Source organism: Clostridium sp. YIM B02569 (genome assembly GCF_022320765.1).
GTDB classification, from domain to species: domain Bacteria; phylum Bacillota; class Clostridia; order Clostridiales; family Clostridiaceae; genus Clostridium; species Clostridium beijerinckii.
Genome location: NZ_JAKJJX010000030.1, coordinates 1 through 85,960, shown reverse-complemented (window position 1 = coordinate 85,960; position 85,960 = coordinate 1). Strand labels below are relative to the sequence as shown.

General features: G+C 29.6%; 71 protein-coding genes, 2 tRNA genes, 3 pseudogenes, 1 riboswitch and 1 other annotated feature. Of the genes and pseudogenes, 16 read left to right on the top strand and 60 right to left on the bottom strand.

Annotated features, from left to right (window positions below):
- From L3B96_RS22745 to L3B96_RS27515, 15 genes are all read right to left on the bottom strand, one after another.
- Positions 1–196 (bottom strand): enoyl-CoA hydratase-related protein (locus L3B96_RS22745; RefSeq protein WP_238948654.1); only part of this gene is annotated, 196 nt, incomplete at its 3' end.
- A gap of 377 nt (positions 197–573) precedes the next feature.
- Positions 574–1,209, bottom strand: coding sequence for a redox-sensing transcriptional repressor Rex (locus tag L3B96_RS22740; RefSeq protein ID WP_011967670.1), 636 nt, complete (start codon positions 1,207–1,209; stop codon positions 574–576).
- A gap of 534 nt (positions 1,210–1,743) precedes the next feature.
- Complete coding sequence (locus tag L3B96_RS22735; RefSeq protein WP_171788808.1) at positions 1,744–2,325, bottom strand: zinc dependent phospholipase C family protein; 582 nt, start codon at positions 2,323–2,325, stop codon at positions 1,744–1,746.
- Positions 2,326–2,688: 363 nt separating this feature from the next.
- Positions 2,689–3,756, bottom strand: coding sequence for a mannose-1-phosphate guanylyltransferase (locus L3B96_RS22730; RefSeq protein ID WP_011967668.1), 1,068 nt, complete (start codon positions 3,754–3,756; stop codon positions 2,689–2,691).
- A gap of 115 nt (positions 3,757–3,871) precedes the next feature.
- Positions 3,872–4,549 (bottom strand): transaldolase family protein, encoded by a 678-nt coding sequence (locus L3B96_RS22725; protein ID WP_011967667.1) that lies wholly within the window; start codon positions 4,547–4,549, stop codon positions 3,872–3,874.
- Positions 4,550–4,758: 209 nt separating this feature from the next.
- Complete coding sequence (locus tag L3B96_RS22720; protein ID WP_238900656.1) at positions 4,759–5,694, bottom strand: glycyl-radical enzyme activating protein; 936 nt, start codon at positions 5,692–5,694, stop codon at positions 4,759–4,761.
- 3 nt (positions 5,695–5,697) lie between these two features.
- Positions 5,698–8,052, bottom strand: coding sequence for a formate C-acetyltransferase/glycerol dehydratase family glycyl radical enzyme (locus tag L3B96_RS22715; RefSeq protein WP_238900655.1), 2,355 nt, complete (start codon positions 8,050–8,052; stop codon positions 5,698–5,700).
- Positions 8,053–8,330: 278 nt separating this feature from the next.
- Positions 8,331–9,242, bottom strand: coding sequence for a hypothetical protein (locus tag L3B96_RS22710; RefSeq protein ID WP_238900654.1), 912 nt, complete (start codon positions 9,240–9,242; stop codon positions 8,331–8,333).
- An 18-nt stretch (positions 9,243–9,260) separates the two neighbouring features.
- Complete coding sequence (locus tag L3B96_RS22705; protein WP_039772615.1) at positions 9,261–9,833, bottom strand: RNA polymerase sigma factor; 573 nt, start codon at positions 9,831–9,833, stop codon at positions 9,261–9,263.
- A gap of 338 nt (positions 9,834–10,171) precedes the next feature.
- Positions 10,172–11,575 (bottom strand): FAD-linked oxidase C-terminal domain-containing protein, encoded by a 1,404-nt coding sequence (locus L3B96_RS22700; protein ID WP_011967662.1) that lies wholly within the window; start codon positions 11,573–11,575, stop codon positions 10,172–10,174.
- A gap of 3 nt (positions 11,576–11,578) precedes the next feature.
- Positions 11,579–12,769, bottom strand: a complete 1,191-nt coding sequence (locus L3B96_RS22695) for an electron transfer flavoprotein subunit alpha (protein ID WP_017209921.1) — start codon at positions 12,767–12,769, stop codon at positions 11,579–11,581.
- Between the two features lie 55 nt (positions 12,770–12,824).
- Complete coding sequence (locus L3B96_RS22690; RefSeq protein WP_011967660.1) at positions 12,825–13,613, bottom strand: electron transfer flavoprotein subunit beta/FixA family protein; 789 nt, start codon at positions 13,611–13,613, stop codon at positions 12,825–12,827.
- Between the two features lie 524 nt (positions 13,614–14,137).
- Complete coding sequence (locus L3B96_RS22685) at positions 14,138–14,839, bottom strand: FadR/GntR family transcriptional regulator (protein WP_011967659.1); 702 nt, start codon at positions 14,837–14,839, stop codon at positions 14,138–14,140.
- Positions 14,840–15,022: 183 nt separating this feature from the next.
- A complete protein-coding gene (locus tag L3B96_RS22680; RefSeq protein ID WP_011967658.1) occupies positions 15,023–15,865 on the bottom strand; it encodes a patatin family protein in 843 nt (280 codons plus the stop codon).
- Between the two features lie 234 nt (positions 15,866–16,099).
- Positions 16,100–17,809: a methyl-accepting chemotaxis protein gene (locus tag L3B96_RS27515; RefSeq protein WP_238948653.1), complete on the bottom strand. Its 1,710-nt coding sequence runs from the start codon at positions 17,807–17,809 to the stop codon at positions 16,100–16,102.
- 587 nt (positions 17,810–18,396) lie between these two features.
- On the opposite strand from L3B96_RS27515, the gene L3B96_RS22670 reads away from it, so the two are divergent.
- Complete coding sequence (locus L3B96_RS22670; protein ID WP_238948652.1) at positions 18,397–21,060, top strand: cation-translocating P-type ATPase; 2,664 nt, start codon at positions 18,397–18,399, stop codon at positions 21,058–21,060.
- A 102-nt stretch (positions 21,061–21,162) separates the two neighbouring features.
- On the opposite strand, the gene L3B96_RS22665 is transcribed toward L3B96_RS22670, so the two are convergent.
- From L3B96_RS22665 to L3B96_RS22645, 5 genes and pseudogenes are all read right to left on the bottom strand, one after another.
- Positions 21,163–21,516 carry an iron-containing alcohol dehydrogenase gene (locus tag L3B96_RS22665; RefSeq protein ID WP_238900661.1) on the bottom strand — a complete coding sequence of 118 codons (354 nt, stop codon included), beginning with the start codon at positions 21,514–21,516 and terminating at the stop codon, positions 21,163–21,165.
- Positions 21,517–21,539: 23 nt separating this feature from the next.
- Positions 21,540–21,929, bottom strand: a pseudogene (locus L3B96_RS22660) (aldehyde dehydrogenase family protein); the annotation flags it as partial.
- A 299-nt stretch (positions 21,930–22,228) separates the two neighbouring features.
- Complete coding sequence (locus tag L3B96_RS22655; protein ID WP_077854406.1) at positions 22,229–22,552, bottom strand: multidrug efflux SMR transporter; 324 nt, start codon at positions 22,550–22,552, stop codon at positions 22,229–22,231.
- A gap of 11 nt (positions 22,553–22,563) precedes the next feature.
- Positions 22,564–22,953 (bottom strand): annotated as a pseudogene (locus L3B96_RS22650) (DUF5360 family protein).
- Between the two features lie 120 nt (positions 22,954–23,073).
- Positions 23,074–23,517, bottom strand: coding sequence for a MarR family transcriptional regulator (locus L3B96_RS22645; RefSeq protein WP_236887883.1), 444 nt, complete (start codon positions 23,515–23,517; stop codon positions 23,074–23,076).
- 201 nt (positions 23,518–23,718) lie between these two features.
- On the opposite strand from L3B96_RS22645, the gene hydE reads away from it, so the two are divergent.
- Complete coding sequence (hydE, locus tag L3B96_RS22640) at positions 23,719–24,765, top strand: [FeFe] hydrogenase H-cluster radical SAM maturase HydE (RefSeq protein ID WP_238900650.1); 1,047 nt, start codon at positions 23,719–23,721, stop codon at positions 24,763–24,765.
- Between the two features lie 241 nt (positions 24,766–25,006).
- Here hydE and L3B96_RS22635 read toward each other — a convergent pair whose 3' ends face one another.
- Entirely contained in the window at positions 25,007–25,762 is a 756-nt protein-coding gene (locus tag L3B96_RS22635; RefSeq protein ID WP_238948651.1) for a DUF3298 and DUF4163 domain-containing protein, read from the bottom strand.
- 406 nt (positions 25,763–26,168) lie between these two features.
- Here L3B96_RS22635 and L3B96_RS22630 point away from each other — a divergent pair, with 406 nt between their 5' ends.
- Positions 26,169–27,128 carry a polysaccharide deacetylase family protein gene (locus tag L3B96_RS22630; protein WP_238948650.1) on the top strand — a complete coding sequence of 320 codons (960 nt, stop codon included), beginning with the start codon at positions 26,169–26,171 and terminating at the stop codon, positions 27,126–27,128.
- A gap of 15 nt (positions 27,129–27,143) precedes the next feature.
- On the opposite strand, the gene L3B96_RS22625 is transcribed toward L3B96_RS22630, so the two are convergent.
- Complete coding sequence (locus L3B96_RS22625; protein ID WP_171787332.1) at positions 27,144–28,175, bottom strand: anti-sigma factor domain-containing protein; 1,032 nt, start codon at positions 28,173–28,175, stop codon at positions 27,144–27,146.
- Positions 28,176–28,556: 381 nt separating this feature from the next.
- Between L3B96_RS22625 and ispF the strand changes: the two genes are divergently transcribed.
- Complete coding sequence (ispF, locus tag L3B96_RS22620) at positions 28,557–29,033, top strand: 2-C-methyl-D-erythritol 2,4-cyclodiphosphate synthase (RefSeq protein WP_011967647.1); 477 nt, start codon at positions 28,557–28,559, stop codon at positions 29,031–29,033.
- A gap of 103 nt (positions 29,034–29,136) precedes the next feature.
- Here ispF and L3B96_RS22615 read toward each other — a convergent pair whose 3' ends face one another.
- The gene (locus L3B96_RS22615) at positions 29,137–29,733 is read right to left on the bottom strand and encodes a hypothetical protein (RefSeq protein ID WP_023974744.1); all 597 of its coding nucleotides are present in this window, start codon (positions 29,731–29,733) and stop codon (positions 29,137–29,139) included.
- Between the two features lie 429 nt (positions 29,734–30,162).
- On the opposite strand from L3B96_RS22615, the gene L3B96_RS22610 reads away from it, so the two are divergent.
- Positions 30,163–30,567 carry an HNH endonuclease signature motif containing protein gene (locus L3B96_RS22610; RefSeq protein ID WP_011967645.1) on the top strand — a complete coding sequence of 135 codons (405 nt, stop codon included), beginning with the start codon at positions 30,163–30,165 and terminating at the stop codon, positions 30,565–30,567.
- A 120-nt stretch (positions 30,568–30,687) separates the two neighbouring features.
- Here L3B96_RS22610 and L3B96_RS22605 read toward each other — a convergent pair.
- The 3 genes from L3B96_RS22605 to L3B96_RS22595 form a co-directional block, all read right to left on the bottom strand.
- Positions 30,688–30,762 (bottom strand) — tRNA-Gly (locus tag L3B96_RS22605).
- Between the two features lie 4 nt (positions 30,763–30,766).
- Positions 30,767–30,851, bottom strand: a tRNA-Leu gene (locus tag L3B96_RS22600).
- A gap of 90 nt (positions 30,852–30,941) precedes the next feature.
- Complete coding sequence (locus tag L3B96_RS22595) at positions 30,942–33,410, bottom strand: methyl-accepting chemotaxis protein (RefSeq protein ID WP_077829996.1); 2,469 nt, start codon at positions 33,408–33,410, stop codon at positions 30,942–30,944.
- A gap of 204 nt (positions 33,411–33,614) precedes the next feature.
- Positions 33,615–33,878: a binding site (T-box leader), on the top strand.
- Between the two features lie 128 nt (positions 33,879–34,006).
- On the opposite strand from L3B96_RS22595, the gene thrS reads away from it, so the two are divergent.
- On the top strand, positions 34,007–35,938 hold the full coding sequence (gene thrS / locus L3B96_RS22590) for a threonine--tRNA ligase (RefSeq protein ID WP_238948649.1): 1,932 nt from the start codon (positions 34,007–34,009) through the stop codon (positions 35,936–35,938).
- Between the two features lie 150 nt (positions 35,939–36,088).
- Here thrS and L3B96_RS22585 read toward each other — a convergent pair whose 3' ends face one another.
- Both L3B96_RS22585 and L3B96_RS22580 read right to left on the bottom strand, forming a co-directional pair.
- On the bottom strand, positions 36,089–38,698 hold the full coding sequence (locus L3B96_RS22585) for a hypothetical protein (protein WP_238948648.1): 2,610 nt from the start codon (positions 38,696–38,698) through the stop codon (positions 36,089–36,091).
- Between the two features lie 34 nt (positions 38,699–38,732).
- The gene (locus tag L3B96_RS22580) at positions 38,733–39,323 is read right to left on the bottom strand and encodes a 5-formyltetrahydrofolate cyclo-ligase (RefSeq protein WP_238948647.1); all 591 of its coding nucleotides are present in this window, start codon (positions 39,321–39,323) and stop codon (positions 38,733–38,735) included.
- A 281-nt stretch (positions 39,324–39,604) separates the two neighbouring features.
- On the opposite strand from L3B96_RS22580, the gene L3B96_RS22575 reads away from it, so the two are divergent.
- Complete coding sequence (locus tag L3B96_RS22575) at positions 39,605–40,222, top strand: HutD family protein (protein ID WP_238948646.1); 618 nt, start codon at positions 39,605–39,607, stop codon at positions 40,220–40,222.
- An 85-nt stretch (positions 40,223–40,307) separates the two neighbouring features.
- Here the strand turns inward: L3B96_RS22575 and L3B96_RS22570 are convergent, their stop codons facing one another.
- The 3 genes from L3B96_RS22570 to L3B96_RS22560 form a co-directional block, all read right to left on the bottom strand.
- Positions 40,308–40,724, bottom strand: coding sequence for a hypothetical protein (locus tag L3B96_RS22570; RefSeq protein WP_011967639.1), 417 nt, complete (start codon positions 40,722–40,724; stop codon positions 40,308–40,310).
- Positions 40,725–40,881: 157 nt separating this feature from the next.
- A complete protein-coding gene (rbr, locus tag L3B96_RS22565; RefSeq protein ID WP_011967638.1) occupies positions 40,882–41,469 on the bottom strand; it encodes a rubrerythrin in 588 nt (195 codons plus the stop codon).
- A 152-nt stretch (positions 41,470–41,621) separates the two neighbouring features.
- Positions 41,622–43,625 carry a methyl-accepting chemotaxis protein gene (locus tag L3B96_RS22560; protein ID WP_077830000.1) on the bottom strand — a complete coding sequence of 668 codons (2,004 nt, stop codon included), beginning with the start codon at positions 43,623–43,625 and terminating at the stop codon, positions 41,622–41,624.
- A 336-nt stretch (positions 43,626–43,961) separates the two neighbouring features.
- Here L3B96_RS22560 and L3B96_RS22555 point away from each other — a divergent pair, with 336 nt between their 5' ends.
- Entirely contained in the window at positions 43,962–44,633 is a 672-nt protein-coding gene (locus L3B96_RS22555; protein ID WP_011967636.1) for a helix-turn-helix domain-containing protein, read from the top strand.
- A 133-nt stretch (positions 44,634–44,766) separates the two neighbouring features.
- Here L3B96_RS22555 and L3B96_RS22550 read toward each other — a convergent pair whose 3' ends face one another.
- The 8 genes from L3B96_RS22550 to L3B96_RS22515 all read right to left on the bottom strand — a co-directional run bounded on the left by L3B96_RS22550 (position 44,767) and on the right by L3B96_RS22515 (position 52,175).
- Positions 44,767–47,028, bottom strand: a complete 2,262-nt coding sequence (locus L3B96_RS22550) for a glycogen/starch/alpha-glucan phosphorylase (protein WP_238948645.1) — start codon at positions 47,026–47,028, stop codon at positions 44,767–44,769.
- Positions 47,029–47,308: 280 nt separating this feature from the next.
- Positions 47,309–48,016 (bottom strand): hypothetical protein, encoded by a 708-nt coding sequence (locus L3B96_RS22545; protein WP_238948644.1) that lies wholly within the window; start codon positions 48,014–48,016, stop codon positions 47,309–47,311.
- Entirely contained in the window at positions 48,006–48,641 is a 636-nt protein-coding gene (locus L3B96_RS22540) for an ABC transporter ATP-binding protein (RefSeq protein ID WP_238900638.1), read from the bottom strand. Before L3B96_RS22540 ends, L3B96_RS22545 begins: the two co-directional genes overlap by 11 nt.
- A gap of 11 nt (positions 48,642–48,652) precedes the next feature.
- Positions 48,653–49,351, bottom strand: coding sequence for a hypothetical protein (locus tag L3B96_RS22535; protein WP_238948643.1), 699 nt, complete (start codon positions 49,349–49,351; stop codon positions 48,653–48,655).
- A 29-nt stretch (positions 49,352–49,380) separates the two neighbouring features.
- The gene (locus L3B96_RS22530) at positions 49,381–50,178 is read right to left on the bottom strand and encodes a hypothetical protein (protein WP_238948642.1); all 798 of its coding nucleotides are present in this window, start codon (positions 50,176–50,178) and stop codon (positions 49,381–49,383) included.
- A gap of 63 nt (positions 50,179–50,241) precedes the next feature.
- Complete coding sequence (locus tag L3B96_RS22525) at positions 50,242–50,667, bottom strand: hypothetical protein (RefSeq protein WP_017209763.1); 426 nt, start codon at positions 50,665–50,667, stop codon at positions 50,242–50,244.
- Between the two features lie 472 nt (positions 50,668–51,139).
- Positions 51,140–51,670, bottom strand: coding sequence for a methyl-accepting chemotaxis protein (locus L3B96_RS22520; protein WP_017209764.1), 531 nt, complete (start codon positions 51,668–51,670; stop codon positions 51,140–51,142).
- 16 nt (positions 51,671–51,686) lie between these two features.
- Complete coding sequence (locus tag L3B96_RS22515) at positions 51,687–52,175, bottom strand: MarR family transcriptional regulator (RefSeq protein ID WP_171787341.1); 489 nt, start codon at positions 52,173–52,175, stop codon at positions 51,687–51,689.
- A 167-nt stretch (positions 52,176–52,342) separates the two neighbouring features.
- On the opposite strand from L3B96_RS22515, the gene L3B96_RS22510 reads away from it, so the two are divergent.
- The 5 genes from L3B96_RS22510 (at position 52,343) to L3B96_RS22490 (ending at position 56,103) form a co-directional block, all read left to right on the top strand.
- On the top strand, positions 52,343–52,921 hold the full coding sequence (locus L3B96_RS22510; RefSeq protein WP_238948641.1) for a cyclase family protein: 579 nt from the start codon (positions 52,343–52,345) through the stop codon (positions 52,919–52,921).
- Between the two features lie 230 nt (positions 52,922–53,151).
- Positions 53,152–53,625 carry a MarR family winged helix-turn-helix transcriptional regulator gene (locus L3B96_RS22505; RefSeq protein WP_077830008.1) on the top strand — a complete coding sequence of 158 codons (474 nt, stop codon included), beginning with the start codon at positions 53,152–53,154 and terminating at the stop codon, positions 53,623–53,625.
- Between the two features lie 389 nt (positions 53,626–54,014).
- On the top strand, positions 54,015–54,266 hold the full coding sequence (locus L3B96_RS22500) for a hypothetical protein (protein ID WP_238948640.1): 252 nt from the start codon (positions 54,015–54,017) through the stop codon (positions 54,264–54,266).
- A gap of 83 nt (positions 54,267–54,349) precedes the next feature.
- On the top strand, positions 54,350–54,745 hold the full coding sequence (locus L3B96_RS22495) for a metal-dependent transcriptional regulator (protein ID WP_238948639.1): 396 nt from the start codon (positions 54,350–54,352) through the stop codon (positions 54,743–54,745).
- 32 nt (positions 54,746–54,777) lie between these two features.
- A complete protein-coding gene (locus L3B96_RS22490; protein WP_238948638.1) occupies positions 54,778–56,103 on the top strand; it encodes a CynX/NimT family MFS transporter in 1,326 nt (441 codons plus the stop codon).
- A 214-nt stretch (positions 56,104–56,317) separates the two neighbouring features.
- Here the strand turns inward: L3B96_RS22490 and L3B96_RS22485 are convergent, their stop codons facing one another.
- Together L3B96_RS22485 and L3B96_RS22480 are read right to left on the bottom strand one after the other, a co-directional pair.
- Positions 56,318–56,866 (bottom strand): flavodoxin family protein, encoded by a 549-nt coding sequence (locus L3B96_RS22485; protein ID WP_238948637.1) that lies wholly within the window; start codon positions 56,864–56,866, stop codon positions 56,318–56,320.
- Positions 56,867–56,910: 44 nt separating this feature from the next.
- Positions 56,911–58,116, bottom strand: a complete 1,206-nt coding sequence (locus L3B96_RS22480; protein WP_238948636.1) for an alpha/beta fold hydrolase — start codon at positions 58,114–58,116, stop codon at positions 56,911–56,913.
- Positions 58,117–58,245: 129 nt separating this feature from the next.
- Here L3B96_RS22480 and L3B96_RS22475 point away from each other — a divergent pair, with 129 nt between their 5' ends.
- Positions 58,246–58,857 (top strand): TetR/AcrR family transcriptional regulator, encoded by a 612-nt coding sequence (locus L3B96_RS22475; protein WP_238948635.1) that lies wholly within the window; start codon positions 58,246–58,248, stop codon positions 58,855–58,857.
- Between the two features lie 451 nt (positions 58,858–59,308).
- Here L3B96_RS22475 and L3B96_RS22470 read toward each other — a convergent pair whose 3' ends face one another.
- Positions 59,309–59,983 (bottom strand): flavodoxin family protein, encoded by a 675-nt coding sequence (locus tag L3B96_RS22470; protein WP_077830226.1) that lies wholly within the window; start codon positions 59,981–59,983, stop codon positions 59,309–59,311.
- A gap of 152 nt (positions 59,984–60,135) precedes the next feature.
- Between L3B96_RS22470 and L3B96_RS22465 the strand changes: the two genes are divergently transcribed.
- Positions 60,136–60,999, top strand: coding sequence for an AraC family transcriptional regulator (locus tag L3B96_RS22465; RefSeq protein ID WP_238948634.1), 864 nt, complete (start codon positions 60,136–60,138; stop codon positions 60,997–60,999).
- 264 nt (positions 61,000–61,263) lie between these two features.
- Here L3B96_RS22465 and glmS read toward each other — a convergent pair whose 3' ends face one another.
- From glmS to L3B96_RS22440, 5 genes are all read right to left on the bottom strand, one after another.
- Positions 61,264–63,090, bottom strand: a complete 1,827-nt coding sequence (gene glmS, locus L3B96_RS22460) for a glutamine--fructose-6-phosphate transaminase (isomerizing) (RefSeq protein WP_238948633.1) — start codon at positions 63,088–63,090, stop codon at positions 61,264–61,266.
- 665 nt (positions 63,091–63,755) lie between these two features.
- Entirely contained in the window at positions 63,756–64,901 is a 1,146-nt protein-coding gene (locus L3B96_RS22455) for a mannitol-1-phosphate 5-dehydrogenase (protein WP_238948632.1), read from the bottom strand.
- Position 64,902: 1 nt separating this feature from the next.
- A complete protein-coding gene (locus L3B96_RS22450; RefSeq protein WP_011967596.1) occupies positions 64,903–65,343 on the bottom strand; it encodes a PTS sugar transporter subunit IIA in 441 nt (146 codons plus the stop codon).
- Positions 65,343–67,394 carry a PRD domain-containing protein gene (locus L3B96_RS22445; RefSeq protein ID WP_238900626.1) on the bottom strand — a complete coding sequence of 684 codons (2,052 nt, stop codon included), beginning with the start codon at positions 67,392–67,394 and terminating at the stop codon, positions 65,343–65,345. The genes L3B96_RS22450 and L3B96_RS22445 overlap by 1 nt, the downstream gene beginning before the upstream one ends.
- A gap of 537 nt (positions 67,395–67,931) precedes the next feature.
- Positions 67,932–69,338 (bottom strand): PTS mannitol transporter subunit IICB, encoded by a 1,407-nt coding sequence (locus L3B96_RS22440; RefSeq protein ID WP_238948631.1) that lies wholly within the window; start codon positions 69,336–69,338, stop codon positions 67,932–67,934.
- A 349-nt stretch (positions 69,339–69,687) separates the two neighbouring features.
- Here L3B96_RS22440 and L3B96_RS22435 point away from each other — a divergent pair, with 349 nt between their 5' ends.
- Positions 69,688–70,173, top strand: coding sequence for a MarR family transcriptional regulator (locus tag L3B96_RS22435; RefSeq protein WP_238948630.1), 486 nt, complete (start codon positions 69,688–69,690; stop codon positions 70,171–70,173).
- Positions 70,174–70,358: 185 nt separating this feature from the next.
- On the opposite strand, the gene L3B96_RS22430 is transcribed toward L3B96_RS22435, so the two are convergent.
- The 13 genes and pseudogenes from L3B96_RS22430 to L3B96_RS22370 form a co-directional block, all read right to left on the bottom strand.
- Entirely contained in the window at positions 70,359–71,495 is a 1,137-nt protein-coding gene (locus L3B96_RS22430) for a PLP-dependent aspartate aminotransferase family protein (RefSeq protein ID WP_077303830.1), read from the bottom strand.
- A 33-nt stretch (positions 71,496–71,528) separates the two neighbouring features.
- Positions 71,529–72,677, bottom strand: coding sequence for a PLP-dependent aspartate aminotransferase family protein (locus tag L3B96_RS22425; RefSeq protein WP_238948629.1), 1,149 nt, complete (start codon positions 72,675–72,677; stop codon positions 71,529–71,531).
- 137 nt (positions 72,678–72,814) lie between these two features.
- Positions 72,815–72,932: riboswitch (SAM riboswitch) on the bottom strand.
- A gap of 361 nt (positions 72,933–73,293) precedes the next feature.
- Entirely contained in the window at positions 73,294–74,565 is a 1,272-nt protein-coding gene (locus L3B96_RS22420) for an ABC transporter permease (RefSeq protein WP_238948628.1), read from the bottom strand.
- The gene (locus L3B96_RS22415; RefSeq protein ID WP_275297320.1) at positions 74,556–75,293 is read right to left on the bottom strand and encodes an ABC transporter ATP-binding protein; all 738 of its coding nucleotides are present in this window, start codon (positions 75,291–75,293) and stop codon (positions 74,556–74,558) included. The genes L3B96_RS22420 and L3B96_RS22415 overlap by 10 nt, the downstream gene beginning before the upstream one ends.
- Before the next feature lie 5 nt (positions 75,294–75,298).
- Positions 75,299–76,735, bottom strand: coding sequence for an efflux RND transporter periplasmic adaptor subunit (locus tag L3B96_RS22410; RefSeq protein WP_238948627.1), 1,437 nt, complete (start codon positions 76,733–76,735; stop codon positions 75,299–75,301).
- Between the two features lie 430 nt (positions 76,736–77,165).
- Positions 77,166–78,371 (bottom strand): CapA family protein, encoded by a 1,206-nt coding sequence (locus L3B96_RS22405; protein WP_238948626.1) that lies wholly within the window; start codon positions 78,369–78,371, stop codon positions 77,166–77,168.
- Between the two features lie 248 nt (positions 78,372–78,619).
- Positions 78,620–79,621, bottom strand: a complete 1,002-nt coding sequence (locus L3B96_RS22400; protein ID WP_238948625.1) for a LacI family DNA-binding transcriptional regulator — start codon at positions 79,619–79,621, stop codon at positions 78,620–78,622.
- A gap of 385 nt (positions 79,622–80,006) precedes the next feature.
- On the bottom strand, positions 80,007–81,497 hold the full coding sequence (malQ, locus tag L3B96_RS22395) for a 4-alpha-glucanotransferase (protein ID WP_238948624.1): 1,491 nt from the start codon (positions 81,495–81,497) through the stop codon (positions 80,007–80,009).
- A gap of 154 nt (positions 81,498–81,651) precedes the next feature.
- On the bottom strand, positions 81,652–82,551 hold the full coding sequence (locus tag L3B96_RS22390) for a carbohydrate ABC transporter permease (RefSeq protein WP_039772678.1): 900 nt from the start codon (positions 82,549–82,551) through the stop codon (positions 81,652–81,654).
- Positions 82,551–83,417 (bottom strand): sugar ABC transporter permease, encoded by an 867-nt coding sequence (locus L3B96_RS22385; RefSeq protein WP_017209786.1) that lies wholly within the window; start codon positions 83,415–83,417, stop codon positions 82,551–82,553. The genes L3B96_RS22390 and L3B96_RS22385 overlap by 1 nt, the downstream gene beginning before the upstream one ends.
- Before the next feature lie 108 nt (positions 83,418–83,525).
- Positions 83,526–84,839, bottom strand: coding sequence for an ABC transporter substrate-binding protein (locus L3B96_RS22380; RefSeq protein ID WP_017209787.1), 1,314 nt, complete (start codon positions 84,837–84,839; stop codon positions 83,526–83,528).
- A gap of 369 nt (positions 84,840–85,208) precedes the next feature.
- Entirely contained in the window at positions 85,209–85,472 is a 264-nt protein-coding gene (locus L3B96_RS22375) for a GIY-YIG nuclease family protein (RefSeq protein WP_017209788.1), read from the bottom strand.
- Between the two features lie 210 nt (positions 85,473–85,682).
- Positions 85,683–85,960 (bottom strand): annotated as a pseudogene (locus tag L3B96_RS22370) (phosphomannomutase/phosphoglucomutase); the annotation flags it as partial.

Genomic DNA, 85,960 nt, shown 5'->3' with positions numbered 1-85,960 from the left:
CTCCAGCAACAAAAGATTTCTCACCAGCACCTGTAACTATAACTGCATACACATTGTTGTCTGCTTCTAAATCATCTAAAACAACATTTAAATCTTTTAGTGTTTCTGAATTCAATGCATTTAATGCCTTTGGTCTATTGATTGTAACAATAGCTAAATGCCCTTCTTTTTCAAGAATAACATTTTTTAATTCCATTCTAAGGACCTCCTTCAAACTTGCTTATTTTTTTAATTTTCACACTATTTTTGATATTTTTTATCCTAATTGTTAATAATATAACAAATAAGTTTAAAAAAATATCAAGACTTCACGCCTCAATTAAAATTATAATACGTTCCTAGATTATTTGCAATAAAATATTGCGTTATTAATATAAGTTTTTAAGTATATGAAAAAAATAACTGATCAAAGGTATATATCTATTTTCATGCCAAACAGAGAAGAAAACTTTATTCATGTAAAGCTTTTGAATAAGTTTTTCTTAAATCTATTTCTAAAAACAAATATATATATTTAATCTGTTATTTTTTGAACAAGCTTTAAATAATATATTGCATATATTTATTATATTTTTAACTTTCACTCTCATTTAATAAATAAATTAAAGTCAATAAACTTTCACTTAGATGTACATTTTCTACTTTCACATGATCTGGAACTACTAAATCTACAGGAGCAAAATTCCAAATTGCTCTTACTCCACCCCTTATTAATTCATCAGCAACAACTTGAGCATTTTTTCTAGGAACACAAATTATACCAATATCTATTTTATGTTCTTCTAGTACGGATTCCATTTCGTCTATATCCATTATTTCTACATCTCTGATTTTCATTCCTATTAATTTAGGATTTGCATCAAATATTGCTGTTATTTTAAATCCTAAATTTTCAAATCTAGAATAATTCGAAACTGCTTGCCCTATATTTCCAGCACCAACCAGTGCAGCTTCATAACCTCTGTCTAATCCCAATATAGCGCTAATTTGGGTATATAGTTCCTTAACATTATATCCATAACCTTGTTGTCCAAAGTCTCCAAAACAATTTAAATCTTGTCTAATTTGTGATGCAGTAAATCCAATCTTTTCTCCTAATTCTTTTGAAGAAATTCTGTCCACCTCATTTTTCATAAGTTCTTCAAGATATCTATGATACTTAGGCAACCTTTTGATAACTGCCATCGATATATTTTTATGCTTTTCCATATCTACTTTCTCCTATTTCAATACTTTTATATTTTTCGACCCTATAATATTTATATCAAATTAAATTATATAACTACTATTTAGACTTTTATTAATTATGATTAGTCTATTTATTAACAATCAATTTTAAAATTATATTCACATTGTTAAATTTTAATTAATTGCTATAATTTATAATTCTACCATATTTCTATATTTTTATGTCAAGCTTAATTAAATTATTTATTCAAAAGTGCCTATAAATTTAAAATTTCTCTTGATAAGCAACAGAAGTCTCCAGAAAACTCACTACTATGAAATTTTACTTTTTTATATTTTGACCACTTTTTTTAATTTAAACCGCTTTATTTTTAACCTTTTCTATATAATAACAATATCAATACTTAAACATGTGTTCAAGAATTTTATTTTAACATTATGATTTTTGTTTATATTAAATAATATCTTTATAAAATTTTATGCCTTTTAACAAAATCAAAAAAATATTTCAAAATAATTTTTCAACCATTTTGAAATATTTCTTATCTTAAGAAATTAAATTACTTTAATCACCTTATTTTCATTGATAAACACATTGTTCAATATCATATTTAATACGCTATCGCAAACATAATACGAAAAGGTTAAATCATTATAATAATTTATAGTTCCATCATATTGCTTCTGTAGCTGCATTATAAACTCTTCTATATTACTTGAATCTACATGTGTATTTATAATTCCTGTCGGATCGAACGACTTAGCTACCTTAGCTAAATTTTTCTCATACATCATATGATGCTTTACAGCACTCGTACTCTTAAATTCCCATCTATAATAGTGTGGTGCACAGAAAAAATCACATAAAAAGTGACATATTACTCCAAGCTCTTCACTAAACTTACCAATTGTCATATTATAGTATATTTCTTCCAATGATAATGATGATAAATGTATAATCTTTTCAATAATCATATTTATACTTTCATTAAAATAATGCTTCTTAAATTTATATTTAGGCGCACAATCAGGTTTCACGTTCCCCCATATGAATCTTTTATTATTAATTAAATAAATACTCTTTGTATTAGCATATTTTATAATATTTTCTGCCATAATCTTGTGAGTATTGATCATCAATGCTTGATCACATCCTCTGCATATTAAATTTTATATTTTATGAAACCCTCATTTAGGCGTTTCGTTATTTTTTTATAAATTAAATTTGTTTTGTATATTTATAATAATACTCTAGATTCAAATTTACAACACTTTATTAATCGATTTCTTCAAGTATTATATGTGCTAATACCCAAGAATATCAAAGCTCATAACGTATTAAACTATATTAGCAAAAATATTAGTTTAATATATTTTAAGCATACATTTCATATGGTTTCCTTATATACTAACTCTAACTTGCACATGCTTTCTAAGTGCATCTCCAAAGATAAATAAGCTGCTTCAGTATCATTAAGATATATTGAAACAGCTTACTTACTATAGAAATTTATTATATTCTTTATTTTCGTTGAGCCTATTTAATAAATGTTTTATTTCCTGATCCTTATTTTTATCCATTACAAGAATAACATCTCCAGCATCTACTACAACTAAGTCTTTTATTCCAAACCCAATTATCAGGTTCTTGTCCCCAAATATGGAGCAATTCTCGCAATCGTCAATATAAACATTCTTAGATATACTATTATTTCTATAAGTGCTCAGTAGCCTACTTAAAGCGCCAAAACTTCCCATATCATCCCAACTAAAATCACATTTAATAACATAGGCTTTTCTAGTTCTTTGCATAACCCCAAAGTCTATAGAAATTCCGTCTATAAGTTCATATTGGTCTTTTATAACACTCTCTTCATTTTCCTCTCCTAAATTTTTATATATCTCCATCAGTGATTTATGCAATTTAGGCAAGTATTTTTCTATTTCTCTTAGTATAACGTCGGCCCTAAATATAAACATCCCAGAATTCCATAAATAAGTTCCTTTTAATATGAAATCTTTAGCTACCTCTGAATTTGGTTTTTCTGTAAACCTTGCAATTCTATAAGTTGGTATGCTTCCAGCAGTTCTTTCCCCCATTTCTATATATCCATATCCTGTTTCAGGTCTACTAGGTTCAATCCCAAGTGTAACGATACACCTTCTCCTATTTGCCATTTCTATTGCTTGTGATAAAGTATCTATATAATTCTTCTCACCCTGAATATAGTGATCTGATGGTAATACAACCATTACTGCATTAGCATCTTGTTTTAATAATTTTACTGCAGACAAACCTATACAAGTTGCAGTTTCTTTATTAGCAGGCTCTACAAAAATATTTTCCTCTCTAATTCCTATTAGTTCATCCTTAACTTTTTCTTTGTAGTCCATATTGGTTACAATATAAATATTATCCCTGTCTATTAATGGCATTATCCTATCAACAGTATTAACTAAGAAACTTTTATCGTTAATTAGCTTTAAAAATTGTTTTGGTTGATCGGCTCTTGATAGAGGATATAGTCTACTGCCCTTACCTCCAGCTAAAATCAGCCCGTATATCACGCATTTTCAACTCCATGTAATGATACTAGTTCATTATATGTCAAAATATTTGTATGTGTGAGTCTATAGTAAAAAGAACAATAAATTATTTCCCTTAAATGTTCTTCTTCCTGAATTATAGCCCCTCCATTGTGTTCCCTTCACCAACCAAGCTATAGAAATCTTTTGTAAATACATCTACTGCATTTTTAGTTGCATCATGTTTTATTAATCCTTCTATTACATCTGGTGCTGCTGTAACCGATCCAATTCCATACTTGCATAAATTCAAAACTTGTTGTGAATTTTTGAAGCTTGCAGCTAATACATCCGAATTTAATCCATGCATTTTAAACATGTCATGAATATCTTTTGCAACTTGAACTCCATCAGCTCCCATATTATCAATTCTATTTACATAAGGTGCTGTATATCTTGCCCCTGCTTTTGCTGCCATGAAGGCTTGCATCGAAGTATAAATAGCTGTTGCTGTAATATTTACATTTTCCTTACTTAATAATTTCATAGCTTTTATTCCTTCAGGTGTTACAGGAATTTTAATATAAGTGTCCTTTCCAAGTACTTCAATCATATGTTGTGCTTCATCAACCATTTTTTCAGCAGTTAATGATACAACTTGAGCATGTAATTGTGCCCCTTCTGGTAAGAATTCTCTAATTGCTTTTAATACCTCCATAGGATTTCCACCTTGTTTTTTTAGAATAGATGGATTAGTTGTCACCCCATCACATGGGTAAAATTCATAAATCCTTTTAATTTCATCTAAGTTTGCATCATCAATTAACATTAACATTTTTTCTTCTCCCTCTCTCTTTTTAATTTCTATACTTAAATTAAGTAAATGCGTTATAAATACTATAAAACAATACTCTATTCCAAGAATGTATATTCTTATATTGTAATATTCTAAACAATATATATTCTTAAGAATTTTAGAATTTTAAAATAAAAACATTTTTATTTATACCTTTTTATTCAGCAATCAATGAATATCCGAAACAACTACTTAACTAAATTTCTTATTCCTGCTGAATAAGCTATATCATAAAATTCCTCCATTTGAGTCTCAGTATACATTTTAGGATTCTCTTCAAAACAATAATCTAAATTATTGATTAAGTTGTATTTTGATTTTGCAAGTGGATTATAATTTAATAGTTCATACCTTACTTTTGAGTAAATGCTTGAAATATATCCACTTATATCATGAATATTAATTTTATTTGCTGTAAATTGAGGTATTAGTGGAGTTCTGATAATCACATTATCTTTCTTATTGCTTTCTAAAATAAACTTGATGTTCTTTTTGATTAGTTCATTACCTACGCCAGTAGAAATCTTATGCTTATCATTATCAAATACCTTTAAATCTGCAAAAATTGTATCTAGATACGGTAGCGCTTCTATTATATATTCAGTAGGGACGAATAAAGATGTTTCAATCGCTGTATTTATTCCAGCTTCTTTTAACATTTTAAGTAATACAACTACAAATTCTTTCTGGTACAATGGTTCTCCACCAGATAAAGTTACCCCACCACCATATTTAAAAAACGCTTTATCCTTCAGTGCTATTTCTATAACTTCATCTAAAGTATAATTTTTAGAATCCATAGTTAACGCACCAGTCGGACAAATATCTGTAACAATTTCATTTTGTTCATCTATACATTTATCTTGAGCAACACATATTTTATTATTTTCTCGTATAACTGATTGATTAGAGCATTTTTTAATACATAGATCACAATTAATACATTTATTTTCAAAATGAATTAATTGTTCCTTTGGAGAAATACCTTCGGGATTTTGACACCAAACACATTTAAGCGGACATCCTTTTAAAAAAATCGTTGTTCTTATTCCCTCTCCATCATGTGTTGAAAATCTTCTTATATCAAAAATCTTTCCTGTTAAAGACGAATAATCTTTTTCCATAGGCTATATATCCCCATAACTTGTTCTTGCTATAATTTCATTTTGCAATTCTCCTGCAAGTTCAGTGAAATATGCTGTATATCCCGCTACACGTACAGTTAAACTACGATAATTTTCAGGATACTTTTGCGCTGCTAATAAATCTTCTTTACGTAAAACATTAAATTGAATATGTGGTATTTCTAAATCTACAAAGGTTCTTAAGAATCTTGCAAACTTATCCCGTCCAATCTCATTCTTAAAAAACTCAGGTAAGAACTTCATATTTAATAAACCACCATTAGTAGTTAATACATTATCTAATTTTGATACAGACTTTAAAACAGCAGTAGGTCCTGCAATATCTCTTCCATATACAGGTGACATACCACCGTCAGCTAAAGGTGCCTTTGCATATCTTCCATCTGCAGATGCTCCTACATTTTCACCCATTGGAACATGGGCAGATACTGTATACATTCCCGTATGATATTTACCTCCACGATAGTTTGTATAAGATTTAAGCTTTCCATTGAAATATCTTGCCCACTTAGCACCAATTTCATCTACCCATTGAATATCATTCCCGTATTTAGGTGCACGATTTAATAGCATAGCCCTTATCACTTCATATCCTTCAAAGTTATTTTGAAGAGCTTTTAACAATTCTTCTTTAGAAATTCTCTTTTCATCATATACTAAAAGTTTTATTGCTGCCAAGCTATCCGCTAAATTTGCAACTTGTATCATTTGAATTCCTGACAGATTATATACTGCTCCACCTGCAGTAACATCTACACCTTTCTCAATGCAGTCGTCAATAACTGACGATAAGAATGGCGAAGGTAAAACATCTATGTGGGCTTTTTCAACTTGTTCACAAGCTAAAATCATTCTATCAATGAAATAATCTATTTGCTTAGCAAATGCTTCTTCTAAATCTTCATACTTTTCGTAAGTGGTTAGATTACCTAAGTCTTGAGACAATGAATCTCCTGAAATTAAGCATTTTCCACCATTTAGAGTGATCTCTAAAACCTTATTTAAATTGAACATTGCCGCATCACTCCAACCAAGATTATTACCTTGAGTTGTAAGCTCTACGCATCCAACAATTGCATAGTCTCTTGCATCTTTTTCTTTAATTCCTAAGTCTATCATAGACGGCACTACTGATTCATCATTAAAGAACTGCGGCATTCCACTGCCTTTTGCCACAACTTTTATGCTCTCTTTCAATAGTTTTTCTGATGTGTTCTTATGAAGTCTCACAGATAAGTTAGGTTGTGGCAGACCTAAATGTTCTTGAGCTTTTAGGAATAAGAAAGATAATTCATTTGAAAAATCATTACTCTTTTCATCTTGGCCACCAATTGCAATATTAAATCCTATAGGAAATCCTGCAAAAAATTTAGCACTATGAGAATTTCTTAAATAAACTATTTCATTGAACTTAAGCCAAAGACATTCAATTATTTCTAAAGCCTTTTTATCATCTATATTTCCAAGATGTATATCTCTTTTATAATATGGATATAAAAATTCATCCATTCTTCCTGGTGAGAATGATGATGCATTTGATTCCATATGAAGTATAACAAATAAAAACCAAATTGCTTGCACCGCCTCATGGAAAGTTTGTGCCTGCCTTCTAGAGATATTCTTACAAATCTCTGCAACTTGAAGCATATCTGCTACTAATTCTTCATCGCAGATTGACTCAGCTTTTTCTTTCATTAAGTCATGGTATCTCATCATAAATTCTTGAGCACCTTCCATAACAATAATTACACTTTCATAAAATTCCTTACTTTCTTTTGTAGAATTCTTCATTTTTTCAATGGCTCTTTGCTTAATTCCTTCTGGGCCTAAAGCAAGCCACTCTCTGCAATTTGGACAAATATGCCCTTGAGCATGGTCTTTTTGATTTATTTTTACCACTTTTGCAATTTCATCAATTTCTTTTCCATATCTCTGTCTAATGACATCCTCTAATGAGTGTCCATCCCAATATGGTTTAATCACTTTTCGAAATGTTTCTATATCATTTAAATTCACATTAAATTTGTCTTGAGGTCTAGTTGGTAGAGATTCAAATTCTTTATCAATCCATGAGCTACCGCTCTCTGGAAAAACAACACCATATCTAACCCCTTTAGTACGGTTACCTACTATTAACTCTTCATCATCAACACCAATTTCTAATTTTGAAAGAGAATTCTTTAATGCTAATGCTCTTTTTATAATAACTGGATTATCTTCATTCTCTTTATAAGTTTCAGTTATTATAAGTGCTTGTTCAATAGATGCATATCTTTTTTCAGATAACATCTTCTGCTTTAAATTTTTAATTCTTCGAGACATTGCTAATTCATCCATTTTTCTTTCTCCTTTCCGCTTATTTATTATCATTTATTATTACTATATTCCTATTTTATATTATTTCAAATTATTTTTCAATGTATTTTTTATTATTTCATACAGTTTTATTAAGATAATACTGATTTGTTTAAAGAAGATTATTTAATCTTAAATACCTAAAGGTTCAATTTCCTAACTTATTCTATAAATCATAGATTTTATATTATATTTATTAAAGTTCATATATCCCTTTCAAAACAAAGGGTAAGAGATCACTCCCTTACCTTTTGTTTTTTCTATTCTTGTTTTAGAATCTTTATATAATCTTTTGCAAACTGTGTTGCTACATCAATATCTGCAGAATTTTCTCCAATGTATATCCTGTAGCTTACTCCATTATAATGCCAAACCATATAATATATTTTGTTAACACTAATAGGCTTCTTTGTCACATCATCGCCATTCTCACTTCTTTCATATTTAGCCCTATTTTCTTCCAAAACTCTACATTTTATATTATCAATAGTTGTTTCTTTAACACTATTCATTTCTGAATCCTCACTAAATTTTGATAAGTATATGAAAAATTTATGTTTCTCACTATCTTCATATGATTCACAAATGTTTCTTATAATCTTATAATCTTTACTAAGCTCATTAAATATTTGATCATCTCCTACTGCTTTTCTAAACTTATCTAATGAGTTTTCTTCATCTTTATATTTCAAATCTTTAACAGTCATCATCGCTACTGGAGACACAGGATATCCTGCAATTTCCGTAATGGAGAAATTCCCAACCTTTTCAGGAAAATCAAATTCAAATCCAAATTTCCCCTCTATCTCATTTTTGTTTTTATCCGTTATCTCAAAACCTCCAACGGTAACATCATCAACTGCCTCATCTTCTGATCTCTCAATAATATTACCTGATTTATCAAGTAAAAATATTGTCTTCAATGCTTCCTGCGCAGCAGCCCTTGCTCCTGGTGAAAATGTAAAAACACCAATAATAGCAAATAATACACAGCATATAGGAACTAACACTTCTTTTCTTATATTTTTTATACTAAAATACTTTTTCTTTCCCATTTCTTTCTCCTTATTATTCCAAGCCTCATTAAAAATATCTCTTGAAGCTTTAATATTAAAAATACTATCATCTATAGCACTCTTTATTACCTTATCCAAATAACCCTTATCTTTCATTTTTAATTAGACTCCTTTCTATTTAACTATGCTCATCCCGCTTTCCACCTCAAAGCAATTGGCTAACTGCTTCTTCAAAGCAGCTCTGGCATAAAACAACCGTGATTTTACCGTGGCCTTAAAACAACCTGTAACCTTTGAAATTTCTTCCATTGTCATATCATTGTAATAATAAAGAATAACAACTGTTTTTAAATTAGGACTTAATTTGTTGATTGCACTCCGCATTACATGTTTTATCTCATATCTATCAATTATGTTTTCTTTTTCTTGATTCTCATCAAAAAATAAACCTTCATTTTCTGATGTTATTTCTAACGGAACTAACTCTGACTGCTTTTTTGTCATTTTCCAGCCTGTTCGCATAAGAATCTTAAAAAACCATACTTTAAACGCTTGTGGCTCTTGAAGTTTATTTATTTCCATGAAGCATTTCATATATGTCTCTTGGAGTATGTCTTCAGCAATTCCTCTATTTCCTGATAAAAAATATGCAGTAGCCAACGCCTTTTTTTCTACAATTTGAAAAAGTTCGCGAAATGCTTCCTTCTCTCCGAGCTTGCAACGCGTTACTATTTCTTCTATATCCATCTTTGCACCTCTCTTCCTTTTGGAGCTCCTATAATATAAGAGGATTAATTTAGTAAAAAGGTTTTATTCATTTTAATTTTTTCTTTTAATGAGAACTATTAATTTATAAATCTCAATGACATTTTATAATTCTTCTGTATTAATTTATTCTTTAGCTATAAATAAATTATACATAAAAAGGTATATTGTTATGAGTTTGCTTTTTTATGTATAAAAATAAGCTGTCCCAAAATAGAAATTAAATTTCTATTTTAAGACAGCTTTGATTTGTAAATAAAGCTCAGTTAAATTACTTATATTTATAATTTGCTAGTATTCAAATTAAATACTTTTTTATTCTATTCACATACCTTTCCTGGATTTAATATGTTCTTAGGATCAAAAGCTAATTTAATTCCTTGCATTATTCCAATACATTCACTTGGAAGTGATTCTTTTAAATATCCCTTCTTTGCAAATCCTATTCCATGTTCTCCTGACACCTGGCCATCTAATTCTTTAGCTTTATTATACATTATTTGCATAACTTCTTTTAATTTAGATTCCCATGCTTCTTGGTCAAGGTCATCTCTTAATATATATATATGAAGATTTCCATCACCTGCATGTCCAAAGCTTTTTATTCTTATATTAGCAGTACGTTCAAGTTCATGAGTGAAGGTTACAAACTTTCCTATTTGATTTCTTGGAACAACAACATCAACTTCATCCATTTCAGTAGTTAATGCTTTAATTGCTTCAAGGAAACAACCTCTAGCTGACCATATTGATTCTTGTCTTTCTTCAGTATCTGAGATTAATACATCTAAAGCTCCAGCTTCTAAACAAATATTAGCTACGTTTTCATAATCCTTTTCAATTTCTTCTGTGGAATTTCCATCAAAAGTTAATAATAGGTATGCATCAGATGATTTATCTGGAAAACTTTTTCCTAAAAATTCTTCTGCAGCAAGTATCGCTTCTCTCTGCATGAATTCGATTGCTGTTGGTATTGACTTAGATTTAATTATTTTAGGCACAGTCTCTATCGCTCTTTCGAGACTTTCAAAAGGAATAAGCAAGCTTAAAGCCTTTTTAGGAAGTGGTAACAATTTCAAAATAGCCTTTGTTACTATTCCTAAAGTTCCTTCTGAACCAACAATTAAATCTTTTAGTGCATATCCAGAGCTATTTTTAACTACTTTTCCTCCTAAATTTACTATATCACCATTTGGTAATACAACCTCAAGTCCTCTTACATAGTCTCTAGTTACTCCATATTTTACAGCTCTCATACCTCCTGCATTAGTACTTATATTTCCTCCAATTGTTGCTGATTTTTCACCTGGATCTGGTGGATAAAATAAGTCAAATTCCTGAACATATTTACCTATCTCCATAAGTAATACTCCCGGTTCTAATGTAAGAGTAAGGTTTTCTTCATCTAATTCTAAAATTTTATTCATTCTGCTAAGATCTATAACTATTCCACCTTTAAGTGGAACCGCTGCTCCAACAAGTCCTGTTCCTGATCCCCTTGGAGTAACAGGAATATTATTCTCATAGGCATATTTCATTACTTTTGAAACTTCATCAGCACTTATAGTTTGAATAACTATATCAGGCATTTTCTTAATCCCGCCTAATTCATCATGGCTATAGTCTTCATTTATTTCTTCTCTAAAGAAAACTCTCTCCAAATCATTCTCTGCTATAGATAATATATATTCATAATCTTTTAATTCAACTTCTTTGTAACTCATCACCTATGCCTCCTTAGCCATTTTTATTTTTTCTATTAATTCTGGAATTATTTCATACAAGTTTCCAACAACTCCATAGTGAGCAACCTTAAATATTGGTGCTTTATCATCAGCATTTATAGCAAATATATAATCTGAATTATTCATTCCAGCTGTAAATTGAACTGCTCCAGATATTCCACAAGCTATAATAAGTCTTGGCCTTACAGTTCTACCGCTTAATCCAATTTGTCTCTTTGCATCAACCCAGCCTGCCTCTATTAGAGGTCTAGTACATGCAAATTCTGCTCCTAAAAGTTTAGCTAATTCTTTTACTAATTCTAAATCCTTTTCTGATTTAATCCCTCTTCCTGCTGCAACTATTACTTCAGCATCACTTATTCCTACTTCAGCATCTTTTTTCTTTATACTAAGCGCTGTAATTTTAGATAAAAGTTTTTCTTTATCTATAGAACATTCTACTATTTCTCCTGAAATATCATCATTTCTTTTTGGAGCTGTCATAACTTTATATCTAACAGTTGCTAATTGAGGTCTAGAATTTGGAGTAACTATCTGAGCCATTATATTACCACCAAATGCCGGTCTAATTTGAACTAAATCTGTATTTTCCTTCATATCTAATATTGTACAATCTGCTGTAAGTCCAGTTTTAAATCTAGCAGCTATTCTTGGCGCTAAAGATCTACCTATAGTTGTAGCACCAACTAAAATCGCTGTTGGTTTTACATTATTTATAAAATCTCCGAAAGCAGCTGTATATGGTTCTATTCTAAAATACTTTAATTCCTCGTCATCATATACAAATACCTTATCTACACCATAGTGTAATAATTCTTCAGCTTTATGAGAAATATTATTTCCGATAAATACAGCATATACTGGATGATTTATCTTTCCTGCTAATTCTCTTGCCTTTCCTATTAGCTCATAAGTAACAGGATGTATTTCTCCATCTACATGATCAACATAAACGCCTATTCCATTCCAAATACTTTTATCTATCTCTTTGACTTCTTCCTCTATATATTCAACAGCTCCCTTAGGCCCCTTTTTAACGCAAAGCTTGCACATTTTACATGCTCCACTTATTTCAACAACTCCATTATTATTTTCAAGGGCACCAAAAGGACATATTTTAATTAACTCATCAATATCTAATATTTTCTCTTGATTTACTACTAACTTTGCCATAACGCATTCTCCCCTTTAATTATCTTTGTGAGATATCTTTACTAATATTTAATACCTAAATAAATTTCAATTCCTTTAATTTCTCTCCCATTTTTCCACTTAATTCACCAGAACTGCCTGTCCACATTTCTCTATCATTATTAACCTCTGGTGGAAATATTCTCTCTACTTGAGTTGGTGATCCATTAAGTCCATAATTCTTCTCATCTTTATCATCAAAATCTTTTAGGCTTAATATTTTTATTTCTCTGTCCTTAGTTGAAAGTTTTTTTCTATAAGAAGGTAACCTTGGTTCAAAAATTCCTTTATCTACAGTGATTAGACATGGGTACGCTATCTTTACTGTTTCAATACTTTCTGGCATATCCATTTCAACTGTGATTGTTGAGTCTTCTACTTTAACTATGTCCTTAACGTTAGCTACATGTGGTATGTTTAACCATTCAGCCATTTCAGATCCTACCTGCGCTGTATCTCCATCTGTTGTTTGCTTACCGCAAATAATAAGTTCGAAATCCCCCATCTTTTTCACGCCTTGAGCTATTGTATACGATGTAGCTAAAACATCAGCTCCTCCAAATTTCCTGTCTGATAATAATGTGCCTTCATCAGCTCCCATTGTGTAAGCTTCCTTAATTACGCTTAAAGCTTGATTAGGTCCCATACTTAAGACTTTAACAGTTCCTCCTTCACTCTCCCTAATCTTAAGAGCTGTTTCAAGAGCATACAAATCATATGGATTCATTTTGGAGTCTATGCCATCTCTTTTCAAAACTCCTGTAACTGGATCAACCTCAACTTTAGATGTTCCTGGCACCTGCTTAATGCAAACTAAAATATTCATGATAACTTCCTCCTAAAACTGTATTTTAAATTCCAAACACTGATTGGCAAAGTGATAGTAGTAGTTTTGTCAAAACAATGTGGAATAAACAAACTTTTAAAAATTACTTCAATTTATTTCTTTGATAAAATCCAATATCAGTTTAATTATTCCGCTATATATAATAGTTTTTGCTAGAGTCATAATAAAACTAATTTATTCCTCCTCTTTTCCAACATGTCATACCAATATCGAATTGGTATGACCAATTTCAATTTAATTATACTTTCCAAAATATAGTTTGTAAAGTATTGTTATTTATTTAACAGAAAATGTTTACATTGACTCTATTCCAATATACTCCTTAGTGCCTCATATTCTATATCTTTTTGCTTATATAAAATTTATTAAAAATTTAATTTATATTTTTAATTAATCGTATTTAAGCATTTTTTGTTTAAAATATAACAAAAATAAAATGGATAAAAAAAATAACCTTACTGACGATTATCTTTTATCCATCTTATTTTTAAAACAATATATTTTTATTTTTTATACCCATAGGATCCTCGAATTAAATCAAAGTGCTCTACCATAGCATTATGAGCTTTACTAGCATCTCTGCATTTCAAAGCTCTTACTAAATTCTCATGAATCTCTAATAAATTCTCCCTAGTTTTTCCTGTATGTAAAATTTGCGCTCTTGATTTTCGAATGAATTCATCCATAAGCTGAGATATAACTTCAAGAACATTTATAAGTAAAGTATTTCTTGAGGTTTTTGCAATTAAATAATGGAACTTAATATCAAGTTCAAGACTCTCGTCCTCATTTTCTGCTATATACATTCTATCTAATATTGCTGTTAAAAGCTCTAGCTCATTATTTTCTATATTTTTAGCGGATAACCTAGCACAACGAAGCTCCAGCGTTTCTCTTAAATCATACATTTCTTCAATTGAACTTTCTTGTAACATAAACATGACAGAAAGAGGTTCAAATAATGAATTATCAAAATTAGTTTTTATATAATTTCCTGCGCCTTGCCTGCTTTCCACAAGACCTACCACTTCTAATGCCCTCAATGCCTCTCTTATGGATGCACGTGATACTCCAAGAGATTCTGACATTTCTCTTTCTGATGGCAATCTATCTCCCTTTTTTAATTTACCACTTTTTATGTTGTTCTTAATTTGTTCTATAACTTGATGATATACTTTAGGTGTTTTGCTATTGGATGTAAACATATATATCTCCCTTGTTCGCTTTATTGTCTAAAATTTTATATTTTATTAGTACATTATACATCAAAAACAGCTAGAATCCTACATTTGTAGATTTTATAATTCATTCTATTCTATTTATAAACATTCATAATATATATAATTTATCTATTTGAAAATACTTCTCTAAAATATTATATTTAAATACTATCCAATATATTTAAGTATTTTTTCTTTATTTTGAATAATCAAATCATACCCATTTTGATATATTGCTTTTAGTTTACTTTTATTTCGCTCAAATCTACTTATATCCATACTTATACTTGGTCTTATTATAAATGCTTTCCCACTTTCCTCTAATTCTTTGCAGTAATCAAGTTGCTCATTATATTTAATATGCCTATTTTTTAGCACATCTGCAAGCTTTGGATACTTATTTTTATAAAGCCTATAAGTTACTTCATTGGCTTTAGATTTTGTCTTTCTATACCCCTCGTTCCTTGTTAATACTATTATATGTTTGTCATTACCATCCTCTATTGACTTATTAATTGGTATAGGCTCTGAAAGGCCTCCATCAGCGTAATATTGTCCTTCTATCTTTTCAAATGGAAATACTAATGGTATCGCTATGCTTGCTCTAAGAATTGAATTTCTCTTATCCAATAAATCTTTATCAAAGTACTCATTCTTTCCAGTCTCAATATTAAAAGCACCTGCTAACATCTTTCCATCAAATTCATAAAACGCCTTATAATCAAATGGACAATGCTTATTAGGTATCTCGTCAAATACAAATTCTAAATCCATAAGAGATTTACATCTAATTAAATTTCTATAGCTGATATACCTCTTATTATCCATAAATCTTTCCATTATCTCTAAGTTTCTTCCCCTTTGCCTAGAGACATAAGAATATGCATTAGTGGCACCTGCAGATACTCCTACTATATATTTTATTTCTGCCTTTATATCTAAAAATGCATCTAACACACCTGCTGTAAATAATCCTCTGAATGCTCCGCCTTCAAGTACAAGTCCTATCATAAAAAAACCTCCATACACAATAAATACTATTATATATTATAACTTAAATAATAAACTTAATCACATAAAAACTTACATCAATGGAATTTCTAGTTTTTTAATCAAGTCGTTTATTCTTAGTTGCTATATCTTAAATTTCTTAAATTTATAATAAAAATGAGAACCTCTATAATTTTAACAGCATAGAGATTCCAATGATAAATTGATATTTATCTATATTTAATTATTTTTATATTAAAGAACAAACTTCTCAATTTGAGATGTAATCTGCTGCATTATATCTTTCAATTCTTCTGCTGATTTAGATACCTTATATGCTGAATTATCCATTTCATTGGCTGATGCGGATATCTCCTGAGATGCGGCCGAATTTTCTTCCGATACAGCAGATGATAATTCCACATTTTCTACTATATTATTTTTTCTATTATTAATATCAACTATTGCATCATTTATCTCATGAACTTGAGGTACTATATCACCTATAGATTCTACTATTTCTTTAAATGAAACTATAGTTGATGCTATTGTATGAATCTGCTCCTCTAATTTCTTGTTAGCAATACCTGTTGTTTCTTCAACTAATTTAGTTTCGGAACTTATGTCACCTAGCAAATTATTAATATCTTCTGATGAACTTTTAGATTGCTCTGCTAATTTTCTAATTTCATCTGCAACAATTGAAAATCCCTTACCTGCTTCACCTGCTCTTGCCGCTTCAATAGCTGCATTTAAGGCTAACAAATTAGTTTCATCTGCTATTTCATTAATCATATTAGTTATTTCTGTTATTTTATTTACACTTAGGCTTAATTTATTAACTTTCCTTTGTGCTTCATTATAAGATTCTGCAATTTCATTTATCGATATACCTATATTTCTCAATCTTTCATCACTAATATTGGCTTCATTACTAATATTAATAGTGCTTTTATCCACTTTCTCTACAGATCTTGTTATTGAATCTAATTTATCACTAAAAGAACTTAAATTATTGTTTATTGACATAAGTCTTTCAGATTGTTCATTAGATCCTTCTGCTATATCATGAATTGAACTGGATACATCTCCTATATAATGCTTCATTTTTTCTGAAACCCTTGAAAGCTCTATTGATTGTTCTGTAACAAGGCTCGAATCTTCCTTTACTGTATATATAATTGATGCAATAGATGTTATGGTCTTGCTTAATGCATTCTGCATCACTCCAAATTCGTTTGCGGATTCAGTATCAAACTTTACAGTGAAATTTCCTTCTGATAAGATTGAAACTTTATGTACAAATTCTTTAATTGAATTCTTAATCATGAATATTATATATGTTGACATAAACGCTAGAGTCAGAATTGATACGCTCAATATACTTATAAACATAAATATATTTTTTCTATATGCACTCATAGATTTATTAATCTCATTTGTAGCTTTATCCTTTTGAAGTTGAACCAATGCCTTATTATCTTGAGCAATTTGATTTCCATATACCCCCATAGCATCATTTGTAATCTTTTTATCTGGAGTTAAATCTTGTTTTCTTTGATAAATAATATCAGGTATGTACGAATAATATTGTTCATATTCTTCTTCAAATTTCATAACTAATTGGTGTTCTTCTGAATTATTTTCTGATTCTTTAGCCTGCCTATTTACTATTTCTGTTATATTTGTATTTAATTCTAGCATTGTTTTTTCATTTGCTTCATCAAATGGCCTATCTATTATTTTGGTTAAAGTATTTCTTAAAACACCCATACTTCCATTAACATCACCCCAATCACTAAGTTTTGGAATAACATTATTATACATTGTCAAGTTGGCATCATACATTTTAGATGTATTTAAATAACCCAAAACTCCAATAGTAATTGTTGATATCAAAGATAAAATTACTATTATAATTATACTCCTTATGATTTTTACATCTTTTACTTTTTTTAATCTCACTTCAACGTCCCCCTATGGCTTAAATATATAATTACATACATAACATAACATTGTTAACGTGTGCAGTTATAATTATACATATTAACCAATATGATAACAATAGTTATAATTTTACATATACCTTAAACTATAATTTACTTATTTATATTTTTGTGAAATATAAATAATATATAGTACTAAATAACTCTTAGTGTGTTGACTAAAACTATATAAAATGCTATAATAATTACATAAAATAAATCACTACATTAAAAGGGAGTAGTTATAAATATAACATCAACAATCGCGACTATATTGTTAGTCTGGTGTTATATACCCTAACAGGTAACGAGACTTTTAATATAACTTCAAATTTTTGAAGTTATATTAAAAGTCTTTTTTGTTGTTAATTTATCCAATATCTATCATTAGTAACAACTCTTCTTCAATTGGGTATAACAACTGTACATTTCTGGACGATGTACCACTTGAGGGTATATGTCCAACTAAATTCAGTCAGAGTTAAACTCTACCTGAAAATGTTCACTTTATAGACTTTAGCTAATTATATACTTATTAAATTTTTTCTTTGAAAGGAAGATGCCATAATGAAAAAATATTTTTCTAAAACAGTAGAAGAATCTCTTAAAACCTTCGATGTGACTTTAAAGGGGCTGACGAGCGAAAAAGCTAATAAAATATTAGACTCTGTAGGCGAAAACACCTTAAATGAAAAAAAGAAAAAAAGCATTTTATCTGTATTTCTAGAACAATTTAAGGACTTATTAGTAATCATATTAATTGCTGCTGCTATAATTTCAGCTATGACTGGAAATATGGAAAGTACTTTTGTAATTTTAGCTGTTATAGCTATGAATGCTATTTTAGGCACTGTTCAATACGTTAAAGCTGAACAATCTCTAGCTAGTCTAAAAGCGCTATCTGCGCCTAATGCTAAGGTTATTCGGAATGGAGTTAAAATTGAAATACCTTCTAAAACTGTAGTTCCAGGAGATATTTTGATATTAGAGGCCGGAGACTTAGTTGTTGCTGATGGTAGAATTTTAGAAAACTTCTCTCTTAAAATTAATGAGAGCTCATTAACTGGTGAATCCGAAAATGTAGACAAGTTCTCTGAGGTTATTGATAAAGATGAGGTTGCTTTAGGTGATCAAAAAAATATGGTTTTCTCTAGTTCACTAGTCACTTATGGACGTGCTACTATTCTTGTAACTAATACTGGTATGAATACTGAGCTTGGTAAAATAGCTACCCTTATGGAAGAAACTCAAGAAAAAAGTACCCCTCTTCAAATTTCCTTGGATGAATTCTCTAAGAAATTGGCCTTTGGGATAATTGGTATCTGTGTTATTGTATTTGGATTAAGTATGTATAGAGGTGTTGATCTATTAGATTCATTAATGTTTGCTGTTGCTCTTGCTGTTGCTGCTATTCCTGAAGCCCTTAGCTCAATAGTTACAATTGTACTTGCCATAGGTACACAATCAATGGCTAAAGAGAATGCTATCATTAAAAAGCTAAAAGCTGTTGAAGGTCTTGGATGTGTATCTGTTATCTGTTCTGATAAAACTGGTACATTAACTCAAAATAAAATGACTGTTAAAAAGATTTTCGTTGATAATAAGTTAATTGATAGTACTAAAATAGATTTCAAAAATTCTGATTCAAATTTCCTTTTAACTAGCTCTGTGCTATGTAACGATTCTACTTCAAAAGATGGTGCTGAGATAGGAGATCCAACAGAAGTTGCTTTAGTAAACTTAGGTCATAAATACTCTTTAAATGAAATTGAATGTAGAAATAATTACCCAAGACTTAAAGAGATTCCTTTTGATTCTGATAGAAAACTTATGAGTACCCTTCACAAAATTGATGGAAAATATATAATGGTTACTAAAGGTGCTCTTGATGTATTACTTGATAGAGTAACTTCAATAAAAACTTCAAATGGCGTAGCAAACTTTACTAATAATGATAAGATCAATATAAATAATGTTAATAGAGAATTATCCTCTCAAGGACTAAGAGTTTTAGCATTTGCTTATAGAGCGCTTAATGAGAATAAAGAACTAACTTTAGATGATGAATATGATTATACTTTCCTAGGTTTAATTTCAATGATTGATCCACCTAGAGAAGAATCTAAAGCAGCTGTTAGTGATTGTATTAAAGCTTCTATCAAGCCAATTATGATTACTGGAGACCACAAGATTACAGCTTCTGCTATTGCTAAAGAAATTGGAATATTGCAAGATGGTGACTTAGCTGTAGAAGGCTTAGAACTTGATAAAATGTCTGATGACGAACTTAATTCAAAATTAAATCACATTTCCGTTTACGCAAGAGTATCTCCAGAGCATAAAATAAGGATAGTAAAAGCATGGCAAAATAGAGGTAAAATTGTAGCTATGACTGGGGATGGTGTTAATGATGCTCCTGCACTAAAGCAAGCTGATATTGGCATTGCAATGGGTATAACAGGTACTGAAGTTTCAAAAGATGCTGCTTCAATGATTTTAACAGACGATAACTTTGCTACTATTGTTAAATCAGTTACTAATGGGCGAAATATTTATGCTAATATAAAGAATTCAATAAAATTCCTACTTTCAGGTAATACTTCTGGAATTCTTGCAGTACTATATTCATCAATATTTGCACTTCCTGTTCCATTTGCAGCCGTACACTTATTATTCATAAACTTATTAACAGATAGTTTGCCTGCTATAGCAATTGGTATGGAGAAATCTAAAAAAGATGTTTTAAAAGATAAACCTAGGGATGCTAAAGAATCTATTTTAACTAAAGATTTTATAATAGATATTTCCTGTCAAGGTTTGCTGATTGGAATATTCACTATGATTTCTTACCACATTGGTTTAGCTACAGGAAGCCATGGGCTTGCAATGACTATGGCATTTAGTACCTTATGTTTAGCTAGATTATTCCATGGATTTAACTGCCGAGGTAAAAAATCTATCTTTGCTCTTGGAGTGTTCAATAATAAATTCAGCTGGATTGCCTTTATATCAGGTGTTGTACTTGTAAATGCAGTTTTACTTATACCAGCACTTCAAGGATTATTTGAAATAACTCCACTTACTACTAATGAATTACTACTAGTTCACTTATTTGCTTTCATTCCAACTTTAATAATACAAACTATTAAGGTTGTTAGAGATTTTATTGAAGAAAACAATGAAAAGAATAGAGATAGAGATGCTAATGATTCAACTATGAGAGCTGCATAAAACACTTTTGAGATTATATAATTAGATTAATGAAAGGGCTGTATCAAGATTACTTGTTTGTATTGATATAGCTCTTTTATTTTTATTTATCATTTATCGTTTTTATTTATTGCTGACATTATACGATTTTATATACATCTCTTTAATTTCGCTCATTAAAGGATATCTTGGATTTGCACCTGTGCATTGATCATCAAACGCCTGCTCAACCATTTCATCCATTGAAGCATAGAACTTTTCTTCTGAAACTCCAAATTCTTTTATGCTCTTTGGTATTCCAACTTTGGCCTTTAAATCATCTATTGCTTTAATTAATAATTCAACCTTTTCTTCTTCTGTATTTCCTCCTAAATTTAAATAATCCGCAATTCTAGCATATCTCCATCCTGCATTTGGATATTTATATTGTGGGAATGCAGCTTGCTTTCTTGGTGCATCTGTTGCATTAAATCTGATTACTTCATCTATTAATAATGCATTGTCTTTAATGCAATCAATGTTTTAAATATAGCTGTTGATGTTGGGTTTGTTGTTGGCACGATTGCAGCTATCACCCCTATAGGTTCAGCGATATGAGTTATTCCGAACATTTCCTCTCTCTATATAACTCCACAGGTCTTTGTATCTTTATATTGGTTATATATGTACTCAGCTGCGAAGTGATTCTTTATTACCTTATCTTCTACTATTCCCATTCCGCTCTCTTCTACTGCCATTTTAGCAAGAGTAATTCTCGCATCATTCGCTGCCATGGCTGCCTGCCTAAATATTTCATCTACCTATTCTTGGGAAAACTTTGAAAATTCTCTTTGAGCTTCCCTTATTTGCTCTATTCTTTTTGTCAATTCTTCTGGATTTGTAACTCTCATTTCCTGCCTCCAGCATTATCTTCTAAATTTTCATACTCAAGCTGCTTTTGTATAGCAGTTTTACTTACTATAAACAAACTGTGTATAGTTTATCCTGAAAATAACATTTAATTTATCTCATCTCAAAAAAATTGCTAATGGATCTAATAAAAATATAAATTATATATTCATTTGCAATGAGAACAAAGTACATATCATGTCTATTATTTTCTAAAAATCGTAAAATAATAGACATGATAGAATAGATTATTCTTTTTCCTATTCTACATGTCTCTAACAAAACTTCTTTTATATTGATATTAATGTATTGTAGATGTTAAATTTAATCCTATGACTCCTATTATTATAAGTCCTATAAAAACTATCTTCTGCAGATTAATTGATTCCTTAAAAAATATAATCCCGATAGCTGACAGCAGTATTATCCCAATGCCTGACCAAGTTGCGTATGCAACTCCAATTGGTACTTTCTTTAAAGCTAATGTTAACATGCTTAAGCTTAATATATAAAAGCCTAGCATAGCGATTGCATATTTTATATTTGTAAACCCATCTGATAACTTCATTGATATAGTTCCTGAAACTTCAAATATTATTGCAAAAATTAAATAAATCCAACTTATCATAATACACCTCACTCAATAGTATCCGTTAATAAACTTTTTATAAAAAATAATGGATATATCATTAGATACAGATTAAAAATCCACCACAATAAATCGAAATCATATCTCATAGTCCAGAAAGAAATGGCTTGAAGTCCTGAACAAAAAGTTAATACAAGTGAAATCAAGCTAAATTTTTTCCATAATTCATTTGTTGTGTAATACATATACAAACTAATAAATCCTGTTAATGAAATTAATAAATCAAGCGGTAAGAATGACTAATTCCATGATACTAAAATAGGATTTTCATAATCTTTAAATAGCAAGCTCTGTGGAATTAGATGGAATAAGGTAATAAACCAGTAAACTATAAAACCAATATCTGTGACTAAAAAAAACTGCTTTAATATTTTCATTTTCACTTCTCCTATTTTGATATAAGATTCTAAATTTAGATTTTAATTTCCTTACATATTAATTCAAATAATTTAATTAAATTCATTTAACTAAATTTATAAAAAAATTTGTTTTTTCTATTATTCTTTACTTTTTAATACTTTAACAACCTTACTAAAAAGAATACTTAACTCCTCTAATTTCTCCTCCGATGTAATTTCACTTATTAAATTAGCGAATTGCTTATAGATTGCATTGTCACCTTCTATTATCTTTATCCCCTTCTTCGTAACTTTTAAATAATAAATTCTTCCATCTTCTTCTGATTTTACTTTTTCAACTAGTTCATTTTTTATTAATCTCTTAGCCAATGCAGATATTGCTGGTTTAGTCAGTTTTAATTTTTCTGCTATCTCTCCTAGATTTGGATTTTCCATATTATATATTGTTGTCAAATAATAATAGTCCGTTATGTTAAACTGCTTCTTTTCTTCAGTTGATAAAATTAAATTAATATTATTCATGGACTGCTGCCATAAATAATTTGCTATATATTCAAAATGTTTTTCAATCAAAATATTCATCTCCTAAAATAGTTCAATTCATTTAACTAATTCTATGGGTTTATATTAATTTATTTGTATACCTGATGTCAAGGGATATATTCAAAACATATGTTTATGTGAATGTCATATTTTACACAAACTACTATGTTGTTATGTTGTTAGATTGTATAGTATACTAATATCAGTTAGCTATTAATTTCTTTTAACTTAGGAGGAACTATGAATAAAATTATTGAAAAAGCTAAAATTACACATGAGTTAAATAAAGATGAAATACTTAAATTACTACAAAACGATGATATAAATGAAGAACTATTTAAAGCCGCTGATGAAGTACGTCAAAAATACTTAGGGGATTATGTTCATTTAAGAGGGCTTATAGAATTTACAAATATCTGCAAAAGAAATTGCCTTTATTGTGGTTTACGTAGAGACAATAAAAATCTTGAAAGATATAGATTAACTGAAGAAGAAATTCTAGACTTTGCTAAAAAGGCTGTTAGCTATGGCTACAAAACACTTGTGCTTCAAGGTGGAGAAGATGATTATTTTACTAAAGAAAGAATGACAAACATAGTAAAAGAGATAAAGAAATTAAATGTCGCTTTAACCTTAAGTTTAGGTGAAAAAACTTATGAGGAATATAAAGCATTTAAAGAAGCTGGAGCTGATAGATATTTAATAAGAATTGAAACTACTGATAAGAAGCTCTATGAAGATATGGATCCTAACATGAGCTTCGAGGAAAGATTAAATTGTTTAAAGAATTTAAGAGACTTAGGATATGAAGTTGGAAGTGGTATTCTAGTTGGTCTACCAAATCAAACATTAGAATCTATAGCTAGTGATATACTTTTCTTTAAAGAAATTAATGCAGATATGATTGGTATAGGTCCATTTATACCAAATGAAGATACACCTTTAAAGGATGCTCAAGGTGGAAATCTTACTCTAGCATTAAAGGTTATGGCTTTAACCAGATTAATACTTCCTGATATAAATATTCCTGCAACAACCGCAATGGAATCTTTAACTCCAAACGGAAGAATAGTTGCACTTCAAAGCGGTGCTAATGTTGTAATGCCTAACGTTACTGAAGGTGAATATAGAAAGCTTTATGCATTATATCCAGGTAAAATATGTACAGGCGATACACCTGCACACTGCAGAGGATGCATAACTGGTAAGGTAACTGGAATAGGCAGAATAATTTCAGATGGTTATGGATTTAGAGGAAATCAAAACACTAGTGCCTATAATAATTAAAAAAATATTAGTAACAATAAGTTAAATCATAGTATTAAGTAGAATATACCATACAGGATAGATAATATAATCCTATATGGTATATTTTTATGAATTGCTATGATTTAACTTCTATTTATATTCCTTTTATTTAAATTTGTTCTATTATTTATTACTATCTATTTTAAGTCTATAAGTTAAAGTTGATCATGAGATGTCAATTAGCTTATTATTTAATGACCTATCTAATTAAAATTATTATCTACTTCTTGCTTCCCAAATCCCAATTTTTATAATAAACAAAATCCTTATCAAATAGTTTTAGGGGAATTTTAAATTCAGGGATTCCAAATACATATGGCGCTATATCATACAGCTGGTAGTATATTACTAGGTTATCGTCTCTTATATAAAAACTTTGATTTTCACTAATGCCCTTAAATACATTACCTGAATCAAAATAATTTTCTGGATTCTCTTTTATTTGATTTTCTATTTCTTTATTTATTATGTCAGAATAATTATATCCTTCACTGAATAATTCCTTTAAAGTTAGCAGCGCTTCTTTCTTCTTATCTATTGTATATGAAGTCCTTGTTGTCATACCATGAGCTCCACCAAGAAACTCATAATAGTCATTATATAGGCTAAGAATTTGATTATTATCTTCTGAGGTTGTGTATCTTGAATAAATTTCATATGGAAATCTTGGGGTTTCTTGTCCCTTTTCTCCGAAGTATTCTTTCGCTGTTTTTTCAGACTCCTCAGCTCTTGGCAAAATATCTTGACTAATTACATTATTTATCAAATTTATTCTTTTTTCATCATTTCCACCTACTAATCTAGGTATATTTATGTCTAATTTTAAGTAATTTAGATTTTTAGTTATAGATTTATCCACAATTTTAATTTTGCTTTCACTTTGCATTTTATTAGTTATAAACATTTCCTGTGGACAAGCAGTGGATAACATTGAACTTACTATTAATAGCCCCGTTATATTAGCTATAATACCCATTTTAGCGCCTCCCTGATTTATGCATTTTGCGACATAATATATTTTATATCCACAAAACCAACATGTAAAATTATGTATGTTAACAGCTTTATAACATTTTATCCACAAGCGAATGTGGATAATGTTAGTAAGTTGTACTATTTTTATATTATGCTACTTTTTTCAATAAGTTATTCCGCTAAAACTATATAAAAATAAATTTTTTATATAATATCTTTCAATAATAAATTTACATCTAAATCCTTGGTAATCTAAGGGCTCAATTAAGGCTGAGATTTAGAATTTTAATTAGAATATATATCACAAATGACTTATATTAGGTCTTGTAGTTTTTCTTTAAGTTTAGGGTATAATTATAAAAGAAAATTATATTTGTTTTAATTACAAGGAGGTGAATAATAACAACATGTTAAAAGGAACTTTACCACCAAGGAACATTTCTTACAAAAGACTTTTCAAAAATAAAACTTCCTTAAGTATTTTGGTATTCAGCTTATTGTTTGTAATGTTTTCTATTTACCTAATAACACACAATATATCTTATAAAAATTCTATAGCTTCTAATCATGGTTCCGATAATACAAGTATTGATGAAAATCATGTTGGATATGAAAATATATTAAAAAAAGATCCTTCCAATGTAGACAAAAGTACACTTCAAAATGAAAGATCTTTTAATAATTCAAATTTAATTACTGACAATAGAGGAGTTCCCGTATTATATTACCATTCAGTGAGAGAACCGGCTGAGAATGAGGTTACAATAACTCCAGAAAATCTTCGGATACAGCTTGAGTACATAAAAAATCAGGGTTATACAACATTAACTTTAGATGAACTAAAAAACTACTTATTAAACAATTCCCCAATTCCTGAGAAGAGCATAGTTATCACTTTTGATGATGGCTATATGGATAATTACTACAATGCTTTTCCAATTTTGAAAAATCTAAATATGGTAGCAACAATATTTTGTATAACATCAGATCTAGATGGTTCCTATTATTTATCAAAAGAGGCTATAAAAGAAATGTCTGATTACGGAATAGATATAGAAAGCCATACTGTTAGTCATCCCAAACTTAATCAGCTTCCATATGATAAGCAATTAAATGAATTGAAGGAATCAAAAGAAACTTTGGAATCAATAACAGAAAAAAAAGTTGAAGCTGTTGCCTATCCATTTGGAGATTTTAATGATGATAGTATTATCGCCGCTAAAAATTCAGGCTATACGTTAGCATTTACTACTAAGAGAGGACTCTCCGATAGAGATGATAATATTCTTAAACTTGATAGAATTTATATTAGTTCAAAATATGATATGAATACTTTTAAGGAAGTTTTAGCACAAACTAAAAAATAACTCTTAAATAAAGAGTTATTTTTTTTCTTCCTTGCTATCTTCAGTTGAGTATTTGGGTAATTTTTGTTGATTTCCTGCATTATTTATAGCTATAGGTATATTATGTTCGTATATAAATTTATTTGTTTTAGTAAGCTCTCCATATTTTAAAGCTTGTCCATTAATTGTTATTAATGCCTTCCTACTTAAATCTAACATTTCATTATCCAATGCATATTCAAAGATCTCCGATATAGCCTCATCAACATCTTTATTCAAAACATCAATATTTCCTATAAGTTCTTTTCCTTTATCTGTAGGCGAATAGGCATATATAACTTTGTGAAACTTATTAATATGAATCTTTATATTAGAAGTTGTTTCTATAACTATTATGCTCTGTGTTGTCCTATATTCAATAGTTATACCACTACCAATCAATATTAATATAAATAGTAATATTGATATATGTATTTTGTATCCCCTAATACCTTTCTTTTCTTTTCCTTCACATACATCTCCAACCTTTGATTTATTAGAAGTCTTTATCTTTAAAAATTCTCCTTTTGAAGTTAATATATATGCTGAATTTTTAAAAGCTTTTATTACTATCCCTTTATATAGTTGTTGATTTTTACTTGAAATGCTTACAACTTGATTATCTTCTTTTAATTTTATTCTTAGATAATCTTGAATAAATTTATAATTTGAATTAGTTATTATAATGCAATAAGCTATTATGTAGTCCCTAAGTTTATTTATAATCTCAGATTTTATCCTAGTTAACTTACTTATTTTAGCTATCGGTAAAACTCTTTTTTCATTGATTATTCTTAGTAAATCCTCATCACTAGCTATATAATAAGCTATATTTAAAGCTATATTTCTGTCAGCTTCTTTAATCGGAAAGTTTACTAAATCTTTAAGTAAAACATTATATGAGCTTAATTCATTTATAAATAAAGATATCTGTTTTTTTCTAATATCCTCTGCAGTATCTCCTATTAGGAACATTGACGGCATAGATGAAAATACATATTTGTCTTTACTAAAGCCCAAATTTTCCATAAAATTAACACCTCTTTAAAATATTAACCCTTTGTATAAGTTCTTCATACTATGATATTATAGCATATAAAGCTATTTATCTATAAAATTTTCTTTATCTAAATTTAATTTAAAAGCAATATTTTGGAGATTATTAATGAGAGGAAAAATTATATATGTAGATTTTGTAAAAAGACGTAGAACAACCTTTATACATTTTCATATAAATAGATTTATTTCTTGGTTTAACATTAAATTTTATATTAAACCCAAAACAAGCTCTTTGAACAACATGTCAACAAATAAACGTAGACGTATTTTAAATTAGTATAATTATTTATATAAAAAGCCTCATAATATGTTAGAATAGTAAAATAATAAAACACATAATGAGGTGATTATATGAGAATTGGATTAGGATATGATGTTCATAGATTAGTTGAAAATAGAAAATTAATTTTAGGTGGAGTAGAAATTCCATATGAGAAGGGGCTGCTAGGTCATTCCGATGCGGATGTTCTTATCCACGCTATAATAGACTCTTTATTGGGCGCTTGTGCTCTTGGCGATATAGGCAAACATTTCCCTGATACAGATAGTAGATTTAGTGGAATATCTAGTATCATACTTCTTGAAGAAACAGGTAAATTGCTTCTTAAGTCCGGCTATGCCATAAACAACATAGACGCTACAATAATAGCTCAAAAACCAAAAATGCTGCCTCATATTGAGAATATGAGAAAGAACATTTCAATTGCTCTGAATATAGATATTAATAAAATAAATATTAAGGCTACTACTGAAGAAGGCCTTGGCTTTACTGGTGAGATGCTTGGAATTTCTTCTCAAAGTATCTCTTCTGTTGAAAGTATAATTTAAAAATATACTATTCAAAGTTTATAGTGCTTTATAATTAAAAGGGAGCTATAATTAGCAGATTCTAATCTGCTAATTATAGCTCCTTAAATTATATATTAATCTTTTAAAATACTTCGCTTAATTTTTTTAGTAGAATCTCTCTGAATACTTCTCCTTTATTAGGATCACTTATTGCATTTTTGCAGATATCTTCCCACTCATCAATAGACATTCCTATTCTATTTTCTAATTCTTCTTTTGTATTTGTTAATAACGAAGATGAAATTACAAATTCTCCAAGTTCCTCTGGAGTCTTGAAAATTTTTATATATAAAAATTCTGTGTTATCCCCCATCCACTTCTTATTAAACTCTGCTGGGAATTTATCTAATCTAGCTTGAGCCTTTTCAGATGGAATATTCCATAAGCTACTTAAGAAATCATAGTCTCTCCTCATATTACTTGCAACTTCTTTGTCTATTTTCTTTAGTTTTTCTCCCTCACGAATGATCTTATCAACAGTTAAATGTGGAATCCTAGTAATTAATTTTTCTTTTCCATATATCCACTTATAAAAAGCTTCCTGCAAGAACGAATATTGAAGATAACCAATCAAACACTTTCTATTAGGGAAATATCCCCATATATTATTTATACCATTATTGTTTCCAAATATAAGGGTATGAAAATAAATACTTCTTTCTGTTGGTGGTTTCTGCATAAACATATGTCCTCTTATTGTCTTGTTCCTACTGATAACGTTTTCCCAATAATTAAATGAATTATAAACTTCCCACACTTTACTCACCTTCCCAACTAATATTTTATAAAATATATTATTAATAGTTATCTTTTGTTCTCTAATTATATTATAACTCATTTATCTCATAATTGTTTATTCTTGGATAAATTTGTTTAATATATACATATTAATATATTATCCCCATTTTATTATTTTATTACAAAATTTTAGACTTTTATTATAGATATTCAAATTGATATTTCTTATTTATTACTTTATAATATTAAATGTCAAGTTATTTACAGTTATCATATTATTATATTAAGAATTCTATTATTTTTTTAATTTAAATAAATTTTAACAATTAATATATTTTTATATAGGGTAGATTCTAAGGAGGATTAAAAATTGTCTTTATGTGAAATATGTAATGCCGAAGCTGATATACATCATATTGTTCACAGAAGTGAAGGTGGCTTTGATATAGAACTAAATTATAAATATTTATGTCCTTCCCATCATAGAGGAAAATATGGTCCCCACCAATCTAAAGAAGTTGATTATAGATATAAGTTAGATCTTCAAAATAAACTATACGATATGCTAAAAAAAGATTATTATTCTTTTAAGGAGCTAGCATTAGAATTAAATATACCTAGAAACACTCTTAAAAGAATTACAAGAAACTTAAAGCTTTATAAAGAAGGTTATAAAAAATCAGAAGTAATATTTAAAATAATGGGTGAAAAATTTTACTCTGAAGAAATGATTGTTAACTTAACTTTAGACAAATTGATTGAAGACAATTATTAACTTATTATGTTATATAATTAAATTTATCTTAGTAACCATGTGTAAATTAAAATAACAAATATCTAAAACAAATTTTTGTTTTAGATATTTGTTATTTTAATTTAATCTTTATATTCTTACTGGAGCGGAAAACGGGGCTCGAACCCGCAACGTCCACCTTGGGAAGGTGACACTCTACCATTGAGTCATTCCCGCTTATTGGTGCAGATGAAGGGAGTCGAACCCTTACACCAAAAGGCGCTAGATCCTAAGTCTAGTGCGTCTGCCAATTCCGCCACATCTGCCTACCAATATTATACATCTATTCAATATTTTAAATCAATATTAAATTTTATACATTTGTTATGATTTTTTAGATATATTTATATAACAAACTATGATATATTATATCTTCCTAAATCATCCTCCGGGCATTCTCCTTCATCTTTTTGCTTAATATATTCTTTAATTTCTGTTATCTTAGAGCATCCCCATCCAAAATCTTTAGTTGATGTATCTACTTCCAACTTTTCCAGCGGAGATACACTTAAATCAACAAAGTGTTCTGCCAGTGATAAATCCAGATCACTTGTCCCACAATTGCTAAATTCCAAATTAATTTCTTCCTCTGGTAACATTGATAATTCCTTTAATTCTTTTTCCAAATCAAGATCTAGATTTCTTTCATATTGATAACTATCTATTGAGTCTTCAAACTTATTTAATAAATTCGCTTTTTCTAACCTCTTATTCTTAGTGTCTAACTCTCCTCCCCCACTGGAATATGATTTTTCTTCATATTGATTATTTGCTTTTGAATTTTGTTCAGATATGTCGGTATCTTTTGTTAAATCCTCTTCTTTGATTTTAAATTGATTAACTTTTTGAAGCAAATCATCTGCTCTATCTAGTAAAATATCAGAACTACTGTTAACTTTCTCTGCAAGTCGTGCAAGCTGCACTGATGAATTAGTTACTTGCTCCAAGGAATTTGATGTCTCTGTTATTTCTCCTGATAACTCATATACAGTTTCAACAATTAAATCTTTGCTGTGATTAATATTATTAAACACACTATCTATATTAGATACTTTAGGTGCTATTTCTTTAACTAGAAGTGCTATTTCTGAAAATGAACTTGATGCATTATAAATCATTTCCTTCTGCTCATGCAACTCACTCTCCATATTTTTAGACTCTTCTACAAGTTTATTTATTATATTTATAAGCCTATTTATTATCTTATAAATATTCTGTGCAGACTCCTTACTTTTGTCTGAAAGCTTTTTCACTTCTAATGCTATTACACTAAACCCTCGTCCTGCATCTCCTGCACTAGCTGCTTCAATAGCAGCATTAAGTGCTAGAAGATTTATTTGTTCAGATATTCCATTTATAATATTCGTAATTCCATTAACATTTTTCATATCACCTTGTATATACTCTATGCTGATTAAAAACTTTTCGAAACTATCATTAACACTTATAATTCCGCCATTTAATTCTTCTATGTCTTTAGTCCCTTTTAAAGATTTGTCATTTATTATTGCAATATCTTCATTAATTGAATGAACATTATTCTTAACTTCAGTTATATTTTCACCAAAGTTTTCAAGCTTAGTGCTTATCTGTACAAAGTCATGACTTTGTTTATTAGTATTATTAGAAACCTCTCCTATGGATGCTGATATTTCCTCTGTAAGAATTGATAGTTCTTCTGCAATTTGATTTAACGATACAGAACCTTCTCTAACTATATTTGAATCCTCTCTTACTGCCTCTATCATCTTTCCTACTGACTCTTTAGCTTGGCTTACACTTAGGCATATTTCACTTATTTCATCATTACCCTTAGTATATTTATCATCAACTTTAGTATAAAAATCACCTTTAGCAATACTATCTACATAATACTTCGCCCCAAGTAACCTGTTTACAACTATAATTGTAAAGCCTATTATAATAGTTAATATTAGTAGCGTCATAATAACAGTCACTATAATATCAATAAAAGCTAAACTGTTTAATGCACTTAGTAGATCTTTTTCTTCTACTGTGATTCCTATGGCAAGACCTGTTTTCCCTATCGGGCTATATGATATATATCTTTCTTTACCCTCATAAGTATATTTTCCTGTTCCAGATTGGGTCCCAATTGTCATACTTTTTCCTATGTTATTTAGATCTTGTAAATTTTCTTTATCAGAGGTCATATTGGTTATATTTTTATTCTCATTTACCAAGCTCTCATCTTCTGAAACTATAAAATTACCATTACTATCTACAATTAATAAATTTCCCGTTTTCAAAAAATTAGTTTCTTTGTTTAAAGAAGCAAAATCTTTGCAATCTTTTATCGAGGTAATAATTCCTATAATACCATTTGAAGAATCCTTGATAGGTACTGAATATGATATGACTTTTTTCTTTGTGACTGGATCTATATATGGATTGGTTATTGAATTTTCACCATTTATTGATTTCATAAAACTTTGTGTTGTCTTTATTGATTTCTTATTTCCTAAAGTATCTATTGAATTTCCATCTTTATCACTTATGCTCATTTCTAATTGTCCAACTGTTTTCAATGCTGGTTTAAGTATTTGAATTTTTTCTTCTATTTGCACATTCTTATCCGTTATTATCGGATTGCTTGCAATTACTTCAAGGTTCCTAATCTCACTTTTTATTTGATCATCTGCTCGTGATGCAGCAGTTTTCGTCATCTCTTCCATTACATTTAAGTTACTCTCTTTTAATGACTTACTTGCAAATCTATATCCTATTCCCGACAAAGCTATAAATGCAATTAATAACATTGGTATTAAGAACATAATAATTTTAACTTTAATACTTCTATTCATCTTTACCTCCTGAAAAAAATACTAAATACAATCTAATATACATAAATTTTATTTGATTTTAATAAATTCTAGGTTAAAGCCTTATTATAATTTTGTTAAAATATCCAATATATTCTGAGATTCTTAATATCTTTTGTATTTTTTTTGTTAATTAGTTGACATCTAAAAATCATGTGCTTATAATTAAGAATATTAATATAATAAATAAACACGTTGATGAGGACAGTAAGCTAAAATCTTATTTTTCAGAGAGAGAATATGTTGGTGCGATTATTCTTATATAAATTTAGACTGAAAACCACCTCTGAGTGGCCCTAATAAAGCCCGTAATTATCACGTTACGATAAATTTAAGTGGCCTATTTAACTGATTTTTAAAAAGGTTTTAATGTTTATTTTATTTGACCTATTTTAATCAATCTGTTCTAGGTAATTAGAGTGGAACCACGGATATTACTTCGTCTCTATTTTTAGAGATGAGGTTTTTTTGTTTGCAAAAATGTATGATTTTAGTAATAACTTTTCTTAACGATATTATTATTAAAATTTAACAAGTCACAAAATCAAAATTTTCTTAAATCTGAAAGGAGTTTTAAAATGATAAAAGTAACTTTAAAAGACGGATCAATTAAAGAACTAGAAGCTGGTTTATCTATTTATGAAATTGCGAAATCAATTAGTGAAGGTTTAGCTAGAAATGCTTGCTGCGGTATAGTTAATGGAAAAGTTGAAGACCTTAGAAAAGAAATAAATGAAGATGTTGAGTTAAGCATATGCACATTTGACTCTCAAGAAGGTAAAGATGCCCTAAGACATAGCATATCTCACGTTTTAGCTTATGCTGTAAAAAGATTATTCCCTGAAACAAAGTTAGCTATAGGACCTTCAATTGCAACTGGCTTCTACTATGATTTCGATAGAGAAAGTGCATTCACTGCTGCCGACTTAGACAAACTTGAAGCAGAAATCCAAAAAATAATTAAGGAAAATCCAGAAATATCTAGATTTGAGCTTCCAAGAAATGAAGCTTTAGAATTAATGAAGGATGAACCTTACAAAGTTGAATTAATAAACGATCTTCCTGAAAATGAAATAATCTCATTCTATAAAATGGGTGATTTCACAGACTTATGTGCTGGTCCTCATCTTATGTCAATAAAATCAGTTAAAGCAATTAAACTTACTAGAAGTGCTGGTGCTTACTGGAAGGGGAATGAAAAAAATAAGATGCTTACAAGAATCTATGGTACTGCTTTCTTAAAGAAATCAGACTTAGATGCTTTCCTAGAAGCTTTAGAAGAGGCTAAAAAGAGAGATCACAATAAACTTGGTAGAGAATTAAAACTATTTACAACTGATGAAAATGTAGGTCAAGGACTTCCATTATTAATGCCTAAAGGAGCAAAAATAGTTCAACTTCTTCAAAGATGGGTTGAAGATGAGGAAGAAAAAAGAGGTTATCTTTTAACTAAGACTCCACTTATGGCTAAAAGCGATTTGTATAAGATTTCTGGTCACTGGGATCATTACAAAGATGGTATGTTTGTATTAGGTGATGAAGAAAAGGACGATGAAGTATTTGCTTTAAGGCCAATGACTTGCCCATTCCAATATACAATTTATAATGCTGAACAACACAGTTATAGAGATCTTCCACTCAGATACGGTGAAACTTCTACTTTATTTAGAAATGAAGCTTCAGGTGAGATGCATGGTCTTATAAGAGTTAGACAATTCACTTTAGCTGATGGTCATTTAGTTGTTACACCTGAGCAATTAGAAGAAGAATTTAAGGGCGTTCTTGAATTAATTCAATATTTAATGAGAACTTTAGGAATTGCTGAAAAGATAACTTATAGATTCTCTAAATGGGATCCAAATAATACTGAAAAATATATCAATGATCCTGATGCTTGGAATAAAACTCAAGATACAATGAGAAATATCCTAGATCACTTAAATATTAATTATGTTGAAGCTGATGATGAAGCTGCTTTCTATGGTCCAAAGCTTGATTTACAATTTAGAAATGTTCATGGTAAAGAAGATACTTTATTTACAGTTCAAATTGACTTTGCTTTAGCTGAAAGATTCGATATGAGTTATGTAGATAAAGACGGAGAAAAGAAACGTCCTTATATAATCCATAGATCATCAATTGGATGTTATGAAAGAACTTTAGCTATGCTTATAGAAGAATACGCTGGTGCTTTCCCAACATGGTTATCTCCAGTTCAAGCCAAAGTGTTACCAATCTCTGATAAGTACAATGATTATGCTGAAGCAGTTACAAAAGCCTTAAAGAATAAAGGTATTAGAGTTGAAACTGATTATAGAGCTGAAAAAATTGGTTATAAGATTAGAGAAGCTAGACTTGAAAGAACTCCTTACATTTTAGTTGTTGGGGAAAAGGAAGCTGCTAATAATGAGGTATCTGTAAGAAGCAGAAAGAATGACGATGAAGGCGCTGTTAAATTAGATGCGTTTATCGAGAGAATTGTTAAAGAAATAGAAAATAAAGAACTATAAAATTTATATAAAAAATGAGGATGCCCTTGAAAATAAGGCATCCTCATTTTTTTAGTTTACACAATTTTCTTACTGAGCCTAGACTCATGCTCTTTCTGCAAAATAATATAACACTTAGTAAATCATAATAATATATCTACAATTAACCTTTTAGTAACCACTTTCTATGTCTATATACGCATTCTTCATAGTCGTTAACTGCTTCTGTAAGTCAATAATTTTGCCTCCTATATTATCAACTAGTGCATCTTTGCTTCTCAGCATCTCCTTATTTTTTTGTATAGATTCATTCACTTTTTGAATTTGATCTTCTAATTCTAAGAAAACTGAATATTCCTTTTTAAAGTAAGGCTTTTGCTTTGCTTCTTTAATTAGCAACTTTTCAGCTTCTAGCATATTGGATTCATTAATAAACTTATTCGCTTGATCCTTCCAAACCTCTATAGAAAACATGCTTTTCAATGTTCCGATTTTATTTTTTGATTCATTGATATGCTTTTCTGCTAGCTTCTTTTTATTGCACAAATCATCATAGTAAAAATATGATGGCAATAGAACTCTTTTTTCTGAATTCATAACTAGATTTTTAAATTCATTCTCGTAACTTCCATACCTTCTCAATAATGAGTCATAGGCTTCTGATAATTCTTTCTGGTTAATTTCTAATTCTAATTTTTCTCTCATTAGTAGTGCTAAGCTACTTTCCTTTTCCCCTTTCTTCATACAGATATCGTTATATTTTTGCTGTTTTTGTTTCCATAACTTGACCAAATCATTATAACCTTCCAGATTTATAAAATCATTATCTGAGACTAAACTTACACTCGTTATTAACATCACTGCTAATGGTACTAATTCTTCTTGCTGATTTTGGCTTACAACTATTGCATCGCTAGATAAATATAATAGAACCATAAAATAGGTATTAGAAAAATTTTTAATTAAAGACCTTTTCTCAATTAAATTTTCAATTTGAAATATAATACTAGACATATCCTTATATGAATCAATGCTCGCTAAGTCTGCTATCATATATAGAAATGTATATGGTTGAGATTTTATAGCTACTTTAATGGCCGACTCCGTCATGACATCTAAATCGAGTTTTTCATAGTAAAGCCTTTTCTCTTTATTTTCTGGTCTTTGTCTTAATTTTGTGATTATATCATAAATCTTTTCTATAAGCTCTTCTGTAATATGTGTATTTGAACCTTTATTTTTTAATGCTGATATAGTTCTATTCATATAATATTCATTTATTGCATCTAATTTTCTTGCTCTTGCTTTAAAATCCTTTTTTGGCACTAAAACAGCATAAGCTTTCTCTACCATGTAATCCAATGTCTGTACAAACTTTCTTCTATTGTATATCTTCCCATAAGGCGCATTTGACAAACTTATTAATTTATAATATAAAATTAGCTTTATTTCATTATCATTAATGTTTTTTAAATTCTCTAAATTTCTATTTAGTAATTCTAAAAACTTATCTTCATTATATCTACCCAATAATTCCTTAGGTTTACTTATCAAATTAAAACTTGAAGTAATATTATTAATGATTGTATATACGATTTTAAGCTCTTTTCCTGATAGTCTTAAAAATCCATCATAAAATTTTTCATGCCTAATTTCTCGTTTTATATTTTCATTTACTAGTTCTTTAAATATTAACGCTTTTCTTTTATACTCCACTATATTTTTATTGTAAATAATTATATTCTCATTAAATACAGCATCTTCAAAGTTTATTTTTATTTGAATACTGTTCTTTTTAGCTTCTAATTCTTTTCGTAGCTCATTATCATATGAAAATTCTATTGTTTCAACAATATCATTATATTCTTCTGTTAAGTTTAATAAACTTTCATATGCGTGTCTTAATGTTCTTAATTCTTCATCCAGTGATACTTTCATCCTTTTTATTGATTCATCTTCGTCATCTAACTCCTCAGTCGATATTTTCAATTCTTGATTTTGTATCTCAGCCTTTAGAAGCTGCCCCTCTTTTTCTAGAAGAAGTTCTTCATTCTCATTAAACTTAATTTTCATTTCATTAAGCTTTTTTTCATATGTTTTATAATCCGTTTCCATATTCAATACACATTTATTTTGCATTTCTACTTTTCTATTTAATATATCTTGGATTTCTTCTAAATAAGCTTTTTCTTCTTTTATTAGTATTATGATGTTATTTATTTCACTTATTCGCTTTGGAGAACTATCTACCTCAAGAATCTTTTTCCTAAGATTATTGATTAAATTTTCTCTTTGAGCAATATCGTTATTGATCTTTAAAAGTTCTTTCTTCATATATTCTATAGTACTAGGAGCACTAAAACTTAAATTCTTTATATCTAGCATCAAATTTTCTTTTTCTTTCAAATAGTAATATAGAACCTTTTGAGCTATTTTTAAAATTTCTATTGGATGTTTAGGTATCTTTCTATTTCTATCTCTTTTTGAAATGTTCTCATACCCGTTAGCCAATATAATCTCTATATTATTATAACTTTCTTCTGAAAAAGAAATATTAGACTTTAACTTAATACCATTTAGTAATGTAAGTGCAGAAACATTCATATCCATTCCACTGTCCTGCGCTATATCTCTTAAAAGCATTTCCATTACTTTTCTAACAATAATCTTTGTAACTATTGGATAATACTCGCATAAAAATTCTGCTTTTATCAGATGATCGTAGTACTTTTCTATTTTGGTTCCTTTTAGGTAACCAAAATTACTTTCAATATATTCCATATATTCCCCCTGTTTATTTTAATCCGCCATTACATTATTCCAACTTTATAAATTCTTTTTCAGTTATAATGTAATCTACTGGTACATCATGATAACTTGTTGGAACTTTATCAAGTACTTGAAAATCATATGCTAATGCTAATTTGGTAATTCTTTTTATATTATCTTTGTTAATTTTCTTGAAATATCTATCATAAAAACCTGCTCCATAACCAACTCTTCCCCCACGCTTGTCAAAAGCTACACCTGGAACTATAATTAAATCAAGTTCGTTTGGATCAATATATGGATCATTTATAGATGGTTCTGGTATTCCGTATGAACTCTCCGACAAATTATCCAGTGATTTAATTTCTACTGCATCCATAAGTCTAGTTTTAATTTCAGTCCTTGGAACATAAATTCTTTTATTATTATTTAAAGATTCCTTTATAAAATCTCTTGTATTTATTTCAGTGTCAAACGATATATAAACAAAAATATTTTTTGCCAATTTATAGTACTCGCTACTATAAACTGTTTCTAATATTCTTTCATCCATTTTTTCTTTTTCTGTTACATCTATTTTTTTTCGCTTATCTAAAATTTCTTTTCTTAGTATTTTCTTATTAATAAAGCTTTCCATACAAACAACTCCTATAATTATACTTCATATCAATCATGAACTTCATATTGTTCTCAAATTAATAAATCTATAGATATTTTATCTAGCTATTCACTTTACTTATTATTTTAATTTTACTTACTAAAGCATCTTATGTCTATTCTTTATATATCTAAAAATAGTAACCCTTACATAGTAGTAAAATTAATTATGCTTTATATTGTACTTATCTTTATTGATTATACATATATCTTTTAATATAATGAACATAAAATATGTGATAAATAAAGGGAGAGTAATTTATGAACTACGATGTTGAATTAATAAGAGAAAAGAGCTATAAACCGACATTTTGGTCTGGTGGAATGGCGACAGAATTAATAACATATCCAGTAGATTCTGATTATGCAAGCCGGAACTTCTTATGGAGACTTGGTATAGCTAAAATTGATATACCAGAATCTACTTTTAGCGATCTTACAAATGTTTCACGTAAATTTATGGTTACTGAAGGCAAAATAACCCTTGATCATGAAAATAAATATAAGAAATTACTAAAAGTCTTTGAACAAGATAGCTTCATGGGTGATTGGAAAACAAAAACTTATGGAAAAGCCTCTGTTTTTAACTTAATGACAAGAGAGAATTATAATGGTGAATTAGTTCATTTAAATATTACGCCTAGAAAAAAGTGTGTATTCAAATATCAAGTTCCATTAGATAAGGAACTTATAGCCATTTGCTTTTACGTTGTAAGTGGTAGCTTTAAATTTACTATTAACAATAAAATTTTCAAAGCTAATACTAATGATTTGCTATTACTTAAATCCTTAAACCTAAGTTCTATACATGAATTTTTACTCTCTAGCAATTCATTAGAAATTACTAATATAATAGCAAGCGTAATTTATAGTCAATAATACTGAAATGCATTAAAAAGGCTTCATCTCAAATTACTTCCAATTTGAGATAACTCCTTTTTTTATTTCTCTTTTAAAATACATATTATAAACTGAAGTCCTTAATTACTACCTTAGGCTTCTTAAAGACTACCTCCTTTGTTATTTCATAGCTATCTTTATCTATAGTTATTCTATAAATATCAGGACAACCTTCTTCTCTCCATTTTTTCATATATTTTGCGGTAGCATCTATATCTGTATAATAATTTTCATCATAATAATCTGAGAATTCCAAATAAGATAATATGCATCTCTTATCTAATACTAAATTCTCTCTACCTACATTCTTACATATTGGAATAAAGAATCTTAAAGGTACTTCATATTGATATCGTCCTTTAATTTCTTTTGATTCCATAATAGCTCTTTTAAATAAAATATTTTCTTTATAATCGCTATCTATTTTTAATTTAAATATTATTTTTCCACTTTTATTCTTTTCTAATTTAGCTTTAATCATATACTCACCATCTGTCTTATTTTTATATACTTCTTTTATTTTAACACGGTAAATATGAACTGTCTAAATTTTCAAAAATACTAACACAAAAAAGGAAACACTTAATTTAAACTTAAATATAAGCGTCCCCTTAATGTATGTCTAATTGATTTCTATATTAATAATTTTCAACAAATACTTCAAAGTATGCTTGTGGATGTGAACATGCAGGACATGCAGCTGGTGCTTCTTTGCCTTCATATATAAATCCGCAATTGCCACACTTCCAAAGAGTTACTTCATCCTTCTTAAATACTGTTCCATCTTCAATATTTTTAGCTAGTTTTTTATATCTAGCTTCATGTCGTGCTTCAACTTCACTTATCTTTCTATAAACTACTGCAATTTCTGGATATCCTTCCTCTTCAGCTGTTTTTGCAAAACTTGGATAAAGGTCTGTCCATTCTTCATTTTCGCCTGAAGCTGCTGCAAGTAAATTTTTCAATGTACTTTCGTGGAATGAGACTGGGTAAGATGCTTGTATTTCTATCTGCTCGTCAACATAATCATCCTTAAGAAATTTATAAAACCTTTTTGCATGTTCTTTTTCTTGTTCTGCTGTTTCTAAGAATATGTTTGCAATTTGCACAAATCCTTCTTTTTTAGCAATACTAGAATAGTAAGTATATCTAGTTCTAGCTTGGCTTTCCCCTGCAAATGATTTCATTAAATTTACTGCTGTTTTGCTTCCTTTTAAACTCTTCATAATCATACCTCCAATATACCAATTTTCTATATAATGATACCACTAAATAATTAAATTATCTAGGATAATATTAACTTTAATTCATTATTATTCCTATAAATAAAGAACAAGTTGAATTAGATTTTTACATCAAATTCAACTTGTAATTCTACCTATGTCATTTTAAACTTACTTATTTCTTCATCTAACTTTTCCGCCAATAATTGTAGCTCATCCGCATATTTTGTGAATCTATCCATAACTGCTGTTATTTCCTCTGTTGATGCAGTTACTTCTTCTGAAGCTGAAGCAGTTTCCTGTGATATTAGTGATATATTCTCAATTTCTAATACCGCTTTTTTCTTTTTCTCATCAACATCAATAATAGAAGTCTTTATCTCATCAACCTTGCTTATCATCGTTTCAATTGATCTAAGGATTTCGCTAAATATCTCCTGTGTCTTTCCTACTGCTAAATCTTGCTCTGTCACTACACTTTCTGTAGATTTAATTGCTTTAACCGCTGTATCAGACTTACTCTGGATATTTGTAATAATAACTTTGATTTCTTCTGTTGATGATTTTGATTGTTCCGCGAGTTTTCTTATTTCCTCTGCTACAACTGCAAAACCTTTTCCTGCTTCCCCTGCTCGTGCAGATTCTATACTTGCATTTAGTGCCAGTAAATTAGTTTGCTCTGTTATTTGCGAGATTGTTTCAGATATAGTATTTATCTTTCTAGTACTTTCATCCATATCTCTAACTATGCTATCAACTTCACCTGTAGCTATTTTAGTTTTCTTTGATTTCTCTATTAGTGTATCTATCATAGATAATCCTTTAGCACCTAATTCTTTGGTGCTTGCTGATAGTTTGTCCATTTCATTAGAATTTACACTTATTTTATCTAATCTATTAGACAAATCATTCATTTCTGTAACTCCATTTTGAGCATTTTGCGATTGATTTGTTGCCCCTTCTGATACCTCTTCTATTGCTTTTGCAACCTCTCCTATAGATGCAGTTACTTCCTCAGACATACTTGCAAGATTCGATGACGTTTCCAAAACTGTTTTTGATGATTTAGTTACATTGTTCATAAGCTCTGAAATATTCTTTAGCATTTCATTAAATGAATTAGCTAAATCCATAAATTCATCTTTTGTAGATGAAGTAATAGAGACAGTTAAATCTCCACTTGAGGCTTTTTCAAATACTTCTTTTAATTTCTTAATATTATGTGCTATTCCTTTACTTAATAATAAAGATAAAACTATTGAAATAAAGCATATAACTACTATTATAATTAAAGTTGTAGTTAATATTGAATTTGTATCATTTGACAGCTCTTTTTCATCTAACGTCGCTACTAATTTCCAACCTGTAATATTATTAGTTTCATATACTCCAAACTTCTTTGTATTATTAAAGGTATACGTTATAAATCCCTTTTCATTAGTCTTAGCATCATTCCAAAAAGATTGTTTAGATGCTGCATCAGTTCCTAATAAATCTTTATTGGGATGCGCTATCATACTTTTACCTTCTACATCAGAAATAAAAACATATCCTGTTCTTCCTATCTTTTTCATACTTATTTTTTCTGTAAGTGTCTCTAAAGAAACATTCATAGCGCAAACTCCTATGACTTTCCCATCTCTTTCCACTGTCTTTGCAATAGACACAACATTTTTCCCTGTCTGAGCATCTGTAAACGGTAACGTTATTATTACTTTTCCTTTATTATCTACAGCTTGCTTATACCAAGGCCTTTCTCTTGGATCAAATCCTTCTGGCATTTTACTATTGGGATATATATCAAATTTCCCATCAGTAGTTGCAAAATATGAACTAAAAATATTACTATTACTTTCTTTTAAATTCTTTAGACTTTCTGGTATGTATGCTGCTTGCTCACTCTTATCACTGTTAACAAAGTTATAATCTGTGGATGTCATAGTTATCATATTACTGAATCCATCAAAATAGCTGCTAATTCCATCATTCACTTCTAAAAGCGTTTGCTGGCTTGTTAATTTCAGCTTTTCATTAAGGATGGATTTAGCCTGTATATTGGCACCATAACCTAATATTATTAGGGGAATCACACAAATTCCTATTAAGCTAATAACTAGTTTGCTGCGAATAGTGTTAACCCTAAACTTTTTCGTTTTCATTACTATTACCCCTTTTCATAAAATTGAACAAATAACAATTTGACTTAATCAAATCTGTTATCTATTTGCATTATTTTCCCTTTTAATTTTTACAATAACAATTTACATATTCTTTTTATTATCGCACTGATAGTTCAATTTCTTTACATATATACTATAATATTATTAACTTTTAGCATAAAATCGAGTCGAAAATTATACTATTTTTACCATATGAATCTTCATTAATTACATCTACCTTACTTACTAATACTTGATTGTACTTGTACATATTTAATATAATATGTATATATTTAATATACATTTATAATAGTAGAGTGTGTGGAGGAAATTACCTTGGATAATTCATTCATATCAGATATGAGTATTTTTAATAATGACATATCATTCTTAATAAAACTTAGAGCAAAGCCGCAAATCTTAGAAATAGTTAAAAAAAAGCATTTAGATGAAATTTCCGATGAGATATCTATACAGGATAAGAAAAACGATTTGCTTATTTGGAATGCTATGTATACTAGAGAAATAGTTGAAAATGGCATTTTAACGAGATATCTTCATCCAATATACAACAAATTCTATACTTTAATCCCTACCCTTAATACTATAGACGATTTACAAACTATTGAAATACAAATGATAGATACATACATTAATCTCCTTATAAATGACGTTGAAGTGAAAGATAACTTTGTCATAAATAGAATTCTGAAGCACTTACATCTTAATATTGAAAGCCAAATCTCATTAAAAAAATTATCTGGAGAATTAAATCTATCTGAAGGCTATATATCAGATTGCTTTAAGAAACATATGGGCATGACTATTATGAAATATGCAAAAAAAATAAGAATTGATAGGGCTAAAGTATTGCTTGTAACTACAACTAGTAGCATTTTAGAAATAGGCTTAACCTTAGGTTTTCATGATCAAAGCCATTTCCATAAAGTATTTAAATCATTTACTGGTGTTTCACCTTCTGAATATAGGAACAATAATTTTGGATAATAAACAAACTTTTACTTTAATAAAAAGAAGACTAAAAACTTGAACTCTCAAATTTTTAGTCTTTCTTATCAGTTAAATTTGCTGCTAACCGGGATAGATACCACTTAAACTAAATTATTATTCTATTTATAAATTATAGCTTCCAAATATCTTCATTGTATTGAGCAATTGTACGATCTGAAGAGAAAAATCCCGCTTTGCTAATATTCATTAACACTTTTTTGTTCCAATCTTCTCTATCTTCATAATCTTTAAATACCATATCTTTTGTGTTTATATAATCCTCAACATCAAGTAAAGTCATGAACCAATCCTTATTAACTAATTCTTTATGAAGTCTTGTAAGATTTTCTTCATCCCCAACTTTTATCATTTCATCACTTATGATAAAGTCAACCAATTCTTTTATTTCTGGCTTTTTATAGAATTCATTAGAAACATAATCTGCATTCTTATAATGCTCGATAACTTTTTCAGAAGATTCACCAAATATATAGATATTTTCAGCTCCAACTAATTCGTGAATTTCAACATTAGCTCCATCTTCAGTTCCTAGAGTTAATGCACCATTTAGCATAAACTTCATGTTACCAGTACCTGATGCTTCCTTAGATGCAAGCGAGATTTGTTCTGAAACATCACAAGCAGGTATTAACTTAGAAGCCTTAGTCACATTATAGTTTTCAACCATAATAACTTTTAGATATTTATTAACTTCTGGATCATTATTAATTATTTCTTGTAGACAAAGAATAGTATGAATTATATCTTGTGCAATTACATAAGCTGGTGCAGCCTTAGCTCCGAATATCATTGTTATAGGTGTAGTTGGCCTATTCCCCTTCTTTATATCCAGATATTTATAAATAATATAAAGTACATTCATTTGTTGTCTCTTGTACTCATGAAGTCTTTTAATTTGAATATCGAAGATAGAATTTTCATCAATTTCTACTCCTTGTGTTTCTTTTAAATATTCCTTTAATGCAATCTTATTTTCTTTTTTAATTTCTCCAATCTTACTTAACACTATTTTATCATTTATGAACTTAGCTAATTCTTCTAGCTTAGCAGCATCTTTCTTATATCCATCTCCGATAAGTTCTGAAATATAGCTGACAAGTTTGTTATTACAATGAATTAACCATCTTCTGAAGGTTATGCCATTAGTTTTATTATTGAATTTTTCTGGATATATATCATAGAATGGCTTTAACTCTTCTTCTTTTAAGATATCAGTATGGAGAGCAGCAACACCATTTACACTATATCCATAGTGAATATCCATATGAGCCATGTGCACTCTCATATCTTTATCTATAATAGCTACTTTTTCATCTTTAAATTTAAGTTTAACCTGATTGTCCAATTCTCTAATAATTGGTAATAAGTGTGGAACAACCTTTTGCAAATAAGCTATAGGCCACTTTTCCAAAGCTTCTGCTAATATTGTATGGTTTGTATAAGCACAAGTCTTAGATACTATTTCAATGGCTTCTGACATAGGTATACCTCTTTCTCCAAGCAGCCTTATCAATTCAGGAATAACCATAGATGGATGCGTATCATTGATTTGAACAACAACATGTTCATGTAATTTATGAAGATCATACCCATTTTCATCTGCTTCAAGTAATATTAATTGTGCAGCATTACTAACCATGAAATATTGTTGATATATTCTTAATAAGCGTCCAGCCTCATCACTATCATCAGGATATAAGAATAATGTTAAGTTCTTCTTAATATCTTCTTTGTCAAAATCAATTCCTTCTTTAACTAAAGTTTCATCTATTGTATCTACATCAAATAGACGAAGTTTATTTGATACTTCTTGATCATAGCCAGTTACATCTATATCATAAAGAGTTGAAATGACTGTGAATCCTGCAAATGGAACTTCAAACTTAATATCAGATTTATTTAACCAACTTTCACTTGTTATCCATGGATTCTTAACAGCTTTTTGCTTATGATCTTCAAAAACTTGTTTAAATAATCCAAAGTGATAGTTTAGTCCTACACCATCTCCATTAAATCCTAAAGTTGCAATAGAGTCTATGAAGCAAGCTGCTAATCTTCCAAGTCCACCATTTCCTAGCGAAGGTTCTAATTCAATTTCTTCAATTTCAGCTAACTCCTTACCATTCTTAGTCAAAGCATCTTTAACATCTTCATAAAGACCCAAATTAATTAAGTTATTCGATAGTAATTTGCCAATTAAAAATTCAGCAGAAATATAATATAATTTTCTCTTCCCTCTATTAACACTCTTTTTCTTGATTGTTCCCTTTGTTAATTCTAATAATGCTAAATAGATTTCTTCATTACTCGCTTCTCTCACTATCTTATTAAACCTTTTCTTTAAGATTTCGTTTAAATTTTTTTCTAACATATAATTTCCCACCTTAAATAAATTATTTATTTTTATACCCATGAGTAATATCTTCGATTTAGCCTTATTATATCAATTTACATTCAAACCGATTGTATATTTCTATTATATTTTGTATATTTATCATGTGAATTTTAGGTTCATAAATTTCTATAAAAATAATTTATGATTAGTCCTCAAAAAAATAGCCTATAGGATAGACTTTTATAAAATTATCTATCCTATAGGATCAAATTTAAAATTTATATAATTAATATTTATACCTATTATATTGGAATTATTAGTTTATTATCTGAATAAGTTGTTCCTTACATTTAAAATAGGTATCCATACTTTTTCTAGATGAAAATATTTGTTCATAGTTTGCATACTCATTATAGTTGATATTATTATCGAATTCATTTTCCTCTACAATTCTAAAATCCGAGCTATCATTCTTTATGGGGAACTTCCCTAAAAGTGGGTTCTTATATATGTATGAATTTTTCTCTTTATCTGTGTAAGCATGATCTGCAATATTAGAAAAATCGTTTATGCAGAAAACATACTCTTCATCATTTTTAATTAAATTGTAACCTAACATAGATTCAAGCTGTTTGGAATGATTTCCACCTATTTCTATAGATACAGGTTCATAAATATAAATACTTTCCTTATTAATATTCCCCTTGATAACTTTGGTGATCTTAATCTGAGTCAAAACCGCACTATCTAAAATTTCATGTTCACCTGTTGCAACTCCTTCTACTATATAATCTGAAAAATTACTCATATCAATATTATTTTCATCGCTTATATCTGTGAATACACCACCTGAATATCTTAAATCTTTATACGGATAATATGAATATTGATTCTTTTCTGAGAGAAATTTATTATAATCATAATTGATGATAGATGATCTTAATATTAATGATGATATTATGCCTATACATATTATTAGGAATATAATAAGATAAAATAAATTTTTTTCTGATTTAAATTTCATATACTCTACCAAGATCAACTTTAAACTTCTTATCAGCTAACCTATCAATGTCCTCACTAATATGACTAGCTATTAAAATAGTTGCTCCTCTGCTCCTTTCTTCTCTTAATATATTTCTCACTCTGATTGCTGACTCTTCGTCCAGAGAATTAGTAGGTTCATCTAATATAATAAGATCTTGAGATTCCATAAATGCTTGTACTAAAGCTAATTTTTGTTTCATTCCTAATGAATATTTTCTAAATTTTCTTTTATCTTGGGGATTTAACCCTATTCTTTCCATTGACTCCATTATAGCTCTATCGTCCACTATATTCTTTATACTTGCTATATTCTTCAAATTATCAAATCCAGTTTGATCATTCCAAAACCCTGTATTCTCAATAGTTATACCACATGATTCAGGAAAATCAATTTCTTTTCCAATCACTTTGTCATTAATTAAGACCTCTCCACTTGTTGGTCTAATTAATCCTGAGATAGTTCTAAATAACATAGTCTTCCCTGATCCATTACTTCCTAGAAATCCATAAATTTTTCCTTTTTCTAAAGATAAACTTATGCTATCTAAAATTTTAGAATCTTTTACTACTTTACTAACATTCTTTAATTCAATGTAACTCATAACTCCTCCTACTAACCTTCAAAATTAAACATATCTCTTTTTTTCTTAATTGATGTAGATATAATATAAAAAATCAATGCTATAATTAATGTTTTCCTACATACTTCATAAATAATAAAATCATTAGAGCCACAAGGTATTGAAAAGCTTGCAGAAATATTAAGATATTGATTCAATAGAAAGTTATCAATTAAGTTTAATATCGAATATACTATGAAAGGAATTGTTATAGCAAACTTTAAATTCAATGTTTTGAAATACACTAATGTAGCAAAAAAGCCTACTGACATAAATGCAGCAGCTTGAGTTATTGTATTAATTGCTAGATACATCTTCCAATTGTCATATTTTATAACAGATGAATTTAAGACTATATATATTACTGGTATTACATTCAATATAAGTGTAAAAATTATTGCTAGGAATATTTGGTTCTTTATTATGGACAATCTCCATTTCTCTATAGTTTGAAATCTAATTATTATATAATCTTTATCATAATAATCTATAAGTATACTCAGCAATAGTAAGTATGCTAACATGATTGCTCCTATTCTGCTGAAAAAGCCTACTCCGATATCATAAATATCGAAATTACTATAATTCGCAGTTGTACCTATTGAAAAATTATATATTAAAATTGCAAATATAAATAGAAATAAAAAGATTGATTTAATATCTAATAACGCTTTCTTTAAATATGTGCTCATAAACTATATGCTTTCCTTTCTTTTTATAACTAAATAATTTCTTTCTTTATTCCTATTACAAAGGTAATCGCTGTTAGTAGCAGCCAAATAGATAATACAATTAAAAATTTTTTGAACTCAGCTGGCCAAGTTTGAATATACATTTGCATTTGATAATCATCAGGCAAAAACATTTCAGTCGCATTAACTATTAAAAATGTTATAATAACCATTATTATTTTATTTATTTTAAATATCATTGATAAATTAAATGCTATTAATGAGGATATTGAACAAAATAATGCGGTAATAATAATAATAATAAAATTATATAAGTGCGGAAATCTATCATAAATATCTTGTAAAAAATACTCTGGTTTATTATTTTGAATTATTAAGTATGCAGGTTGTCCATTATTGATGCCTACATCAGGTATTGATATCCATGTTAATATTTCATTAAATCCAAGTATAAAAAATATAGAAACAAATGTAACTGTAAATATTGTAATTGTTTTGGCTATTATATATTTTTTCTTACCTGATCTCATTAAAAAAATTGAATACATGTTATTCTCTCTCTGCTCTATAAAAGAATCACTATACATTAAGGTACATATTAACGGAGCAATTAATACAAATGTTAAAAATATAGTTCTTATATCACTAGAGCTAATTATCATACTGTAATCTGTCGTCTTTCCCAATTGTAATGAATTGCGCTGAAATGTTTGTTTAAATAACATTGCATATGATAAAATTGTTAACCCAAATAAAATAGAAAAACAATATTTAAACTTCTTACTATTTAAACATTTGCTAAATTCCATTTTTAATTCATTCTTCATTTTTTTCCTCCCATTTGATTGTGAAAAGAGAGCTTTTAAGCTCTCTTTTCACAATTAAATTGTTTATTGATAGTCTAATTCTCCATCAGTGATATAGCTAGTAGTTTTATGATCATAATGATCACGAAGTTGCATATCTATTGGAGATCCCTTTTGGATTACTGTTCCGTCAACAGGATGAATGGTACAATTTTGCCAACCTGAATAGGTACTAATGCTCTTCCAATCCAAAACAGAATTTCCATTAGCATCTAATGCACGCATATCAACTTTTGTTGTACCTTGCATGCTCTTTGCTAAAATTGCTACCTCTTTATCATCATGATTTTTTGCGCGGTATCCCATATCAGTTACTTGTTGATGTGGTTGGAGTATTGCATTTGAGCTATTTAATGGTAAAGTTTTATAATGTGTGCTAGCTGCTGCTGGTATAATGCTAGCGCATAGTAATGCTCCTAAAGTGATTTTAGCTATTAAGTTTTTTTTCATGGTTATTCTCCCCCTTTAAATTGTAGATTATTTACAATTACATATTCTCACAATATTGTAATTAATTAAATAGCATTTTCTCTAATCATACAAATTTATGCATTAAACGTAAACTTTTTGGTACTAAGTTTAAATTATCAAAAACTTTCTTTTTATTCTAAAAAACAGCCGTTTTATGCTAATAACCTATAATTATTCTTAATAAAAATATAAATAAAACCAAATTGCCAAATCTAAATTTAAATATTTTGTCTCTTACTTTATTATATATAACATTGTTTAGATTCTAATTTTAATTCGAATTCTTTTAACCTGATAGAACTTTTTTGAAATCTATAAATTATCATATATTATGCTTCCTATAGTTGGTTTCGAAAATAAAATAAGCATAAAGATTCAGAATTAAACCTGATTTCTTCATGCTATATATGTTTGGAATAAAGCTCTATCAAAATATTTTTTAATATACTAATTAATATGCCATTTTTCTCAATTCATCAAATTTACTAACTATAATATCTATTTCATTACTTAATTTAGAAAAGTTATTTCTAGATTGCTGAATATTTTTTAACCGATTCTTTAATTTTTCTATTTCATCATTTGCATCCTCAGTTAAACAATACATCTTTTTCAGTGTATCATTCATACTTAAAACCAATTCTTTTGTGCCAATAGAAAGCTTTTTAACTTCATCTGCCACTACCGAAAATCCTCTTCCAGCATCACCTGCTCTTGCAGCCTCTATTGATGCATTAAGTGCTAGCAGATTAGTTCTAGACGCAACATTATTTATCTCAGATGATATATTTTCTATAAATTTTGTATGAGCTAAAAGTTCTTCAAATGTTTCAATAAAACTATTCATTTCATCTCCTCTGTTAGCTACTTCCTCTGAGAAACTTATATTTCCTCTCACTTCATTTAGTAAATTAGATATAGTTTCAATACATTCTTTTGCCTGAGTTTCTCCATTATTTATTAAATTATTATTTTCTTGCATTATTATCTTCGCCTCCTTAAAGCTCGCTTATTAAATCATCTAAAAAACTACTTATAATACTTAGTTCCTCTTTATCATATTTACTTAATATTTTCACAAACTTCTCGCTCTCAATTTTATGAAGTATTTCATGTACTTTAAAAACTTCTTTGCCTAGTGCTGTCAGTGTATAATAAATTTCTTTTTTATTATTTTCCAGGTGATTTCCTTTTATCAACTCTTTCTTTAGCAACTTACTGGTAATCTTAGATATAGCACCTTTCGTCATATTTAATTCTTTTGATATAAATGTTGCATTAATTAATTGATTTTTTCCAATACAATCAATTACGTGGATTTCCGAAAGCATTAAACCCATATCATAAAGATCCTTATGATTATATTGGATTAGCAAATTTTTTATTTCATCCCCGTGACTGTCCATTGAATTATTTATATGTTCAAAAGCTGTTACAAGCTTATTTATTGTTAAATCCATCTCAAATTTTGCATTTTCTTTGTTCATAATTGTAATCTCCCTTTAAAATTAATTTCTTTGGAAACAACTATATTATAACTGTTATCATGCACATATTCAATATCATTTTCAAAAAATAGTTTACGAGGAAATAATATTATGATATTATGATGTTGTTTCCCGGGAAACTATTCAAATATATTGGAGGTTATAAAATGAAAATTGATTTAAGTTTTAAAATTAAAAAGGAAATGTTAGATGAAATATTATCTACTGTTAAAGCTACTAACGAAGCAGCCGAGAGATCTGGGCATGTAGGAACTCACCTAGATGTAATGAATGGAGAATTTTCACTAGATAATATTATTACAAACGGTAAAATATTTGATATAAGCCATATAAAAACTGGCGAAGTAAAATTAAAAGATTTAGATTTAAGAGACATAAAAGAGAATGATTTTGTATTATTTCATTCAGGAATATTAAAACAATATGACTATGGTACAAAAGAATATTTTTCAACATACATCGAATTATCTGATGAGCTGGTAGATTATCTTATTGGTAAGAAGGTAAGTTTTATAGGGGTAGATATGTCAGGAGCTAAGAAACCTAAGGATCATTATCGCATTGATTTACATTGTGCAGAAAAGGGGATTTTCATCATTGAAAATCTTGTTAATTTAGATTTATTATTAAAAGAAGCTCCTAAAAAATCTTTCAAAGTATATACTTTCCCTACAAACATGAGCGGCTTCTCTGGTCTCTCTTGCAGAGTAATTGCCGATATATAAACTTATATTAAATTTCTATTAATATATAAATATAAGCATGCATGAAATTTACTTACACGAACTTATGCATGCTTAATATTTATAGAAATGATGTCACAGCCACATTTTTGCCTTTTTGTAAAAATGGCTTTTTTATCCTTTAGCCTACTATATATCATTTTGTTACGATATAAGAAATATTAATTCAACAGTCACTTGACAAAAGCGTATGGCAGCCATATACTATTGACATGGATAGATATATAAATAACAAACATAAAATTGCATATGATTCTCTTGATTTAGCATTTTCCTTAATCGATCTTGATAAAAAGACGCGCTATTTCGGAACTGATGTACCGATTTTTCACTCTGAAATTCATATAATAAAGGCCATTGCTGAACATCCTGGTATTCATGTTGGTGGATTAGCAGATATTCTAGGAGTAACAAAAGGGTCTGTTTCCGAAATCCTCAAAAAGCTAGAGAGAAAGGCTCTGGTTGTAAAGGAAATTGATAATCTTAATTTATCTAGATATTCGCTGAGCCTGAGTGAAAAAGGTAAAAAAGCTCATAGTAACCATATGTACTATCATTCTATTTTAAACAGTATGTTTGAAGATGAGCTAGAAAATGCTTCCGAATATGAATTAGAATTTTTGTCAAATTTTTTATCGTCTATGATAAACAAAGTTAAATCTTTTAATGAAAACTTTGATGAATAAATACTTTACGCAAGTGTATAGCTGCTATGTTAATTTTCATTATAATTTAAGCTAGAAAATGCTAATATCAAAAAGAGAAAATTATCAGAGGTCAGATATGACTTCTGATAATAGTAAAATATGTAAGTGAATATATAAACAATTATCCCCAGGCATATGGCAACCATACACCCTTTATCTATAATCAAAGCAAGAAACTCATATTAACTATGTGAACTACCATTCTATTGTGTCAAATATAGTTGGATATGAACCACAAAATGCCTCCAAACGTGAATTGAAATTTTTCTCATTCATAATAAGCAAAATTAAGTTTTTCAATTAAAATTTTATACATGTGTATGTATGCTATACGCTTTTTCATCACAATTAAGTTAGGAGGAAATAGTATGAAAAAGAAAAAATTATTAAAGTCATTTCTGAGTTTTGATAATAGTAAAGTAAGTAAGAGAAAGCATAAACCTAAAACACTTGATGCTGATGAAAGAGGTTTATGGACTGCTGAAATGAGTTTATGGGCTATCTATACTTCTTTATCCTCATGCGTTCTCTTTGGTTCTTATCCATATGAATGTCCGATATTTACACCAACGAATCTTTCCAATAGCAAATTGGAAAACAATAAATTTGATGGGCTCTAAAAAAATAAGACAAATGAGGAATTATACCAAAGTGTATGCCACCAATACGCTTTAATCTATAATTAATGCAAGGGGGATCAGTGATGTATCAAAATAGGAGTTATTCGCAGAAAAAACTTAGTCCTTCAAAAGAAGAATATTTAAAAGCCATATATAAGTTATCTGAAAAAACACAATCGGTACGTTCGATTGACCTTGCTGCTTATTTAGGATTTTCAAAGCCAAGTATTAACAATACTGTGGCTATATTGCAAGAGGCCGGATTAGTTGTTAAGCCCTTAGGTGGAAAAATACATCTCACTGATGAAGGACGTAAACAAGGCCAAATAATTATAGCTAAGTTTCAGCTAATAAAACAATTCTTAATTGCCTATTGCAATGTTAATGAGCAAACAGCAAGTAAAGATGCCTGCAAAATTGAGCATATTATCAGTGATGAAGCTACTTTTGCTCTAAAAAAATATTTAAATCAAGTATAAACATATGATAATTTTAAGGAGAAACTATATAAATGAATCAATTACGTAATGAACACACACAAAACCCACATCCGCATTCAAGAAGATCCATACAAATAATACTGATAATCGGAATTACATTTACTGCAGCGAATTTGCGTGCACCTTTAACAGCAGTTGGCCCGTTGATCGATGAAATTCGTAGAAGCTTACATATTTCAAATACATTAGCGGGTATGATTACAACACTTCCATTATTCGCTTTTGCAGGATTTTCACCTTTCGCTCCAAATTTGGCGCGAAAATTTGGCACTAAGTTAGTGCTTTTTTGGTCACTTATTTTCCTGACTTTGGGAATTATATTACGTTCGTTGTTTGGAGATTTAGGACTGTTTCTTGGTACAGTAATCATTGGATTATCCATTTCTGTAGGTAATGTGCTAATTCCCAGCTTAATAAAACATGAATTTCCTGAGCGGATCGGTGTAATGACGGGTATCTATACTGCTTCTATGGGCCTTTTTGGCGCTATAGCATCCGGTATCAGTGTCCCCGTTGCTTCAGAATCAGGATTAGGATGGGGAGTAGCCTTAAGCATTTGGGCTTCACTTAGTTTCTTATCCATTGTCCTCTGGATGCCTCAAATTATACGAAGAAAACAAAAACTATCTATTGTTCAAAGAACGGTTCATAGTGGCATTAGAACAAAAGCCAAAGACGTCCACGAAAAAAAAGATGAAATGGAGATCGTTAAGGCAAATAGTACTAGTATTAATAAGATTAATCTCTGGAAATCTCCTTTAGCATGGCAAGTGACAGTATATATGGGATTACAGTCTATGCTACTCTATTGCATGATTGCGTGGTTACCAGCTATTTTAGTTCATCAAGGTATGGATTCAAACAAATCAGGATGGATGCTCTCCCTTTACCAACTGGTATCTCTTCCTACATCGTTTGTTGGTTCTGTACTTGCTGGGCGCAAGGCTAATCAACGTCCATTAGTTATCACTGCTTCCCTATGTGTTTTGGTAGGGCTTTTGGGAATATTCCTCGGAGAAACAGAGCTTACAGCACTATGGATGATTATATTAGGTATTGGCGGAGCTCTTACTTTTTGCTTAGCTCTTATATTTTTCAGCTCTCGTACAAGAAATGCAGACGAGGCAGCAAGACTATCCGGTATGGCTCAATCAGGAGGCTACTTACTCGCTGCTTTCGGGCCGATACTTTTTGGTTTTCTGCATGATGCGGTTAACAACTGGACGTTGCCACTTATTATCTTAATCTGTGCTGCCGGATTATGCTTATTGGCCGGTCTAGGAGCATCGCGCAATCTTTATGTTAGTAAAAATACTAGCAATAAAGCCACCATCTAGATCTTCTATCTATAATCTAGATTAATGTAGTAAACTATTTTTAATTTAAAAATAACATCCAAAAAGGTGGTTTTGATATGAAAACCACCTTTTTTCCAATACAGCTAGCAATCACATTATTATGGCAGCTGACTATATGGCAAATTCTCTTCCTGCATGATGGTGTTATGTGAATATCTTAGACACAAAAGTTAAACTTTTAAAATGCATTTTGTTAAGCCAAATTTTCTCCATCTTTAAATGCTCTTAAAGATAACTCATTAAAAACTTCATCATCAGTTCCACAGTAGTGGATACAATCCTCTAATTTCCAACCAAATACGTCAAAAATATTATTAACATATTTAATGGCTTCTGCACCTTTTTTAGGATCTAAGCTTCCTTGAGCAAATACAGTTACTAACTTTTTACCTGGATGTCTAGGAATAAACTTATTTGGAAGCTCTTCAACCATTGGAAACGTACGATCTAACCAAGTTTTTGCCTGACTTGTAATTTGAAACATATATATTGGGGAACCAAATACAATAGCATCTGCCTCAGCAATAGCTTTATACATTGGTTGTAAATAATCATTAACAGCACAGCCATCATGAGTACGACAATAAAAACATCCTTGACATCCACGGATTCCAGTGTTATTTAAATCAAATTCAATAACCTCAGCACCTTTAGATTTGGCTCCTTTTGCTACTTGATCTAATAATTTTGTAGTATATCCATTCTTTCTTGGACTACCTTTAAAAATAACTACTTTTGACATTTTTCATCTCTCCTTATAAATATAAAAATTTAAATCCTGTGTTTCTATACACCCTTAAGAATCTTTTCAATCCAACTAAAAATACGTTCATTTGCAATTAATTTAGCTCCAGCTTGGCAGTGGAATTCAGCACCTTCTTCAGCTGTAAATAAAATAAAATCTTTGTGGCAGATAATTTCTTCATACAACTGCTTTGCTTGATCTCTAAGCAGCTTATCATTTTCCGAATCAACGATTAAGGTAGGGCATTGTATTTTTTCTGCTAATCCTTTCATATAAAAATCTCCAACCTTTAGAATGAATTCAGCAGGGGTATTTACACCAAATACATACATTCCATGTGAAAAGCTCCATTTTACTTTTGAGTTTAATTCCATTTTTTCCCTGACGGCTTTATTAAATCCCTCTGAATCAGAAAGTGCAAAATTTAAAAATTCTTCTCTTGGCATATTAAAGATACTTGTAAATCCTCCTAAAAAGTCATATACTCCTCCATTTGCTATGCAGCCTGCAAGTCGATGTTCAAAAGCTGCAGCTCTAGGAGCAAGATACCCGCCTAAACTTTGTCCCCATAAGACAATCTTCTTTGAGTCTACTTCTTTTCTTGTAAGCAGATAGTCTACCACTGGGGTTATAACCTTCTCGTAATCATGTCTGAAAAATAGTTGTTGTTTATGTACGGCCTCTCCTTGTCCTGGTCCCTCGAAGGTAATACAATGCATACCATGTTCAAGTGCATCCATTGCCATTCCGTAAAATGCTTCCTTTGTTCCATCAAAGCCAGTCATAGCAATTAAAACTGGTTTTGGTTCATTCGAATCCTCTAATTTATAAAAATGTCCTGTAAGTGTTGTATTTTTATAGGAGATTTTCACTTCTTCAATAACAGGCTTATTAAGTTTCATAACATTAGAAAAGCAATCTAGGCTTGCATTATATAATTCCTCTATCTTTGGGTCTTCTGGATTTTCATGAAGGTAAAATTCTGCAATTCTATAATAATTAGAAGCTCTAAGATAGGCTTTTCTTGCACTTATCAAGTGGCCATCTGAGTAGCTATCCTCTGCAACTTTTTGCAAACGCCTGGCTGTTTTTGTCCATTCTTCACACCAGCTCTCATAATCTCCTTCTTTAATTTTTTCTGCTGTTGAAACCACCTCTCCTATATCAGCAGCTTTGAAAGCAGTGTCTCCAAGAAGTCCCAATACCTTGGATGCGAATTGATCATCTTTAAAAATTAAATTATTCATATTCATTCTCCTTTACAGCATTTATTGTTTATGCAACATATTGTTGCTATAATTAAAATATATCAGATACAGATTTGTATTCAACCAACAATACTTATAGTTTGTTTTATATACAACAAAGGAGTGAAAATGTTGCAGAATAAACATGATATTCGAACAAAAAGGACACATCAGCAAATAAGAGATGCACTTATTGATCTTATTTTTGAAAAACATTTTGATAACATTACAGTTGGTGATATCACTAATAGAGCCATGATTAATCGTTCTACCTTTTATAGGTATTATCAAGATAAATACGACGTTGTACTAAAAATTTTTGAAGATGCAATGGAAAAAATGAAGAAAGATTTAGGTCCGCCTAAAGAAAGCCTTAAGAATCTTGATGAAGACCAAAGATCTGATCCCTGGGTGAAACTATTTGATCACTTTGCTGAAAACAAGCGATTATATCTGGCAATGCTGGATGATTCATGTAACATATGGTTTATGTCTAGACTGCGCAGCAACATCATCTCAATGTTAAGAGAGCGTGAAAAATTGCGAAGCTCTTTTCTTGTAAGCGATAAAGACTGCTCCCCGGAGATACAAGAAATGGCGTTCTTATTTACCGCTAATGCTTTAATCGGTACTATTGATTGGTGGTTAAAGTCAAACTGTACTCCAGATTCAGAGAAAATGTCTTATTTATTTAGAGCCTATTTTAAAAGTGGATATGTAGGAATGCTGAATAAAGATTAATTTTGTCTGCCGCTCTTGCTACTTTTATTCCTGCCCCCTTCCCTTAGACGAAACATCTTCAATCTTGATCCCCACTAAATATTCTTTACTATAATTAGTTGTGAAAATAAAAGAAGCATGAAGATTCAGGATTAGACCTGAGTTCTTCATGCTTAATATAAATGTAGCTTTTAAATAAAGTCTGCTCAAAATACTCTTTACAAATAGCTTGAAACCGAAAAACAATTGTATAGTTTTTTAAACAAAGTTTAATCAAAACTCTTAGTACCTTCAACATACTAAGAGTTAAATTTTAAATAAAGTTCAATCAAAGTATACATTTTTACGTAAGTAAGCAATTTGCTTATATTAATTTTCAGTATTAAATAATTTTGCGATACTCTCTTGCCATAGACAGATGTAAGATTAAATTAAGCTAAAAAAATACTTTTCTTCAGATGCAAGGTAAATCTTACTCCGTTCGATTCATCCATTCGTGTGGTGTCTGGGATGAGCCATCAGAATCATTGAAGATGTCTTCTTCTCTCACAGGGAATTGCACACCAGCTTTGATGCCAGCCTCCTTGCACTTGAGAAACCACGCCATATTCTTTGCTAGCACTCGCATTGTCTGCATACCTTCTAAATCTTTTTTCACTTCTTCAGGCGTAGAACCGTTGACTAAATTCCAATAACGCGAGGAGATAATAGGCATCTCTGCTGAAATAGAGAAATACCTGTTGAGCTGATCCAAGGCTGCAGTTGTTCCTGCTCTTCGGGCTGAAACAATAGCCGCAGCAGGTTTCAAGTAAAAAGACTGTCTATCAGCAACCATGTCTGCAAAAAATGCGCGGTCCATAAAGGAAGTAATTGCACCTCCCGCGGACCCAAAATGCACTGGTGAACCAAAAATGAATCCATCGACACTTGCTGCAATTTCTAGAAATTCATTGACTCTATCGTCAAAAACGCATTTTTTCTTCTTCATACAAGTCTTACAATCAATACACCCAGACAGAGGTTTATTGCCAATCCAAAAAATATCTTTTTCAATCCCTTCTTTTTCCAAGGTATCAGCTACTTGCATAAGTGCTGTATAAGTGCAGCCCTTTTCATTCGGACTACCGTTTACCAATAATACTTTCATGTTCTATGCACTCCTTATAATCTCAGTTGATATTTTAGCATTATATTGATATAATCAACTTTAGCTGTTATTATTATATCAACAATTCATAGCATATTCATGGACTATATTGATCACATTTAGCACTATATTAACATTAGGAGGTGTAAAAATTGGCTGATAATACTCTGCATTATGATGATATGTCAAACGAAAACGTAGTTATCAAGATAAAAAGAGAAGAATATGAAACACCTGGCATTATTCTTAGTAGCCATTGGCACGATCAGATTCAATTCTTCTATTGTGCACGTGGAAATGCTGTCATAAGGTGTAATTCAAAGGAATTTGAGGTAAGTGACAATGACTTTGTGATTATAAACAGCAAAGAATTGCATTATATTGAAAGTATTAGCGAAGGTTTAACTCTATATCTGATCAAAATAGATTTAACTTTCATTTACAGTAATAAAGCTGATTCCATACAGGCACAATTTCTAACCCCATTATCTCAGAATTTGATTTTATTTGAAAACGTGGTTAGAAACGATGAAAGCTTATTAAGGTGCGTGAATCGAATGATTCACGAATACTTTACGAAAGAAATTGGATTTGAATTGGCCATTAAATCACAGGTCTATGATCTTATTGTAATATTACTCAGAGGTTATATAAAAAAAATCTACAACGAGAGTGAATTAAAATCTAAAATGCTTCTACTGCAGCGTTTTAAAGATGTGATAGACTATATTGAAAACAATTTTACTGAGAAAATAGATCTTGAGAAACTTTCCAAGATTGCTGGATTTAGCAAAGGCCATTTTTGCAGGCTTTTCAAACAAATTACAAGTATGTCCGCGATTGATTATATAAACAATTTAAGAATAAATAAGGCTTTTGATCTCTTAAAAAACAGCGACCTTAACATTACAGAAATAGCGGTGAGCTGTGGCTTTAGCGATTCTAATTATTTCAGCAGAATTTTTAAGAATCATAAAAAAATATCTCCTATGCAGACGAAGAAACAATCTATGTAATCTTTTGCCTACAATAAAAAAGGAGTGTAGATAAATCCACTTGGATTTTCCATTCCCCTGCTTATTACCTATTATGTTTTGGTATCTAATTATATTGTACAATGATACAAATATCATTCCAATGGGCTAATCATAAAATCAGCTTTTATTTCTTATTAGAGAGAACTTTGTATCATAAATAAAAAATAATGGTAATACTAAACATCAAGCTTAGTATTACCATTCAATTATTTTTGATACGACTTTATTATAAATACTCTGACTTTATTCTACTGTTACAGATTTAGCTAAGTTTCTTGGCTTGTCTATATCGCAACCTTTATTTCTAGCTGTATAGTAAGCTAAAAGTTGTAATGCAACTACAGCAACTATTGGTGAAACTAAGTTAAGAAGTTCTGGAATTCTAATTACTTTATCGAAAATTGATTCATCTAATACATCATTTTCGTAAGCAATTGCAATTACTTCTGCTCCTCTAGATTTAACTTCAACTATATTACTTACCATCTTTTCTCTTAATGATTTTTGAGTTAATAATGCTATTACTTTAGTTCCTTCTTCAATTAAAGCAATTGTTCCATGTTTTAATTCTCCACCAGCATATGCTTCTGAATGGATATATGAAATTTCTTTAAGCTTTAACGATGCTTCTATAGATAATGCATAGTCCGCACCTCTACCTAAATAGAATACATCTGTTTCATCAGTTAAAAGATTTGCAATTTCTTCTACTTCACTTGCTTTATCTAAAATTACTTGAACTTTTTCAGGTACTAATAATAATGCTTCTTTTAATTCTTTTTCTAATTCCTTAGTCATTAATCCCTTTAATTCACTGAAATACATTGCCATCATATACATAACAACAACTTGTGTTGTATATGCTTTAGTAGAAGCTACTGCAATTTCTGGACCTGCCATTGTATATAGTACGTCGTCAGCTTCTCTAGAAATTGTACTTCCTACAACATTTGTTATAGCTAAAGTTTTAGCTCCAGCTTTCTTACAATCTCTAAGAACCGCTAATGTATCAGCAGTTTCTCCTGATTGGCTTAATGTTATTACAAGGGATTTATCAGTTACTAATGGGTCTTTATATCTAAATTCTGATGCTATATCAACTTCAACTGGAATTCTTGCTAATTTTTCAATTGCTACTCTTCCCATAAGTCCTGCATTATATGCAGTTCCACAAGCTACTATAAAGATTCTATCTATATTATTAAGATCCTCTTTTGATAACTTAAAGTCTCCAAAAGTGATATCATGGCTCATTGACAATCTTGATGCCATTGTATCTCTAATAGCTTTTGGTTGTTCGTTGATTTCCTTTAACATGAATGAATCATATCCACCCTTTTCAGCAGCATCTTCATTCCAAGTTACTTTGAAAACATCTTTCTTTATTTCACTTCCATCAGCGCTTAAAATTTTAGCGCCATCTTTGCTTATAACAACAAATTCTCTATCTTCTAAAAGATAGATATCTCTTGTATAGCTTATTATCGCTGGAATATCTGAAGCAATAAATGTTTCATCTTGTCCTAAACCAACAATTAGCGGACTATCTTTTCTTACTGCAATTAGCTTGTCCGGTTCTGCTCCAGTTACTACACCTAGGGCATAACTTCCTTCTAATCTTTCAGTAGCTTTAACTACTGCTTTAAAAAGATCTCCTTCATAATAGTAATGAATCAAATTTGGTATTACTTCAGTATCTGTTTGAGATACAAATTCGTATCCTTCTCCTTTAAGCCATTGTCTAAGTTCTAGATAGTTTTCTATAATTCCGTTATGAACTACAGTAATATCTCCCTTTGAACTTTGGTGTGGATGTGAATTAATATCTGATGGCTCTCCATGAGTTGCCCATCTAGTATGACCGATACCAAGTGTTCCTTCAGCTTTGCCTTGTCCTAAATTATCAGTTAAGTTAGTAAGACGACCTTTATGCTTTTCGATACTTACTTTACCATCATTAACAACTGCAATACCCGCTGAATCATATCCTCTATACTCTAACTTTGATAATCCATCTACTAAAAAAGATTTTGCTGATCTACTTCCTAAATATCCAACTATTCCGCACATATTTATTCTTCCTCTCTTTTTTCATATAATATTTAATTTTAATTCTTCTTTTAACTTCATTCCTAGCACAATTATAAAAGGGCATAGTAATCCTAGAAATTAAAATTAAAACAAAGGTTTTAACACCAGACTGAATTTGTCCTGTGAATCACTTCACAGTTTTACCAGTCGTTTACGGTAGTGCGATACCGTGGGGCACCCGCCGAAGTTTCGATACTCCCCAACCTCGTCGACGTAAATGAAACTCCAAATCTTCGATTTGGATAGTTGAATTTACTCAGCGAACGAACGTGAGTCGAGTTTCCTTTAAAAAGATTTCATTAGCTATTCGCGTAGCTTATATCAAAGCTTACTATTAACTAAATTCCTTTTATAAAAACCAACCCTGTAAAAATTCACTTTCAACTAAATTCCACTTAGTCCTGGCGCTTTTTATTGATTTTAAGAATTTCTTTCTTCTCCATTCATCACCTCTGTTTTCTTTATTTATGCCTCTTTGACTATTTTATCATATTATTTTCAATTGTCTATATTTATATATATATTTTATTATTACTTTTTGGTTACAAAATCATCTTCAGATAATTAATTATTAATATGTTAAATCACTAAAAATTATTAATAAAATATTTAAGGTGGATAATTATCCACCTTAAATGAGCTTTCTATATTGCTAAAACGTCATTATATGCCTTTTCTATCTTTTCTAATAAGTCATTATCATCGATATTAGCAACTTCTGCTATAGCTCCTTTTACGCCCTTTTCTTTTATTAATTCTTGTAGTTTTACACTTTGTGTATCTTCTTGATTATTGTAGTGTAATGCTGCACCTACTCCTAGTAATAAATTGTCAACGCTTAAGTCAAATCCTCTAGCAGTCATTAATGGTTTTATTAATCTGTCGCTATCACTTAATTTTCTAAGTGGTTCTCTTCCAACTCTTGATACATCATCTTTTAAGTAAGGATTTTTGAATCTTCCAATAATCTTATCTATATATTTGAAGTGAGCTTCTTTATCAAATTTATGCTTTTCTACTAAGCCCATTCCACTTTCTGTCATTGCTTTCTTAACAACATTATATATTTTTTCATCAGCTATACTTTCATCTATTGTTCCATAACCTTTTAAATTTCCTATATATGCTGTAATTGCATGACCAGTATTTAATGTGAATAGCTTTCTTTCTATATAAGCCATTAAATTATCTGCTAAATTCATTCCTTCAATTGCTGGAATACTTCCTTTGAATGCTTTTTCTTCAACATTCCATTCATAGAATTTTTCAACTACTACATCTAGAATATTTTCACTCTTAACTGGTGGAACAATTCTATCTACAGAGCAATCTGGGAATCCAACAAATTCTTCTAAATAAGCTTTTTCTTCTTCGCTTAGGCATTTTTCAACTTCTGCTTTTAATTGAGAACTTGCTTTTATTGCATTTTCACATGCAATTATATTTAATGGTGTTTTGATTCCTGCTTCTTTTCTAAGTTGTATTCCTTTAGCTATTGTTGGAGCTATTCTTGGTAATACAACAAGACCTACTGCTGTTGTTATAATTTCAGCTTCTTTTATTTCATTTAAAATTTCATCGTTTATAGAAATAACTCCGCTTATGTTTTCAACTACTATTTCTTCACAATTTACATCCATTACATGTATTGTGTATTTTTTATCTTCATTGATTTTATCAATTACTTCTTTATTTACATCAGCAAATACTACGTGATATCCTGCTTTTGAAAGTAATGCACCTATGAATCCTCTTCCTATGTTTCCTGCACCGAATTGAATTGCTTTCATATTACATTTCTCCTTCTTCTATAATCTCCATTATTTCTTCTGGTGTCTTTGCTTTTCTAAGTCTTTCAACATTTTCTTCATATTGAATAGTTAAAGCTATCTTTGATAATATCTCCATATGTTCATCGCCTTTTCCTGCTATTCCTATTACTATATAAGCAGTATTGCCTTCACCAAAATCTACACCATTAGGATATTGAGCTATAACTATTCCTGTTTCAAGTATTTCTTTCTTGTATTCATTCATACCATGAGGAATAGCAACACCATTTCCCATGTAAGTTGTAACTTCTTCTTCTCTAGCTTTCATTCCCTCTATATAATTGTCTTTAACGTATCCCCCATTAATTAAAAGTTTACCAACTCTTTCTATCGCCTTGTCCTTAGATTCTGACGCAACATTTAATACTATTCCTTCTTTTACTAAAATTCCTTTTTCCATTAGTCTTCCTCCTCGTTATTTATAATATTAATTAAATAATCTCTAATATCTATAGTGTTACTTAGTCTTAGCATTTCAACAAATTCTTTCTTTTCTATTAATGAAACACTTATTTTTCCAAGAATCTTAAGTATATAATTACTTTCAGTATTTCTTGCAAACATTACTATAAAGGTATCTACATCTTCTGTGGAAAATCCTATACTCTTCATAGATAAAGGTTTATTTATTCTATACACTCCTACAAATGGAGCAGTTATTGTATCACTTCTTGTGTGTATAAGGGCTACATGAGTTCCCGGAATTACAACATTTCCATTTTCCTCTCTCTTAAATATAAGATCCCTTATTACTTCTTTATCTGTTCCAATATCAATCTTGTGAATATCATCTACTATATAATTTATTAGATTAATAAATGAATCACTATCTGATTTTTTTAGCTGAAAATTCTTAACCATCGTATTGGCTAATTCATATTCATGATTTGTCACTGTATTGTCTTTTGTTTGAGCAAATAATTCTAGTTCTCTTTCATTATTACTAGCTTTAAAGTTAGAAATAAAATTACTTATATTCTCTATATCTACTTCAGTCATAAAGTGAGAAACAACAATCAGGTTATGCTTTGTTTTCAAGTTCACAGGAACAGTGGATAGGATTAAATCATATTTATTTTTATCAATTATACTATTAATGTCATGTAAAGATACTACATCAATAACATTGATTTCATTAAATATGGACTTTACTTTACTACAAAGTATTCTTGCAGTACCTATGCCACTTGGACATAAAACAAGTGCTTTTATATTCTTTGACATCGCCTGCTGCTTTTGCACTGCAACAGCAATATGCATTGTTATATATCCAACCTCTTCTGGAGGAATCTTAAAATTGTACCTAGAGAATATTAATCTGCAAGTATTTTTTATAATTTTGTATAACTCTGAATAATGTTCTTTTATTTCATTAATCAAAGGATTTATAACTTTCAATCCTAAATTTAACATATAAAATGTTTGTTTAAAATGCTGAGTCAAATCTCTTATTAACTGCTCATCCTTAGTAATATCAACATATATCTTTTTTGATATTTCCTCTGTAACTTCTTTAGCAATGTTCTCATAGTTAATATCTGATTCTATAAGATGCTTGTTGTTAAAAAAGTACTTGTAATCACTTAAATATAAACATAGGTAAACAAGTTCATCTTCACATATATCTATATTATTCTTTTGTAATAGGTTACCTAAATATTGTATTTTTCTATATTCCTCTAAAGATAATATACTATTTTTAATCTCTTGAGGTAAATATATAATTTCTCCATTTTTTGTCTTTTTTATAGATAGCAATACTTGGATAAACAAACTAAAGTATTTGACATCATTTCCTTTAAGATAGTCAAAATCTATATCTTTTAATATATCCTTTACTAATTGGATAGCTTCATTCCCAAAAACAATGTTAAACAAAGTTTTAACTATCGGATCAACTTTTTCATCATAAAGAAAAGCTATTAAATCTTCAAAAGGTTTAAAATCAAAGAATAACTCCACTAATGCATTTCTCTTGTTCCACTCTGATCCTTGAATACTTATCCCATAGCTACGCTTTCTAATCACACATAAATTCTTAGATATTAGCCTTTCTTCAATGTTGTCTATATCAAGGCTTATACTCCCCATTACAACATTGAACTTATGACAAAAGTACGAAGCTTTTAGTGGCTCATTACTAACTAATAGTTCACATATGATAACTATTTGTCTCTGTTCTTTACTTAATAGCCAAGGAATCGGAACCATATCTAATGATTTCTTTATCTCCTCTATATTTTCTTTATTACCTGAAATACTTAAATTCATATTTTCGTCATTAAATATAGTTATACTATTCTTCTTTAATCTTTTATTAATAGAAGAAAGTTCTCTTAAAATAGTTCTCTCACTTATGTCAAGATCTTTATGAAGCCGTTTTATATTAAAAGTTCCTTCATTTAATACTGTACTTAATATGAATTGTTGTCTAGGCGTTAAATTATTCATAATATCTCACCTGATTTATCTATTATTTTGTATATATTGATAGACTGATCATATCTATAACAATTAATTTTAACTTGAAGTAGAATCTTCAGATGTCATTAGATTTTGAATTTCTTAAATTCTTTTAAAAATAGATTTTCCTATTAAAGAAGATCCAATACACACATCTTAAATAAAACTGCTAATTTAAAGTTAATAACCCGTTGTATCATAAACGTTATCATCAGATCTACCAGTTTATCCAAAGTTCAAGCTGGAAGTCACTTTGTCTAAATAAAGTTTTATATAATAAAACCTCCTATTTAATTACTATAAATTATTGCTTCTTTCAATATATATATTACTCTATATGAAACATCCTTTCAATTCAAACAAGTTCAAAACTGTGATACATTTCTAATGACAAATTTAAAGTTTGACTTCATCCACTCTCATCTCTAATATTTATCAAATTAAAAAATGGCATTGGTAAATCAGTCCGTTTACCAATGCCTGTAAGTTATATTACTAAAATCTACTCTAGTTAATAGTCTTTTATTATTTTAATGTGTTAATAAACTCATCATACTTAGAACGATCTAAGAAGTTTTTAACTGTAATTATATTAGCAGTTCTAGCTGATTTTCTTGCTCTTTCAACTAAGTTTTCTTGAGTGAATACAACATCTGCTTCTTGTGGAATGCTATCAACTGATGAATGCTTAACTCCAACATCAGTGATTCCAGCATCCTTTAATGCCTTTTTAAGAATAGATTCTCCCATTGCAGAAGATCCCATACCTGCATCACAAGCAAAAACTATTAATTTAACATCAGCTTTTGATACATTAACTGCAGTTTCTGAAGCTTTTGCGCCTTTACTTTCTGCTTTCATATCTTTCATCTTAGCTTGAGCTTCATCAATGTCTTGTTCTCCATTATCTTTTGATGCCTTAAGAATTATTGAACCAACTAAGAACGATACAATTGCACCTACAACAACTCCTGCTAAAACAGATACATAGCTACCTTTTGGTGTCATAGCAAGTACTGCAAATATACTACCTGGTGAAGCTGGTGCTGCAAGTCCAGCATGAGTTAATACAAAAGTTAAATCTGCACATATTCCACCAGCTATTGCTGCTAATATTAATGCTGGTTTCATTAAAATGTAAGGGAAATATATTTCATGTATTCCTCCAAGGAAGTGAATTATTATAGCTCCTGGAGCTGATTGTTTTGCATTTCCTTTACCATAGAAAGTGTAAGCTAAAAGTATACCAAGACCTGGACCTGGATTTGCTTCAAGTAAAAAGAATATTGATTTACCAACTTCTTGTGCTTGTTGTATTCCAAGTGGAGATAATATTCCATGATTAATTGCATTATTCAAGAATAATACTTTAGCTGGTTCAATGAATATATCTATTAGAGGTAAAAGTCCCATATTTGTAACTATAGTAGCTAAACTTCCTAATGTGTTTGAAAAAGCTGTAACTACTGGTTCAATACAAGTATAACCTATAAGTGCTACGATTCCTCCAAAAATTCCAGATGAGAAGTTATTAACAAGCATTTCAAAACCTGTTGGAACTTTTCCTTCTAGGAATTGGTCAACTTTTTTAATTACAAATCCACCGAATGGTCCCATGATCATTGCTCCTAAGAACATTGGGATAGAAGCACCAATTACAACTCCTGTTGTTGCTATTGCACCAACTACTGCTCCTCTTTGACCATATACCATCTTACCACCTGTATATCCAATAAGTAATGGTAATAAGTAACTTAACATAGGGCCTACCATTTTACCGAAATATTCATTTGGAATCCATCCTGTTGGAATGAATAAAGCTGTAATTAACCCCCAAGCAATAAATGCACCAATGTTAGGTAATACCATACCGCTTAAAAAACTACCTAATCTTTGCACGCTTCCTTTAAGAGACGATTTGTTAGTTTCCATAATAAAACCTCCATCTATTTTTATTTATATAATTTATTATTAGTTCTTTCATTTACTATCTTAAACTATGAAGAATACCTTTTCAATTTAAACAACTTCAAATTTGAGTTACGTTTTCAATGACAAATTTAAAGTTAATGTTAAACTGTTGAAAATACATGGTTATAGCCTAAAATGATCGAAAAGAAAGCATACTTTTATTATCTTTACAAAACAAAAAAATATACTTAGTAAGTGTTTTTAACCTATTAAGTATATTAAATATTACAATAATCCTTATCTATTGTCTTCAATTTATCAATAGTTTATAATTTACTAATATACCACCTCAGGAAGGATTTGTTTTAATATGGAAAAAGAAAATTTATTTAAAGTTGCAGATTCCTTAATTAACTTTTTATGGATTATTCAAAGTAATATATTCAAAGTACAAGATATATCTAAAATTTTTCAATCATTATATGAAAATAATAAACAATGCTGCTCTGATTTTTCTATTCCTCCTTCACACGCCAGAGTTATATTCTATCTTTTTCACAGTAATTCATCTCCTATTTCTCAAATAGCAGATAATATAGGTATATCAAAATCTAATATGACTCCAATTATAGAAAACCTCATTAATTATGAACTAGTTAATAGATATCCAGATCCTAATGATAGAAGGATTCTTAGAGTTGAACTAACACAAAAAGCTTATGATTTACTGAATTCTCTTCGTAATGCCATCTGCAGCTCTTTCTCTGAAAAAATTTCTTCTCTTTCTGATGATGAAGTAATTACGTTAGATGATTCCATAATAAACCTTATAAATATATTAAAAAAATTAAAATAACACTTATCTAATCACTTGCTTACATAAAGGATATTTTTTAAATTATAATATCTCGATTAATTCTATTTCTTTCATTTCACCAAATTTAATCGAATTATTCCTCTAATCAGAAGCATGAAAAAAGGATGATTATATAAATCACCCTTTTTCATAAACTTTTATATATAACTTATCTCTGTAATTTTTTATTTCTCCATTGCTTCTCTAAATGACTCTATTAAATCATCTATATCTTCTAACCCTACGGATACTCTTATCAATGTATCTGTTATTCCAAGCTCTTCTCTTTCTTCTTTGGGAATTGAAGCATGACTCATCTTAGCTGGATATGAAACTATAGTTTCAACACTACCCAAGCTAACAGCTACCGCTACATTCTTTACATTATTTAAAAATATTTTTGTTCTTTCAAATGTTTTGAATTTAAATGATAATACAGCACCTGCTCCATCGGCTTGTTCTAAATGTAGTTCTCTTCCCTCCATAGAAGGTAATCCAAGATAATATACCTTTTCAACTTCTTCTCTTGATTCAAGCCATTCTGCTAGCTTTTGAGCACTTTTTTGAAGTGCATCTAGTCTAACTTTTAATGTTTTGATACCTCTAACCAAAAGCCACGAGTCTTGTGGTCCAAGTACTGCCCCAAAAGTATTTTGTATTTGATAAACTCTATCTCCTAATTCCTTTGTTTTAGTTACAACAAGACCTGCTATAACATCGCTATGTCCTCCAAGAAACTTAGTTGCACTGTGAACAACAATATCTACTCCTAGTTCAATAGGTCTTTGCAGGTATGGTGACATAAATGTATTATCCACTATAGTTATTGCTCCATTTTCTTTAGCTAATTTGCTAGCTGTTCTTAAATCTATAACTTTTAGCAGCGGATTTGAAGGTGTCTCTAAATAAAGCCCTTTAGTATTTTCTTTAAATGCTTTTTCTATCTCTTCAATATTTGATGCATCTACAAAAGTGAATTCTATATTGAATCTCGAGAATAATTTTGTAGTAGCTCTATATGTTCCCCCATATACATCTCCACATATTATAATATGATCTCCTGAAGAGAATATTGATAGTACAGAGCAAATAGCTGCCATTCCTGATGCAAATGCAAATCCGCACTCGCCACCTTCAAGTTCTGCAATTAATTTCTCTACCACATCTCTGGTTGGATTACCTGATCTTGCATAATCGTATTTTCCGAAGTTTTCTATATCAAATTGGTGAAATGTTGATGTCTGATATATTGGAGTGCTTACTGATCCAGTTGTCGGATCTATATCCCCACTTGCATGTATTAATTTAGTTCCAAAATTCATATTTAACGCCCCATTCTATTTTAATTATAAATTTTATTTTCCTATAGCATTTTCTAAATCCTTTAGCAAATCTTCTATATTCTCTATTCCTACTGATAATCTAAGCAGATATTCATCTACTCCAAGTCTTTGCTTAATTTCTTCCGGTATCTCTGAATGTGTTTGAGTAAATGGATATGTTATTAATGTCTCTACTCCCCCTAGGCTCTCTGCAAATCTTATTACTTTAACTCTTTCTAAAATCTTGGCAACTAATTCTTTTTCTTTTACTCTAAAAGATAATGTTGCTCCAAAACCTGTCGATTGTTTCTTATTTAATTCATAGCCTTCAAAACCTTCTAGACCTACGTAATACACCTTTTCTACTTTAGGATTACCTTCTAAAAACTTAGCTATCTTAAGTGTATTCTCTTGTGACCTTTCCAACCTTATATGTAAAGTCTTTATACCCCTTAAAATTAACCATGAATCAAAGGGAGATAAAGTTGCTCCTGTTGACATGTGAATTCTTCTTAATTTTTCTAATATTTCTTCATCATTTGCTACTATGAACCCTGCAAGTAAATCATGATGCCCACCTAAAAACTTTGTTCCACTGTGAACAACTAAATCTGCTCCTAGTTCTAGTGGTCTTTGATAGTACGGAGTTAAGAAAGTATTATCCACAATTAACAGTAAATTATTTGTTTTTGTTATTTCTGCAACTGCTCTTATATCTGTTACCTTCATCATAGGGTTAGATGGAGTTTCTATAAGTATTGCCTTTGTATTTTCTTTTATAGAATTCAATATATTTTTAGTAATTGTAGTATCAACGAAGGTAGCTTCTAATCCAAAATCCCTAAAAATATCATCAAACAATCTATATGTCCCACCATATAAATCATCAGATAAGATTATATGATCTCCAGACTTAAATAAATGTATACAGGCTGTAATTGCTGCAACTCCTGAAGAAAACCCTATCGCTGATTTTCCGCCTTCTAAAACAGCTAATGTTTTTTCAGCTTCTTCTCTAGTTGGATTTTGAGCTCTTGCATAATCATATCCTGTGCTATTATTAAGGCCATGATGTTTAAATGTGGCAGACTGATATATTGGAAAACTTATAGCACCTGTTTCTTTATCTCCACCTGATACTCCACTGACTGCAATTGTTTCAAAAGATTTTTTTAAAGTCATTATTTTGCCTCCTTAAATTTGCTTTGCTTAATGAATTACTTATTGCTAATACCAGAGATAATATTAATAAAAAAAGCCACTTCCAAAACAAGAAGTGACTTTATAGTCATATTATAAGTTCTACAAAAACTTAATTCCTCTCATTTTTCAAGATATTCTCTTGCAGGATTTAGCACCAACGAAAAAATTTATATATAAAATCTTTCAGGTTGCCGGGCTTCAAAGGGCCAGTCCCTCCACCGCTCTTAATAAGATTAACTTATCCAGATATTTTTTTGTTAATACTAATTATACATAGTTACAGAAACTTGTCAACAATTATTAGTAAAAATATCGACTTTCTATGTAATTAAATTATGAAAGTTTCATTCCTACCTTAAGACTTCTTCTAAATAAAAAAACAGATAGATATTTTAACTCTTAATAAAATATCTATCTTCACAAATTTAACCTTCATAACACTAATCATATTTTGCATATACATTTTAAATAATACAATTCATTCTTTATAGAATATATAATTTTTACTATTCACTAGTTTAAGGTGAACTTCGATGAATTAAACTTCTTTAGGATATATGTGTTTTATTTTTTATCTACTACTTTTTCATACTGCTTACTCATATCTTAAGGCTTCAATCGGATCAAGGCTAGCCGCTTTTTTAGCTGGATAATATCCAAAGAACACACCAATCGCCATTGAAAAAGTAAAGCTTATTAAAATTGTTGGAATAGATATCGATATTGGTGATTTTAATACTATACATGCAATTATTCCCATCCCAATTCCAAGTATTATACCAATTGTTCCACCAATGGTGCATATTATAACTGATTCAATTATAAATTGCATCTTTATGTGACTACTTTTAGCACCGAGAGCCTTTCTTGTTCCTATCTCTCTTGTTCTCTCTGTAACAGATACGAGCATTATATTCATTACTCCTATTCCTCCTACAAGTAATGCTATAGCTGCAATTACAGATATCCCCATAGATATCATACCAAGCACTGATGTTATTTCTGCCGCATCAGCTTCATTATTCTGAACCATTAATGTCCAATTCTTATTATTCTTGTACATCTTATTCCCATACTTTTGCATATCGCTAACTAATTTCCCTTTGTCTATCCCCATTTTAGGGACTACAGTAAAATACTCAAAGTTTTTATTTTTTTGTAGTGCTTTTTCAGTTGTTATAGGGATATATAAAGAAGTTCTTCTGTCCTTTTCTGATGTAGAACCTTCACCCATTCCAAATAATGATGAATTTTCATATTGATATACACCTGCTATAACATATGTCTGAATATCATCATTTGCATAGACTTTAATTTCTTTACCTAACGGATCAGTTCTTCCCTTAAAGATATTATTAACAAGCTTATCAGAAACTATAGCGACTTTAGAATTTGCTTTAACATCCCTATCGGTGATAAATCTTCCACTAATTAGTTTCAAGTTTTTAACCTGTTTGTATCCTTCATTTACTCCTGTGGTGCTTACATTTGCATAAGAATATCCGTCTTTTACTTTTCCTTGTCCTAATTGTTCCTGTACACTTATACTATTAATTTTATCTTTAAATACTTCATTAAATGAATTTATCTGTTCCATTGTTATAAGATCACTATCTTCTGGCTGTTTACTAGTCCCATTCCCACTAGCAGTTCCGTCTTCTTTTTTTACCGCTATACCAATATCTATATTATTTGCACCCATTTTATCCATTTGAGATGATACGGTGGATGTAATTGCACTTCCAATCGAAACAATCCCTATAACAGATGATATTCCTATTATAATTCCGAGCATAGTTAATAACGAACGTATTTTGCTTGATTTTATACCTGCTATCGCAAGTGCTATATTCTCTTTTATAAACATAACTTTTCACCATTTTGAAACCTTCTAGTATATTTGTCGTTATGTTCTTCTGATACTATTTTCCCATCCTTCAATGTTATGATTCTCTCTGTTTCTCCTGCAAGTTCATAATTATGAGTTATAAAAACAATTGTCTTCTTCTCCATTTCATGTACCTTGTGAAATAAATCCATAACTAGCCTACCAGTTGATGAATCAAGTGCTCCTGTTGGTTCATCAGCAAGTATTATACTTGGATCATTTGCAAGTGCACGTGCAATTGCCACTCTCTGTTTCTGTCCACCTGATAGCTCATTTGGAAGATGCTTCATTCTATCTTCCATTCCAACAAGTTCGAGAAGCTTTTCTGCTCGTTCTTTTCTCTCCTGCTTTCCCATTCCATAATAAAGCATTGGTAACTCAACATTTTTCAAAGCTGAACTCCTCGGTATTAAGTTATAAGTTTGAAATACAAATCCTATTTTTTTATTTCTAACTTCTGATAATCCATTATCTGTTTTTTCACCAACATTTGTTCCACTTAAAATATATGTTCCGGACGTTGGCCTATCAAGTGCTCCTATAATATTCATTAAAGTACTTTTTCCCGATCCTGACGCGCCAACTATTGATACAAATTCGCCCTCTTTTATTGTTATATCTATATTTTTGAGAATATCTAATTGATTGGGAGTTCCAATATAAAAGCTTTTTACGATGTTTCTCATTTCTATTATATTATCATTCAAAAAACTCACCTTCCACTTATTCGAATTTTTTCTCCAACTTTATGAGTTGAAGGGTCATCAATTATGATAATTCCATCTGATATTCCTTCACCTGATATTTCTACACTGAAATCAGATTCAAGTCCTGTATCTACTGGTAACTCTTTAATTATATATTCATTTGGTTTTTCACTACTTTTTTCTGCAACATATATACTTTTCGTATCTCCACTTTCAACTATGCTATTAGATGCAACTGTATAAATATCAGATTTTTCATTTGTAATAATATTTATCCTTGCACTCATTCCTACCTTCATATTCTCATTTGTATCATCCACTTTAATTTTTGCCTCAAAACCTGCATCTGAGCTTGCTCCTTGAGACTGACTTTGTGAATTTTCAGATTGTGCTTGAGGTACAGATCCCCCTCCCTTTTTAGCAGCTGGACTAACACTTTCCACTTCTCCTGCAAAGGTTTCATCCCCTGTTGCATCTGTTTTTATTTCTGCTCTCTGTCCTACTTTAACATTAGCTATGTCGACTTCCTTAATTGGCACAGTTATTTCTATATTATCTAAATTTTCGATCTGAAATAAAACTCCATTTCCTGAATTTCCAACAACAGCATTTACATTTGTAACTATCCCATCACTTGTAGCCTTAATAGTGCAATCATCTAGCTGCTGTTTTTGCTTCTCAATCGCAATTCTCTGGCTTTTATTATTATAGTTTGTTTGTGCTGTTTCATAGTCACTTTTAACCTTATTAAGAGCTTGGTCAACTTTAACCTTAGCATTTTCAAGAGCTGTTTTTGCCTTCTCATAATCTGATTTAGCAGTGTCATAATCTATCTTTATCTTATTTAAGTCGCTCTCAGAAATTGCTTGAGCGTTAAATAAGGCTTTATTCTTATCATATATTTTCGCTTTATCATCAAGAGTAATTTGTGCTAAACTTAGTGTTTCTTCTGCATTTTTAATATCTGCATTTGAATTGTTATTATATAAATTCAATTCATCATTATATTCCTTTTGAGCTGAATCAAGCTGTGTCTTAGCATTAGCTTCAGTTGCATCTGCTGTAGCTGTAGCCTGTTCAATATCTTTTTCTAATCCATTTGAATCTAGTACCGCTAGAACATCTCCTGCTTCAACCTTATCTCCCTCTTTTACTTTTATCTCTTGAACTGGATTGTTTAAGGTACTGTATATGTTAGTCGATTCTTTACTTTTTATTTCTCCCAAAACATTAACACTATTTACAATCTTCCCCTTAGAAAGAACTGTACACTTTACTTGTGGAGCTGACTTAGGCATAACAAACTTTCCTATTATAATAGCTCCGACTATTATAAATATTGTACATATTAATATTACTTTTTTGCTTGGCTTCTTTTTTAGTTTCATCCCCTTAAGACTTATGCCCTTAGGTTTTAACTTTTTCATATCTAATTTCGGCATTTTTAAAACTTCCCCCTATTCTTAACAGCCTTTTTATCAATGTAATAGTAATTAACTAACATTGTCATATATAAGTTACTCATTAAGCACTATTAATTCTTACACTACCCTTGCAAAATTCCATTATATTGAATTTATGTAACTTTATCAATCTAATATTCATCAGTATATCATTAATGCTTTAACATAACCCTTAACAAAACATTAATTTTTCCTTAAATAAAACCTTAATATAAATCAGTTCCTGTCATATCACTTATATAATAACCTAAGTTTAATTATTCTTATATTGATAAACCTTACATTTACCTTTCAATTCTGTAACAATAATATGGCTAAAGACATATTATAAATAATTCCACTTAACATAAAGGCTGCTTCGAAGTAATTATTTCAAGGCAGCCTTTTATATTTATTGACAATAAAAACTCTATTTAATTTTAAAAAACTCATCGTTAATATTCCCATTTAGCGTCGGCGATAATTCATTTAATTTCCCTAATATTTCAGTCCTATTCTCACCACCTGCTAAAGTTGGAATATAATCATTTTTATCATTTCTTGAAGAAATCATTGCTGGAATTACTTTATACTCAAGACTAGATAATTTATCATCTTCAATATTAACTTTAATTTGAAGTATGAAAGTTCTTTTATCTGATGGATTGGAATTTCCTCCGAAGCAAAAGTTTCCCATAGAATATGCTATAAATTTCCCCTTATAATCTTCCATACTTTCAATTACATGTGGATGAGAACCAATAACTGCATCAGCTCCATTATCTATAGAAAATCTAGCTAAACTTTTTTGAACATCATCTGGTTCATATTTTCTCTCTACTCCCCAATGAAAGTATGGAATGACAACTTCTGCTCCCTGCTTTCTTAACTCACTAATATCGCTTATTATTTTAGATTTTAAATTATTAGAATATTCCCAACCTGTATACCCTAAAAATCCAAATTTTATTCCTTGAATATCCTTTAAGATTTTATATCCTTCACCACATATATCAATATTCTTTTCTTTTAAAGTATTAATCGTATCATTTATCCCTTGCTTTCCATAATCATAGATATGATTATTTGCTATCGCAACACCTTCTATTGATCCACTAGTAAGAATGTTAACGTATTCCTTAGGTCCTTTAAAATTATAAAATACTTCTCCATCTTTATGTGCTTTATCTTTGGAATCTGTAAATGTAGTTTCTAAATTCACTAATGTATAGTCATCTTTACTAAATACGCTCGATACATTTTGCATAAAATAAGAATAATTCTTTCCACTGCCTATAAACGCTGCTGGTAGGCTACCATCATAAGGGAATTTAGTGTCAGTCCCTAAAGTGAAGTCCCCTGCAAAAGAAATAACAATCGTTTTCTTTATTGGTTCTTTGAGTTGATTAGTTTTATAATTATCATCAATTGACTTATCAGTTTCTCCATTTACTTTATAGTTAGCTGTATTTTTTTTATTGCTTAATCCTTCTCTATACCTTAAATAGATTAAAGAACTAGTTAATACTAATATAGTTACCAATATAAAAGTTATATATTTAAAATAATTACTTTTTTTCTTCTTATCTCCTATGTATGTTTCTCCATGGCTGATCCTAGAGTTTTTATCATTCATATATAGACACCTAACCTTTTAGTTTTGAGTTATCTTTATACAAATGCTAACATATTATACATTTTGATTCTATATTTTATATGTAATACTCCATCTAAATCCAAACAATATTTGTTCATAAAATAATTCTTTTATTTAAAATGTATTTCTAATATTTAATGAAACCCAATAAGTGCTGATAAAGTTTTAACTCTCATCAATTACCTGCAACCATATGAACACATACTAAATTTAAATACCACATTTTGTTACTTAAACGATTCTCTTTTTACTAACTTAGTATCTATAATATAGTGATTTATCGCCGTATCATTATTTTCTAGAAAATCTATTAAAATTTTTGTAGCATAATACCCTAGTTCTTCAGATTTAATGTCAACTGATGATAATGATGGTATTTGAAGCTCCGCTAATGGACTATTATTAAATCCCACTACATCTATATTTTTAATTTTTCTGTCATTGAGTACCTTAAGCGTACCAAATGCTAGTACATCATCCTCTGCTATTATGGCTGTAGGAGTAATAATTTCTAACAATTTAATTGTTCCATCTATTCCTTCCTGTTCATTAAAATCATCCATAATCGCAAAATTTTTATCCTGTATTGAAATTCCGTTAATTTCGCATGCAACTTTGAATCCTTTAAATCTATCTTTTGTAACATTCCATTCCTTCTTTGCGCCTAGAAAAGCAATAGATTTATGCCCCTTCTTTACAAGTTCATTTACTAAATTGTAAGTAGCCTGAAAATTGTCATTATCAACCCATAGCAAATTTTCTGATTCTTCGGGCCTTCCTATTACTACAAATGGGAATTGTGTTTCCTTAAGATATTTAATACTTCTATCATCAGTTCTTGCACGTAATAAGCATATTCCATCAACTAAGTTACTTGTTATGAAATTATTTATATATTCCAATTCAGCTTTTTCATCCTCACTAAATGCATATGTAATATAATACTTTTTGTTTTGAGCGTATTTGCTCATTCCCTTCATAGCTTGAATAAAAAACGTATTAGTTATCAAGTCTTGAGCTTCATTAGGTAAAACCACACCTAATATTCTGCTTTTCTTATTTGCCAGGCTCCTAGCTATCGCATTTGGCTTGTATTTCAATCTCTTTATCGCATCTCTAACTCTTTCCTTAGTTTCTTCACTTATCTGTGAACTATCTGATATAACTCTCGATACAGTTGATGGAGATACATTCGCTTCTCTTGCTACTTCCTTTATTGTAACTTTCATAACTTACTCCTATTCTCAATAATAAATTACTTATAAAGTTTACTAACATAAAAACATCTTAATCACATTCTAATATACTATCTTTTTAGGAATAATCGCTTAATGACAGTAAAAACTTATATATGTCACGCTTTATAACTATTTTCCTCTAATAATTTTAATATTAACATACTTAAAATAATGTTACAATTGCCATATATCTGGTTTTATTAAACAACAATCAAATAATCTTTCTTTCTATTACTGTGAAGTATAAACTTAAGCACACATCTAATTAACAAGTAGATATGTAGCTAATCTCCACCATAATTAATGAGTATATATTATTGCAGAGATTATCTTTCATATAAATTATCATTATCCTTTACTTTTGCTATAGTACCTCCTAATTATCACACCTTCCATAAGTTCTAGTGATCTGATGAATTTTTTCTGCTAATTGATCTGTCAATGCATCTTTCCTCACTCTCCAACGCCAATTATTCCCCAATGTTGAAGGCAAGTTAATTCTGGCTTCATTTCCCAAATCCAAGAAATCTTGCATTTGTGCCATGGAAATATTCGCGATACTGCTCCAAGCACCCCTAATAAATCCCCAGTTATACCCCTCTTCTTTATTTAGACCTAAATACGTTATTGCTCTTTGAACTTCTTCTTTAGGTGCTGTTTTTTCAATCCATCCTCTTACAGTATCATTATCATGTGTACCAGTATAAACTATAAAGTTCTTTTCATAGTTATGAGGTAAAAAAGGATTTGAGCTATCTGAATCAAATCCAAATGTCAATATCTTCATTCCAGGAAACCCTGTATCATTTCTAAGCTTTATTGTTTCTTCAGTAAGTGTACCTAGATCTTCTGCAATTATGTTAACTTCACCAAGCTCATCTTTAATTGCATTGAAAACTTTTATTCCAGGGCCTTTAACCCATTCACCATTTTCTGCTGTTAGATCTCCATAAGGAATAGACCAATATGATTCAAATCCTTTAAAATGATCTATTCTAAGTACATCATATAAGTTCAAACTTTGTCTTATGCGATCAACCCACCATTTATAGTCCGTTTTCCCCATATAGCACCAATCATAGATTGGATTTCCCCATAATTGTCCTGTGGAAGCAAATATATCCGGTGGACATCCAGCAACTTTTAATGGTTTTAGTGTATTTTTATTAAGTAAGAATGCTTCAGGATTCCCCCATACATCAGCACTGTCCTCTGCCACATATATAGGCATATCTCCTATTATTTCAATTCCCAAATTATTAATATAGGCTTTTAAATTATTCCATTGTTTATAGAACTCATATTGCAAAAACTTCCAAAATCCTATTTCATCTTCTAATAAGATTTTATACCTATTTATTGCCTCTGGTTTTCTTAACCTAATGTCTTCATCCCATTCATACCAGCTCTTCAAATCAAAATGTTTTTTTACTGACATATACAATGCATAATCATCAAGCCAATAGGCCTCAGCTTCTTGAAATTTAATTAAATCCTTATCTTGTCTTAATTTAAATTTTTCGTATGTTATTTTTAATACCCTTAATTTTTCTTTAAAAATCAAACCATAATCTATATCCTCTGAACTTTCCCCAAAGTTCACTGAATAATAATCGCTCTCATCTAAAAATCCATCCTGTCTTAAAATATCAAAATCTATAAAATATGGATTCCCAGCAAATGCCGAGAAAGATTGATATGGTGAATCTCCAAAACTTGTAGGCCCTAGCGGCAGTATCTGCCAATACTTCTGACCCGCCTTTTTTAGAAAATCTCCAAATTTATATGCTTCTTTACCAAATGTCCCTATTCCATACTTTCCTGGCAGAGAAGCAATGTGCATTATTATACCACTACTTCTATTCATATATTCCTCCTAATTTCCAACGTTTGTTTTAAATTTATTTCTATAACTAATCTCTATTTTCTTCATGCTTAAAGCAACCGCTTGCGCAAAGAAACATATTAATCTACATTAATAAGAATATAGTAACCATAGCCAATATACGCTCTCTTAATGACTATTTTATAGATCCTTGAACAATACCTGCAATGATATGCTTTTGAACAAAGAAATAGAATATGATTATTGGAATTATTGCTAAAATTAATGCTGCCATTGCTAATTCCCATTGTTTTGAAAATGCTCCGAAGAAATTGTTCATAGCTAATGGTATAGTATTTATCTTTCCGTTTATAGTTAAAAATGGTAGCAAAAAGTCATTCCATATCCATATGCTATTTAAAACTGCAACTGTAACAGTAATTGGCTTTAATAATGGCAATAGAATTTTCATATATGTCTGCCATTTACTGCATCCATCTATAGTTGCCGCTTCTTCGACTTCTTTCGGTACTCCTTTAATGAAACCATGATATAAGAATATGCTCATGCTAACCCCAAACCCTATGTACATAAAAATAAGCCCATAGTGTGTTCCTAGCATTTGAAATGGTCCCAACTGGATTTTTGCCATCCATTTTACAAGTGGTATCATTACTGCTTGAAATGGAACAATCATTCCCGAAGTAAATATATAAAATATTATCTTACTCTTTCTTGACTGATCCCTTACTAACATCCATGAAGCCATTGATGAAAAAAGAATTATTAGTACCACACTTCCTATAGTTATTATCATAGAATTTGCAAATGAACTTATTATACTCATTTTTTTCATAGCATCTAAATAATTCTGAAAATTCCAAGTGTCAGGAAGACCAGTTGTGTTTGAAAAAATCTCTCTTCTTGTCTTAAATGAATTTATAAGCATCAAGTAAAATGGTGTCATATATGCTATCAATAGTAACCATGAAAATACTTCTAATAGTTTTAATCTGCCAGTATAACTATCTAGTGTCTTTAGCTTTTTATTTACTTTAACTTTTTCTATGTTATTAACAACTTTACTTGGCTCCATTATACCTCTACCTCCTTTTTCTTATTAAAGTAAACTTGAGTTAAAGAAATAGTAGTTACTAGTACAAAGAATATAATAGCTTTTGCTTGTCCTATTCCCATATTGTTCACAATAAACGCTTCATTGTAAATATTTAATGCTAACATTTCAGTGGTTTTCATTGGTGTAAGTGAAAAATTTAAATCAAATAACTTAAATGAATTTGCTAAAGTTAAGAATAAACAAATTGTGACCGCTTGTCTAACCATAGGTATTGTTATATTTTTAAATGTATGCCACCCATTAGCTCCATCAATATGCGCTGCTTCTATTAAGTCAGTCGGAACATTTTCAAGAGCTGCCACATAAATAACCATTATATATCCAGCATATTGCCATGTCGAAACGATTAGCATTGCTAGCATTGCCGTAGTTGGAGCTTGTAAAAGTGATGTTGAAAGTGTTGCACTTCCCAATGCTTTACCAACTCCTGTAAATACTGAATTAAACATAAATTGCCATATAAAACCTAAAATTAATCCTCCTATTAAGTTTGGCATAAAGAATCCGGTTCTTAAGAAACTACTAGTTTTTAATTTTCTAGTTACTATATACGCTAGTCCAAACCCTATTATATTTATAGTTATTACACTCGCAATTGTATATAACACTGTTATCTTTAGAGAATATATAAATTGTACATCTTTAAAGATTCCTGTATAATTTTTTATTCCAACAAAATCATAATGAGGATTAGCACCATTCCAATTTGTAAATGTATAATATATACCTATTATAAATGGAATTATTACAACCATTGTCATAGCAAATAAAGCTGGTCCAACAAAAATCCAAAAATCTTTAATATCTCGTGATTTCTTACTCATACACTTACTCCTTTCTTAATAATAGTTAGCTCTATCTTATAATTTAAAATACTTATACAAAATTCATGAGGAGGTATTAATCCCCTCATGAATAAATCTTATCTAATATTATTTAGCTTTTGTAGCATCTTGAATTCCTTGTAACATATCTTTCTTCGCTTGTGGCCCCATATCTGTATTAATAAATTTAGAGAATAAAGGCGCTAAGCTATTCTTGTTAAATCCATCTGGTAGATTAGTGAATGCCCAAGGAAGAGTCTTTCCTTCTTTGTTATATTCAGAAATTGATTTATTTAATTCATTATCACTTTCAACTGTAAAGTTTGTAAATGCTGGAATCATATTCATATCCTTAACTAATGCCTCTTGACCTGTTTGACTTGTAACCATCCAATCTAAGAATTCTTTAGCTTCTTTATTAATTTTAGAATCTTTATTTACTACCCAATACATTGGAACACCTACTGGAATAGATCCACTCATTTTTGGATCATTATTAATTGCAAGTGGTGCAAATCCCATATGGAACTTCTTATTTGGATCTTCTAGCTTTTGTAAATCTCCAGCAACCCAGTTACCTTGATGTAAGAATGCAGTCTTTCCAAGTGCAAAGTTACCAACTTGAGTACTATAATCTATAGTATCTAGACTCTTTCCTCCACCATATTTACAAAGTAATTCAACTAAGTTCATCCACTCATTAAATTGCTTATTATTAACTATATCTGCTTTGCCTGCAAGATAGTCCTTTGTAAATTGAGCTGGATTATCTTGAGTTGCAAGTGGTATATTAAATGTATGGTTACCAGTAACCCAGAATTCCTTTGTTGTATAAGAAACAACATTATCAAGTCCTAATTCCGCTTTTTTACTATCTAATGTCTCAAACGCTGCTTTTAATTTATCAAAGGAATCTAGAGATTTGGGATCGATACCAGCCTTGTCCAAAATATCTTTATTATATAACAAGCCATACCCTTCTGTTGCTGCTGGCATTCCATATACTTTTCCGTCGATAGTTACTGTATCTAGTGTTCCTTTAACAGCATTTTTAACCCAGCCTTGATCGCTTAAATCATCAATTTTATGTTTCCAAGTTTCATAATCTCCAGCTCCTTGAATCATAAATATGTCTGGTTCCGTACCCTTTTGAAATTCTGCCTTTAACGATGCGCCATAATCAGCTCCACCGCCCACTGAAGTAACTTCGACTTTTACACCTTTTTCCTTTTCATATTTCTTAGCAAGTTCTTGAAGTGCATCATTAATTTCAACCTTTAATTGATATACTTTAATTGTTTTTCCACTTCCAGCATCGCTTGAACTTTGTGAACTTGCTCCTGATGAGCTTCCACATCCAACCATAGTACCTGCCAATAATGTAGAAGCTAAAATTGTTGATAATATTTGTTTTGTTTTCATTTAAATACCCCTCCATTAAAATTTTGTTTAACATTCTAAATGATTTTCAAGAATACCAAACATATATTTATATAACACATACCAAAAAATTTATTTAAGCATGTATGTTAATCACTTTCTTTCGCAAACGATTGCGAAAGTTTTAAAAAAATGCAGTCTTTTTAGCATATCAAGCTATCCAGACCCTATTTGTTAACCTTTTCTCAAGTAAATCTACTTCTTAATGATATAAGTATATCAATCAAAGAAAACTTTTACAAATTATATTATCCTTTGTTTTTGATTAAATTTGATGGCTTTTCTATATTTTATTACCATTTACTCAATTATAGGCCGCTTTATAAAAACGGTTGCATAAATTCTTCTCATTCATTCATACCTATTTTCGGCTTTATACGTACTTATTAATATTAACTTATCTTTTCTTGTTAACTTTTTTATTTCATATTCTCTTTTCATTGCATCTTTTCTATTTTCAAACACTTCATGATATACTAATTTAACTGGCCCTCTTCCCCTTGTATACTTTGCTCCACATCCATCCGAATGCATTTGGATTCTTTTTCTTAAGTTATTTGTCCATCCTGTATAAAGTGTTCTATCTGAACATTCTACAATATACACATAATTCATTTCGCTCTCCAATTCCAAAAAACTTATATTAATCTATATATATTTTATAATGCAAATAATCATAAGACAATTTATATTTTCATTGTCCTATGATTATTAACAATTTAATAGTTTCACACAATATAGTATTATTTAAAATCGGTTTATACTTAAAACATATGTTAAATTTCTTTTATCTCATTTATCTTAGATTTATAATCTTCTATTTTTTTAACTGTCTCCAAAAAATGCATTGCTAAAGTTATCTAAGTTCAAATCTTCATATTTTCTTAAAAATGGCATTAATCTTTCTAATATTTTATTAATGGAGTTTTCAGAATCTGATTCTATATTTAATGGCAGCACAGGCTCATGCAGCGATAATCTTAACAATAACCAGCCATCTCCATTTTCTTTATCGCAATTTATCTTTATTCCTTCATAATTTTTAGGTTCAATAGTCCATCCATTCACATGATCTACATATTTCTTCAAGCCTTCTATTATCA

Excerpts from the sequence above, each read along its gene's own strand:
- L3B96_RS22740 (WP_011967670.1), bottom strand. The coding sequence starts at position 1,209 with ATGGAAAAGCATAAAAATATATCGATGGCAGTTATCAAAAGGTTGCCT.
- L3B96_RS22735 (WP_171788808.1), bottom strand. The coding sequence starts at position 2,325 with ATGATCAATACTCACAAGATTATGGCAGAAAATATTATAAAATATGCT.
- L3B96_RS22725 (WP_011967667.1), bottom strand. The coding sequence starts at position 4,549 with ATGTTAATGTTAATTGATGATGCAAACTTAGATGAAATTAAAAGGATT.
- L3B96_RS22720 (WP_238900656.1), bottom strand. The coding sequence starts at position 5,694 with ATGGAAAAAGATTATTCGTCTTTAACAGGAAAGATTTTTGATATAAGA.
- L3B96_RS22715 (WP_238900655.1), bottom strand. The coding sequence starts at position 8,052 with ATGGATGAATTAGCAATGTCTCGAAGAATTAAAAATTTAAAGCAGAAG.
- L3B96_RS22710 (WP_238900654.1), bottom strand. The coding sequence starts at position 9,242 with ATGAAAGATAAGGGTTATTTGGATAAGGTAATAAAGAGTGCTATAGAT.
- L3B96_RS22705 (WP_039772615.1), bottom strand. The coding sequence starts at position 9,833 with ATGGATATAGAAGAAATAGTAACGCGTTGCAAGCTCGGAGAGAAGGAA.
- L3B96_RS22700 (WP_011967662.1), bottom strand. The coding sequence starts at position 11,575 with ATGAGTTACAAAGAAGTTGAATTAAAAGATTATGAATATATATTATCT.
- L3B96_RS22695 (WP_017209921.1), bottom strand. The coding sequence starts at position 12,769 with ATGGCAAAGTTAGTAGTAAATCAAGAGAAAATATTAGATATTGATGAG.
- L3B96_RS22690 (WP_011967660.1), bottom strand. The coding sequence starts at position 13,613 with ATGAATATTTTAGTTTGCATTAAGCAGGTGCCAGGAACATCTAAAGTT.
- L3B96_RS22685 (WP_011967659.1), bottom strand. The coding sequence starts at position 14,839 with ATGTTTACATCCAATAGCAAAACACCTAAAGTATATCATCAAGTTATA.
- L3B96_RS22680 (WP_011967658.1), bottom strand. The coding sequence starts at position 15,865 with ATGATAGGACTTGTACTTGAAGGCGGAGCATTCAGAGGATTATTTACA.
- L3B96_RS22670 (WP_238948652.1), top strand. The coding sequence starts at position 18,397 with ATGAAAAAATATTTTTCTAAAACAGTAGAAGAATCTCTTAAAACCTTC.
- L3B96_RS22645 (WP_236887883.1), bottom strand. The coding sequence starts at position 23,517 with ATGAATATTTTGATTGAAAAACATTTTGAATATATAGCAAATTATTTA.
- hydE (WP_238900650.1), top strand. The coding sequence starts at position 23,719 with ATGAATAAAATTATTGAAAAAGCTAAAATTACACATGAGTTAAATAAA.
- L3B96_RS22635 (WP_238948651.1), bottom strand. The coding sequence starts at position 25,762 with ATGGGTATTATAGCTAATATAACGGGGCTATTAATAGTAAGTTCAATG.
- L3B96_RS22630 (WP_238948650.1), top strand. The coding sequence starts at position 26,169 with ATGTTAAAAGGAACTTTACCACCAAGGAACATTTCTTACAAAAGACTT.
- L3B96_RS22625 (WP_171787332.1), bottom strand. The coding sequence starts at position 28,175 with ATGGAAAATTTGGGCTTTAGTAAAGACAAATATGTATTTTCATCTATG.
- ispF (WP_011967647.1), top strand. The coding sequence starts at position 28,557 with ATGAGAATTGGATTAGGATATGATGTTCATAGATTAGTTGAAAATAGA.
- L3B96_RS22615 (WP_023974744.1), bottom strand. The coding sequence starts at position 29,733 with ATGCAGAAACCACCAACAGAAAGAAGTATTTATTTTCATACCCTTATA.
- L3B96_RS22595 (WP_077829996.1), bottom strand. The coding sequence starts at position 33,410 with ATGAATAGAAGTATTAAAGTTAAAATTATTATGTTCTTAATACCAATG.
- thrS (WP_238948649.1), top strand. The coding sequence starts at position 34,007 with ATGATAAAAGTAACTTTAAAAGACGGATCAATTAAAGAACTAGAAGCT.
- L3B96_RS22585 (WP_238948648.1), bottom strand. The coding sequence starts at position 38,698 with ATGGAATATATTGAAAGTAATTTTGGTTACCTAAAAGGAACCAAAATA.
- L3B96_RS22580 (WP_238948647.1), bottom strand. The coding sequence starts at position 39,323 with ATGGAAAGCTTTATTAATAAGAAAATACTAAGAAAAGAAATTTTAGAT.
- L3B96_RS22575 (WP_238948646.1), top strand. The coding sequence starts at position 39,605 with ATGAACTACGATGTTGAATTAATAAGAGAAAAGAGCTATAAACCGACA.
- L3B96_RS22570 (WP_011967639.1), bottom strand. The coding sequence starts at position 40,724 with ATGATTAAAGCTAAATTAGAAAAGAATAAAAGTGGAAAAATAATATTT.
- rbr (WP_011967638.1), bottom strand. The coding sequence starts at position 41,469 with ATGAAGAGTTTAAAAGGAAGCAAAACAGCAGTAAATTTAATGAAATCA.
- L3B96_RS22560 (WP_077830000.1), bottom strand. The coding sequence starts at position 43,625 with ATGAAAACGAAAAAGTTTAGGGTTAACACTATTCGCAGCAAACTAGTT.
- L3B96_RS22550 (WP_238948645.1), bottom strand. The coding sequence starts at position 47,028 with ATGTTAGAAAAAAATTTAAACGAAATCTTAAAGAAAAGGTTTAATAAG.
- L3B96_RS22545 (WP_238948644.1), bottom strand. The coding sequence starts at position 48,016 with ATGAAATTTAAATCAGAAAAAAATTTATTTTATCTTATTATATTCCTA.
- L3B96_RS22540 (WP_238900638.1), bottom strand. The coding sequence starts at position 48,641 with ATGAGTTACATTGAATTAAAGAATGTTAGTAAAGTAGTAAAAGATTCT.
- L3B96_RS22535 (WP_238948643.1), bottom strand. The coding sequence starts at position 49,351 with ATGAGCACATATTTAAAGAAAGCGTTATTAGATATTAAATCAATCTTT.
- L3B96_RS22530 (WP_238948642.1), bottom strand. The coding sequence starts at position 50,178 with ATGAAGAATGAATTAAAAATGGAATTTAGCAAATGTTTAAATAGTAAG.
- L3B96_RS22525 (WP_017209763.1), bottom strand. The coding sequence starts at position 50,667 with ATGAAAAAAAACTTAATAGCTAAAATCACTTTAGGAGCATTACTATGC.
- L3B96_RS22520 (WP_017209764.1), bottom strand. The coding sequence starts at position 51,670 with ATGCAAGAAAATAATAATTTAATAAATAATGGAGAAACTCAGGCAAAA.
- L3B96_RS22515 (WP_171787341.1), bottom strand. The coding sequence starts at position 52,175 with ATGAACAAAGAAAATGCAAAATTTGAGATGGATTTAACAATAAATAAG.
- L3B96_RS22510 (WP_238948641.1), top strand. The coding sequence starts at position 52,343 with ATGAAAATTGATTTAAGTTTTAAAATTAAAAAGGAAATGTTAGATGAA.
- L3B96_RS22505 (WP_077830008.1), top strand. The coding sequence starts at position 53,152 with ATGGATAGATATATAAATAACAAACATAAAATTGCATATGATTCTCTT.
- L3B96_RS22500 (WP_238948640.1), top strand. The coding sequence starts at position 54,015 with ATGAAAAAGAAAAAATTATTAAAGTCATTTCTGAGTTTTGATAATAGT.
- L3B96_RS22495 (WP_238948639.1), top strand. The coding sequence starts at position 54,350 with ATGTATCAAAATAGGAGTTATTCGCAGAAAAAACTTAGTCCTTCAAAA.
- L3B96_RS22490 (WP_238948638.1), top strand. The coding sequence starts at position 54,778 with ATGAATCAATTACGTAATGAACACACACAAAACCCACATCCGCATTCA.
- L3B96_RS22485 (WP_238948637.1), bottom strand. The coding sequence starts at position 56,866 with ATGTCAAAAGTAGTTATTTTTAAAGGTAGTCCAAGAAAGAATGGATAT.
- L3B96_RS22480 (WP_238948636.1), bottom strand. The coding sequence starts at position 58,116 with ATGAATAATTTAATTTTTAAAGATGATCAATTCGCATCCAAGGTATTG.
- L3B96_RS22475 (WP_238948635.1), top strand. The coding sequence starts at position 58,246 with ATGTTGCAGAATAAACATGATATTCGAACAAAAAGGACACATCAGCAA.
- L3B96_RS22470 (WP_077830226.1), bottom strand. The coding sequence starts at position 59,983 with ATGAAAGTATTATTGGTAAACGGTAGTCCGAATGAAAAGGGCTGCACT.
- glmS (WP_238948633.1), bottom strand. The coding sequence starts at position 63,090 with ATGTGCGGAATAGTTGGATATTTAGGAAGTAGATCAGCAAAATCTTTT.
- L3B96_RS22455 (WP_238948632.1), bottom strand. The coding sequence starts at position 64,901 with ATGAAAGCAATTCAATTCGGTGCAGGAAACATAGGAAGAGGATTCATA.
- L3B96_RS22450 (WP_011967596.1), bottom strand. The coding sequence starts at position 65,343 with ATGGAAAAAGGAATTTTAGTAAAAGAAGGAATAGTATTAAATGTTGCG.
- L3B96_RS22445 (WP_238900626.1), bottom strand. The coding sequence starts at position 67,394 with ATGAATAATTTAACGCCTAGACAACAATTCATATTAAGTACAGTATTA.
- L3B96_RS22440 (WP_238948631.1), bottom strand. The coding sequence starts at position 69,338 with ATGGAAACTAACAAATCGTCTCTTAAAGGAAGCGTGCAAAGATTAGGT.
- L3B96_RS22435 (WP_238948630.1), top strand. The coding sequence starts at position 69,688 with ATGGAAAAAGAAAATTTATTTAAAGTTGCAGATTCCTTAATTAACTTT.
- L3B96_RS22430 (WP_077303830.1), bottom strand. The coding sequence starts at position 71,495 with ATGAATTTTGGAACTAAATTAATACATGCAAGTGGGGATATAGATCCG.
- L3B96_RS22425 (WP_238948629.1), bottom strand. The coding sequence starts at position 72,677 with ATGACTTTAAAAAAATCTTTTGAAACAATTGCAGTCAGTGGAGTATCA.
- L3B96_RS22420 (WP_238948628.1), bottom strand. The coding sequence starts at position 74,565 with ATGTTTATAAAAGAGAATATAGCACTTGCGATAGCAGGTATAAAATCA.
- L3B96_RS22410 (WP_238948627.1), bottom strand. The coding sequence starts at position 76,735 with ATGCCGAAATTAGATATGAAAAAGTTAAAACCTAAGGGCATAAGTCTT.
- L3B96_RS22405 (WP_238948626.1), bottom strand. The coding sequence starts at position 78,371 with ATGAATGATAAAAACTCTAGGATCAGCCATGGAGAAACATACATAGGA.
- L3B96_RS22400 (WP_238948625.1), bottom strand. The coding sequence starts at position 79,621 with ATGAAAGTTACAATAAAGGAAGTAGCAAGAGAAGCGAATGTATCTCCA.
- malQ (WP_238948624.1), bottom strand. The coding sequence starts at position 81,497 with ATGAATAGAAGTAGTGGTATAATAATGCACATTGCTTCTCTGCCAGGA.
- L3B96_RS22390 (WP_039772678.1), bottom strand. The coding sequence starts at position 82,551 with ATGGAGCCAAGTAAAGTTGTTAATAACATAGAAAAAGTTAAAGTAAAT.
- L3B96_RS22385 (WP_017209786.1), bottom strand. The coding sequence starts at position 83,417 with ATGAGTAAGAAATCACGAGATATTAAAGATTTTTGGATTTTTGTTGGA.
- L3B96_RS22380 (WP_017209787.1), bottom strand. The coding sequence starts at position 84,839 with ATGAAAACAAAACAAATATTATCAACAATTTTAGCTTCTACATTATTG.
- L3B96_RS22375 (WP_017209788.1), bottom strand. The coding sequence starts at position 85,472 with ATGAATTATGTGTATATTGTAGAATGTTCAGATAGAACACTTTATACA.